The sequence below is a fragment of the Streptomyces sp. NPDC006512 genome, from assembly GCF_040611935.1.
Classification (GTDB): domain Bacteria; phylum Actinomycetota; class Actinomycetes; order Streptomycetales; family Streptomycetaceae; genus Streptomyces.
Genome location: NZ_JBEXPG010000038.1, coordinates 1 through 87,519, shown reverse-complemented (window position 1 = coordinate 87,519; position 87,519 = coordinate 1). Strand labels below are relative to the sequence as shown.

Sequence of the window (87,519 nt, the reverse complement as noted above, 5' to 3'; positions counted from 1 at the left end):
GGCGGAGCCCCCGGCAGCGGCGCCGCACGCGCACGGGTCCGGGCGGAGCCCGGGGAACGGAGGAAGGGCGGGGCGGGGAGCTGCACCGCGCAGCGACACCCCCCGCACCCCCGGCCCCGCCGCCCACCCACCCCCGGGTACGGGAACGGGCCGGGCCCGGCACCCCCTGAGGGGAACCGGGCCCGGCCCGTGAAGCGACTGCCGACGCCAGAGGCGGCGGCGCCTAGTTGTCGTCCTCGTCGATCAGGAAGCCCCGCATCGGCGACGGCGCCTGCATCGGCTGCGGCGCGGCCGGCCGGACCGGAGCCATCGGCTGGGTCATCGCCGGGGACATCTGCTGCTGGCCGCCGTAGGACGGGCCTCCACCCATCGGGGAGGGGCCGCCCATCGGGGACGGACCGCCCATGGACGGGTTGCCCATCGGGTGACCCATCGCACCGGCCGGAGCCATCGACGGGGTCGGCGACGGCGGCAGCGCGGGACCGGCCGGGTTCCGCGGCGGGGCCAGGGAGTCGTCGGCCTGGGTCTCCAGCTGGCGCAGCTGCGACTCCAGGTAGGACTTCAGACGCGTACGGTACTCGCGCTCGAAGCCCCGCAGGTCCTCGACCTTGCGCTCCAGCGTGGCGCGGGCGGACTCCAGGGAGCCCATCGCGACGCGGTGCTTCTCCTGCGCGTCCCGCTCCAGCGCGTCGGCCTTGGCGCGGGCGTCGCGCTCCAGGCCCTCGGCGCGCGAACGGGCCTCGCCGACGATCTTGTTGGCCTCGGAGCGGGCCTCCGCGATCGCCTGGTCGGCGGTCTGCTGCGCGAGCGACAGGACGCGGGCGGCGCTGTCGCCACCGGGGCCCTGCTGCGGGAGCTGCGGCTGCTGCTGGTGCATCGGCTGACCCATGGGCTGCATCTGCTGGCCCATCGGCTGCATCTGCTGGCCCATCGGCTGGCCGAGCGGGTTCTGGCCGCCCATCGACTGCTGCTGCATGGGCTGCTGGCCCATCTGCTGCTGCTGTGCCATGGGGTGCTGGCCGCCCATGGACTGCTGCTGCATGGGGCCGCCCATCTGGCCCGGACCCTGCGGTCCGTGTCCACCGGGGCCCGGGGGCAGCTGCGGCTGGCCGCCGGGAAGCTGCGGCGGGCCCATCTGCGGCTGCTGCTGCTGCTGCGGCGGGCCGGATATGGCCGCGGGCACGGGGGCGCCCGGGCCGCGCTGGTCCTGGGGCTCCGGCTTGCGCATCCCCTGCTGCTGCTGCTGGTTCTGCTGGTTCTGCGCGGCGGCACGCGTGGCGGCGGCCAGCTTGGCGCGCAGGTCCTCGTTCTCGCGCAGCAGGCGCGTCAGTTCGGACTCGACCTCGTCGAGGAAGGCATCGACCTCGTCCTCGTCATAGCCTTCTCGGAGGCGGACGGTCGTGAACTGCTTGTTCCGCACGTCCTCAGGAGTCAGCGGCATGTCTTCTTCACCTCTACGTAGTCGTCGGCAGTCGGCAAGACCGTATCGGGACTGTCCCCGCGCCTGCGGGGAAGCACATCGTTCACACGCTTCTCGCAGCGGTGCTCACGAAACTGATGAGGATGTAAACGATGATCATCAGAACGAAGAAGGACAGGTCGAGTGCCACGCCCCCGAGACGCAACGGCGGGATGAAACGCCGAAGAAGCTTGAGCGGTGGATCGGTGACAGTGTAGGTGGCCTCCAGAACGACCACCATCGCCTTGCCGGGTGTCCATGAACGTGCGAACTGGAACACGTAGTCCATGACCAGTCGGAAGATCAGCACGATGAGGAAGCACATCAGCGCGATGTAGACCACTTGCAGTGCGACGCCCATCCCGCGCTTCCCTCTCCCCTGCTCCCGCTCTGTTCCCGGTCCCGTATCTGACGGATCGGTCTAGCTTTGGTTGAAGAACCCGCCCTCCGCGATGCGGGCCTTGTCCTCCGCCGTGACATCGACGTTAGCAGGCGACAGCAGGAACACCTTCTGTGTCACGCGTTCAATGCTGCCGTGCAGGCCGAAGACGAGACCGGCGGCGAAGTCGACCAGACGCTTCGCGTCCGTGTCGTCCATCTCCGTGAGATTCATGATCACCGGAGTGCCCTCACGGAAGTGTTCCCCGATGGTACGGGCCTCGTTGTAGGTCCGGGGGTGCAGCGTCGTGATGCGGTACGGCTCCCGCTCGGAGACGACCTTGGGCATGATCACGGGGGCGTTCTTCTCCAGGTTGGTGCGGTCAGGTGTGATGGATGCCACGGGGGCAATTCGCGCCGGACGTCCGTTTTCTACCGGCATCGGGAGGGGTTCCCGCTGCGCCGGAGGCTGTACGGCTCGTACCGGTTCGTCCGTTACGGGCGGTTGGTGCACGGGCTGCTGCCGGCGGTCCCGGTCCCGCGGACGCTCCGGCTCGGGCTCGGGCTCGAACTCGTCATCGGGGTCGTACCCCGGGTTGTCGTACCGGTCGTCCTCCACGAGGCCGAGGTAGACCGCCATCTTGCGCATCGCGCCGGCCATTCTCCGAGTCCTCCGCTCTGTGGTGGATCGCCCTGTCGCAGGTGTCGCTGTGTCAGTCAGCGAGGTCGCTGTGTCACCAAAGTCACCAACTGCCCGCGATCCACGTGGTCTGTCCGCTCATCTGCGGAAATGACCATATTTTCTGCTGTGGTCCGACTTTCTTCGCGACGTTACCCGAGCCGGGGTCTCGCGCCGAGCACCGCAGTGCCGACGCGTACATGTGTCGCACCCGCCTGCACCGCCTGTTCCAGGTCCGCACTCATTCCGGCCGACACCATCGTGGCAGCAGGATGGTCCGCGCGCAGGCGGGATGACAATTCCATCAGCCGCTCGAAGGCCGCCCGTTCGCGTCCCGCGTACGGTCCGGACAGGGGGGCGACGGTCATGAGGCCGTCGATCCGCAGTCCGGGCGCGGCCGCCACGAGGTCGGCCAGCTCCGGCAGCAGGTCGGGCGCCGCGCCGCCCCGGGTGCCCCGTTCGCCCGACTCGGCGTCGAGGGCGATCTGTACGAGGACGCCGAGTTCCCGGCCGGTGCCCTCCGCCGCCGACGACAGCGCCGTCACGAGCTTCGGCCGGTCGACCGACTGCACGACCTGCGCGTAACCCGCCACGGAACGGACTTTGTTCGTCTGCAACTGGCCGACGAAGTGCCAGGTGAGCGGCAGATCCGCGCAGGCCGCGGCCTTGGGGGCGGCATCCTGGTCGCGGTTTTCCGCAACATGACGGACACCCAGGTCCGCCAGCAGTCGTACGTCGCTCGCGGGATGGGTCTTGGTGACCACGATGAGGGTCACCTCCTCCCGCTTGCGGCCCGCGGCCGCGCAGGCGGACGCGATGCGCTCCTCCACCCGCGCGAGGTTCTCCGCGAGTTCCGACTTACGGTCTGTCATCAATCCGTTCCAACCACACATATCCGGCGAGCCGCCCGGTCACCCGGTCACGGCGGTACGAGAAGTGGTCCCGCGACTCCAGTGTGCAGACCGGGGACCGGTGGACGGAAGCCACCCCCGCCCCCGCCAGTTGTGCGTGCACTCCGGCGACCACGTCCACGGCCGGCGTCCCCCAGCTGGTCTCGGCCCACGCGGCCGGCACCATCTCGGCGACGGCCTCCCGCATGTCGGCCGGCACCTCGTAGCAGCGTCCGCAGACGGCCGGTCCCGTACGGGCGACCATGCGCCCGGGGTCGGCGCCGAGGGCCACCATCGCCTCGACCGCGGCGGGGACCACCCCGGCGACCAGTCCCGGCCGCCCGGCGTGGGCGGCGCCCGCGATCCCGGCGACGGGATCGGCGAGCAGGACCGGGGTGCAGTCGGCGGTGAGGACGGCCAGGGCCAGTCCCCGACGGGCCGTCACCACGGCGTCGACGGAGGGGACCGGCTGCCCGGCGCCCCACGGTCCGTCGACCACGGCCACGTCCCGCCCGTGCACCTGGTTCATCCAGACCACCAGGTCCGGATCGATGCCCAGGCTCCGCGCCGTGACGTCCCGGTTCGCGCGAACGGCGGCCGGGTCGTCTCCGACCGCGCCGCCGAGATTGAGCTCCTCGTACGGAACGGCGCTCACTCCGCCCCACCGGTCGGTGAAGGCGAAGTGGGCGCCGTTCTCGCTGTGCTGCCCCAGGATCACTTCAAGAAGTCCGGGACGTCCAGTTCCTCGGCCGGGCTGTCCTGGTACGGCCGGGCCGTCGGGACCTGCGGCGCGGGCGCCGCGGGCTCGACCGGGATCTCCACCGGAGCCGGGGGCTCCTCACGCGGGGTGACCGTGCCGAGTCCGCCGAAGGCCGGACGGACCGGCTCGGGAGCGCGGACCGGCGCGGGGGCCGGCTCCTCGCGCTTGGTGGACGCGGCGCCGATGACGTTGTCCCGGCGGGCCGGCGGCTGTCCGCCGTCGAACCCGGCGGCGATCACGGTGACGCGCACCTCGTCGCCGAGCGCGTCGTCGATGACCGCACCGAAGATGATGTTCGCCTCGGGGTGCGCGGCCTCGCTGACCAGCTGCGCGGCCTCGTTGATCTCGAAGAGACCGAGGTCGGAGCCACCGGAGATGGAGAGCAGCACCCCGCGGGCGCCGTCGATGGAGGCCTCCAGCAGCGGCGAGGAGATCGCCATCTCGGCGGCGGCCACCGCGCGGTCGTCGCCGCGGGCCGAGCCGATGCCCATCAGGGCCGAGCCCGCCTCGGACATCACGGACTTGACGTCCGCGAAGTCGAGGTTGATCAGACCCGGGGTGGTGATGAGGTCGGTGATGCCCTGGACGCCCGACAGCAGGACCTGGTCGGCCGACTTGAAGGCGTCCAGCACGCTGACCTGGCGGTCCGAGATGGACAGCAGGCGGTCGTTGGGGATGACGATGAGGGTGTCGACCTCTTCGCGGAGCTCGGCGATGCCGTCCTCCGCCTGGTTCGCGCGGCGCCGGCCCTCGAAGGTGAACGGCCGGGTGACCACACCGATCGTCAGGGCGCCCAGCGAGCGCGCGATGTTGGCGACGACCGGTGCGCCGCCGGTGCCGGTGCCGCCGCCCTCGCCGGCGGTGACGAAGACCATGTCGGCCCCCTTGAGGACCTCCTCGATCTCCTCGCGGTGGTCCTCTGCCGCCTTGCGACCGACGGCCGGGTTGGCGCCGGCGCCGAGGCCGCGGGTGAGTTCCCGGCCGACGTCGAGCTTGACGTCGGCGTCGCTCATCAACAGCGCCTGGGCGTCCGTGTTGATGGCGATGAACTCGACGCCCTTGAGACCGACCTCGATCATTCGGTTGATGGCATTGACACCACCGCCGCCGACACCGATGACCTTGATGACTGCGAGGTAGTTCTGCGGTGCTGCCACGTCGAAGGCCTCTCGCCTCGAGTTACGTGTCGCCGCCTCGCGGGCCTGCGTTGCGACGACTGATGCCGAAATTGGGACGGTCCGTACGCGCCGACCCGAACCCTAACCCTGAAGTTTAGGGTTAAGGGTGTGTCTGTTCCTTGGACTCTTCCGAACAGGACACTAAGTCGACAAGTAGCGCGTGTTCAACGAACACGCCGAACCTCCCGTTTTTCTTTTCACCCTATGTGATCACCCGTATCGGTGGCCAACCAGGGTGCGTCGCTGTTCGACTCGACGTCAACTCCCGGACACCGCAGGGGCGGTGGGAACGCTCACGTCGAAGTGGTCAGCCTTGGGAGCGGCTTTGAGCAGGGCGGTCAACGCCCGCCCCTTCGCCTCACCCAGTTCGCCGCTCCCCCACACGACCGTGCGGCCGCGCGTCAGCTCCAGTACGACCGAATCGTACGACCGCACCTTGACCTGCACGGTCTCCGCGGCGATCGCGTCGGGAAGGCCTCCCGCGATGGCCACCGCCTCCCCGAGGAGGCGCTGCTCGTCGAAGCGGCGGGCGCTGGGAGAGCCCGCCGCGTCCAATTCGAGGACCGGAACGCCCGCGGGGGGTTTCGCGACCGTGTCGAATCGCACACCCGATGCGTCCACTTCGACGAACTCCGCGTCCTTCTTGATGAGCAGGACGGGTTTGCGTTCCGTCACTTTCAGCCCGATTCCGTGCGGCCAGGACCGCACCACATCGACCGAATCGATGCGGGGCAGGCGGGTGCGGAGCCGCTGCGCGATCTCGTCGGTGTCGACGCCCATCAGGGGGGCGCCGACGGGCACGGCGGCGGCGGAGAGGACCTGCTCGGGGGTGAGCACCTCGGTGCCGGCGGCCGTGACCTTCTCGACGCGCAGCCAGGAGGAGCCGTAGAGGACCCAGGTGCCGCCCGCGGCGAGGAGCACCGCGGCGGCGAGGGACGCCAGGACGGGGACCCGGCGCGATCGTCCGCCACCGGGCCCCCGCGGGCCGGACCTCTTCGACGATTTCGGGGGCTTGGGCGGCTTGGGCGAGCCCGGGCCCCTGCCCTTGCGGGCCGTCCCGCGCTGTGCGGTCGTCGCTCCGGCCACTCCTGTGCCTCCTGGTCGGTACGTCCCGCCTCAGCGGGCTCTGCGTGCCGCGATCGCCTCGTAGACCAGGCCGACGAGCAGGTCGTCGGCGTCCCGGCGGCCGAACTCGCCGGCGGCGCGGGACATCTCGTACAGGCGGTGCGGGTCGGACAGCACCGGCAGGACCTGGCCGAGCACCCACTCGGGCGTCAGCTCCGCGTCGTCCACCAGCAGGCCGCCGCCGGCCTTGACCACCGGCTGGGCGTTCAGCCGCTGTTCGCCGTTGCCGATGGGCAGCGGTACGTAGGCGGCCGGCAGTCCGACGGCGGAGAGCTCGGCGACGGTCATCGCGCCCGCGCGGCACAGCATCATGTCGGCGGCGGCGTACGCGAGGTCCATCCGGTCCACGTACGGTACCGGCACATAAGGCGGCATCCCGGGCATGTTGTCGACACGCGGCAGTTCGTTCTTGGGGCCGACCGCGTGCAGGATCTGGATCCCGGAGCGCTGGAGGACCGGAGCGACCTGCTGGATGACCTCGTTGAGGCGGCGGGCGCCCTGCGAGCCACCGGAGACCAGCAGGGTCGGCAGGTTGGGGTCCAGGCCGAAGGCGGCCCGCGCCTCGGGCCGGACGGCGGCCCGGTCCAGGGTCGAGATCGACCGGCGCAGCGGGATGCCGACGTAGCGGGCGCCGCGCAGCTTGCTGTCCGGGGTGGACACCGCGACGGCGTGCGCGTACCGGGAGCCGATCTTGTTGGCGAGTCCGGGCCGGGCGTTGGCCTCGTGGACGATGATCGGCACCCCGAGCCGCTTGGCGGCGAGGTAGCCGGGCAGCGCCACGTAGCCGCCGAAGCCGACCACGCAGTCGGCCTTCGTGCGCGTGAGGATCTCCTCGGCCGCCTTGATGGTGCCGCGCAGCCGTCCCGGGACGGTGATCAGCTCGGGCGTGGGCTTGCGGGGCAGCGGTACGGCGGGGATCAGACCCAGCTCGTAGCCGCGTTCCGGCACCAGGCGGGTTTCAAGTCCGCGTTCCGTACCGAGGGCGGTGATGCCCACGGTCGGGTCCTGCCTCCGCAGGGCGTCCGCGAGGGCCAGCGCCGGCTCGATGTGGCCGGCGGTCCCCCCACCGGCGAGTACGACATGCACCGAAATTCACCGCTCTCCGGACGGACGCTTCTTGACGCGCCGTCTCATCGACTTCCATATCGGCCCGCTCCGCTTCCAGCCGGATCTCGGCTGTCGCATCGCGAGCGCCGCGCGCGCCGCCGGTTCCTCCCGCGCGAAGGCGATGAGCAGTCCGACCGCGAACATGGTCGGGAGCAGGGCCGACCCTCCGTAGGAGAACAGCGGGAGCGGGACACCGGCGATCGGCAGCAGACCGAGCACCGCACCGATGTTGATCACGGCTTGCGCCGTGATCCAGGTGGTCACGCCTCCCGCGGCATACCGTACGAAGGAGTCCTCCGTGCGTCCGGCCACGCGGATACCCGCATAGCCTAGGGCCGCGAACAGGGCGAGCACCGACAGCGTCCCCGCGAGACCCAGTTCCTCACCGGTGATGGCAAAGATGAAGTCCGTGTGGGCTTCGGGGAGTTGCCCCCATTTTTCCACACTGGCACCCAGACCGGAACCGAACCAGCCGCCGGATGCGAGGGCGTAGATTCCGTGCACGGCCTGCCAGCAAAGGTCGTTCTTGCCCGGTTCTGTCGCGCCGAGGCAGGACAGCCGGTCCATGCGGTGCGGGCTGGTCTTGATGAGCAGTGCGACGATCACACCCGCGAAGACGAGGACGCCCACGAACATCCGCGTCGGGGCTCCGGCGAGCCAGAGCAGACCGAACAGGATGGCTCCGAGGATCATCGCGGTGCCCATGTCCCCGCCGAGCATGATCAGCCCGAGCAGCAGGAAGGCCACCGGGACCAGCGGCACCAGCAGGTGCTTCCACTGGCTCAGCAGCCCCTTGTCGCCCTTGCGCGCCAGCAGGTCGGCGCCCCACAGGATCAGCGCCAGCTTGCCGAACTCGCTGGGCTGGAGCATGAACGGACCGCCGAGGGAGATCCAGTTCTGGTTGCCGTTGATCGAGACCCCTATCCCGGGGACCTGGACCAGGACCATCAGGAACAGGGTTCCGGCGAGGACGGGGTAGGACAGCGCCCGGTGGAGCCGCACGGGCATCCGGGAGGCGGCCAGCAGCAGGACGGCGCCGATGAGGGCGGCCAGGAACTGCTTCTTGAAGAAGTACGCGTCCCCGAGGCCCAGCTGGAGGGCCTTGATCATGGAAGCCGAGTAGACCATCACCAAACCGAGCACGGTGATGAGCAGCGAGCTGCCGAGGATCAGGTAGTACGCGGTGAGGGGGCGGTCCCAGGCCTTCCGCACCTGCTGTTGCGTGCGCCGCACGCCTGCGAGCGGCCCGCGCCCGGCGGGCCGCTTCGCACCGGCCGCCGGGCGCGTCCGGCCCTTCGGCCTGACGGCGGACGGCCGGCGCCCCGGCAGCATCTGCTTGGCCGGCATCTGTGATCTTCCCCTCCACTCGTACGAGGCGAGCAGCCGGGTCGGGGAGGAAACCTGCCCTGGATCGACCTAGGCGCTCTCGGCGGCCAGTTCGCGCACCGCGTCGGCGAACGCGTCCCCGCGCTTGTTGTAGTTCGCGAACATGTCCATGGAGGCGCAGGCTGGTGCCAGCAGGACCGTGTCGCCGGGCTCGGCGAGCCGGGCCGCTTCCCGGACCGCCGCGAGCATCGCCCCAGTGTCGGTCCGGTCGAGGTCGGTGACCGGGACCTCGGGGGCGTGTCGCGCGAGCGCCTCGGCGATGAGCGCCCGGTCGGCGCCGATCAGGACCACGCCGCGCAGCCGCTTCGCGGACTTCTGGACGAGCTCGTCGAAGGTGGCGCCCTTGGCGAGGCCGCCGGCGATCCACACGACCGGTTCGAAGGCCGCCAGGGAGGCTTCGGCGGCGTGGGTGTTGGTGGCCTTGGAGTCGTCGACGTAGGTCACCGCGGCGACCTCGGCGACGTGGGCGACGCGGTGGGCGTCGGGCCGGAAGTCGCGCAGCCCGTCGCGGACCGCGCGCGGCTCGACGCCGAAGGCGCGGGCCAGGGCCGCGGCGGCGAGCGCGTTGGCGATGTTGTGCGGGGCGGGCGGGTTGACGTCCTCGACGTGGGCGAGTTCCTGGGCGTTCTTCTGCCGGTTCTCGACGAAGGCCCGGTCGACGAGGATGCCGTCGACGACGCCGAGCATGGAGGGGCCGGGGGCGCCGAGGGTGAAGCCGATGGCGCGGCAGCCCTCTTCGACGTCGGCCTCGACGACGAGGTCCTCGGTGGCCGGGTCCGCGACGTTGTAGACGCAGGCGACGGTGTTGCCCTCGTAGATGCGGCCCTTGTCGGCGGCGTACGCCTCCATCGTGCCGTGCCAGTCGAGGTGGTCGGGGGCCAGGTTGAGGACGGCCGCCGAGTGGGCGCGCACCGAGGGCGCCCAGTGGAGCTGGTAGCTGGAGAGCTCGACGGCGAGGACGTCGTACGTCTCGTCGCCGGTCACCACGTCGATGATCGGGGTGCCGATGTTGCCGACGGCCGCGGTCTTCAGACCGGCGGCCCGCAGGATCGAGGCGAGCATCTGGGTCGTGGTGGTCTTGCCGTTGGTGCCGGTGATGGCGAGCCAGGGGGCGGCGTTCTCGCCGCGCAGCTGCCAGGCGATCTCCACGTCCCCGACGACGTCGACGCCGGCCCGTGCGGCGGCGTCGAAGAGCGGGCTGTCGGGCTTCCAGCCGGGCGAGGTGACGACCAGGTCGGTCCCCTCGGGCAGGTTCTCCGCGTCGCCGAGGCGTACGGAGATCCCCTCGGCCTGGAGTTCCGCCGCGCGGGCGCGGTGGCCCTCGCTGTCGCCGCCGTCGACGACGGTCACCGATGCGCCGAGGCCGGCCAGGGCGCGGGCGGCACTGATGCCGCTCACGCCGAGGCCGGCGACGGTGATGTTCTTGCCGTGCCAGGAGGTCACTTGTCGGCTGCCCATCCCGCGTAGAAGAGACCGAGACCCACGATCACGCACATGCCCTGGATGATCCAGAACCGGACCACGACGAGGACTTCGGACCAGCCCTTGAGTTCGAAGTGGTGCTGGAGCGGGGCCATGCGGAAGACGCGCTTTCCGGTCAGCTTGAAGGAGCCGACCTGGATGACGACCGACATCGTGATGAGTACGAAGAGGCCGCCGAGGAGCGCCATCAGGAACTCCGTGCGGGAGCAGATGGCGAGGCCCGCGAGCGCGCCGCCGAGCGCGAGGGAACCGGTGTCGCCCATGAAGATCTTCGCGGGCGAGGTGTTCCACCACAGGAAGCCGAAGCAGGCGCCCATCAGGGCGGACGCGACGACGGCCAGGTCGAGCGGGTCACGGACCTCGAAGCAGGCGTTCGGGTTGGTCAGGGTCTGCGCGTTGGCGCAGGACTCCTGGAACTGCCAGACGCCGATGAAGGTGTAGGCGCCGAAGACCATCACCGCGGCGCCGGTGGCCAGGCCGTCCAGACCGTCGGTGAGGTTCACGCCGTTGGACATGGCCAGGATCATGAACAGCGCCCAGACCACGAACAGCACCGGACCCATCGCCCAGCCGAAGTCCGTGACGAACGACAGCTTGGTGGAGGCCGGGGTGAGTCCGCGGGAGTCCTTGAACTGGAGCGCGAGCACCGCGAAGGCGATGCCGACGATCAGCTGTCCGGACATCTTCGCCTTGGCCCGCAGGCCGAGCGAGCGCCGCTTGACGATCTTGATGTAGTCGTCGAGGTAACCGACCAGGCCCATTCCCGCCATCAGGAACAGGACGAGCAGGCCCGAGAAGGTCGGCTCGCTCCCGGTGATCACCTTGGTCAGGGCGTACGCGACGAGCGTGGCCAGGATGAAGGAGATGCCGCCCATGGTGGGCGTGCCCTTCTTCCCGGCGTGCCCGCGCGGGCCGTCGTCGCGGATGAACTGACCGTAGCCCTTGCGGGCCAGCAGCTTGATCAGCAGCGGGGTTCCCACGAGGGTCAGGAAGAGGCCGATGACTCCGGCGAACAGGATCTGCCTCATCGGCCGGCGACCTCGCCCTCGCGCTCCAGCAACGCCAGCGCGACCCGCTCCAGGCCGACCGACCTGGAAGCCTTCACCAGCACGACGTCACCCGGGCGCAGTTCACTGCGCAACAGGTCGACCGCCGCCTGCGCGTCGGACACGAGCACCGACTCCTCACCCCACGAACCCTCGTTATATGCGCCCAGTTGCAGCCAGGACGCTTCCCTGCCCCCGACTGCTACGAGCTTGCTCACGTTGAGCCGGACGGCAAGCCGTCCCACCGCGTCGTGCTCGGCCAGCGATGCGTCACCGAGTTCGGCCATGGGGCCGAGCACCGCCCACGTACGTCCCCCGTTCGCCCTGGCGCCGCCCATCGCGGCGAGTGCGCGCAGGGCGGCCCGCATGGACTCGGGGTTCGCGTTGTAGGCGTCGTTGACGATCGTCACGCCGTCCGCACGCTCGGTGACCTCCATCCGCCACCGGGACAGCGTGCCCGCCCCCGAGAGCGCGGTGGCGATCTCGTCGACGGACATGCCCAGTACGTGGGCGACGGCGGCCGCGGCGAGCGCGTTCGACACGTGGTGCTCACCGTACAGCCGCAAGGTCACATCGCTGCACCCGGTCGGGGTGTGGAGTGTGAACGCGGGCTGTCCCGCGGGCGTCATCCGGACCTCGGTGGCCCGTACGTCGGCGTCCTCGGCCTCGCCGAAGAGCACCGTACGGGCCTTCGTGCGGGCGGCCATGGCGCGGACGAGGAGGTCGTCGGCGTTGAGGACGGCGACCCCGCCCTCGGCCTCGGCCGGGAGGGCTTCGACCAGCTCCCCCTTGGCCTGGGCGATGGCCTCGCGGCCGCCGAACTCGCCGATGTGGGCGGTTCCGACGTTCAGGACGAGGCCGATGCGCGGCGGGGTCAGGCCGGTGAGGTACGCGATGTGGCCGATGCCCCGCGCGCCCATCTCCAGGACCAGGTGCCGGGTTTCGGCGGTGGCCTTCAGGGCCGTGAGCGGCAGGCCGATCTCGTTGTTGAGGGAGCCCGGGGTCCACACGGTGGGTGCGTGGTGCTGGAGCACCTGGGCGATCAGGTCCTTGGTGGAGGTCTTGCCGGCCGAGCCGGTCAGGGCCACCACGTCGGTGCCGAGGCGTCCGACGACGGCGCGGGCGAGGGCGCCGAGCGCCTTCTCCACGTCGTCGACGACGATCGCCGGGACACCGACGGGCCGGGCGGCGAGGACGGCCGCGGCACCCGCCGCGACCGCGCGTTCGGCGTAGTCGTGGCCGTCCACGTGTTCGCCCTCGAAGGCGGCGAAGAGGCTGCCGGGCTCGACCTGTCGGGAGTCGATGACGACGGGGCCGCCGATCCGCACCGAGGGGTCCGGTATGTCGTGGGGCCGCCCGCCGGTGATGTCGGCGATCTCGGCGAGGGAGAGGTCGATCACTGGTTCACCTCGGCCTGTCGGGCGCTGCGTCGCTGGTTCTCGATCGCCGTGCGGAGCACGGCGCGGTCGTCGAAGGGCCGTACGACGCCCGCGGTGTCCTGGCCCTGTTCGTGGCCCTTGCCGGCGACGAGGACGGTGTCCCCGGGCTCGGCGCGCGCGACGGCGGCGGCGATGGCCGCGGCCCGGTCGGCGTCGACGAGGACGGTGCCGCGCTCCTCGGGCGGTACGGACACGGCGCCTTCGAACATGGCGGCGAGGATCGCGAGGGGGTCCTCGGAGCGCGGGTTGTCGGAGGTCAGGACGGCCACGTCGGCGTAGCGGGCGGCGGCGGCGCCCATGGGGGCGCGCTTGGTGGTGTCGCGGTCGCCGCCGCAGCCGAGCACGATGTGCAGCCGGCCGGTGGTGACCTCGCGCAGGGCGCGGAGCACCGACTCGACGGCGTCGGTCTTGTGGGCGTAGTCGACGACGGCCAGGTACTCCTGTCCGGCGTCGACCCGCTCCAGCCTGCCGGGGACCCCGGGGACCGCGGCGACGCCGTCGGCGGCGGTCTGCGGGTCGAGGCCGGCGGCGGCGAGGGTGACGATCGCGGCGACGGTGTTGGCGACGTTGAAGGGGCCGGGCAGCGGCGCGGTGGCCCGTACCCGCTGTCCTTCGGGGCCGACCAGGGTCAGGGTGGAGTCCATGTGGCCGCTGACCACGTCCTCGGCGCGCCAGTCGGCGCCCGGGTCGCCGGTGGCGGAGAAGGTGACGACCGGGATCGTCGCCTCCTTGGCGAGGCGGCGGCCGTACTCGTCGTCGTAGTTGACGACGCCGAGGCGGGCCCGGCGCTCGGTGAAGAGCTGGGCCTTGGCCTGGAAGTAGTCCTCCATGCCGGTGTGGAACTCCATGTGTTCCGGGCTCAGGTTGTTGAAGACGGCGACGTCGAAGACGCAGCCGTCGACCCGGCCGAGCACCAGGGCGTGGCTGGAGACCTCCATGGCCACGGCCTCGACGCCGCGTTCGCGCATGACGGCGAACAGGGCCTGGAGGTCGGTGGCCTCGGGGGTGGTCCGCTCGGACTTGATGCGTTCGTCGCCGATGCGCATCTCGACGGTGCCGACGAGTCCGGTGGTGCGTCCCGCCGCGCGGAGCCCGCCCTCGACGAGGTACGCGGTGGTGGTCTTGCCGGAGGTTCCGGTGATGCCGAGCTGGAGCAGGCCGTCGCCGGGGCGTCCGTAGACCGCGGCGGCGAGCTCGCCCATCCGGCCGCGCGGATCCTCGACGGCCAGGACCGGCAGGCCGGTCGCGGCGGCGCGTTCGGCTCCGGCGGGGTCGGTCAGCACGGCGGCGGCGCCGAGGGCGGCCGCCTGGGCGGCGTAGTCCGCCCCGTGCAGGCGGGCGCCGGGCAGGGCCGCGTACAGGTCGCCGGGGCGTACGGCACGGGAGTCGTGCGTGATGCCGGTGATCCGCGTGGCGTCCGACTCAGGGAGTCCCAGCAGGCCGGCCAGCTCACCCAGGGGGGTGGGGTGGGCGGACAGGGGCCGGGGCGCTCCCGGCGGCGCTGCCGGGGCGTCTTTCTGGGCGTTTCTGGGCTGATCAGCGTGGGGCACGGCGGTGAGCGTACCGGGCGCGGCGGGCCGCTCGCGAAGCGAGGGCCCGGCCTGGGCGTCGTCGGCCGACCGGTTCCCGGGATTCGGGGTGATGGTTGTCACTGATGGTGCCTCACGCATTTCTGGCTGGGCGGCCGGATCACTGTCCGGGCTGCGGGCTGGGCTGCGCCGTGTTCGGGGCGGCGGGCGGCGGGCCGCCTTCGAAGGTCACCGGGAGTCCGGCGGGTGCCGTGCCGGTGGGTGCGACCTGGAGGGTCTTGAGGGCGAACTCCATGACCGTCTTGTAGATCGGTCCGCAGATCTGGCCGCCGAAGTAACTGCCCTTGGTGGGGTTCTGGATGGCGCAGTAGACGGTGATGCGCGGGTTGTCGGCGGGCGCGAACCCGGCGAAGGAGGCGGTGTAGCCCTTGTAGCGGCCGGTGGCCGGATCCACCCGGTTGGAGGTGCCCGTCTTGCCGCCGACCCGGTAGCCGGGGATCCGCGCCTTGGTGCCGGTGCCCTCCTGGTCGTCGACGACCGATTCGAGCATCTCGGAGAGGGTCTTGGCGGTCTCCTGACTGACCACGCGGGTGCGTTCGGGTTCCGGGGCCGGGGTGAAGCGGCCGTCGGGGCCCTTGGTGCCGCGCACCAGGGTGGGCGTGATCCGGACGCCGCCGTTGGCGATCGTCGAGTAGACGGAGGCGGCCTGCATCGCGTTCACGGACAGGCCCTGGCCGAAGGGGATCGTGTACTGCTGGGAGGTGGACCAGGCCTCGGGCTTGGCGAGGATGCCGCGCGATTCGCCGGGGTATTCGAGGCCGGTGGGCGCTCCGATGCCGAACTTGGTCAGGTAGGAGTGCAGGACCTTGTTGGCTTCGGGCTGGGTGGGGCCGAGCTGGCCGGTGGCCAGGATCGTGCCGATGTTGGAGGACTTGGCGAGGACCCCGTTGAGGGTGAGGTACCAGGTGGGGTGGTCGATGTCGTCCTTGAACAGACGGTCGCCGCGGTGCAGCCGGTTGGGGACCTCGACGTGGGTGGCGGGGGTGGCCTTCTTCTCCTCCAGGACCGCGGCCATCGACATCACCTTGGCGGTGGAGCCGGGCTCGTACACGTCCTGGAGGGCGGCGTTGCCCATGGCGGCGGAGGTGGCCCTGGTCAGGTCGTTGGGGTCGAAGCCGGGGGCGTTGGCCATGGCCAGTACCTCGCCGGTGCGGGTGTCCTGGACGATGACGTAGCCGCGGTCGGCGCCGGACTTCTCGACCTGCTCGGTGATGGCGCTCTGCGCCGCCCACTGGATGTCGCGGTCGATGGTCAGCTCGATGTCGTCGCCGGGTACGGCGGGCTTCTCGCTGGATCCCGCGGTGGGGACGCGGCGGCCGCCGGACTGGGCGTAGGTGAGCTCGCCGTCCTTGCCGGCGAGCTTCTTGTCGAGGGAGGACTCCAGTCCGCCGCCGCCCTTGCCCTCCGCGTTGACGTAACCCAGTATCCCGGCGGCGAGGGCGCCGTTCGGGTACACGCGCTTGCTGCTGTTCTCGTTGAACACGCCGGCGATGACGTTGGCCCCGGGGCCGTTGTTCTTCTTGTCCGCCGCGGCCTTCTCCGCGAAGAGCCGCTTGAGGTCCTTGATCTGGTTCCAGACCTGGGGGGTCTGGCGGCGGGCCAGGATGACGTAGCGGGTGTTCTTGGTCTTCAGGCGCGCGGTGAGTTCCTTGGCGTCCTTGCCGAGGATGGGCGCGAGCAGCGCGGCGGCCTGTTCGGGGGCGTCGGGGGCCTTGCTCTCCTGCGGGGTGAACATCTTCGGGTCCGCGGTGATGTCGTACGCGTCCACGCTCGTCGCCAGGGCCACGCCCTTGCGGTCGGTGATCTCCCCGCGCTCGGCGGCCAGGGTGTGGCTCGCGAACCGGTTCTCGGTGGCCTTCGCGGAGTAGGCGGAGGCGTCGACGGCCTGCACCTGGAGGAGCCGTACGACGAAGGCGAGCATCACCAGGGTCAGGCCCACGCTGACCAGCCGCAGCCGGGGCTTGGGGCTGCCGAGCCGGATGGTGTGCGGCCTGCGGGCGCCGGCGGGGCGCCGGGTCGCGGGGCGGGAGGCCGGGCGGGCGTTCGCGCGGGCCCGGTCGCCGGGCCGGGGGCGGGCCGGCCCCGGCACGCGCCGCCGGGGCGGCTCCTTGGGGCTCACGCGGCCACCCCCGGGCCGGGGAGGGCGGGGGCGGGGGCGAGGGCCGGGCGGGGCCCCGCGGGACCGTGCCCGTACACGGCGGAACCGCCTGTCAGCGGGGTCACGACGTCACCTGCCTGGATCGGGGGTGGACTGCTGCGGGGGCTGGGGTGACCCGGCCGGGGCGGACGGGCCCCCCGCCGCGGGGGGCGGGGAGGCCGGGGAGCCGGACGGCGCGGGAGCCGGGCCGCCCGACGGCGCGGGCGCCTGGCCCGGGGAGGCCGGGGCGCCGGAGGGGGCGGGGTTCTGGACCGGGGGGACCTGCGCGGAGGGCGGCGGGGACGGCGGCGGCGGGGCCTCGGCCGTCGAGACGGTGCCCGCGACCTTGCCGTCCGGGCCGATGAAGACCGGGCTGCCGCCGGGCACCAGGCCCAGCTCGTGGGCCCGCCGCTGAAGGGCGTCGGGGGCCGAGTACCCGTCGACGTCGCGCTGGAGGGCCTGCTCCTCGTCCGTCAGCGCGGTGGTCTCCTTCTTCAGGTTGCTCAGCTGGAAGGATCCCTCGTTCAGCGCGGAGTTCAGCAGCAGCAGGCTGATCAGCCCGCCGCCGAGGAGGGCCACGACCAGCAGCACGAACGGCATCCGCGCCGCCTGCCCCGGCGGGCCGCCGCCGGCGGGCCGCGCGGCCGGGCCGCTGCCGAGCGCCCGGCCGATGCGGGCCGCCTGCCCGCGGGTCAGCGTGGCCACCTTGCCGGCCGCCTTGCCGCCCCCGGAGCGGCCCGCCGGGCTCACAGCCGCGCCTCGCGGATGCGCTCGACGCCGCGGAACCGGGCCGGGGCCGCCCGCCGGTTCTCGGCGATCTCCTCCTCGGTGGGCAGCTCCGCGCCGCGCGTCAGCAGCTTCAGCTTCGGCTGGTACTTCTCCGGCACCACCGGCAGTCCGGGCGGCGCGGTGGAGGCCGCGCCCGCCGCGAAGACCTGCTTGACCAGCCGGTCCTCCAGCGAGTGGTACGAGAGCACCGCGATCCGGCCGCCGACCGCGATCCGGTCCACCGCCGCCGGAATGGCCCGCTCCAGGCCGGACAGCTCGCCGTTGACCTCGATGCGCAGGGCCTGGAAGGTCCGTTTGGCGGGGTTGCCGCCGGTGCGCTTGGCGGCCTGCGGGAGCGCGTCGCGGATCAGCTCGACGAGGCGGGCGCTGTTGCTGAAGGGCTCCTTCTCCCGCTCGCGGACGACCGCGGAGACGATCCGTTTGGCCTGCTTCTCCTCGCCGTACTGGCGCAGGATCCGCACCAGCTCGCCCGGGGCGTAGGTGTTGAGCACCTCGGCGGCGCTGATGCCCGTCGTCTGGTCCATGCGCATGTCGAGCGGGGCGTCCTGCGCGTACGCGAACCCGCGGTCGGCCTCGTCGAGCTGCATGGAGGAGACGCCCAGGTCGAAGAGGATGCCCTGGACGGCGGGGATCCGCAGGCCGTCCAGCACCTCGGCCAGGTCGGCGTAGATCGCGTGGACGAGGGTGGCCCGGTCTCCGAAGGGCGCGAGGCGCTCGCCGGAGAGCCGCAGGGCCTCCTTGTCGCGGTCGAGGCCGATCAGGTGCGCCTCGGGGAACCGGGTCAGCAGGGCCTCGCTGTGGCCGCCGAGGCCGAGGGTGCAGTCGACGACGACGGCCCCCGGCCTCTCCAGCGCCGGGGCCAACAGGTCCAGGCACCGCTGGAGCATCACCGGGACATGTCGGGACTCGCTAGTCAAAGCGCCCTCTCAGATAACGGCGCGGCAGGCGTACGCCGCGCCGCGCACGCGGAGTTTTACCAGGGGGCCGGGCGGCCGGTGAGGGCCGGGCTCCGGCCGGTTCGCGTCACTTTAGTGCAACGGTCGCCGCGGTCAACGAACCGCCCCGCGCGCGGTGCGCCCCTCTCCCCGTGAACCCGCAAAAGCCGCGAATCACCTGAACGGCGGCCTCCGCCCCACCCCTGTGGGTTAGCTCACAACAAGCCTGGTTGACCTTCTTTGTCCACCCTCTCTCAATGCCTCCACGACGTGTGACCACTAACGTCTTAACCATGACGACTTCCGCATCCCTGCCCGTCACCCCCGCAGCCCAGGCATCCGGCGGCGCCTCCGTCACCGACCGGCTCGTCGAGGCGAACCGGCGGTACGCCTCGGAGTTCACCGATCCCGGTATGGACGCCCGGCCGGTCCTGCACGTGGCCGTCGTCGCCTGCATGGACGCGCGCCTCGACCTGCACGCCGCCCTGGGCCTGGAGCTCGGCGACTGCCACACCATCCGCAACGCCGGCGGGGTGGTCACGGACGACACCATCCGCTCCCTCACCATCAGCCAGCGGGCGCTCGGCACCCGCGCGGTGATACTCATCCACCACACCGGCTGTGGTCTCGAAAGCCTGACCGAGGACTTCCGGCACGAGCTGGAGGACGAGGTCGGCCAGCGCCCCGCCTGGGCCGTCGAGGCCTTCCGCGACGTGGACCAGGACGTCCGCCAGTCCATGCAGCGGGTCCGCACGAACCCCTTCCTGCCTTTCCGCGACGATGTGCGAGGCTTCGTCTTCGACGTCCACACCGGGCTGCTCCGGGAGATCGATCCCGCCTCTTGAGTGACACGAGGCCGTGACGGCGTCAAGAATGCGGGAAGACGTCCGCCGGAAATCTCCGGGACGGGTGTCCGTGTTTCGGGGTGGGCCGGTTCATGCGCCAACAGCGTCGGCCCTTTGAAAGGGCCGAGGAGAACCAGGTGACCACGTATGACGACCGAGCGAGCCTCGCGGATCTGACCAGCACGGCCGAGCGGATCCGCCACTCGGTCGAGGGCGTGATCGAGGGCAAGCCCGAGGTCGTGCGCCTCGCCCTGACGGTGCTGCTCGCCGAGGGACACCTGCTGATCGAGGACGTCCCCGGCGTGGGCAAGACCATGCTGGCCAAGACGCTCGCCAAGTCCATCGACTGCTCGGTGCAGCGCATCCAGTTCACTCCGGACCTGCTGCCCTCCGACATCACCGGCGTCAGCATCTACGACCAGCAGCGCCGCGAGTTCGAGTTCAAGCCGGGCGCGATCTTCGCTCAGATCGTCATCGGCGACGAGATCAACCGCGCCTCCCCGAAGACCCAGTCGGCGCTGCTGGAGTCGATGGAGGAACGCCAGGTCACCATCGACGGCACCACGTACACCCTGCCCAGCCCGTTCATGGTGGTCGCCACGCAGAACCCGGTGGAGATGGAGGGCACCTACCCGCTCCCCGAGGCCCAGCGCGACCGCTTCATGGCCCGCGTCTCCGTCGGCTACCCCAGCCCCGACGCCGAGCTCCAGATGCTCGACGTGCACGGCGGGCTCTCCCCGCTCGACGACCTGACGGCCGTCGCGCACGCCCACGACATCGTCAAGCTGATCGAGGCGGTCCGCGAGGTGTACGTCGCCGAGCCCGTCCGCCGCTACGTCGTCGACCTCGTCTCCGCGACCCGCAGCCACCCCGACCTGCGCCTGGGCGCCTCGCCCCGCGCCACCCTGCACCTGCTGCGCGCCGTGAAGGCCTCCGCCGCCCTGGCCGGCCGGGACTACGTCCTGCCCGACGACGTGCAGGCGCTCGCCGCCCCCGTCCTCGCGCACCGGCTGCTGCCCACCGCGCAGGCCCAGCTGAACCGGCGCACCGCCGAGCAGGTCGTCCACGACATCCTCCAGCGCACCCCCGTCCCCGCCGCGCACGCCCGCGGCGAGATGCCGCCCGGCGCGGGCATCCGGGGCTTCTGATGAGCGCCGGTGCCCCGCGCGGCGCCGGCGGGCTGCCGAGGGAGACGGGTGGGCTGCGGGCCTCGCTGGCGGGGCTGACCACCCGCGGCCGGTCGTTCCTGGCCGCCGGAGCAGCCGCCGCCGCGTGCGCGTACGTCCTGGGCCAGAGCCAGCTGCTGCGGGTCGGACTGCTGCTGGTCGTGCTCCCCCTGATCTGCGTACTGGCCCTGCACCGCACCCGGCACCGGGTCTCCGGCAGCCGCCGGCTCAGCCCGTCCCGGGTGCCCGCCGGGGGCGAGGCCAGGGTCCAGCTGCGGATGGAGAACGTCTCCCGCGTGCCGACCGGACTGCTCATGCTCCAGGACCGGGTGCCGTACGTGCTGGGGCCCCGGCCCCGGTTCGTGCTGGACCGGGTCGAGTCCGGCGGGCGGCGCGAGGTCTCGTACCGGGTCCGGTCCGACCTGCGCGGCCGCTACCCCCTGGGCCCGCTCCAGCTGCGCCTGACCGACCCCTTCGGGCTGGTCGAGCTGACCCGCTCCTTCAGCGCCTACGACACCCTCACCGTCATCCCCCGCACCGAACCCCTGCCCCCGGTCCGCATGACCGGCGAGGCGAACGGCTACGGCGACGGCACCCGCCGCTCGCTGGCCCTGGCCGGGGACGACGACGTGATCCCGCGCGGCTACCGGCGCGGCGACGACCTGCGCCGGGTGCACTGGCGCTCCACCGCCCGCTACGGCGAGCTGATGGTGCGCCGCGAGGAACAGCCGCAGCGCAGCAAGGCCACCGTGCTGCTGGACACCCGGCACCTCGCCTACGAGGGGGCCGGTCCGGACTCCGCGTTCGAGTGGGCCGTGTCCGCCGCCGCCTCCAGCCTGCTGCACGTGCTCGAACAGGGCTTCTCGGTGCGGCTGCTGACCGACACCGGCGATTCCGCGGGCGGCGGCGACGGCGGCGGCTTCTCCTCGGGCGGGCAGGAGTCCGCCGAGGCGGCCGGGCTGATGATGGACACCCTCGCGGTCGTCGGCCACTCCGACGGGGCCGGGCTCTCCGCCGCCTACGACGCCCTGCGCGGCGGCGGGTTCGGCTCGTCCGGCGGGGACGGCCTGCTCATCGCGTTCTTCGGCGACCTGGACGAGGTACAGGCCGAGATGGCGGCGCGGATGCGCCAGCGCAGCGGAGGCGCCGTGGCGTTCGTACTGGACTCGGCGACCTGGGCGGGAGCGCCCTCGCGGGTCGATGAGCGGCTGCGCAGACTGCGGGACGCGGGCTGGACGGCGCTGTCCGTCCCGCCCGGCGCCGCGTTCGGCGAACTGTGGCGGCAGGCCGGGAACGCTCCCCTCGGCACGGCGACCTCCGGAGGCTGGGGATGAGCGGGCGGGCGCGCGTGACGCTCTTCGCGATGCTGGCGACGCTGCTGACCTCCTGGTCGCTGGCCCCGCTGGTGGAATCGTCCGGCTGGCTGCTCCAGGCCGCGGCGCTGCTCGGCGTGCAGGCGGCCGTGGGGGCCGGGGCGCGGCGGGTGCCGCTGGCCAGGTCGCTGACCGTGGCGGCGCAGCTGCTGGTGTCCCTGCTGATGCTGGCCCTGCTCTTCGCGGGGAAGGCGGAGTCCACCGGGTCCGGGCCGCTGGCCTTCCTCGTCACCGACTTCGGGGCCCTGTTCCAGCAGGGCGTCCGCGACGTCGGCGAGTTCGCGATACCGGCTCCGACGACGGACGGCATCCGGCTGCTGCTGCTGGCCGGGGTGCTGCTGATCGGCCTGCTGGTCGACGTCCTGGCGGTGACGGTGCGCACCGCCGCGGCGGCCGGGCTGCCGCTGCTGGCGCTGTACTCGGTGGCCGCCGGGCTGTCGGCCGGTCAGGGCGGTGCCTGGTTCTCCTTCCTGCTGGCGGGCGGCGGCTACCTGATGCTGCTGCTGTCCGAGGGGCGCGACCGGCTCGCCCAGTGGGGCCGGGTCTTCGGTGCGGCGCCCAGCGGGCGGGTCTCGGCCGCCTCCGGCTACGGGGGCGGCTCCGGCGGCCGGGCCGTCGCCCCGGTCCGCACCGGACGCCGCATCGGCGTGGCCGCGCTGGGCCTGGCGCTGGCCGTGCCGGCCGTACTGCCGGCGCTGGGCGGCGGGATGCTCGGCGGGGGCGAGGACGGCTCGGGCGGGGGTACGGGCGGGACTATCTCGGCGGTGAACCCGCTGGTCTCGTTGCAGAGCAGCCTGAACGCGCAGGACAACCGGGTCGTCCTGCGGTACCGCACGGACAGCCCCCAGCTGGGCGAGCAGTACCTGCGGATCCTGGCGCTGGACGAGTTCAACGGGGTGAAGTGGGAGGCCTCCGGGCGCCCGCTGACGGACGTCCCGGAGCGGCTGCCGGCCCCGTCGGGGCTGAGCGAGCGGGTCCGCGAGAGCGCGAGCGAGGTCCGTACGACGGTTTCGGCGTCGGACACGTACGCGCAGCGCTACCTGCCGATGCCGTACCCGGCGACGCAGGTGGACATCGGCGGGAAGTGGCGCTTCGAGCCGGCCGGCCGGACCCTCGTCGGGGACCAGCTGGGCAAGGACCGCTTCCAGAACGTGCAGGGCGCGCAGTACACCGTACGGAGCCTGCTGCTGCGGCCCACGGCCCAGCAGCTGCAGAGCGCGCCCGGGCCGAACCCGTTCGTGCAGGCGGAGTACACGAAGCTGCCGGACAACCTGCCGCCGGTGGTGGCGGACACGGCCCGGCGGGTCACCGCGGGGGCGCGGGACGACTACACGCGGGCGGTCAGGCTCCAGGACTTCTTCGCGGTGAACGGCGGCTTCCGCTACGACACGAAGGTGTCCTCCGGTACGGGTTCGCAGGCCATCGCCCGCTTCCTGAACGACAAGGAGGGCTTCTGCGTCCACTTCGCCTTCTCGATGGCGGCGATGTCGCGGACGCTCGGGATCCCGGCGCGGGTCGCGGTCGGTTTCACCCCGGGCGAGAAGCAGTCGGACGGCAGCGTGAACGTCTCGATGCGGGACGCGCACGCCTGGCCGGAGCTGTACTTCGAGGGCATCGGCTGGACCCGGTTCGAGCCGACGCCCCGCGCGGGCATCTCGGTACCGGACTACAGCCGGACCGAGGCCCCGGCCCCGCAGCCGTCGTCGCCGTCCGCGCTGCCGTCGCAGCCCGTCGCGCAGCCCTCGACGGCGCCGTCGAAGGCGGACGAGTGCCCGCCGGAGCTGAAGAAGCTGGGCGAGTGCGGCGGTCCGGCGCTGAAGCAGGACACGGCGTCCGGTTCGGGCGGCCTGCCGGTGGGCGCGGTCCTCGGCTGGACCGGCGCGACGCTGGCCGTACTCGTTCTGCTGTTGCTGCCGCTGCTGTGGCGCGGCCGGGTGAGGGCGCGCCGGCTGGGCTCGGGCGAGGTGCTCCTGGCCTGGCGGGAGCTGGGTGACGCCGCCTGGGACGTGGGCGTCCCGCCGGACGGGGCGCTGTCCCCGCGGGGGGCCGCGGCGCGCGTGGTGCTGCTCGGTCGGCTGGAGCCGGAGACCGCCGAGGCGGTGCACCGGGTCGCGGGCGCGGTGGAGCGGGCGCTGTACGCCCCGCCGGGCGCGGACCTGTCGTACCCCGGTCTCACCGGCGACGTGCTGCTGGCCCGGGCGGGCCTGCTGGCGGGTGCCGGGCGGGGCGGGCGGCTGCGGGCCCTGCTGCTGCCGCGGTCGGCGGCGCGGGTCTCGTGGGCCGTGTCGGCCCGTTGGGCCGCGCTGTCGGAGCGGGCGGCGGCCGTGTTCGGCCGCATCCGGATCCCGCTGCGCGGGCGGGGCTGAGCGGGCCGGCTCCCGTAGCCGCCGCTCGCGTACGGAAAACGCCGGTGCGTCCGGGCTCGTTCCCCCCGAGCCCCGGCGCACCGGCGTTTCCCGTTGCCGGGTCCCCCGATCCCTGTCGGCCAGGGACCCGGCCCGCTCCGCGGCCCCGTGTCCGCGGTGCGGGCCGAAGGCCCTGTCCGTCGCCCCCATTCTGCTGTTCTCGCAGGTGGGAGCCCATCCGTACGCGTACTCAATTCGGCGGCTAGGTACGGATACTCAGTTCTACGCCGGCGGCGCCCCCGGTGGGCACCGCCGACCGGGGGTCACCGGCTGCCGCTGACCCGTCCCCGCAGGAGCAGCGACAGGGCCGAGTGGACGTCGTCCAGTGACCGCTCGCTCTGGAAGGACTGCCAGTCCAGTGCGGCCACCAGCACCATGCCGACCATCGCCGCCGCCGTCAGCGGGACGTCGATCTCGGCGCTGAGTTCGCCCCGTTCGACGCCCTCGCGCAGCACCGTCTCGACAACCGCGACCGCTTCCTGGCGGACCACCATGAGGGTGGACTGCCAGGCCCGGTTGGTCCGCCACAGTTCGGCGACGTAGAGCTGGGTGAAGGCGGGGTAGCGGTCGATGAAGACCAGACCCGCGCGGATCATGCCGTCCAGGGCTTCGACGCGGCTGCCGCCGCGCGCCTCGGTCTCCTCGGCCGCGGCCCGCAGCGAGGCGGTGAGCAGCCCCACCCCGTGCCGCAGGAGCTCCTCGAAGAGGTCGGTCTTGCTCGCGAAGTTGTAGTAGACGGTGCCTTTGGCCACGCCCGCCCGCTCCGCGATCTCGTCGACCGTGGTCGCGGAGAATCCCTGTTCGGCGATGAGGGTGACGGCGGCTTCGTAGAGCTTCTGCCGGGTGGCCTGGCGGCGGGCGCCGCCGGTGCCCGTACCGGTGCTGCTGCTTTCCATGGCGCTGATTCTCACAGGTCAACAGCCCCTTACAGGCTCAGTTCCGGGTGCAGCCGGTCCATCGTCCACACCTGCTTGCCGCGGGCGGCGAGCGCGGTGAGGGCCAGGGCCCCGACCGTGAAGGCCACCAGGACCGCGCCGCCCTGCCACACCGGGGTGAGGTCGCCGCCGGTGATCAGGCGGCGCAGGCTCTCGACGACGTACGACATCGGCAGGTAGGGGTGGATGGCGTTGAAGAAGTCCGGGCTGGTCTGAACGGGGTAGGTGCCGCCCGCCGAGGTCAGCTGGAGCATCAGGACGGCGAGGACCAGGATGCGGCCGGCGGCGCCGAACTTGGCGTTGAGCCACTGGACGATCGCCGCGAAGCAGCCGGTGACCAGGAACAGGAAGCCGACGGTCAGGGCCGGGTTCTCCATCTCCAGGCCGAGGCCCGGGGCCCAGTGGAGCACGGACATCAGCAGGCCCACCTGGGCGACGCCGATGCCCAGCACGGGCAGCCAGCCCGCGAGGGCGATCCGCCAGGGCGAGGCGCCGGTGGACAGGGCCCGCTTGTTCATCGGGGCGATCAGCATGTAGGCGACCATCGCGCCGACCCAGAGGGAGAGCGGGATGAAGTACGGGGCGAAGCCGGTGCCGTAGTTGGGCGCCTTGTGCAGGGACTGGTTGGCGAGCTGGATGGGGTCGGCCATGACCTGCGTGCGGGCGTCGCGCGCCTGCTGGTCGTAGTCCGGGATCTTGCCGGCGCCGTCGTGCAGGCCCCCGGCGAGCTCGCCGGAACCGTCGACGAGCTTGTACATGCCGCCGTCGAGGGTGTGGGCGCCGTCGCCGAGCTTGCCGACGCCCTCGTTGATGGCGCCGGAGCCCTTCGTGGCGCTGCCGATGCCGGTGTGCAGCTGGGCCATGCCGGAGGAGACCTTCTGGGCGCCGCTGTTCAGGGCGTTGACCTTGGTGACGGCCGTGTCGAGGTCGGAGGCGAGGGCCGGTGCCTTGTCGACGAGCTCGCGGGCCTTGTTCTCCAGGTCGGTGAGCTGGCCGCGGAGCTTGTTCACGTCCGTGCCGGCCGCCTGGGCGACGTTGTTGGCGTCCGCGGCGAGCAGGGCGCCCTCGGCGACGCTGTCCTTGACCGCCTTCAGGTCGGGGCAGGAGGCCAGGTGCGGCTCGGCGCCCGGGGTGACGCAGTGGTCGGTGTAGTACTTGTCCATCTTGGTCTGGGCCGTCTTGGTGCCGGTGGCGACCGCGGGGGCCTTCTTCAGGAAGGTGTCCAGGTGGTTCCTGACCACCTTGGCCGAGTCCGCGACGAGCGCGGCGTTGGCGGCCAGGGACTTCGGGTCGCTGACGAACGGCTTGGCCTTGGCGGCGGCGCCGTTGACCTTGTCGGCGAGGGTCTGGGTGCCGGCGGCGAGGTCCTTCGCACCGGTCTCCAGCTGGCCGGCGGACGTGTTGAGCTTCTTCAGCCCGCCGTTGAGCTCGCCGGTCTTCTCCTTGGCCGTGTCCAGGCCGTCGGCGAGGTCCTTGGCACCCTGCTGGGCCTTGCCCGCGCCGTCCTTGAGCTTGTCGGCGCCGTCGGCGGCCTCGGCGGTCTTGTCGTGCAGGTCGGAGAAGTTGACGAAGATCTTGTCGAGGAAGCCGCGGGAGGCGTTCGTGGACGCGGCGGCGCGGACCTCGGAGAAGACGGTCTTCGAGATCGAGCCGACGATGTAGTTGTTCGCGTCGTTCGTGCGGACCTGGAGGGCGCCGGTGGCGGGGTCCTCACCGGAGCTGGAGGCGATCTTCGTGCTGAAGTCGGCCGGCATGGTCAGGGACAGGTAGTACTTCCCGTCCTCCAGGCCCTTGGCCGCCTCGGCGGCGCTGACCTCGCGCCAGTCGAAGGTCTTGCTGTTGTGCAGCTTCTTGGTGATCTCGTCGCCGGCCTCGATCCGCTTGCCGTCGACGGTGGCGCCCGTGTCGGCGTTCACGAGGGCGACGGGGACCTTGTCGAGGCGCGCGTACGGGTCCCAGAAGGACCACAGGTACAGGGCTCCGTACAGCAGCGGCAGCAGGAGCAGCGCGACGAGCGCGGCCCGGGGCAGCTTCCCCCGCCCGAACCGCTTCAGCTCAAGCGCGGCCAGCTTCGGAGATCGCATCGTCCGCCCCCTTCGGGTCTTCGTCGGTGGTGCCGGTGGTGCCGGTGGTGCCGGTGGTGGTGGTCGTGGTGGCCGTGGTGGCCGTGGTGGCCGTGGTCGGCTTCCCGGGCTCGGACCCGTCCGGCTCCCGGGCCGGGGTCTCACCCTTGGCCGGGGTCTCGGCCGGGGTCTCGGCCGGGGTCTCGGCCTTGGCCTTGGCCTTGGCCGGGGCCGAGGTCTCGGCCGGGGTCTTGGCCTTGGCCGGGGTCTTGTCCGCCGTGCGTGCCGGGGTGCCGTCCGTGTCGTTGTCCGGGGCCGGCTTCCCGTCGGCCGCCGCGTCCCGGTCGGACGCGGGGTCGCCGGAGAGGCCCCAGGTGATCTTCGGACCGGCGCCGCCGGCGGCGGGCTTCGCGGACTTGCCCGGCTTCGCGGAGCTGCCCGGCTTCGCGGACTTCGCGGGGGTCTCGGCGGGGGTCTCCGCGACCGTGCGCAGGACCGTGACGCCCTCGGGGGCCTCGCTGCACACCGCGAGGACGGTGGTCCCCCGGTCGGCGATGGACCGCAGCAGGGCCCAGACCTCGGTGCGCTCGGCGTCCGAGAGCTTGAGGTCCAGGTCGTCGAGGGCCAGCAGGCGGGGACTGCCCAGCAGGGCGATCGCCACGGACAGCCGTACGGCCTCCAGCCGTTCCAGTTCGCGCACGGAGGTGCGCGGCCCCTTCGGCAGGGTGTCCAGGTCCAGTCCGGTGGCGGTCAGGGCCGCCTCGATCCGGGACGCCACACTGGCACGGCGCTCCCCGCGCGGGCGCAGCAGGGCCCGTACGGGGCCGGTGTAGTGCCGCTGGAGGAGGGCCCCCTCGCGGAGCTGCTCGGCGACGGTGAGCGCCTGGTCGAGGTCGTTGACCCCGGGGACCGGGCCGAGGGCGCAGATCCGGCGGACCGCCGCCATCTTCTTCGGCAGCCGGTGGCGGCCGATCTCGGCGTGGCCCTCGGTGGCCTTCATCCGCCCCGTGAGGGCGAGGAGCAGACAGGTCCGTCCGCTGCCGGAAGGCCCTTCGACCGCGATGAGCGAGCCGGGCGCCGCGTCGATCCCGACGCCCCGGAAGGCCCAGCCGCGCGGGCCCTTGAGTCCGAAGCCCTCGGCCTTGACGGCCGCGCCGTGCGGGCTGTCCACGCCGTCCCCCTTCTATTGAACTGACCGGTCAGTTCAAAAACTATCAGGTGCGGGCCCAAAGGCCGTACATGAGGGGGGCTTTGTGGGGAAAAGAGCAGGTCAAGACGATTGTCAGTGGCGCCCGTCACGATGGAGACGCACGAGCACACCGCCCGTGTACCCGCAACACCGCCGAGCACCACGCAACGACAGGAGGTTCGTCATGGCCACACCGTCCCCGTCCCCTGTCCACCCCGTCCCGCGCAGGTCGGCCGCACCACCGGCCGCCCTGGACCTGCTCGCCAAGGCCCACAGCGGCCTGGCCGAGGCGGCCCAGCTGCCCCGGCCCAACGAGCGGTACGCCACGGCCCACCTCGCGGCCCTGCGCGCCGCCGCGGCCGTGCTCGCCGCGCGCGGGCGGCCCGAGCCGGTGCACCCGCGGCGCAGGCCCCGGATCCGCAGCGCGTGGGAGGTACTGCCGGAGATAGCACCGGAGCTGACGGAGTGGAGCGCCCTGTTCGCCTCGGGCGCGGCACGCCGGGCGCGGGCCGAGGCGGGGATACGGGACGCGGCGACGGGCCGTCAGGCGGACGACCTGGTGCGGGAGGCGGGCATGTTCCTGCGGCTGGTCGAGCGGATGCTCGCGCTGCAGCCCGTGGTGCAGCCCCTGCCGCAGCCGAGGACACCGGGGTCGGAGCGTCCGGAGGCGGGATGACCTGCCCGGCTGTCCGAGGCAATAGGGTGGGGTGCGCACCGCTCCCCCACCCATACGCGCCGAGGAGTCATCAGCCGTGTCGGACAATTCCCGCCCCCGCGCCTCCCTCCGCACCGCCGTGGTGTGGGAGGTCCTCAAGGAGGCCCTCGACCGCCGGGTGAAGGCGACCGGGCGGGATGTGCTGGACGTACTGGACACCGGCGGCGGCACCGGCAAGTTCGCCGTGCCGGTGGCCCACCTGGGCCACCGGGTGACCGTGGTGGACCCCAGCCCGAACGCGCTGTTCGGGCTGGAGCGCCGCGTCGCCGAGGCCGGTGTCGCCGACCTGGTGCGCGGGGTCCAGGGCGACGCCCAGGGCCTCCTCGACGTCGTCGAGCGGAATGCGTACGACGTCGTCCTCTGCCACGGCGTGCTGGAGTACGTGGACGACCCGGCCGAGGGCGTGGCCAACGCGGTCGCCGCGCTGCGCCCCGGCGGCGTCCTCAGCCTCCTCGGCGCCGGCGTCGGCGGGGCCGTGCTCGCGCGGGCCCTGGCCGGGCACTTCACCGAGGCCCGGACCGCGCTCACCGACCCGGCCGGGCGCTGGGGCGCCGGCGACCCGGTGCCGCGCCGCTTCACCGCCGAACAGCTCGGTGAGCTGGTCGGCGGAGCCGGCCTCTCGGTCGGCGCGGTGCACGGCGTACGGATCTTCGCCGACCTGGTTCCCGGGGTCCTGGTGGACACCGAACCCGGCGCGGTGGAGGCACTGCTGCGTCTGGAGGAGGCCGCCGCCGAGCTGCCCGCCTTCCACGCGGTCGCCACGCAACTGCACGTCCTGGGCGAGAAGCCCGCCTGATCTGCGGGCATGCGCGGGCGGGCTTCTGCCCGCACACCCTCCCATCCGGCGCCGCTCCCCGTATGATCGGAAGCACCGGTCGGCATGGCGGACTGCTCATTGGGGAATAAGCGCCTCAGTGACCGCGCTGGCGACGGTACCGTTTGACGCAGTGCTTCCTTGGCACGGTGGATTTGCAGAATGTGGCGTAGAGGGCGGGTATCACGGGGGCGATTCCCCGCCTATCCTGAAGGGGACCCCTGGTCGCTACCCCCCGCGACCGACGGATGAGGAGGACTCCCGTGCCGCTCTCGGAGCACGAGCAGCGAATGCTCGAGCAGATGGAGCGAGCGCTGTACGCCGAAGACCCCAAGTTCGCGACAGCGCTTGAGGGCAGTGGACTGCGCACGTACACCCGGCGACGGGTCTACCAGGCAGTCGCAGGCATTGTGGTGGGTATCGCGCTCCTCATGACCGGTGTGATCGTGCCGAACGTGCTCTGGATCAGCGTGGTGGGTTTCCTCGTCATGCTGGGATGTACGGTCCTCGTGGTCACCGGTTGGCGCAAGGCACCCAAGCCCGGCGAGCAGCCCGTCTCCGGAAGTGCAGACGGCTCGGCCCGCGGCCGCAGCCGACAGCGTCGGTCGATGATGACCCGGATCGAGGAACGGTGGCAGCGCCGCCGTGACGAACAGGGGCAGTAGCCCCACGAAGACCTCATGACCGAGGGGACGGCCGCCCGACAGCGGCCGTCCCCTCGGCCGTACCCCACCGGTTCCGCCTGCCGGACCACCCGCCCTGCGGCATGATGACCGGGTGAGTGTGCTCCCCCTGGTCTTCACCAGCGGCTGGGCCAGCGGGATCAACGCGTACGCCGTGATCCTCCTGCTCGGCGTCTTCGGCGCGACCGGACTGAGCGACGACGTACCCGCCTCGCTCCAGCGCACCGACGTCCTGATCGCCGCGGCCGTCCTGTTCCTGTGCGAGGCCGTCGCCGACAAGATCCCCTACGTGGACTCCCTGTGGGACTCCGTCCACACCGTGATCCGGCCGCTCGCCGGCGCGGTGGTCGGCGCCCTCCTGGCCGGGCAGAGCGGCTCGCTGTCCGACATCGCCGCCGGCGCGGTCGGCGGTACCACCGCCCTGGCCAGCCACTTCGTCAAGGCCGGCACCCGGATGGCCATCAACACCTCGCCCGAGCCCGTCAGCAACATCGTGATGAGCACCGCCGAGGACCTCGGCGTGGCCGGCATCGTCACCTTCGCCATGTTCAACCCCCAGGCCGCCGCCGTCATCGCGGCCGTCCTGCTGCTCGCCGGCCTGGCCATGCTGTTCTACCTGTGGACCCGGATCCGGCGCTTCCTGCGCCGGCGCGCCCAGCGCCGCGAGGAGAAACGGCTCGGCGCCGAAGTCCGCGCCGCCACCGGGACACCACCGGACTGGCCCCCTGACCTCCCTCGATAGGCTCAGCCCCATGGCACGAATTGCGGTGATCGGCGCCGGCATGGGCGCGATGGCGACGGCGGCCCGGCTGGCCGTGGCGGGACACCAGGTGGCGGTCCACGAACGCGGACCGGACTACGGCGGCTCCGTCGGCCGCCTCAGGCGCGACGGCTTCGCCTTCGACACCGGCCCCGGACTGCTCCACCTGCCCGCCGTCTACCGGGACCTGTTCGTCAAGACCGGCAAGCGGCCCCTGGAGGACCACGTCGACCTGGTCCAGCTGGACCCGGCCGTCCGGCACGTCCTCGGCGACGGCCCCGCCGCCACCACCGTCACCCTCCCCGGCAACTCGCGCGGCGGGGTCGCCGCCGCCCTCGACGAGGCCTTCGGCCCGGGCGCGGGCGACCGCTGGAACGCCGTGCTGGGCCGCGCCCGCGACACCTGGGACGCCACCCGCCGGCCCCTGCTGGAGGAGCCGCTGCGCCCCGACTGGCAGGTACTGGGCCGCGACCCCTACCCCGCGCTGCGCGGGAGCGGGCTGCTGCGCCGCCGCCCGCCGACCCTGGCCGAGGTGGCCGGGCGCGAGCTGGGCGGTGGGCTCGGCGAACTGCTGACCGGCCGGGTCCGTACGTACGGCATCGATCCGGACACCGCTCCCGCCTCGGCCGCGGCGCTGCCCTACATGGAGCAGACCTTCGGCAGCTGGTACGTCCGGGGCGGCCTGCGCGCCCTGGCCACCGCCGTCCACGAGCGCTGCCTGGAACGGAAGGTGGAGTTCGCCTTCGGCTCCGGCGTACGGGACGTCCTGCGGCGGGACGGCCGGGCCGCCGGGCTGGTCCTCGACGACGGCACCGAGGTGGCCGCCGACCTCGTCGTCTGCGGCATCGACCCGAGGCGGCTGCCGCCCGGCATCCTCGCCCCGGCCCCCGGCGGGGTTCCGGCCCGCGGGGCGGGGGTGCCCAGCCGGGTCACCCTGATGCTCGCCCTGCGCGGGGCCCGCCCGGCCGACGCCGTGCACCGCACCCTGGTCCACCGCGACCCCGCGCACCGGCCCGGAGCCGGCACCGGGCCGGTCACCGTACTGCGCCCCGACGACCCGGCGACCCGGCCCGACGCGGACCACGAGGCCGTCACCGTGAGCGCCGTCTGCGACCCGAGGGCGCCCGAGGGCGTGCCCGGGGTGCAGGAGCTGCTCGGACTCGCCGAGCGGGCGGTACCGGGGCTGCGGGAGAGGCTGCTGTGGCATGAGGTGCGCACCCCGGCGGACGTGGAGGCCGCGACCGGCGCCCTCGACGGCTCCGTGCCCCCGCCCGCCCTCGCCGGGGCCGACGGCCGGCTGCTGTACCCGGCGAACACGGCGGCGCTGCCCGGGCTGTACCTCGCGGGCGGCTGGGCCCACCCGGGCGGCGGGCTCGCGCACGCCGGGATGACCGGGGCCCTGGTGGCCGGGCTGATCGTGGAGGGGGCGGAGTTCCGGGGCTCGCAGTGACCCCCGGCGGTCCGCGTCAGTAGCGGTACTGCTCGTACTCGCCGGTGCCGTTGCCGTTGCCCTGGTTGTTGCCCTGGTACGGGTATCCCTGCTGGGGCTGCTGGCCCTGGCCGTCCTGGTACGGGGGCTGCGCGTCGTTGGCGCGCTGCTGCGGGACCCAGACCCCGCCGGGCGGGGTGTCCGTGGAGTACTGCTGGCCGGGGTCGGCGTACTGGGCGTAGCCCGAGTAGTCGTAGGGCGGCGGCGGGGCGACGGCGCCGCCGGTGCCGATGTACGGGTCCGAGTAGGCGGCGTAGACCTGCTGGTCGCCGGCCGGGTAGCCGCCGGAGTAGTCGTAGCCCGGCTGGCCCTGCTGCTGGTCGTAGTAGGCCGCGTACTGGTGGGCGTCCTGCTCGGGCGCGGCGTAGGGGGCCTGGCCGTCGCCCTGCCGGGCGGAGAAGCTCTGTATTCCGTACGAGCCGGTGTCCTCGGGGACCGGCTCCGGGGTGAAGACCTGCGTGGAGCCGGCGTCGCGGCCCTCGTCGGCGGCCGTGTCCCGGCCCTCGGAGCCGTACTCCAGGGCCGTCACCTCCAGGCCGGCGTCCGGGCGCGGTTCGCCGCCGCGGCGGCGACGGCTCCGCTCCTGCCGTACGGGCTCCCCGCCCCGGCGCAGCGCCCAGCCGGCGACGAAGCCCTTGCGGAAGGAGAGCGTCACCAGGGTCTGGCCGACGGCGAAGGCGGTCGCGCCGGCGGCGATCACGAGCACCGAGGGCAGCACCACCCCCGCGACCACACCGACGAAGCCGGTGAAGGCGAGCAGGCGCCAGCGCAGCCGGGCCTTGTACTGCATCAGGACCTCGGCAAGCAGCCACAACGCGACGACACCGAACGCGATGTAGAGGACCGTCATTCCCACGCGTGGCCCCTCTCGGTACGGCCGCCCGCACGGGCACGGGGACGGCCGGTCAGGCCCGCTGGTGCAGGCCCAGGTTCTCGTAGATCTCGAGGGTCGCCGTCGAATTGTTCAGCGTGATGAAGTGCAGTCCGGGTACGCCCTCGGACAGCAGCCGCGCGCAGAACTCCGTGGCGAACTCGATGCCAATGGAGCGTACAGCGGCCGGATCGTCCTTGACCGCGAGCATGCGCTCTTTCACGGCCGCGGGGAAGACCGCGGTGCTCAGTTGCGGCAGCCGGTCGAGCTGCTTGATGCTCACAACAGGCATGACCTCGGGGATGATCGGGGTCTCGCAGCCCGACTTCGCGACGCTGTCGCGCAGCCGCAGATAATTCTCCGGATCGAAGAACATCTGCGTGATCGCGTAGTCCGCGCCCGCGCGGCACTTGTCCACGAAGTGCCGGATGTCCGTGTCCCAGTCCTCCGAGCGCGGGTGCATCTCGGGGAAGGCCGCGACGCCGACGCAGAAGTCGCCGGACTCCTTGAGCAGGCGCACGAGGTCGGCGGCGTACTCCACGCCCTCGGGGTGCTTGACCCACGGGCCCATCGGGTCACCCGGCGGGTCCCCCCGCACGGCGAGCATGTTGCGGATGCCGGCGTCCGCGAACTGGCCGATGACGTGGCGCAACTCGGCGACCGAGTGGTCGACGGCGGTGAGGTGCGCGACCGGGGTCAAGGTGGTGTCGGCGGCGATCTGCTCGGTGGCGCGCACGGTGCCGCCGCGGGTGGAGCCACCGGCCCCGTAGGTCACCGAGACGAAGCTCGGGGAGACGCCCTCGATCCGGCGGAGCGCGTTCCAGAGGTTGCGCTCGCCCTTCTCCGTCTTGGGGGCCCAGAACTCGAAGGAGTACGAGCGCCCGGACGCGAGGAGGTCGCGGACCGTGTGTGCACGGTCCGACCAGGTGGAAGCGGTACCAAGGGCCATACGGGCAGGTTAGACGCGGCTCGGCGGACACCGAAGCGGCGTCCACCCTTTGGACACGTTTTTGGACACCCTCGCGGCCCGGCGCGTCAGCCGGTGACGGCTTCGGCGCGGGCGCGGACGCGCTTGGCCAGGTCGGCCGCGGCGGCGCCGGGGTCGGAGGCCTCGGTGATGGCCCGGACGACGACGACGCGGGTGGCTCCGGCGTCCAGGACCTCGTCCAGGTTGGCCGCGTCGATGCCCCCGATGGCGAACCAGGGGCGGTCCTGGCGCAGGGAGGCGGCGTGGCGGACGAGTCCGAGGCCGGGGGCGTGGCGGCCGGGCTTGGTGGGGGTGGGCCAGCAGGGGCCGGTGCAGAAGTAGTCGACGCCGGGTTCGGCGGCGGCCGCGTCCACCTCGGCCTCCGAGTGGCAGGACCGGCCGATGAGGACGCCGGCGCCGAGGATGGCGCGGGCGGCCGGGACGGGGATGTCGCCCTGGCCGAGGTGCAGGACGTCGGAGCCGATGGCGTGCGCGACGTCGGCGCGGTCGTTGACGGCGAGGAGCTTGCCGTGGCGGCGGGCGGCCTCGGCGAAGACCCGCAGGTGCTCCAGTTCCTCGCCGGCTTCCATGCCCTTGTCCCGGAGCTGGACGATGTCCACGCCCCCGGCCAGGACGGCGTCCAGGAACTCGGGGAGGTCTCCCTGCCGCTTTCGGGCGTCCGTGCACAGGTAGAGCCGGGCGTCGGACAGCTGCTGCATGGGAGTACCCCCCGTGGTGGTGGCGGCGTGCGGGCCGGCCGGCGGGACCGGCCGGGCCGTACACCTGTGGATCAGCTCATCAGAGGGCGAGCGCCTGAGCGCGGCGCTTCACCTCCGTGCCGCGATTCTCGCGCAGCGCCTGCACGGGGGTGCCGGGCAGGGTCGGATCCTCGGTGAAGAGCCACTCCAGGATCTCCTCCTCGGAGAAGCGGTCGTCGCGCAGCACGGTCAGCAGGCCCACGAGGCCCTTGACGACCTTGTCGCCGTCGATGAACTGGGCCGGAACCTGCAGGGTGCGCCGCTCGCCCCGGCGTACGGCGATCAGCTGCCCTTCCTTGACCATCTGGCGGACCCGGGTCACCTCGACGTCGAGCATCTCCGCGATGTCGGGGAGGTGCAGCCAGGAGGGGACTAGGGCATCGATCTTTGCGTCAATCTCGGTCACGGACACAAGCCTGCCATCTCGCACTGCCCGCCGGTACCTGGCCCCGTCCGTCCGTGGTCGGGGCCGGGTCCGGCCGCCCGGGATCAGGCCGTGGCGGACTTGAGGGGGGTCGCGGGGTCCGCGACGCGGGCCGGGTCCACCGGGGTGGCCGACTCGATCAGTTTGCGGCCCTGCGCGATGTCCCTCGGGCGGCCGACCGCCAGGACGGCGACGAGGGCCCCGTCCCGGAGCCAGCACACCGACCAGGCGGCGTCGGCGGGGTCGCCGCGCCACAGCAGGGTGTCGGCCCCGCCGTGGTGCCCGGCGTACTGGACGAAGCGGCCGAACTGCTCCGACCAGAAGTACGGGACGGGGTCGTAGGCCCGCACCGGCCCGCCCGCCAGGATGTTCGCGGCGACGGCCCGCGGCCCCTGGAGGGCGTTGTCCCAGTGGTGGACCAGCAGCCGCGTCCCGTAGCGGGCCGAGGGGAAGGAGGAGCAGTCGCCGACGGCGTACACCCGGGGCAGGGTGGTCCGCAGGTACGCGTCCGCGGTGACGGAACCGTCGGCGCCGCGCTCGATCCCGGTCCCGGCCAGCCAGTCCGTCGCGGGGCGGGCGCCGATGCCGACGACCACGGCGCCCGCCTCCAGCTCCCGGCCGTCCGCCAGCAGGACCCGGCCCTCCCCGATCCCGGCCACCTTCGCGCCGGTGAGCAGTTCGGCGCCGGCCTCGGCGTACCAGCGGGCCATCGGGGCGGTGACCTCCGCGGGGAGGGCGCCCGCCAGGACCCGGTCGGCCGCCTCGACGACGGTCACGGCGCAGCCGGCCCCGCGGGCGGCGGTGGCGAACTCGGCTCCGATCCAGCCGGCTCCGACGACGACGGTGGCGGGGGCGGCCGCCAGGACGGGCCGCAGCCGGGCGGCGTCGTCGAGGGTGCGCAGCAGGTGCACGCCGGGGACGCCGTCGGAGCCGGGCAGGGTCAGCGGGCGGGCGCCGGTGGCCAGGACGAGGTCCTCGTACGGGACGGGTCCGGCCTCGGTGTCCAGTTCGCGGTCGGCGGCCCGGAGCCCGGTGACCTCGGTGCCGAGCCGCAGCGTGATGCCGAGGCCCTCGAAGTCGACGTCGAACGCGGAGTCCTCGGCCTTGCCGAGCAGCACCGCCTTGGACAGCGGGGGCCGGTCGTAGGGCTGGTGGGGTTCGGCGCCCAGCAGGGTCACGGGGCCGGTGAAGCCCTGTTCGCGCAGGGCCACCGCGGTCTGCACCCCGGCCATTCCGGCGCCGACGATCACGACACCGGGGTTCGTCTGTTGCGTCTGCTCGCTCACGCGGCCCAGCCTAGTTCCCTGACGATCCGTCAGGAATAGCGGGTGCGGACGCCTGGGGAGGCAGCCTTACCCGCCACCGGACGCGGGGTTAGTCTGGCCACCGTACCTATCGCGGGAGTCCGGGCGCACCGGGCTGAGAGGGAGGCTGGCCGGCCTCCGACCGTACGAACCTGATCCGGGTCATGCCGGCGAAGGGAGGGGCTGGACGCCCATGCACTCATCTCGAAAGGGATCCGACGTCCTCGTCATCGGGGGCGGGATCATCGGCCTGGTCACGGCCTGGCGGGCGGCCCGGCGCGGCCTGGGCGTCGTCCTGGCCGACCCGGACCCGGGCGGCGGCGCGGCCCGGGTCGCGGCGGGCATGCTGGCCGCCGTCACGGAGCTGCACTACGGCGAGGAGACCCTGCTCGGGCTCAACGTGGCCTCCGCCGCCCGCTACCCCGACTTCGCCGCCGAGCTCTCCGCGGCCGCCGGCGGCATGGACATCGGCTACCGGGCCTGCGGCACCCTCGCCGTCGCCCTCGACGCCGACGACCGCCTCCACCTGCGCGAGCTGCACGCCCTCCAGCGCCGCTGCGGGCTGGAGTCCGAGTGGCTCACCGGCCGCGAGTGCCGCCGCCTGGAGCCCATGCTGGCGCCCGGGGTACGCGGCGGGCTGCGCGTCGACGGGGACCACCAGGTGGATCCGCGCCGGCTCGCGGCGGCGCTGCTGGCCGCCTGCGAGCGGTCCGGGGTGAGCGTCCACCGCGAGCGCGCCGCCCGGCTGGTCACCACCGGGGACCGGGCCGCGGGCGCCGTCCTCGAGGACGGTACGGAGCTGCGCGCCGACCAGGTGGTGCTGGCTGCGGGCTCGCTGAGCGGCCGGCTGGCCGGGGTCCCGCCGGAGGTGGCGGTGCCGGTGCGGCCGGTGAAGGGGCAGGTGCTGCGGCTTTCGGTGCCGGCCGCGTACGCGCCGTTCCTGTCGCGGACCGTACGGGCCGTGGTGCGCGGCAGCCACGTCTACCTGGTCCCGCGCGAGAACGGGGAGCTCGTCCTCGGCGCCACCAGCGAGGAACTCGGCTGGGACACCACGGTCACCGCGGGCGGGGTCTACGAGCTGCTGCGCGACGCCCACGAGCTGGTGCCCGGCATCACCGAACTGCCGCTGGTCGAGACCCGGGCGGGGCTGCGCCCCGGCTCCCCGGACAACGCGCCGCTGCTCGGCCCGACCGACCTGCCGGGCCTGCACCTGGCCACCGGCCACTACCGCAACGGGGTCCTGCTGACCCCGCTCACCGGGGACGTGATGGCGGAGCTGCTGGCGACCGGAGTCGTTCCGGAGGTCGCCCGCCCCTTCACCCCCCGCCGCTTCTCCACCACGCGTCAGGAGTCCTACGCATGACCATCTCCGTCAACGGCGAACCCCGCGAGATCGCGGACGGCACCACCCTGGACGTGGTGGTGGCCACGCTGACCGCCGCCCCCTCCGGCGTGGCCGCCGCACTCAACGAGACGGTCGTCCCGCGCGGACGCTGGCCGCACACCCCGGTGGACGACGGCGACCGGGTCGAGGTCCTCACCGCGGTGCAGGGGGGCTGACGGCGATGGCGGACGACCTCTTCGCCCTCGGCGGCCGGACCTTCTCCTCCCGCCTGATCATGGGCACGGGCGGGGCCCCGAGCCTGGACGTCCTGGAACGCTCCCTGGTCGCCTCCGGGACGGAACTGACGACGGTGGCGATGCGCCGCCTGGACCCGACGGTGCAGGGTTCGGTGCTGTCGGTGCTGACGAAGCTGGGCATCGCCGTCCTGCCCAACACGGCGGGCTGCTTCACGGCCGGCGAGGCCGTGCTCACGGCCCGGCTGGCGCGGGAGGCCCTGGGCACGGACTGGATCAAGCTGGAGGTCGTCGCGGACGAGCGGACCCTGCTGCCCGACGGCGTCGAGCTGCTGGACGCCGCCGAGGTCCTGGTGGACGAGGGCTTCACCGTGCTCCCGTACACCAACGACGACCCGGTGCTGGCCCGGAAGCTGGAGGACGTGGGCTGCGCGGCGATCATGCCGCTCGGGTCCCCGATCGGTTCGGGCATGGGGATCCGCAACCCGCACAACTTCGAGCTGATCGTGGAGCGGGCCGGGGTCCCCGTCATCCTGGACGCCGGGGCCGGGACGGCGTCGGACGCCGCGCTGGCGATGGAGCTGGGCTGCGCGGGAGTGATGCTCGCCTCCGCCGTGACCCGGGCCCAGGAGCCGGTGCTGATGGCGGCCGCCATGCGGGACGCCGTCTCGGCGGGACGCCTCGCCCACCGCGCGGGCCGCATCCCCCAGCGCCGCTTCGCCGAGGCCTCCTCCCCCGTCGAAGGCCGGGCCGCCCTCGACCCGGAACGCCCGGCCTTCACGGCCCCCTCCTGACGCCCGGCCCGGCCGGGGACGGGCGGTGCGGGCGGCGCGCGGAAAACGTCTCGTGCGTCACAGCTGCGCTGCAACCACCCCCGTCCCGGTCGGGCCCGCGGCGGGCGCTCGTAGAATCGCCGGGTGGATACGACCCTGGATGACCCCCTCGTCGGGCGCGTGCTCGACGGCCGCTACCGCATCGACGCCCGCATCGCGGCCGGCGGCATGGCCACGGTCTACCGGACCGTCGACACCCGCCTCGACCGCGTCCTCGCCCTGAAGGTGATGCACCCGGCGCTCGCCGCCGACGGCGCCTTCGTCGACCGCTTCATCCGCGAGGCGAAGTCCGTGGCCCGGCTCGCCCACCCCAACGTGGTCGCGGTGTTCGACCAGGGCACGGACGGCCCGTACACCTACCTCGCCATGGAGTACGTCTCCGGCTGCACCCTGCGCGACGTGCTCCGCGAGCGCGGCGCGCTCCAGCCGAGGGCCGCCCTCGACATCCTCGAACCGGTCCTCGCCGCCCTCGGCGCCGCCCACCGGGCCGGTTTCGTACACCGGGACATGAAGCCCGAGAACGTCCTCATCGGGGACGACGGCCGCGTGAAGGTCGCCGACTTCGGACTGGTCCGCTCCGTGGACTCCGTGACGAACACCACCGGCTCCGTCCTCGGCACCGTCTCCTACCTGGCGCCCGAGCAGATCGAGAACGGCGTCGCCGACACCCGCGTGGACGTCTACGCCTGCGGCGTCGTCCTCTACGAGATGCTCACCGGCGGCAAGCCGCACAACGGCGCCAGCCCCGCCCAGGTGCTCTACCAGCACCTCCACGAGGACGTGCCGCCGCCCTCGGCCGTCGTCCCGGGGCTCCCGGCCGATCTCGACGAGCTGGTCGCGCAGGCCACCGCCCGCAACCCCGAGCTGCGCCCCACGGACGCCGCCGGGCTGCTCGGTCTGGCCCGCGCGGCCCGCGCCGGGCTCAGCGACGCCGAGCTGGACGCCGTACCGCCGCAGGCGCGCGCCGAGGTGCGCAGCGCGGCGGAGGACCGTACCGGGGTGGTCCCCCGCCCGGTGGCGCAGCCCGTGCACCTCACCTCCCGGCTGGAGTCCCCGCCGCCGCCCGCCGCGCCGTCCCGCCGGGCGGCGCCGCGCGCGCCCCGGCGCGGTCCGCTGCTGGTCGTCGCGGCGGTGCTGCTGGTCCTGGGCCTCGGTACGGGCGTCTGGTACATCAGCTCGGGCCAGTTCACGAAGGTCCCCAACCTGCTCGGCAAGACGGAGGAGCAGGCGAAGTCCCAGCTGTCGGCGGCCGGTCTCGGCGTGAAGGGGATCGACCGCAAGTTCAGCGACGCCTTCGACCGCGGGACGGTGATGAACACCGATCCGCCGGGCGGCAAGCGCATCCGCGGCAACGGCGCGGTGACGCTCACGATCTCGCGCGGCCCCGAGGTGGTCAGCGTGCCCGACCTGAAGGGCCGCCCGCTGGAGGAGGCCAAGGGCGAACTGACGAAGACGGGCCTGGCGCCCGGAATCGTCACCCAGGCGTTCAGCGAGGACGTCGCGCAGGGCTCGGTGATCAGCACGAACCCGGCGGGCGGCCAGAAGCGGGCGCCCGACACGGCGGTCGCGCTGGTCGTCAGCAAGGGACGGCCCGTCCAGGTCCCGAACGTCGCCGGCCGGCCCCTCGACCAGGCCCGCTCCGCGCTGGAGAGCCTGGGCCTCACGGTGAAGACGGCCGCCGAGGACGTCAACTCGCCCTCGGCCCCCGGTACGGTCGCCGCCCAGTCGATCGTCTCCGGCACCCAGGCGGCGGCCGGTGACACGATCACCCTGACCCTCTCCAAGGGCCCCCGGCAGGTCCAGGTACCGGACGTGACCGGTCAGGACGCGGACACGGCCCGCAAGACGCTGGAGGGCCTGGGCTTCAAGGTGAAGGTGGACCGCCCGTTCCTGCCCCTGGGCAACACGGTGGACAGCCAGTCGGTGGCCGGCGGCCAGGCCGCCCCCGAGGGCAGCACCATCACGGTGAGGACGAAGGGACTGTGACCGCCGGCCCGGACACCGACGGCCTGGACACCGACAGCCCGGTGGCGCGCAATCCCGTGGGCGGGCACGTGCCCGTCGCCGGCGGGCTCGCCTCGGTCGGTCTGCCGTACGCCCGCGAGATGGGCGCCGAGGCCGTCCAGGTCTTCGTGGCCAATCCGCGCGGCTGGGCCACGCCGACCGGCAGCCCGGCGCAGGACGAGCTGTTCCGTACGCAGTGCGCCGAGCGGTCGGTCCCCGCGTACGTCCACGCCCCGTACCTGATCAACTTCGGCTCGCACACCGAGGCGACCGTGGAGAAGTCGGTGGAGTCGCTGCGGCACTCGCTGCGCCGCGGCCGGGAGATCGGCGCCCTCGGGGTGGTCGTCCACACCGGCTCGGCCACCGGGGGCCGCCCGCGTGAGGCGGCGTACGCGCAGGTCAGGGAGTACATGCTGCCGCTGCTGGACGAGCTGACCCATGACGACGACCCCTTCCTGCTGCTGGAGTCCACGGCCGGGCAGGGCTCCTCGCTGTGCTCGCGCACCTGGGACTTCGGACCGTACTTCGAGGCGCTCGACCACCACCCGAAGCTCGGCATCTGCCTGGACACCTGCCACGTCTTCGCGGCCGGCCACGACCTCGCGGAGCCCGGCGGCACCAAGCAGACGCTGGACCTGCTGGTCGACGCGGTGGGCCCGGGGCGGCTGAAGCTGATCCACGCCAACGACTCCAAGGAGGGCGTCGGCGCCCACAAGGACCGGCACGCCAACATCGGCCAGGGCCACATCGGCCGGGAGGCCTTCGGCGAGCTGTTCTCGCACCCCGAGACGGCCGGTGTGCCGCTGATCATCGAGACGCCCGGCGGCAAGGAGGGCCACGCGGCGGACGTGGCGCTGCTGAAGGAGCTGCGCGACGGCCCGCACTGATCCACGAGTTCCTTGAGGAATACCCCAGGGGGGTATACGGTTCTGTCACGGAGACAGGACCGCTACCCGGCGTTTCCCACGCGAGGGGCTTTGTCATGGAGCACGCACACGCGCACCACGGTCACGAGCACGAGCACGAGCACGACGACGAACGGGCCCACGGCCACGAGCACGGCCACGCACCCGCCGGCGGCACGGCCGGCTGGGCCGAAGCGGCCCGGGCCACCCTGCACTGCCTCACCGGGTGCGCCATCGGCGAGGTCCTCGGCATGGTCATCGGAACCGCGCTGGGCTGGGGGAACGTCCCGACGATGGTCCTCGCGATCGTGCTCGCGTTCGTCTTCGGCTACGCGCTGACCCTGCGCGGGATCCTCGCCGCCGGGGTGGGCCTGCGTTCGGCCGTCCGGGTGGCGCTGGCCGCGGACACCCTTTCGATCGCCGTCATGGAACTGATCGACAACGGGGTGATCGCCCTGTGGCCGGGCGCGATGGACGCGCACCTGGCGGACCCGCTGTTCTGGATCGTCCTGGCGATCGCGCTGGCGGCCGCCTTCGTGATCACGGTCCCGGTGAACAAGTGGATGATCGGCCGCGGCAAGGGGCACGCGGTCGTCCACCGCTACCACCACTGAACCGGCCGGCGGCGGCCTACAGCTCGGGGCCGTCCCCCGGCTCCTCCTGGTACGAGTAGCGCTGCTCGCGCCAGGGGTCGCCGATGTTGTGGTAGCCGCGCTCCTCCCAGAAGCCGCGACGGTCGGCGGTCATGTACTCGATGCCGCGGACCCACTTGGGGCCCTTCCACGCGTACAGGTGCGGGACCACGAGGCGCAGCGGGAACCCGTGCTCGGCCGTCAGCAGTTCGCCGCCCATATGGGTGGCGAACACGGTCCGTTCGGCGGCGAAGTCGTCGAGTCTCATGTTGGAGCTGAAGCCGTACTCGGCCCACACCATCACGTGCGTGACCTGCGGCGCCGGGGGCGCGAGCGTCAGGAGGGTACGGGCGAGCACGCCGCCCCATTCGGCGCCCAGCATGCTGAACTTGGTGACGCAGTGGAGGTCCGCGACGACCGACTCGAAGGGCAGGGCCGCGAATTCCTCGTGGTTCCAGCAGTGCTTCTCGCCGTCGGCGGTCGCACCGAAGACCCGGAACTCCCACCGGTCCGGCTTGAACTTCGGTACAGGACCGTAGTGGGTGACGGGCCAGCCCCGCTGCAACCGCTGCCCCGGTGGGAGCTCGAACTGCTCTGCTCCCGGAGATTCCCGGTTTTCCGGCTGACCCATGTCTCCATGGTGACAGACTGGGCAGGGTGGTCATGACCAGGTCTGGACCTAGTCGGGCAAGTCCTGGCAACTCCCACTAAGGAGGCACTTACTGGACGGCCTCCGGCGGCGGTGCAAGGATGCGCGCAACTGCCCCGTCACATAGCTGACATTGCCTGGAAGGAGCCTCTGCGATGCAGGGCGACCCCGAGGTCCTTGAGTTTCTGAACGAGCAGCTGACCGGCGAGCTGACGGCCATCAACCAGTACTGGCTGCACTACCGCATCCAGGACAACAAGGGCTGGACCAAGCTCGCCAAGTACACGCGTGAAGAATCCATCGACGAGATGAAGCACGCGGACAAGATCACCGAGCGCATCCTGATGCTCGACGGCCTGCCGAACTACCAGCGCCTCTTCCACGTGCGCGTCGGCCAGACCCTCACGGAGATGTTCCAGGCGGACCGGCAGGTCGAGGTCGAGGCGATCGACCGCCTCAAGCGCGGCATCGAGGTCATGCGCGGCAAGGGCGACATCACCTCGGCCCGGCTCTTCGAGGAGATCCTGGAGGACGAGGAGCACCACATCGACTACCTCGACACCCAGCTGGAGCTGATCGAGAGCATCGGCGAGCCGCTCTACATCGCGCAGCTCATCGAGCAGCCGGAAAGCTAGGACGCGGACCGGATCCGGCAGGCGCGACCCGGGCGGGCCGGGGACTAGGCCGCTTCGGCCAGCGCGGGCTCGGCGTCGGCCTCGGCCGAGAGGACCGCGGCCGTCCTGCCCTGGTCCAGCAGCTCCCGGCGCGGGCACGCGCCGCGGCCCAGGATGCCCTGGATGGTGCGCACGCAGGAACCGCAGTCGGTGCCGGCCTTGGTGGCGGAGGCGATCTGGCGGGGGGTACAGGCCCCGGCCGCCGCGTGGTCCTTGACCTGCTTGTCGGTGATCCCGAAACAAGAGCAGACGTACACGCGGTTCACCTCCCTGGCGAGGAACGGTTCGGCGGGCCATCCCCTGGTTGGTGAGGCTTACCTAACCGTACCCAAAGTTAGGCAACCCTAAAAGCCCCCGATATGACGATGGGGCGCGGATCACATCGATCCGCGCCCCATCGTCGTACGAAGGTACTGAGTGATCCCTACTGGTCGCGGTACATCTCGGCGACCAGGAACGCCAGGTCCAGGGACTGGCTGCGGTTGAGCCGCGGGTCACAGGCCGTCTCGTAGCGCTGGTGCAGGTCGTCGACGAAGATCTCGTCGCCGCCGCCCACGCACTCGGTGACGTCGTCACCGGTGAGCTCGACGTGGATGCCGCCCGGGTGGGTGCCCAGCGCCTTGTGGACCTCGAAGAAGCCCTTGACCTCGTCGAGCACGTCGTCGAAACGGCGCGTCTTGTGGCCGGAGGCCGCCTCGAAGGTGTTGCCGTGCATCGGGTCGGTCACCCAGGCCACGGTCGCGCCGGAGGCGGTGACCTTCTCGACCAGCTCGGGGAGCTTGTCGCGGACCTTGTCGGCGCCCATGCGGACGACGAAGGTCAGCCGGCCCGGCTCGCGCTCGGGGTCGAGGCGGTCGATGTACGTCAGGGCCTCGTCGACGGTGGTCGTCGGGCCGAGCTTGATGCCGATCGGGTTCGCGATCTGCGAGCAGAACTCGATGTGCGCGTGGTCCAGCTGGCGCGTGCGCTCACCGATCCAGACCATGTGGCCGGAGGTGTCGTACAGCTTGCCGGTGCGCGAGTCCGTGCGGGTCAGCGCGCCCTCGTAGTCGAGGAGCAGCGCCTCGTGCGAGGCGTAGAACTCGACGGCCTTGAACTCGGCCGGGTCGGTGCCGCAGGCCTTCATGAAGTTCAGCGCGTTGTCGATCTCCCGCGCGAGCTGCTCGTAGCGCTGCCCGGACGGGGAGGACTTCACGAAGTCCTGGTTCCAGGCGTGCACCTGGCGCAGGTCGGCGTAGCCACCGGTGGTGAAGGCGCGCACCAGGTTGAGCGTGGAGGCGGACGCGTTGTACATCCGCTTCAGGCGCTCGGGGTCCGGGATGCGGGCCTCTTCGGTGAAGGCGAAGCCGTTGACGGAGTCGCCGCGGTAGGTCGGCAGGGTGACGCCGTCGCGGGTCTCGGTGTCCTTGGAGCGCGGCTTGGAGTACTGGCCGGCGATGCGGCCGACCTTGACGACCGGCACGGAGGCCGCGTACGTCAGGACGGCACTCATCTGGAGCAGCGTCTTCAGCTTGGCTCGGATGTGGTCGGCGGAGACGCCGTCGAAGGCCTCGGCGCAGTCGCCGCCCTGGAGGAGGAACGCCTCGCCCTTGGCGACGGCTCCCAGACGGGCGCGCAGCTGGTCGCACTCGCCCGCGAAGACGAGCGGAGGATACGACTCGAGGTCCGCGACGACAGCGCGCAGTGCCTCGGCATCGGGGTACGAAGGCTGCTGCGCCGCGGGAAGGTCTCGCCAGGTCGCCTTGGCGGCGGGGGCTTGGGTTTCAGCGTTCACGGTCACCTCGTACACATTACGGCGTCGTACGTCCCGTCCAGCCCGGTGCCCAATACGTGAGACAGGTGTCTCCCGGAATGTTCCGGCCGTGCGCTAGGGTCGGCGGCGTGTACGCGCACTTCGACAAGAACTGGTGGTGGCCCGCTTCCGGCGGCCCACACCTCGCGCGTACCCACTGACATGTGACGAGTGACGCGAAGGCCGCCCCGAGGGGCGGCCTTCCGCATGTGGTGCCACAGCCACCGCCACGGCCGGGTCGCCCCTCCCTCCGGAAGGACGCCCCACCATGACCACGGCATTCAGCCGACTGCTCGACGACAGCGCCCCGCCGTTCGCCCTGCTGCGCCGGCGGACGCCGGGCCGCGACCACGACACCGTCGAGGTGCTCGTCGGCCCGGTCCACGAGGCCGAGCGCCTCGCCGACCTGCCCGTCGGCCCGCTGCCCACCCTCGCCCTCGTGCCGTTCCGGCAGATCCGCGAGCGCGGCTTCGACGTGCGCGACGACGGCACGCCGCTGAGCGTGCTGGCCGCCGAGGAGGCGTACGAGGTCCCCCTCGCCGAGGCCCTGGCCGCGCTGCCCGCGCACCGGGTGCGGGTGGACGGGGGCGGCTTCGACGTCTCCGACGAGGAGTACGCGGCCACCGTCGGGCGGGTCATCCGCGACGAGATCGGCCGCGGCGAGGGCGCGAACTTCGTGATCCGGCGCACCTACGGGGGCCGGATCGACGGTTTCGGCCGGGCCGACGCGCTGGCCCTGTTCCGGCGGCTGCTGGAGGGCGAGCGGGGCGCGTACTGGACGTACGTGGTCCACACCGGGGACCGCACCCTGGTCGGGGCCAGTCCCGAGGTCCACGTGCGGATGTCCGGCGGCACCGTCGTGATGAACCCGATCAGCGGCACGTACCGCTATCCCGCCGGGGGCCCGACCGCCGCATCGCTCCTGGCCTTCCTCGGGGACCGCAAGGAGACCGAGGAGCTGTCGATGGTCGTCGACGAGGAGCTCAAGATGATGTGCACCGTCGGCGACATGGGCGGGGTCGTCGTCGGCCCCCGGCTGAAGGAGATGTCCCACCTCGCGCACACCGAGTACGAGCTGCGCGGACGGTCCTCGCTGGACGTCCGCGAGGTGCTGCGGGAGACCATGTTCGCGGCGACGGTGACGGGCTCGCCCGTGCAGAACGCCTGCCGGGTCATCGAGCGGTACGAGAGCGGCGGCCGCGGCTACTACGCGGGCGCGCTGGCGCTCCTCGGCACCGACGCCGCCGGGGCGCAGACGCTGGACTCCCCGATCCTGATCCGCACCGCCGACATCGCCCCGGACGGCGCCCTGCGCGTGGCGGTCGGCGCCACCCTGGTCCGCGACTCCGACCCGGCCGGCGAGGTGGCCGAGACGCACGCCAAGGCCGCCGGGGTGCTGGCCGCGCTGGGCGTACGGGAGGCCGCGCCCCGGCGGGCCGGCGCGGGGGCCCGGCTGGCGGACGATCCCCGGGTCCGGGAGGCGCTGGAGGCCCGGCGCCGGGACCTGGCCCCGTTCTGGCTGCGCATGCAGGAGCGCCCGGCGCGGGCGGCCGGGCACGCCCTGGTGGTGGACGGGGAGGACACCTTCACGGCGATGCTGGCCCACGTGCTGCGGGTGACCGGCCTGGAGGTGACCGTACGCCGCTACGACGACCCGGGGCTGCGGGCCGCCGCGGCCGCCTGGGAGGGCCCCGTCGTCCTCGGCCCGGGCCCGGGCGACCCGGCGGAGTCCGGCGACCCCAAGATGCGGACGCTGCGCGCCCTGGCCGCGCAGCTGCTGGCCACGCACCGCGGCGGGGTCCTGGGCGTCTGCCTGGGCCACGAACTGCTGGCCGCCGAGCTGGGCCTGCCGCTGATCCGCAAGGCGCGGCCGGCGCAGGGGGCGCAGACGCGGATCGACCTGTTCGGGGTCCCGGAGGTGGTCGGGTTCTACAACACGTACACCGCGCACTGCTCCGACGCCCTGGCCGCGCGCCTGTCCGGCGCGGGGGTGGAGGTCGCCCGGGATCCGGCGACGGGCGAGGTCCACGCCCTGCGGGCGGCGGCCGCGGGCGTGGCGGGGGTGCAGTTCCACCCCGAGTCGGTGCTGACCCTGCGCGGGGTGGACCTGGTGCGCGATCTCCTGAGCGGGGTCACGGCCCCCGTCTGAGCTCCGGCGCGGGCCGGGCGGGGGTCAGGCGGGGCCGGGCACGAGGGTGTTCTCGGAGCGGCGGCCGGCCAGGTAGTCGGCCACGTTCCGGACGGTGGCCTCGATGATCTGGCCGACCGCGTCGCTCGTGTAGTACGCCTGGTGGGAGGTGACGACCACGTGGGGGAACGTGACGAGGCGGGCCAGGGTGTCGTCCTCGACGGCCTCCAGGGACTTGTCGAGGAAGAAGACCCCGGCCTCCGCCTCGTACACGTCCAGGCCGACCCCCGTGAAACGGCCCGCGCGTAGCTCCGCGACCAGGGCTTCCGTGTCGATCAGTCCGCCGCGGCTGGAGTTCACCAGGATCGCGTCGTCGCGCATCGCCTTCAGGGCGGCCGAGTCGACGAGGTGGTGCGTGGACTCCAACAGGGGCACGTGGAGGCTGATCAGGTCCGAGGAGGCGAACAGTTCCTCCTTGTCCACGTACTTCATGCCCAGTTCCGTGCAGGCCGGGTTCTCGGCGACGTCCCAGCCGAGGAGGTTCATCCCGAACCCGTGCGCGATCCGGGTGAAGGCCTCGCCGATCTTGCCGGTGCCGAGGACGCCGACGGTGCGGCCGCGCATGTCGCGGCCCATGAGCCCGTTCAGACGGAAGTCGAAGTCCCGGGTGCGGATCGAGGCCCGGACGATCCGCCGGTTCACGGCCATCGCCAGGGTCCAGGCGAACTCGGCGACGGAGTAGGGCGAGTAGTACGAGACCCGGCCGACGGTCATGCCGAGCCGCCGGGCCACGTCCAGGTCGATGTTGTTGAAGCCGGTCGAGCGCTGGGCGATCATCCTGGTCCCGCCGGCGGCCAGGACGTGCAGCACCCGGGCGTTCAGGTCGGCGTTCACGCTGGAGGAGACGATCTCGTACCCGGCGGCGATGGGCGCGGTGTCCTCGCTCAGGAAGACGTCGAGGCAGCGGACCTCGTGCCCTCCGCGGAAGGCGCGCTCCAGGAGCGGCTTCTCGTCGGCGGTCACTCCGAAGGCCAGGATCTCCACGCGTGCTCCCGTGCGGTAGGGCGGACCATGGGTCGTTTCGTCACGATACGACCCACGGTCGGCCCCTGCCCGGCAGCCCGGCCGGGATCCCCCGGCCGCAGGATCAGGGCCGGGGGATCCCGGCGGGGGGATCCCGGCGGGGGGCTCACGTCGGGGGCATCACGGCCGGGGGCTCAGCCGAAGAAGACGCCGACCTCCTCGTAGAGCGCCGGGTCCACCGTCTTCAGCTTCGACGTGGCCTCGGCGATCGGCACCCGGACGATGTCCGTGCCCTTGAGCGCGACCATCTTGCCGAAGTCCCCGTCCCGGACCGCGTCGATGGCGTGCAGCCCGAAGCGGGTGGCCAGCCAGCGGTCGAAGGCGCTGGGCGTGCCGCCGCGCTGGATGTGCCCGAGGACCGTCGTACGGGCCTCCTTGCCGGTCCGCGCCTCGATCTCCTTGGCCAGCCATTCGCCGACTCCCGACAGGCGGACGTGCCCGAAGGAGTCGGTGGTGGCGTCCTTGAGCACGAGTTCGCCGTCGGTCGGCACCGCGCCCTCCGCGACGACCACGATCGGGGCGTAGCTCGCCTTGAAGCGGGAGGTGACCCAGGCGCAGACCTTGTCCATGTCGAAGCGCTGCTCCGGGATGAGGATGACGTTGGCGCCGCCCGCCAGGCCCGAGTGCAGGGCGATCCAGCCCGCGTGCCGGCCCATCACCTCGACGACCAGGACCCGCATGTGGGACTCGGCGGTGGTGTGCAGCCGGTCGATGGCCTCGGTGGCGATGCCGACGGCCGTGTCGAAGCCGAAGGTGTAGTCGGTGGCCGACAGGTCGTTGTCGATGGTCTTGGGCACGCCGACGCACGGAATGCCGTACTCCTCGTACAGCTTGGCGGCGACGCCCAGGGTGTCCTCGCCGCCGATCGCGATGAGGGCGTCGACCTCGAACTTGGCGAGGTTCTCCTTGATGGAGCGCACGCCGTTCTCCGTCTTGAACGGGTTGGTGCGCGAGGAGCCGAGGACGGTGCCGCCCCGGGGCAGGATCCCGCGGACCGCCGGGATGTCGAGCGGGACGGTGTCGCCCTCGACCGCTCCGCGCCAGCCGTCCTTGAACCCGACGAACCCGTAGTCGTACTCCTGCACGCCCTTGCGGACGACGGCCCTGATCACCGCGTTGAGTCCGGGGCAGTCGCCGCCGCCCGTGAGCACTCCGACCTTCATGGAATCTCCCTTCGCCATGACGGTCACGCTAGTGGTGACTCAGGTCACAGCAAGGGACCAGGAGGGGTCAATTCCGGTGGAATTACGGGGCGTTGCGTACCCCGGTTCACTCGTACGAGGAAGTAAGTACGACCTTCGACACCCGGTTCGGCGGGTACGGCCCCACAGGCCCGGCCGGGCGTGGCCAGGTCAGGCGTCGTCGAGGCCGCGCTCTATGGCGTAGCGGACGAGCTCCACCCGGTTGTGCAGCTGGAGCTTGCCGAGGGTGTTCTGCACGTGGTTCTGCACCGTGCGGTGGGAGATGACCAGGCGTTCCGCGATCTGCTTGTACGAGAGCCCCTTGGCCACCAGCCGCAGGACCTCGGTCTCCCGGTCGGTCAGCTGCGGGGCCTTGGGCTCGTCGGCGGCGGCCGGCGCGGGGTCGGTGGCCAGGCGCCGGTACTCGCCGAGGACCAGGCCGGCCAGGCCGGGGGTGAACACCGGGTCGCCGGCGGCCGTGCGGCGGACCGCGTCGATGAGCTCCTGGGCGCCGGCGGACTTCAGCAGGTAGCCGGTCGCACCGGACTTCACCGCCTCCAGGACGTCCGCGTGCTCCCCGCTGGCCGACAGGACGAGCACGCGCAGCGCGGGATCGGCGCCGACGAGCTCCTTGCAGACCTGGACCCCGGGCATGCCCGGCAGGTTGAGGTCGAGGACCAGTACCTGCGGGGCGGCGGCGCGGGCCCGGCGCACCGCCTCCGGCCCGTCCCCGGCGGTGGCCACGACGTCGAAGCCCGCGGCGGCCAGGTCGCGCGCGACCGCGTCCCGCCACATCGGGTGGTCGTCGACGACCATCACCTTGATGTCCTGGAGCTCGTTGGGCTCGTTCACTGGGTGCTCCCCCTCGGTACTTTCAGTTCCACTTCGGTGCCCTGTCCGGGGACGGACACCAGCTCGGCGCTGCCGCCGAGGTCGCGCAGCCGGCCCCGGATGGACAGGGCCACGCCCATCCTGCCCTCGCCCTCCGCCTGGTCGAGCCGCCCGGACGGGATGCCGGGGCCGTCGTCCCGGACGGTGACGATCACCTCGTCACCCCAGTCCTCCACCAGGATCCAGGCGCGGGCGCCGTCCCCGGCGTGCTTGCGCACGTTGTCCAGGGCGGCCGCGACCGCCGCGGCCAGCTCCCGGGCCGCGGGCACCCGCAGCATCACCGGGGTGCCCGGCTCGGCGAAGCTCACCTTGGACCCGGCGTGCGGGGCGAGGAGCGACCGCAGGTCCAGCTCGCCCGTGTCGCCGTCGGCTTCGTCGACCTCGTACGTGTCCACGAGCGCGCCGAGCGACTCGTCGCGGGAGACCCGGGACGGGTGGACGAGCCCGCTGGAGACCAGCGTGCGCAGCGCCACCTCCTGCTCCCCCGCCATGCGGCCCAGTTCGGCGGCCTCGCCGCCCAGTTCGGTGCCGCGCCGCTGGACCATGGCGAGGACCTGGAGGACCCCGTCGTGGATGTCACGGGCGAGGCGCTCGCGCTCGCGGGTGGCCGCCTCGATCTCCAGGGCGCGGGCGAGGGTCGCCTCGCTGGCCCGGGCGACCTCGACGACGTAGCCGATGGCGATGGACGCGACCCACACCAGCAGGACGTTGTGCAGGGTGTCGCGGGTGGGGTCGCCGCCGTGGACGACGATGTTGGCGGCGGCCACGAACGACGAGGCGAACCCGGCCCAGCGCCAGCCGCCCTTGATGGCGAAGGCGAGGACCGAGCCCGCGGTCCAGATGCTCGGCAGGGTCGGGCCGCCCCCCACGATCCGTTCGTGGGTGTCGGCGAGCGGGGTGAGGAGGATGCCGGTCAGCGCGACCGTGAGGTCGGCGCCGAGGAAGCGCTTCGTGCAGCTGGCCGCGTTCGCGACCTTGGAGTGGGTGGCCAGCGTCCAGACCGCGAGGAGGACGAAGTAGCCGATCGCGACCCGGGGCCGGTCGAACTTCTCGTAGGAGAAGGCGAACAGCCCCACCGCGTAGACCATGGTGAGCAGCCGGTAGGCCGTCAGGGCGCGCCACAGCGGCTGTTCGACCGACATGCGTACGACGCGCTCGCGCTTCGCCATCTCCCCCACCCCCCGCGGACGGTACGTCCGCCGCCCGCCTACTCCGCGGCCTGATCCCGCTGCTCGCCCTTGTCGGCCCTGTCGGCCTTGTCGGCCTTTTCGGCCTTGGCGGCCTTCTCGGCGTCGGCGATCTGGCGCTTGGCGGCCGTCGCGTAGATGTCGACGTACTCCTGGCCGGAAAGCTTCATGATCTCGTACATGACCTCGTCGGTCACCGAGCGGAGGATGAACCGGTCGCCGTCCATGCCGTGGTAGCGGCTGAAGTCGAGCGGCTTGCCGATCCGGATGCCCGGACGCATCAGCTTCGGGACCACCTTGCCGGGCGGCTGGATCTTCTCCGTGTCGATCATCGCCACCGGGATGACGGGGGCACCGGTGGCGAGCGCCACCCGGGCCAGGCCGCCGGGCTTGCCCCGGTAGAGCCGGCCGTCGGGTGAACGGGTCCCCTCGGGGTAGATACCGAACAGCTCCCCGCGTTCGATGACGTCGATGCCGCTCTTGATCGCGGCCTCGCCCGCACCGCGCGCTCCGGAGCGGTCCACCGGAAGCTGCCCGACGCCCTTGAAGAAGGCGGCCGTCAGCTTGCCCTTGACCCCGGGGGAGGTGAAGTACTCCGCCTTCGCGATGAAGGTGACCTTCCGGTCCAGCACGGCCGGAAGGAAGAAGGAGTCCGAGAAGGACAGGTGGTTGCTCGCGAGGATCGCCGGCCCCTCCGCGGGAATGTTCTCGAGGCCCTCCACCCAGGGCCTGAAGGCGAGCTTCAGGGACCCGCCGATGGAGAACTTCATTGCGCCGTAGATCAACTCGAAAGCCTTCCTGTGTCTGTCGAACAGACCTTATCTCCTGGCTCCGCCCGGAGCGGCCCGACGACCCTGGTCGGTGCCACCCCGGTCGCGTACGGTGAAGTCACACAGCGCAACCCTCCCCGTACCCCCGCGCATCCTGATCGACAAGGAGACTCTGGTGCCCGTCCTCCCTGGAGCAGAGCCGTTCCGCCACGAGGGCGGAGAGGTCGGCGTGCTTCTCTGCCACGGCTTCACCGGTTCGCCGCAGTCGCTCCGCCCCTGGGCCGAGTATCTGGCCGAGCGCGGACTGACCGTGTCGCTGCCGCTGCTGCCCGGGCACGGGACGCGCTGGCAGGACATGCAGCTCACGGGCTGGCAGGACTGGTACGCGGAGGTCGACCGCGCGCTGCGGGAGCTGCTGGACTCCTGCGAGCGGGTCTTCGTCTTCGGGCTGTCGATGGGCGGCGCGCTGACGCTGCGGCTGGCGGCCAAGCACGGGGACGCGATCAGCGGCATCGTCCTCGTCAACCCCGCCAACAAGGTGCACGACCCGCTCGCCGTCGCCCTGCCGGTGGCCAAGCACTTCATCCGCTCCACGCCGGGCATCGCCAGCGACATCGCCAAGCCCGGCTCGGTCGAGGTCGGCTACGACCGCGTCCCGACCCGGGCCGCGCACTCGCTGCGGAAGTTCTTCCAGCTGGTGGACGCCGAGCTGCCGCAGGTCACGCAGCCCGTCCTGCTGCTGCACAGCCCGCAGGACCACGTGGTGCCGCCCGTGGACTCGGCGCGCATCCTGGCCCGGGTGTCCTCCACGGACGTCACCGAGACCCTGCTGGAACAGAGCTACCACGTCGCGACGTTGGACCATGACGCGGAGCGGATCTTCGCGGACAGTTTCGCGTTCGTCGGCCGGCTCGCGGAGAGCGTCGGCAGGGAGGGGGCGGCCAGCGGTGGCTGAGCACGAGGAGTCGTCCGGGGGCGTTCCCCCGCTGGACGAGGAGGCGGCGTGGGCCGCGATCGTCGCCGGGTACGGGCAGGAGCCGCCGGACCCGCCCGGCGCCAGGCCGTTCCGGCCGATCGAGAACCTGATGCTGCCCGAGGAGGACGTGAAGCCGGCTCCGGCCGCGCCCGACGCGGACCAGGGCAAGGGCGCAGACCAGGGCAAGGGCGCCGATGCGGATCCCGCGCCGGCGCTGGGCAGTTCGGTGGTCTTCGCCCCCGGCGTGGGCATGGGCGGGGCGGGCGCGGGTCCCCGGGACCACACGCCGGCCGAGCCCGGGGACGATGACCTGAGTCCGGCGGAGGAAGGTCACTTCGTCCCGCCGGAGCCGGAGCTTCCGCCCGCGGACACGACGACGAAGTTCGCGTGGCTGGCCGTGATCGGCGGCCCGGTGCTGCTGCTCCTGGCGGTGCTGTTCCAGTGGGACATGACCTGGTGGCTGACCACCCTGGGCATCGGCGGCTTCCTGGGCGGCTTCGCCACGCTGGTGGCCCGCATGTCCCAGGGCGACGACGACGAGGACGACGACCCGGGCCGCGGCGCGGTGGTCTGACCGCCCCGCTCGCCTCCCCCGGAAACCGCGGCGCCCGCGCCCCGGACCCCGGCCCACCGCCGGGTTCCGGGGCGCCGTGCGTGGGCGCCGGCGCTACGGCGTCGCCGGGAGGCGGAGTACGGCCAGGACCGGGAGGTGGTCGGTGGCCGCGCCCAGGTCGGACCGCGTCACCCCCGGCAGCCCGGTCGGGACCCCGCAGGACAGGACCTCCACGCCCCGCGAGGCGAAGACCGCGTCGATGCGCCGGTCCGGGCCGCCCGGCGCCGCGGCCGGGAAGGTGTGCTCCCCGCCCCAGGGGGCGACCGTCCAGCAGTCCTGGAGTGCTCCGGCCAGGCGGCCGAAGGCGGCCCCGTCCGGGGTCTCGTTCACGTCGCCGCCGGCGATCACGTACGGGGCGTCCGTCGAGGCGACGCGGTCCAGCAGCATCTGCGTCTGCCCCGCCCGTTCCTCCCGGTCCAGGGACAGGTGGGCGCTGATCACCCCGAGGCGGACCGTCCCGAAGCGGACCACCGCCGTGGCGAAGCCGCGCCGGTGCCGGCCGGGGGTGAGCGGGAGCAGCACGTCCTCGGTGCGTTCCACGAAGGCCCGCAGCGAGCACAGCAGCAGCGGCCCGGCGGCCGTCGCTCCGCCGCCGAGGACCACGAGGTCGCTCTTCGCGGCCAGCCGGGCGGCGTGCTTGCGCCAGCGGAAGAACCGCGGGGCCTCCTGGGCGAGGACCAGGTCCGGCTCGCAGGCCCGGATCACCCGGGCGAGGGCGTCCTCGTCGTCGCGCAGTGAGCGGATGTTGTAGCTGAGTACCCGGATGACGGCGGAACCGTCGGGCTCCGTAAGGGACTTGGGCGGCAGGGGCGGCGTCGGGTCCATGCCCGCAACATACGCAGCCGCCCGCCGCTCCCCCAAGGGGCGCGGCGGGCGGTCACGGCAAAGGGCGGGTCAGCCCTGGCGGGCCAGGTCGGCCGCGCCGACGAGTCCGGCCTTGCCGCCGAGCTGCGCGGCCAGCACCTGCGCGTGCGGACGCCAGGCGCCGCCGATCAGCCAGCGCTTGAAGGACTTGCGGATCGGGTCGAGGACGAGGTCGCCCTCGTCCGAGACGCCGCCGCCGACGATGAACGCCGACGGGTCGAAGAGGGAGGCCAGGTCGGCCAGGCCCGCGCCGGCCCAACGGGCGAGCTCGCGGAAGGAGTCGACGGCCACCAGGTCGCCCTGGCGGGCGGCCTGGCTGATGTGCTTGCCCTCGATGCCCTCGGGGGTGCCGTCGCCGAGGCCGAGGAGGATCGTCGCGTTCTCCGGGGTGGCGTTGGCGCGCTGCCTGGCGTAGCGGACGAGGGCGCGGCCGGAGGCGTACTGCTCCCAGCAGCCCTGGCTGCCGCAGCCGCACAGCAGGCCGTCGGGGACGACCCGGATGTGGCCGAATTCGGCCGCGACGCCGAAGCGTCCGCGCCGCAGCTTGTTGCCGATGATGATGCCGCCGCCCAGGCCCGTGCCGAGCGTGATGCAGATGACGTCCTCGTGGCCCTGGCCGGCGCCGAAGCGGTACTCGCCCCAGGCCGCGCAGTTCGCGTCGTTCTCGACGACGACGGGGAGGCCGATGCGCTGCTCGACCTTGTCCTTGAGGGGCTCGTGCCGCCAGTGGATGTTCGGGGCGAAGAGCACGGTGGCGCGCTTGTCGTCCACGTATCCGGCGGCGCCGATGCCGACGGCTTCGATGGTGTGGCTGCTGCTGACTTCGGCGACGGCGGCGCAGATGGCCTCCGTCACCCCGTCCGCGGTCGGCGGGGTGGGCACCTTGTACGTCTCAAGGATGGTGCCCTCTTCGTCGACCACGCCGGCCGCGATCTTCGTGCCGCCGATGTCGACGCCGATGGTGAGTCCCATTAGTCCCTCGGTTTCCGGTCAAACCCCGCCAGGGCCCACCGTACCCGAGGCGGGCGGAGGATCAGTCGAGATCGATCCGCTCGGCCGGGCCGGCTTCGGGGCCCTCGTCGGGGCCGTGACCGGGGGCGCCGCCCGTCCGGGGGGCGGGTCCGGCGGGCGGTTCGTCGCGCGTCCAGCGGCGCTCGTGGCCCTCGACGGCCGAGCGGTAGGCGGCGAGGAGTTCCGAACCGGCGGCCGCGAGGTGGTCGAAGACCTCGGGGTTGCGTTCGATGACGGGCTTCGCGGCCGTCTTGGCCTGGCTGACGAACTGGCGCACGGCGTCCTGGGCGACGGCTCCGACGAGCGGGTTGTTCAGGGAGGAGACCTTGTCGGCCACGGCCTCGAAGAGCTTGAACAGTTCCTCGGCGGCGGTCCCGGTGCCGGCTCCCGCGCCGTCCCGTCCGGCGCGGCGGCGCTCCCGCTCGGCGGCGAGGTCCTCCTCGCAGGCCTTCGCCCAGGCGTCGTCGTCGGTGGGGCGGTCGGCGGTCTCGCTCATCGCGGACTCTCCTTGCGGGGCGTACGGTACAGCCACCTTCGACCTTACCCGAACGGCGGTACGGGGATCAGTGCGCCCGGGGCCACAGCTGCGGGTCCGGGGTGAAGCGGATGCGGAGCACGCCGTCGGCGAGGGCGGCGCCGGAGACGGTGCAGCGGCGCAGCGCGGAGGGCAGCGGAACGATCCTGCGGTAGGGGCCCACCGCGAGGAGCAGCTCGTCCCCGCGCCGGACCAGGTCCAGCTCGCTCTTGACGGCCCGGGGCAGCGGCACCGCCCAGACGAGCACCCCGTCCTCGGCGCGCCGGTCCTCGACGGCCCAGTGGGGCCGGCCGGGGGCGGCCTCCGGGGCGAGCGGGCCGGCGGCGGCGAGGGCGGCCAGGTCCTCGGGGCCCTGCGGGTCCCGGCCGGGGTGGGGCAGGCCGACGACGGGCAGGTCCTTGCTCCACGCGGTGCGGAACGCCTCCTGCCGGGCGGCGATGCCGGCCACCCAGGGGTCGGCGGAGTCCCGCGGTACGAGCCGGTTGGCGACCAGGTCGGCGACGGGCAGCCGGAGCAGGGCGAGCCCGAGCAGGCCGGTGCGCAGGGCGGCGTCGGCGGCGGGTCCGGGTTCGGCGACGACCCGGACCGCGGTGGTGTCCGCCTCGATGACGGCCTGGACGGCGGCGAGCTCCTCGTCCCAGCGGGCGGCGGCCTCGTACAGCCACTGGGCGGGCATCGGGACGCCGGCCAGCTGGGCCAGTACGGGGCGCAGGGCGCGGGCCGCCTGCCGTTCGGCGGGCAGCAGCCGGGCGAGGTAGCGGCGCAGCTGGGCGGGGAGGCCGAGGGTGGTGACGGTCTGGTGCAGCGGGGGCATGTCCACGACGACGAGGTCGGTGGCGGGTGCGGTGGCGGCCCGGCGCAGGGCGCGGAGCAGGGCGAACTGTTCGGCGCCGGGCAGTTCGGTGAGTTCCTCGGCGCCGAGCGGGCGGCCGCCGAGCATGCCGATGAGGGCGGCGCCGCGCTCCTGGAGGGCGACGAGCTCGGTACGGAACTCCGCGCCGGAGTCGATCCCGGCGAACCGCAGCCCGGGCACGGGGCCGGGGTCTGCCGCGGGGTCCCCGGACACCAGGACCACCCGCTGCCCGGCGCGGGCCGCGGCGAGCGCGGTGGCGGCGGCGACGGTGGTCCGCCCCGCCCCTCCGGGGCCGGTGATCAGCAGGGTGCGGGGCATGGTTCTCCTTCGTACGTACCACCGGGCCTCACGGGACGGGCACCGCCCGAGGGGTCCGGGCCCGCCCGGGGAGGCCGGCCCCACCCGGAGCGACCGGGCACCGCCCCGGGATCCGGCCACCACGCAGAGGGGCCGGCCGCCCGGAGGGCAGGGCGCCGCCCAGGGGGGCCTGTCCCGCCCGGAGAAGCCGGCCACCCGGAGGGACCGGGTACCGCCCGGAGGGGCCCACCGCTCAGCGGGGTCGGCCGCTCACGGGGCTGGGTGGTGCTCCGCGCCGTTCGGGGGTGGGGTCGCCCCGGGGGGTCAGGTGGATTCGACGCGCTTCTTCAGGCCCGCCAGCGCGCGGTCGATGATGACCTTCTCCGCCTTGCGCTTGATCATGCCGAGCATCGGGATCTTGACGTCCACGGTCAGCTGGTAGGTGACCTCCGTGCGGCGGCCGCCGTCCAGCGGAGCCAGCCGGTACGAGCCGTCCAGCTGCCGCAGCATCTGGGACTTGTCCAGCGTCCAGCTGACCTCGTCGGAGCCCTTCCAGGCGTACGCGAGGGTGTGGTCGTCCTTGATCGCGCCGGCGTCGAGCAGCAGCCGCACCTTCTCGGCGCGGCCCTCGGCGTCGGTGGCGAGCACCTCGGCCTCCTTCACCTCGCCGGTCCACTCGGGGTAGCGGGCGAAGTCGGCGATCACGGCCATGACGTCGGCCGGCGAGGCCTCGATCGTGATGCTCGAGCTGGTGTGTTCCGCCATCGCGGTCGCTCCTCCGGGGAGTATTCGACAAGTGTGCGGGAGGCCTCCGGCCGCCGCGTGAAGGCTACCGCGCGTGTGGGTGCGGCCACTCCAGCACCTCCCGTCACCCCGCCGTCACCATTCCAGGGCCCACGGCCGCCCGGTCGCCGCGAAGTGGCCGACGTTCACGCATTCCGTGCCGCCGATCCGCATGCGCCGCGCCAGCGGCTGGTGGACGTGCCCGAACAGCGCGTACCGCGGCCTGGTCCGGCGGATCGCCGCCAGCAGGGCCTCGCTGCCCCGCTCGAAGCGGCGGGCCACGGTGTCGTAGCAGAGCTCGGGGACCTCGGGCGGGATGTGCGAGCACAGCACGTCCACCTCGCCCAGCGCCTCCACCTTGGCGGCGTACTCCTCCTCGTCGACCTCGTACGGCGTGCGCATCGGGGACGGCAGTCCGCCGCCGACGAAGCCGAAGACCCGGCCGCCGATCTCCACGCGCTGGCCGTCGAGGACGGTCGTGCCGGGTCCCGCGTACTCCGGCCAGAGGGCCGGGACGTCGACGTTGCCGTAGGTGGCGTACGTCGGGGCGGGGAACGCGGCGAACATCTGGGCGTACTGGCGCCGTACGGCGTCCTCGATCAGCCGGTCCCGGTCCAGGCCTTCCCACAGGCGGCGGCCGAAATCGCGTGCCTCCGCGAACCTGCGCGCCGTGCGCAGTTCGACGATCCGGTGGGCGTTCTCGATGCCGAAGAGGTCGGGGAAGATGCCGCGCGAGTGGTCGGCGTAGTCGAGGAAGAGCACCAGGTCACCGAGGCAGATCAGCGCGTCGGCGCCGTCCTTGGCCCGTGCGAGCGCTTCGGCGTTGCCGTGGACGTCGCTGACGACGTGGACCCGCGTACGACTCTTGCTGCCACCCATGCCGCCACCCTAGGGGGGACCGGCCCGGACGGGTAGAGCAGCCCTGGAAGCCTGCCGGACCTGCGGTTACTTCCTAGTCGCAAACAGGGTCGACTAGTGTCGGCATCGCCGTTAGCGGGCGTACGGCGTACTGGCAATGTCTGACGATGTACAGAATGTGACGCACGGAACATCTGGCCGGTTCCCTCTATCCGGAACCCACTACCGGTGGGTAACGTCCGGTCGGTCCACACGGTGGCGATGGCGCCCAGAGGAGCAGCAGTCTTGCGCGAGTTCAGCCTTCCGGCTCTGTACGAGGTCCCGTCGGACGGGAACCTGACGGATCTCATCCGCCGCAACGCCGCTCAGCATCCCGACACCGCCGTCATGAGCCGCAAGGCCGACGGCCGGTGGCAGGACGTGACCGCGACGGAGTTCCTCGCCGAGGTGCGCGCCGCCGCCAAGGGGCTGATCGCGGCGGGCGTCCGGCCCGGCGACCGCGTCGCCCTGATCTCCCGCACCCGCTACGAGTGGGTGCTGATCGACTTCGCGATCTGGAGCGCGGGCGCGGTCACCGTCCCCGTGTACGAGACCAGCTCCCCCGAGCAGATCCAGTGGATCCTCGGCGACTCCGGCGCCGTCGCCGCGATCGTCGAGAGCCCCGGCCACACCAAGGCCGTCACCTCGCTGCGCGACCGCCTGCCGGAGCTGCGCGAGGTCTGGGAGATCGAGCAGGGCGCGCTCCAGGCGCTGAAGGACGCGGGCGCCGGCGTCACCGACGCGGAGGTCGACGAGCGCAGCGGTCTGGCGAACGCCGACGACCCGGCGACCATCGTCTACACCTCGGGCACCACCGGCCGCCCCAAGGGCTGCGTGCTGTCCCACCGCAACTTCTTCGCCGAGTGCGGGAACGCCGTCGAGCGGCTGAAGCCGCTGTTCAAGACCGGCGAGTGTTCGGTGCTGCTGTTCCTCCCGGCCGCGCACGTCTTCGGGCGCCTCGTGGAGGTCGCGGCCGTGCTGGCGCCGATCCGGCTGGGCTGCGTACCGGACATCAAGAACCTGACCGACGAGCTGCAGTCGTTCCGGCCGACGCTGATCCTCGGCGTGCCGCGCGTCTTCGAGAAGGTCTACAACTCGGCGCGCGCCAAGGCGCAGGCCGACGGCAAGGGCAAGATCTTCGACGCGGCGGCCGAGACGGCGATCGCGTACAGCCGGGCGCTGGACACCCCGCGCGGGCCGTCCTTCGGGCTGAAGCTCAAGCACAAGCTGTTCTCGAAGCTCGTCTACAGCAAGCTGCACGCGGTCCTCGGCGGGCGCGGCGAGTACGCGATCTCCGGCGGCGCCCCGCTGGGCGAGCGGCTCGGGCACTTCTTCCGCGGCATCGGCTTCACGGTGCTGGAGGGCTACGGCCTGACCGAGTCCTGCGCGGCCACCACCTTCAACCCGTGGGACAAGCAGAAGATCGGTACGGTCGGCCAGCCCATGCCGGGTTCCGTGGTGCGCATCGCGGACGACGGCGAGGTGCTGCTGCACGGCGAGCAGATCTTCACCGGGTACTGGAAGAACGAGGCGGCGACCGCCGAGGCGCTGACCGACGGCTGGTTCCACACGGGCGACGTCGGCACCCTCGACGAGGACGGCTACCTCACGATCACCGGCCGCAAGAAGGAACTCATCGTCACGGCGGGCGGCAAGAACGTCGCCCCCGCCGTGATCGAGGACCGGATCCGTGCGCACGCGCTGGTCGCGGAGTGCATGGTGGTCGGCGACGCGCGGCCGTTCGTGGCCGCACTGGTCACCATCGACGAGGAGTTCCTCGGCCGCTGGGCCGCGGAGCACGGCAAGCCGGCGGGCGTGACGGCGGCGGAGCTGCGTGAGGACGCGGACCTGATCGCCGCCGTCCAGCAGGCCGTGGACGACGGCAACGCGGCGGTTTCCAAGGCGGAATCGGTGCGGAAATTCCGCATTCTGCCCTCCCAGTTCACGGAGGAGTCGGGCCACATCACGCCGTCGCTGAAGCTCAAGCGGAACGTGGTGGCGAAGGACTTCGCGGACGAGATCGAGTCCCTGTACCGGAGCTGACGGAACCCGTACCGGGGCTGACGGTCACGGCACTAGTGCCGTGGCCGGGAAGGTTCGCCGGGTCGCGGCACTAGCGCGGGTCCTCGGCGAGGATCCGCGCCATGTTCCGTTCCGCGAGGGCCGTGATGGTCACGAACGGGTTCACGCCGAGCGAGCCGGGCACCAGCGAGCCGTCGACGACGTACAGGCCCTGGTAGCCCTTGGCGCGGCCGTGGTCGTCCGTGGCCCGGCCGAGGACGCAGCCGCCCAGCGGGTGGTAGGTGAAGTCGTCGGCGAAGGCCCGGTTGCCGCCGAAGAGGTCGTGCCGGTAGACGGTGACGTTCCTGCGGTTGATGCGGTCGAAGAGGTTCTTGGCCGCGTTCACGGACGGGGCGTTCTGCTCCCGTCTCCACTGGAGCTTCGCGGAGTCGCTGGCGGCGTCGTACGTGAAGTGCCCGCGCTCCGGGTTCCTGGTGATGGCGAGGTACATCGAGATCCAGTGCTCGAAGCCCATGGGCAGCGGGGCGATCTCGGCGAAGACCGGGTTGGCGGCGTTGTCCCAGTCGTCGATGCCGAGGGCGGGCATGGTGGCCTGGTTGGCGCCGACGGTGTCCCAGATGTGGTTGGCGCGGGCCGTCATGACGTTGCCGTTGGGTCCCCAGCCGAGGCCGACCTGGTCGTTCAGCGCGGGCAGGGTGCCGGTCTCGCGGGCGCGCAGCAGGATCTCGGTGGTGCCGAGGCTGCCGGCGCCGAGGAAGAGCTGCCGGCAGCCGAGCTCGCGCACCTGGGTGACGCGGCCGGTGAGGTCGCTGGTGCGGACCGTGAGGACGTAGCCGCCCGCCGGGTCGGGGCGTACGCCGACCACGCGCTGCATGGTCTCGATGGTGACGTTGCCGGTGCCGAGGGCGGCGGCGAGGTAGGTCTTGTCGACGCTCTTCTTGCCGTGGTTGTTGCCGTAGATGACCTCGCCCGCGAGCGCGGAGCGGGTGGCGGTGCCGGCGGCCTCGCGCTTCATGTACGCGAAGTCGTAGACGTTGGGCACGAACACGGTCTTCAGGCCGGTGTTGTGGGCGTGCTTGCGGGAGGTCCGGGCGAAGCGGTACCACTCGGTGGACTCGAACCAGGCGGGGTCGATGTCGTTGACGCCGAGCATGGCGCGGGCGCGCGGGTAGTAGGTGCCGTACATCTCGTCGGCGTCGACCTGGGGCAGCACCTCGGAGAAGTACGAGCGGCGCGGGGTCGGCGCCATGCCCCCGTTGACGAGGGAGCCGCCGCCCACGCCGCGGCCCACGTACACGGACATGGCCCCGTAGTTCACCCGGTCCAGGACGCCGGGGTACGGGCTGATGTCGCGGTTGACCACGTCGAGCCAGAGGAACTGGGCGAGCGGGGCCTCGGTGCGGGTGCGGAACCACATGGAGCGGTGGTCGGGCGCCGAGGTGGCCGGGAAGACCTTGCCGTCGGGGCCGGGGGTGTCCCACAGCCGCCCCATTTCGAGGACGACGGTGCGTACGCCCGCCTGCCCGAGGCGCAGGGCGGCGACGGCGGATCCGTAGCCGGAGCCGACGACGATCGCGGGGGCGTACCGCGCGGGCGGCGGCTCGGCGGCCGCGGCGGAGGAGAGTCCGATGCGGGTGAAGCCGAGCGCGGCGGCGGTCTGGAGGGCGCCGAGCCCCAGAACATGACGACGCGTCAGGTTTGGTGTCATGGCCGCATCATGAGCGGATTGCGCCCAACCGGCCATAACCCGCACTGACACGCTTCTGAGTGACAGTCAGACATGGCTCGACCGTATGCGGACCCCGGTGGAGCCCGCCCGGTTCGCCGGACTCCGCCCGCGCCGGGGCCCCCAGGGGCGATAATCCCCCTCCGCACGGAAAGGGGGCCCGCCCGCCGCGGTCACAGCAGCTCGCGCAGCCGTTCCGCCAGGAGGTCCCACCGCCACTTCTCCTCGACCCAGGCCCGGCCCCGCTCCCCCATGCGGCGGCGCAGTTCCGGGTCCCGGAGCAGGGCCGTGATCCGGTCCGCCGCGTCCTCGGCGGAGCCGCCGCGGACCACCCAGCCCGTCTCCCCGTCCAGCACCGCGTCCGGGGCCCCGCCGGAGTCGCCGGCGACCACCGGCAGGCCCGTCGCGGAGGCCTCCAGGTAGACGATGCCGAGTCCCTCGACGTCCAGACCGCCGCGCCGGGTCCGGCACGGCATCGCGAACACGTCGCCCGCCCCGTAGTGGGCCGGCAGTTCGGCCCACGGCACGGCCCCGGTGAAGACCACCGATCCGGCGACCCCGGTCGACTCCGCGAGTGCGCGCAGGTCCGCCTCGTACGGCCCGCCGCCCACGATCAGCAGCACCGCGTCCGGCACCGACGCCAGGATCCGGGGCATCGCCTCGATCAGGGTGTCCTGCCCCTTGCGCGGGACCAGCCGCGAGACGCACACCACCACCGGCCGGTCGGTCAGGCCCAGCCGGGCCCGCACCTCGGCCCCGCCCGACCCCGGGTGGAAGGTCTTCTCGTCCACCCCCGGCGGGAGCTGGACCATCCGCGCCGCCGCCCGGTCGGTCACCGCCGAGGCGATCCGCGAGCGCGTGTACTCCCCCAGGTAGGTCAGCGTGTCCGTGCCCTCGCCGATGCGCCGCAGCAGCTGCCGCGCCGCCGGGAGCTGCGCCCAGCCGGCCTCGTGCCCGTGCGTGGTGGCGACCAGCCGGCGCGCGCCGGCGCGGCGCAGCGCCGGGCCCATCAGGCCCAGCGGGGCCGCCGCCCCGAACCACACGGACTCGCAGCCGTGTTCGCGCAGCAGGCCCACCGCCCGGCGGGTCACCCGGGGGGTCGGCAGCAGCATCGTCGTACGGTCGCGCACCACCCGGAACGGCTGCTCCGCGTCGAAGGCGGCGGTGGCGGCGCGGCCTTCCTCGCCGTGCTTCCAGGTGGAGGCGTAGACCACGATCCGGTCGGGGTCCAGCCGCAGCGCCATGTTGTGCAGGAAGGCCTGGATGCCGCCCGGGCGCGGGGGGAAGTCGTTGGTCACGATCAGCGTCTTGTGCATCACCGGCCAAAGTACCGGACGCGGCCGGGGCGACCGCCGGGACGCCGGGGCCACGGCACTAGCCGGTGGCGCCGCCGAGCTCCGTGCGCAGTGCCGCCCGCCAGGCGGTGGTCAGGCCCGCCAGGTCCCCGCCGACCGTGTCCGCGAGGGCGGTCGGCAGCGGTTCGCGTCCGGCCCGTTCGTACAGGTCGACGAGCGTGGCCTCGCCCCACTTGCCGGCGATGAGCCGGCAGGCCAGCCAGGCGCCCTCGTACGCCCGGGCCAGCGCGTCCGGGTCGCCGCCGAAGGCGAAGTCCCCGTCCGACGGGAGCCCGGCGGGCAGCTCGCCGCGCCGCACGGCCCGGCCGAGGGCGGGCGCGGCCTCGGCCGGGGGCGGGCCGCCGCCCCGGTACGCCGCCCAGTCCGCGAAGCCCTCCGACAGCCACAGCGGGGTCCTCGCGGTGGTGGCGGCGCGGGTCGCGACGTGGGTGGTCTCGTGGGTCAGGACGATCCGCCGCCCCTGCCCGGAAAGCTGCGCGTACCCCTCCGGGTTGACGACGACCCGGTCGGCGGGGGCCGGTCCGGGGCCGGTGCGGCCCGTGGTGACGGCCCCCATGCCCCGGTAGGCGTCGGCGGGCCGGCCCAGCAGCGCGGCCATCGCGTCGAGGGTCCCCGGGACCAGCACCACCACCCGGCCCGTCCATGTCCCGTGCCAGGCGGCGCTCACCGCGGGCACGGCCCGGTCGGCCTCCTGCGCGATGCCCGACAGGGTCTGCGGGCTCTGTCCGACGCCGAGCACGAGCGCGTGCGCGCCCCGGGCCACGGCCGGGTCGCCCTGGTCCCACAGCTGCGGCGGGGCCCCGGGCGCGGGCCGGTCGCCGTCGACCCGCCAGCCGGCCGCGCCCCGGGTCAGCTCCACCTCGCGGTCCGCCTCGGCGGGGGCGGTGTCGTAGCCGGCGAGGGCGTAGCGCAGCCGGGCCCGCGCGTGGGCCCGTGCGCCGTCCCGCCGGACCGAGGTGACCTCGTAGGACCAGCCCTCCAGCGGGATCCCGGCGAGCCGTGCGGGCGGTGCCGCGGACCAGTCGGCGACGGCCCGCCGGACCTCGCGCTCGGGGGCGCCGGCCGGGGCGGGCGCCGTGCACCCGGCGACCGCGAGCAGGCACGGCAGCAGGAGGCGGACGACGGCACGGCGCAGGGGGCTCACCGGCCGATCGTACGCACCGGGCCGGCCGGGGCGTCCTACGGCCGGGTCACCGAGGACACCGGCATCATCCCGACCGGGTCGTAGCGCACCCGCGCCCCCGGGTAGGGGGCGTGGACGACCTGCCCGTTGCCGACGTACATGCCGACGTGGCTGGCGTCCGAGCGGTACGTGACGAGGTCCCCGGGCTGTGCCTGCGAGAGCGGGACCTGCCGGCCGGCGTGCCGCTGGGCCTGGGAGGTGCGCGGCAGGGCCACGCCCGCCTGCCGGTACGACCACACCATCAGCCCGGAGCAGTCGAAGCCGGAGGGGCCGGTGGAGCCCCACACGTACGGGCGCCCCACGGCGGCGCGGGCGGCCATCACGGCGGTCATGGCCCGGCCCGAGGCGTGGCCGGAGGCGGGCGGCTCGGGCAGCGCGCCGGGCCGGCCGCCGGAGCGCGAGGCCCGCTCGAAGTCGGCCCGCTCCCCGGAGGGCATCGCGTTGAGGAGGCGGCGGGCGGCGGCGAGCTTCGCGGTGACGGAGCGCTTGTGCCGGGCCACGTCCGCGCGCAGGGAGTCGAGTTCGGCGAGCTTGTGGGAGGCCTCCTGGCGCTGCTGGCCGATGCGGCGCTGTTCCTCGCGGAGTTCGCCCAGCTGGCGGGCCTGGCGGCCGCTGAGCCGGCTCAGGACGGCGGCCTTGTCGAGGTAGTCGTCGGGGTCCTCCGACAGCATCAGCTCGACGGTGGGGTCGAGGCCGCCGGAGCGGTACTGGGCTCCGGCGAAGGTCGCGAGGACCCCGCGCATGGTGTTGATCCGGTCCTGGCCGCGGGCCACCGCGTCCTGGGCCCGGCCGATCTCGGCCCGGAGCCGGTCGGCCTTCTCCCCGGCCTCGTTGAACTGCTCGGTGGCCTGCTCGGCCTCCTCGAAGAGCCGGTCGACCTGGGCCCGGGAACCCGAGGGCTCCTGCGGGGCCGCGCCGGCGGGTGCGCCCGTCATGGCTACGGCGGCGGTGGCCGCCGCGGCGGTGAAAACGGTGACCTTGGTGTTCCGGGCGGGGCTGGTGAGCCCGGGCCGGCGATGGGACGCCACGTGGAACCGCTCCCTTCCGCTGCGCGGGGCCCGGGTCCGCCCCCCGTGGACGGCCGTGTGCCGGGGTTCCGCGCTGGCAGACAGTAGCCGCGCGACCACGCACCGGCCAACGACCGCCGACGGGCCGGCACGCCGACGCCCCGCCTCAGACGCAGGTCATGGGCGGGGCGTGCGGTCAGAGCGGGGCCCGTGAATTCGCCCGGATGGGCGGTGCGCGGGCGCGTCCCGGAGGGGAGCGGGAGGGGTCAGATGCGGACGCCGAACTGGAAGGGCATGTTGTCGATCGACTCGTACTTGACGCCGCCGCGCGGGTTGGAGGCGTGCAGGGTCATGTTGTTGCCCGCGTACAGGCCGACGTGGTGCAGGTCGCCGTAGAAGAAGACGAGGTCACCGGGCTGGAGCTGGCTCCGGCTGATGCGGGTGCCCTCGTTCGCCTGGGTGTAGGTGGTGCGGGTGACGGAGACCCCGGCCTGCTTGTACGCCCACTGCACCAGCCCGGAGCAGTCGAAGGCGCTGGGGCCCTCCGCGCCGGAGATGTAGGCGCTGCCCACCTTGGTCTTGGCGGCGGCGAGCGCGGCGCCGGCCCGGCCGGAGGCGTTCGCGGGCGGGGCGACGGGGGAGCGTTCGGCCTCGCTGCGGCCGGCCCGGCCGGCCTTGGCCTCCTCGTCCTTGAGCTGTGCGCGGTCCTGCGCGGTCAGCGTGTTGAGGAGGGCCTGGGCCTCGGCGAGCTTGTCCTGGGAGGCCTTCTTCTTCTCGCCGAGCTCCTTGCGGGTGGCGTCGAGGTCGGCGAGCTTGCCCGCGGCCTCCTGGCGCTGCTGCGCGAGGGTGCGCTGCTTGGCCTGGATCTTGCCGATGGCGTCGACCTGCTTGCCGCTCAACTGCTGGAGCGTGGAGGCCTTGTCGAGGTAGGTCTCGGGGTCGGCGGAGAGGAAGAGTTCCACGGACTGGTCGAAGCCGCCGCCGCGGTACTGGGCGGTGGCCATCGAACCGAGCGTGTTGCGCAGGGTGTTGAGCTCGTCCTGGCCGCGGGCGACCTGGTCCTGGAGCTGCCCGATCTCCTTCTCCAGCTTCTCCTGGCGCTCCTTGGCCCCGTTGAACTTCTCGGTGGCCTGCTCGGCCTCCTCGTAGAGGCCGTCGACCTTGGTCTTGACCTCGTCCTTGTTCGGTTTGTCCGGGGCGGCCACGGCCGAGTGCGAGGAGAGGGCGACGGCCGCCGCGGCGGTCGCGGTGAGCACCGTCACGCGCGTGCGGGTCGGCTGCTTGGGTCGACGGTGGGACGCCACGGGGGCGAGCTCCTTCCTCGGACCGCCGAGGGGGAACGCACGCCCGGCGGGCACCTCCGCCGACACCCCGAATGGGTGACCTATCGCACGAAGGTGTGAGCAGACCCTAGTGACACGCCGGTGATCACTTCAAACGTCTGCACGGAAAAACCCCTTGCCCTGCCCGCATCTTTACCTACGGCCCACGCAGCGTGCCGGGGGACTGACGGTGCGTCCCCCTAGCGCCCCGTCAATTCCGGCATCGGGAGCAGTGGTTACGAAACGCGCGAAAGCCGCTTCAGCAGCAATGCGGACGTCACCGGCCGGGCTCCCGCCTTCGCGACCCCGTCCGCCACCTCCCGGTCGGTGGAGACCACGACCACCGGGCGGCCCGGCGGCTCGGCCCGTACCAGCTGGCGGATCAGCTCGTCCGCCGTCACCCCCGCCTTGGAGAACAGCACCCGCACCCCGCGCGGCGGCGCGAGCAGCACCGGCGCCGCGAGCTCCGCCCCGTCGAAGACGCAGGTCATCTCGGCACCGGTCTGCGCGGCCAGCATCGACAGCCCGCCCAGCAGCCGCAGCCGCTGCTTCTCCAGCGGCATCGTCGGATAGCCGGTCTTGGTCACGTTGTAGCCGTCGACCACCAGATGGGCCTGGGGCAGCGCCAACAGCTGGTCCAGCAGGGCCGGATCGGTCTCCGACAGGGCCCGCGCCGCGATGTCCTTCGGCGTCATCCGGCCCGGCTCCACCGCGTCCACGGTGTCCGCCGGGCGCGTGTTCACGGGCGGCAGCGCCAGCTCGCGCCGCAGCCCGGCCGCCGCGTCCAGGACGGTGTCCAGCAGCAGCCGCAGCCGCATGTCCTCGATGCTGCGCCCCTCACGGGTGGCCCGGCGCGAGGTCTCCAGCGCCGACTCCACCTCCGCGAGGCGGGACTTGAGCCGCCGGGACTCGCTCTCGGCGGCCGCCACCTGCGCGGCGGCCTCCCCGCGGATCCCGTCGATCTCGGCGCCCACCTTGCGCAGGGCGGCCTCGCCCCGCTTGACGTCGCTCAGGGCGCTGCGCAGTTTGCGCTGAAGCGATTCCGCTTCCTTGCGGGCCGCTTCGAGCTCGGCGCGCACCTGCTCGCCGCCCGCCCGCTGCAGTTCCCGTACCTGCGCCAGCTCCTCGCGCAGCCGCTCCAGCTCGCGCCGGGTCTCGTCGCCCACCCGCTCGGCGTCGGCGCGCTGCGCCTCCTCGCCCGCGGACGCGACCAGCTTGACCCAGCCGGCCGGGCGCAGCACGTACGCGGCGGCCGCCACGTCCAGCGGGTCGGCCGCGGCGGGCGGCGCCCCCGACTCCAGCGCCCCGGCCAGCTCCGGCTGCGCCTCGCGCAGCTTCTCCGCGACCCTGCTGCGGAACACGCCGTCCGTCTCCACGGCCGCGGCCATGGCGTTGCCCGCGAACTTGGCGCGCCGGGTCGGGGTGAACCGGGCGTACTGGCGCAGCTGCGCCGGGAGGTCCGCGACCGTCAGTCCGCCGAAGGCGTCCGAGACGAGCGCGACGACCCGGCGCCGCACGCCTTCCGGCAGCGGGCGGTCGAGCGCCTCGGCGGCGTCGCCGGCCTCGTCGGCCGGCTCAGCGCCGCTTGCTGGCTCCACAATCCGTCACCCCTACCGTGATCTACTGTGGGCCCGGCTCCGTCAGGAGTCGGCGCCCGGCCTGTCCACGAGTTCGATCTGGTCCACCGCGTTGCACCAGCGGCAGCGGACCGACTCGATGGTCTCACTGACCACCTCGCGCTCCTCGACCTTGGGCTCCCCGGCGAGGTCCAGGTGGACGTACTCCACGACCTTCGACGAACGGGTGACGTCGAACCGCGTGAGGTTGCCGCACAGGGTGCAGCGCCACCGGGTGGTGTCGGTCGGCAGGGGAACCGTCATCAGGCCGCTCTCTCCTTCGTAGCTCATTCAATTAAAGCCCGTGCTGCGGTCCGCGGACCGCAGCACGTAACCCTACGGCCTGGCACCACCCTCAGGGGGGCTCACCTGCGTCATGCTCTGTCGCATGATCGTAAGGTGGCGGACCGTCCGCGAGGCCGCCCGGGGCCCGGTGGTCACGTACGCGCTGATCGCCGGCTGCTGCGTGGCGTTCGTCCTCAGCCCCGCCTCGGGCCTGAACCCGTCCTACGGGACGGGCGAGCGGCTGCTGGTGACGGGGACGGCGTACTTCCGGCACTGGGGCGTGGTCCCGGACGAGCTCTTCTCCGGGGCGGGACGGCCCCTGTTCACCCCGCTGACGGCGCTCTTCGTCCACGGCAGCTGGCTGCACCTGCTGGGGAACATGCTGTTCCTCTACGTGTTCGGGGCGATGACGGAGGAGCGGATGGGCCGCGCGGCCTTCCTCGTCTTCTACGTCTGCACGGGATACCTCGCCCTGGCCGCGTACGCGGCGGCCAACGCGTCCTCGGACCAGACCCTGGTCGGGGCGTCCGGCGCGATCTCGGCGGTCCTGGGCGCCTTCCTGTGCCTGTTCCCGCAGGCCCGGGTGACGAGCCTGTTCCCGTTCCTGCTGTTCCTGCCGCTGCGCTTCCCCGCGTGGATCGTGCTGCTCTTCTGGTTCGGGCTCCAGTGGCTGGCGGCGCACCGCGCGGGGAGCGGCCCCGGAGTCGCCTACCTGGCCCACGTGGTGGGCTTCTCGCTCGGCTTCCTCTACGCGTGGGCCCGTTATCGGCGTACGACTAGAGTGAGGCGACCAGTGACTGCCGGCGAGGGAGACAGCCAACCGTGATCACCGCGATCGTGCTCATCAAGACCAGCGTGGACCGCATCCCCGAGATCGCCGAGTCCATCGCGCAGCTGGACAGCGTCAGCGAGGTCTACTCCGTCACGGGAACGTACGACCTGATCGCGCTGGTCCGCGTGGCCCGCCACGAGAACCTCGCGGACATCATCCCGGGCCGCATCAGCAAGATCCCGGGCGTCGAGGCGACGGACACCCACGTCGCGTTCCGCACCTACTCCCAGCACGACCTGGAAGCGGCGTTCGCGATCGGCCTCGACGCGTAGCGCCCGCCGGCCGCTGGTGCCGGCCGTCAGACGGCCGGGACGCAGCGGCCCTCTTCGGTGCGGTACTGCCACTTGGCGCCGTCCGCGACGAGTTCCCGCACCGCGCGGACGAAGCGCTCCACGTGCTCGTCGGGGGTGCCGGCGCCGAAGCTGACGCGGATGGCGTTCAGCGAACGCTCCCCCGGCGCCGCCTCGGGGGCACCGCATTCCCCCGGCTCCTGCGGCTCGCTGCCCAGCAGCGTGCGCACCAGCGGGTGGGCGCAGAAGAGTCCGTCGCGCACCCCGATGCCGTACTCGGCGGACAGGGCGGCGGCGAAGTGCGAACTGTTCCAGCCGTCGACCACGAACGAGATGACGCCGACGCGCGGGGCGTCGTCCCCGAAGAGGGACAGGACGCGGACCGCCGGGACCTCGGCCAGGCCCTCGCGGACCCTGGCGATGAGGTGGCGCTCCCGGGCGACGAGACCGTCGAAGCCCGCCTCGGTGAGGGCCTTGCAGGCGGAGGCGATGGAGTAGACACCGATGACGTTCGGGGAGCCGGCCTCGTGGCGGGCGGCGGTGGTGTGCCACTCGACGTCGACGCCGCCGTCCTCGCGGCGGGCCACCTTGCGGGAGGCGCCTCCGCCGGCCAGGTACGGGTCGGCCTCCTGGAGCCAGTCCGCGCGGCCGGCGAGTACGCCCGAGCCGAAGGGGGCGTAGAGCTTGTGGCCGGAGAAGGCGACCCAGTCCACGTCCAGGTCGCGGACGGAGACGGGGTGGTGCGGGGCCAGCTGGGCGGCGTCGAGCACGATCCGCGCACCGTGGGCGTGCGCGGCGGCGGCGAGCTCCTTCACGGGCCACAGCTCACCGGTGACGTTGGACGCGCCGGTGACGCAGACCAGCGCGGGACCGTACGGGTCGCGGTCGGCCAGGGCCCGCTCCAGGGTGGCGACGGCCTCGCCGGGGGTGCGGGGGGCGTTGAGGTAGGTGACCCGCGCGTCCGTCCAGGGCAGCAGCGAGGCGTGGTGCTCGGTCTCGAAGACGAAGACCTGGCAGCCGGCCGGGAGGACCGCGGCGAGCAGGTTGAGGGAGTCGGTGGTGGACCGGGTGAAGACCACCTGGTCCGAGGGCCGGCAGTCGAGGAACTCGGCGACCGTGACCCGGCTCTGCTCGAAGAGGTCCGTGGACAGCTGCGAGAGGTAGCCGGCGCCGCGGTGGACGCTGCCGTAGTACGGGGCGTACGCGGCCACGTCGTCCCAGACCCGCTGGAGCGCGGGGGCGCTGGCCGCGTAGTCCAGGGCGGCGTAGGTGACCTCACCGCCGGTCACGAGCGGGACGGTGACGTCCCGGCCGAGCACGGCCAGCGGCTCGGCACAGGCGGGGCCCCCGGCGGTGGCGGCGTCGGTGGCGTCGGTGGCGGCGGTGTTCAGGGATGCGGACATGGCGGTATCTCCCGGCAGGCAGGGCTGAATGGCTTCGGTGTGCCCGTACGCGGGTACGGCTCTGCGGCCGTCCGGGGTACGGGAAAGCCCTCGGAGTGACGCGGGGCGCACGGAAGCGGACCCGGTCCGAGGGGTGAAGTGGGGGCGGAGTCGCCCTATCGCATTCGCTTGCTCACGGAAAACGCTCCTCGAGAGACCAGGACCCCTGGTGTCGAGGGATCCGCGCTTGCCGTAGACCTCGCTGCCTACGGCCTGGTCATCACCCGGGGCACCCCGCCACGGAAGGAGGGTTGCCGGACAGCAAGCCGGGGCCTAAACGCTGTCACTCGTGACCTGGGCAGAATCCTGCCACACGATCTCCCGTGCGCAAGACCCCGGTCCACGATGCGGACCGGGGTCTTGGCCGAAACGGGTGGGGCTCAGGCGTTGCTGGCGGCCACCCAGCGGTCCAGGGCGGCCCGCGCCGCACCCGAGTCGATGGACTCGGCCGCCCGGGTCACGCCGGCCGCGAGCTGCTCCTCCAGGGAGCCCGTCCCCGGGTCCAGCGCGACCAGGGCGGCGGCCGAGTTCAGCAGTACGGCGTCACGGACGGGGCCGCTCTCGCCCGCCAGCAGCCGGCGGGCCACATCGGCGTTGTACGAGGCGTCCTCGCCCCGCAGCTGCGACACGTCGACGAGCGGGATTCCGATGTCGCGCGGGTCGAACGTCGACTCGGTCACCGAACCGTCCCGGACCCACCACACGCGCGAGGTGGCCGTGGTGGTCAGCTCGTCGAGGCCGTCGTCGCCGCGGAACACCAGCGCGGACGAGCCCCGCTCGGCCAGCACCCCCGCCATGATGGGGGCCACCCGCGGATCGGCCACGCCCGTCGCCTGGGCCCGCACCTTGGCCGGGTTGGTCAGGGGACCTAGGAAGTTGAAGGTCGTCCGGATGCCCAGCTCCTTGCGGGCGGCCGCCACGTGCCGCAGCGCCGGGTGGAACTTCACCGCGAAGCAGAGGGTGATCCCGGCCTCCTCGACGACCTCCACCACCCGGGCGGGGGTGAGGTCGAGGTTGACGCCGAGCTTCTCCAGCACGTCGGAGGAACCGCTCGCGGAGGACGCCGCCCGGTTGCCGTGCTTGACGACCTTCGCGCCCGTGCCGGCCACCACGATCGCCGACATGGTCGAGATGTTGACCGTCTTGGCGCCGTCGCCGCCGGTGCCGACGATGTCCACCGCCCGGCCCGCCACCTCGATCAGGTTGGCGTGTTCGTACATGGCGCGCACCATGCCGTTGATCTCCGCGACGGTCTCCCCCTTGGCCCGCAGCGCGACCACGAAGCCGGCGATCTGCGCGTCGGTGGCCTCGCCCCGCATGATCCGTTCCATCGCCCAGGCGGTGTCGTCCGCACCGAGGTTCCGGCCGGTCAGCAGGGCGTCGAGGACGCCCGGCCAGCCACGGGCCGCCACGCTGTCGCCGCCTGCCGGGGTCACAACGTTCATGGTCCGCTCCTGCTGCTCATCGGGATACCACGGGGGAATGGGAAGGAGACCAGCCTATCCAGCCCCGGAGACGGCAAAGAGCCCCGTCCAGACACTGGACGGGGCTCTCGCCGTGGCGACACCAGGATTGACCGAAATCAATCCCTCAAGCGGTCATGCCGGAGATCAGTGGTGGCCGTGGCCGCTCTGGATCTCCTTGTACTCCTCGACCGTGGGCTTCGGAATCTGGTTGCCCTCGGCGTAGAAGCCCTTGCTGAGCTTCGCGCGCAGCTTCTCGGTGGCCTTCACCTTGCGCTCGACGCCGTTCTCGTCGACCGTCGGGCCGATCTCGATCGGCTCGTAGGTGGTGTACGAGGTGAGCGTGTGCAGCTTGCCCTGCGAGAGCGGCTCGTGGATCTCGACGAACTCACCGTGCGGCAGGCGCTTGATGATGCCGGTCTCGCGACCGTGCAGCACCTTGTCCCGGTCCCGGCGCTGGAGGCCGAGGCAGATCCGCTTGGTGGCGATGAACGCGAGCACCGGGACGACGAAGAAGCCGATCCGGACGAACCAGGTGATCGAGTTGATCGACAGGTGGAAGTACTGGGCGAACATGTCGTTGCCGCCGCCGATGAGGAGCACGATGTACTCCGCGATCCAGGCGACACCGAAGGCCGTACGGGTCGGGACGTTGCGCGGGCGGTCCAGGATGTGGTGCTCGCGCTTGTCCCCGGTGACCCAGGACTCGATGAACGGCCAGACGGCGATGGCGCCCAGCACCAGCGGGAAGAGCACCAGCGGGATGAACACGCCCAGGACGAGCGTGTGGCCCCACAGGTTGATCTCCCAGCCCGGCATGGCTCGGATCAGGCCTTCCGGCATACCCATGTACCAGTCGGGCTGCGCACCGGTGGACACGTGGTCCGGGCGGTACGGGCCGAGGGCCCAGATCGGGTTGATCGAGGCGATCGCGGCGACGGCCGAGATGACACCGAAGACCAGGAAGAAGAAGCCTCCGGCCTTGGCCATGTAGACCGGCAGCAGCGGCATGCCGACGACGTTGTTGTTCGTCTTGCCGGGACCCGCGAACTGGGTGTGCTTGTGGAAGAACACCAGGATCAGGTGGGCGACCAGCAGGCCCATCATGATGCCGGGCAGCAGCAGGATGTGCACCGAGTAGAACCGGGCGACGAAGTCGCCGCCGGGGAACTCGCCGCCGAACAGGAACATCGACAGGTAGGTGCCGACGACCGGGACGGACAGGATCGCGCCCTGCATGAAGCGGACACCGGTGCCCGAGAGCAGGTCGTCCGGCAGGGAGTAACCGGTGAATCCGGTGAACATGCCGAGGACCAGCAGCAGGAAGCCGAAGATCCAGTTGACCTCACGCGGCTTGCGGAACGCACCGGTGAAGAAGACGCGCATCATGTGCACGACCATGGCCGCGACGAAGATCAGCGCCGCCCAGTGGTGGATCTGCCGGATGAGCAGACCGCCGCGGACGTCGAAGCTGATGTCCAGGGTCGAGGCGAAGGCCTCGGACATCATGACGCCCTGCATCGGCACGTACGAGCCGTGGTACTCCACCTCGTTCATGCTCGGGTGGAAGAACAGCGTCAGGTACACACCCGTGAGGATGATGATGATGAAGCTGTAGAGGCAGATCTCACCCAGCATGAAGGACCAGTGGTCCGGGAAGATCTTGCGCATGTTGGCCTTGGCGAGGCCGTAGATGCCCAGGCGGCCGTCCGCCCAGTCCGCCACGCGCTCGCCGGCGGGCGCTTTGCGCCCCGTCTTGTTGTCTGTGGCAGTGCTCATCCGCGCTCCCAGAATGCAGGCCCGACGGGCTCTTCGAAGTCGCCGTGCGCTTCGAGGAAGCCTTCGTCATTCACGCCGATCCGCAGCTGCGGAAGCGCGTGACCGGCCGGGCCGAAGATGACTCGGGCGCCGTCGGAGAGGTCGAAGGTGGACTGGTGGCACGGGCAGAGCACGTGGTGCGTCTGCTGCTCGTACAGGCTGATCGGGCAGCCGACGTGGGTGCAGATCTTGGAGAAGGCCACGATGCCCTCGTGGGACCACTCCAGCTCCTGCTTGTCCTTGATGTCGTCCGGCTGGATGCGGACGATCATCAGGGCGGCCTTGGCGATCTGGACCTGGAAGTCGTGGGCGTGCTCGTCCAGACCCTCGGGCATCGCGAAGGTCAGCGAACCGACCAGGACGTCCTCCGGACGCAGCGGCTCCATCGTGTTCTGGTTGATGAGCAGCTTGCCCTTGGCCCACATGGTCTTGCGGAGCTTGTCCTCCGGCAGGGGACCGAGGTCGCGCATGATCACGAGCGCGGAGAGCGGCAGCATGGCCAGCGCACCGAGCAGCGTGTTGCGGATCAGGGGGCGGCGGGCGATGCCGGACTCGTTCGCACCATCGGCGAAGTCCTGCATGACCTGCGCCTTGACCTCCGGCGGAGCGGCGATCTCGTGGCGCTCGGCGGCGACCTCGACGTCGGACATCAGGGTGCGGGCCCAGTGGACCGCACCCGCGCCGATGCAGAAGAGCGCCGTGCCCAGGGTCAGACCGAGCGCGAAGTTCAGCGCGCTCACCTTCCCGACCGGGAAGATGTAGACGATCTTGTCGACCGGGAAGATCACGTACGAGGCGATGAAGCCGATCGTGGCCAGCATCGACAGCGTGAACAGCATCGCGACGGTGCGCTCGGAGCGCTTCGCCGCCCGCTCGTCGATGTCCTGGATACGGGGCTTGTGGACCGGCAGGCCCGGGTCGGCGAACGGGTCGTCCGCGACCGCCACACCACCGTGGTGCGCGTCGCCCTGCTCGCTCGGCAGGTGCTTCTCTTCGGGAATGTCTTGGCTACTCATGACTTCTTGGCCTTAGCGGTGTGGGCCGCGACCCAGACGGCGACAGCGATCAGCGCACCCAGACCGAAGATCCAGCCGAACAGACCCTCGGAGACGGGGCCGAGGCCACCGAGCTTGAGGCCACCGGGGCTGGTCGACTTCTCGCCGTTGACGTTCTGGAGGTACGCGATGATGTCCTTCTTCTCCTTCTCCGGCATGGTGCTGTCCGGGAAGGAGGGCATGTTCTGCGGGCCGGTGAGCATGGCCTCGTAGATGTGCTTCGGCGAGACGTCCTCGAGGTTCGGGGCGTACTTGCCGTTCGTCAGCGCGCCGCCCTCGCCGGTGAAGTTGTGACACTGCGCGCAGTTGTTGCGGAACAGCTCACCACCCTTGGCGATGTCGGCATCAGCCGGGTCGTACTGCTTCGCGACGGGCGTGATCGGGCCGGCGCCGAGCGAAGCGATGTACGCCGCGAGCTGGTCGATCTGGGCCTGCGAGTAGATGGCGGGCTTCTTCGGCACCTGGGCGCCGGGCTGCTGGGCGGGCATGCGGCCCGTGCTCACCTGGAAGTCGACGGCCGCGGAGCCGACGCCGACCAGGCTGGGGCCGTCAGTGGAACCCTGACCGCCGGTACCGTGGCAGCTTGCGCAGCCCACGGCGTAGAGCTTCTGGCCCTCCTCGATGGCGAGGGACTGGGCGGTTTCGTCGGCCTGCGCCTTGCCCGCGGGCGCGAAGGCGGCGTACAGCCCCCCAGTGACCGCCAGCGCGAAGAGTAGAACGACGACCGCCGCCAGCGGATGGCGTCGTCGTGCGGAGAGCTTTTTCACGGATTACCCCGGTGTCAGGATCTTCTGCGTCGGTGTTTCTGGATGGAGTGCCGAGCGCTGGGGCCCGGCGACGTGTTCGCTACTTGATCAGGTAGATCGTGGCGAAGAGGCCGATCCAGACGACATCGACGAAGTGCCAGTAGTAGGACACGACGATGGCCGACGTGGCCTGTTCGTGGGTGAACCTCTTGGCCGCGTACGTCCGGCCGAGGACCAGCAGGAAGGCGATGAGACCGCCCGTCACGTGCAGACCGTGGAAGCCGGTGGTCAGGTAGAAGACCGAGCCGTACGGTCCGGACGAGAGGGACATCCCCTCGTGCTTGACCAGCTCGGTGTACTCGAACACCTGGCCGCCAATGAAGATCGCACCCATGACGAACGTGATGATGAACCACGTCCGGAGCTTCTTCACGTCACCGCGCTCGGCGGCGAAGACGCCGAGCTGGCAGGTGAGCGAGGAGAGCACCAGGATCGTTGTGTTCGTCGCCGAGAAGGGCAGATTCAAGGCCGAAGCCTGCTCTGTCCAGTACTCGGCACCCGTCACGGATCGCAGGGTGAAGTACATCGCGAAGAGGGCCGCGAAGAACATCAGCTCGGAACTCAACCAGATGATGGTTCCGACGCTGACGAGGTTCGGCCGGTTGACCGTCGGGTGCGCGTGCCCGGTATCTACTGTCGTTGCTGTCGCCACGACCGACATTATGTCGGTCGCTTATCCCGCCCTCACCCCGGGGGGTGCCGTTCGGAGTGTCAGGGGCGTGTGCAAGGCCCGAACGGCCCATCAGATCGTCCTTCCGGTGTCTCGGGCGGGGCTGTGCGAACCGATGTTGACAGCGGGTCGGACGGAGTAGCATCCCGCGCATCATCAGCGTGATTCACGGACACGTGGAGGAACGAAATGCGGGCGACTGCGCGGGTTCTGGTCTACAGCGACGACGCGGGCACCCGGGAGCAGGTGCGGCTGGCGGCCGGGCGCAGGCCGGCGGCGGACCTGCCCCCGGTGGAGTTCCTGGAGTGCGCGACGCTTCCGGCGGTCCTGACGGCGCTGGACGAGGGCGGCATCGACGTGTGCGTGCTGGACGGCGAGGCGGTTCCGGCCGGGGGCATGGGCGTGTGCCGGCAGATCAAGGACGAGATCTTCCGGTGCCCCCCGGTGCTGTTGCTGATGGGGCGTCCGCAGGACGCCTGGCTGGCCACGTGGAGCCGCGCGGACGCCGCGGTCACCCTTCCGGTGGATCCTGTCGACTTCCCCGAGGTCCTGGCGGGTCTCCTGCGCCCGCGCCTGTCCCTGGACGCCTAGCAGGGGCCCCAGAGGGCCCCTGGGGCCCCGAACGGCTCACGGGCGCCCGTACGGACGCCCGTGGGCCGCTGTGGACCCGTACTAGACGGTCGGGCGGAGGCGGGCCTGGTCGATGGGGCTGCGGCCCTCCTGGGTGCCCTTGAGGAGGGCACTGCCCTCCCTCCAGTCCTTCCAGTCCATGTTCCAGTCGCCGAAGCCGTTGCCGAAGATGTCCATGTCGTCGCCGATGCTGTTGATCACCTTGACGATGTCGCCCTCGGTGATGTTCTCGTAGAACCAGGCGGCGTTGCCGGTGCTCATGCCGGTGCAGCCGTGGCTGACGTTGGCGACGCCGTGGGAGTCGACCGACCACGGTGCGGCGTGCACGTATTCACCACTCCAGGTGACACGGGTCGCCCAGTAGACGGGCAGGTTGTAGTACTCGCTGCCGCCGATGCCGACGGTGTCACCGCGCATCTGGACGTAGTACTGCTTGCCGAGCACCACCTTGATGCCGTTGCGGGTGGAGAAGCCGGGCTTGCCCGTGGTCACCGGGAGGGTGGTGACCACCTCTCCGTTCCGGCGGAACGTCATGTAGTGCGAGGAGGCGTCGGTGGTGACCTCCACCCGGTCGCCGAAGTCGATCTTCAGCGGCTTCGAGGCGGCGCCGTGGAGCTCGTCGGAGACGCGGACGCCCTCCAGGTTGCTCCGTACGGTGACGCTGGTGTTGGCGGGCCAGTAGTCCTTGGGCCGGTAGTGGAGGTTCTTGTCGTCGATCCAGTGCCAGGCGCCCTCGGTGCCGGCGGCCGCGTCGACGACCAGGGCCCGTTCCACGACGGCACGGGCCGCCTTGTCCTTGACGGGTTCGTTGAGCTCGGCCGTGATGGGCTGCCCGACGCCGTACTTGCCCTCGTCCGGGCCGAACTCGACCTTGAGGACCTTGTCGGCCGGTGTGGTGTCGAAAGCCAGCGTGCGCTGCCCCGGAGCGCCCTTCTGGTTCTCGGTGCTCACGGTGACGGCGTAGTGGACGCCCGCGGCCATCGGGGTGGTGCTGTGCCAGCGGTCCCCCTTGGCGGAGAGTTCGCCCGCCAGACGGCGTCCGTGGGTGTCCACGACCGTCACGTCGGTGATCCGGGACTCGGCTCCCTTGACGGTGACTTCCAGGGGCTTGTCCGGATCGGCGGGACGGCCGCCGGAGGCCTGGTTGAAGGCAACGTGGTCGCCCGCGTCGTACGGGCGGGCTGACAGCGGGTTCTTCTCGCCGGACCCGCATGCGGTGGCGCCGGCCCCGAGGGACGCGACCAGCAGGGAGCAGCTGAGTACCGTCCAAAGACGCGGTGAGTGCTTCATGGAGCCAACGCTATGAAGATATGACAATTACGGCGCGCGGGGTGACTGCAAACGAGGGGCCCGGACTCCTCCGAAGAGGTGTCCGGGCCCCAAGTGCGCGGTCGGGCCGCGAGGTCCTGCTGGTGCTGCCCTGCTGGTGCTGTCCTACTGGTTCTGGTTCTCACCGCGGTAGTACTCGTACACCCAGCCCCACAGGCCGATCAGGATGATCGGGGCCGAGAAGTACATGAGCCACCAGCCGAAGATGACGCCCATGAACGCGAGCGCGCCACCGATGGCGAGCGAGAGCGGCTGCCAGCTGTGCGGGGCGAAGAACCCCAGCTCGCCCGCCTCGTCGGCGACGTCGGCCTCCAGGTTGTCCTGGGCCATCTCGTCCACGCGCTTGGCCGTGAAGGCCAGGTAGTAGCCGATCATGACGCTCAGGCCGAAGGCCAGGAAGAGCGCGGTGGTGCCTACGGGCTCCTTCGACCACACGCCGTACACGACGGCCATGACCAGGATGAAGAAGGAGAGCCACAGGAACATCTTGCCCTGGATCTTCACTTGTCGGCCTCCTTGCCGCCGGTGACGGCCTTGGCGGCGACGCTGTGGTCCTCGAGGTGGTCGAGGGCCGCGATCTCAGGGTGGTGCAGGTCGAACGCCGGGGATTCGGAACGGATCCGCGGCAGGGTGAGGAAGTTGTGCCGCGGCGGCGGGCAGGAAGTCGCCCACTCGAGCGAACGGCCGTAGCCCCACGGGTCGTCGACCTCGACCTTCTTGCCGTACTTCGCCGTCTTCCAGACGTTGTACATGAAGGGCAGCATCGACAGGCCGAGCAGGAACGAGCTGATCGTGGAGATCGTGTTCAGCAGGGTGAACCCGTCGGCGGCCAGGTAGTCCGCGTAACGGCGCGCCATGCCCTCGGCGCCCAGCCAGTGCTGCACCAGGAAGGTGCCGTGGAAGCCGACGAACAGCGTCCAGAAGGTGATCTTGCCGAGGCGCTCGTCCAGCATCTTGCCGGTGAACTTCGGCCACCAGAAGTGGAATCCGGAGAACATCGCGAAGACCACGGTGCCGAAGATGACGTAGTGGAAGTGCGCGACGACGAAGTACGAGTCCGAGACGTGGAAGTCCATCGGGGGCGAGGCCAGGATGACGCCGGTCAGACCACCGAAGGTGAAGGTGATCAGGAAGCCGACGGCCCAGAGCATCGGGGTCTCGAAGGACAGCGAGCCCTTCCACATCGTGCCGATCCAGTTGAAGAACTTCACACCGGTCGGAACGGCGATGAGGAACGTCATGAAGGAGAAGAACGGCAGCAGCACACCGCCGGTGACGTACATGTGGTGGGCCCACACCGTCACCGAAAGACCGGCGATGGCGATGGTCGCGGCGATCAGACCGATGTAACCGAACATCGGCTTGCGCGAGAAGACCGGAATGACCTCGGAAATGATTCCGAAGAACGGCAGCGCGATGATGTACACCTCTGGGTGTCCGAAGAACCAGAAGAGGTGTTGCCACAGCAATGCGCCGCCATTGGCCGCGTCGAATACGTGCGAACCGAATTTGCGGTCGGCCTCCAGCGCGAAGAGCGCGGCGGCCAGCACCGGGAAGGCGAGCAGGACCAGGACACCGGTCAGCAGCACGTTCCAGGTGAAGATCGGCATGCGGAACATCGTCATGCCGGGCGCGCGCATGCAGATGATCGTGGTGATGAAGTTGACCGAACCGAGGATCGTGCCGAAGCCGGAGAAGGCCAGACCCATGATCCACATGTCGGCGCCGATACCCGGCGAACGGACGGCGTCCGACAGCGGGGAGTAGGCGAACCAGCCGAAGTCGGCGGCACCCGAGGGGGTGACGAAGCCAGCCACCGCGATGGTCGAACCGAAGAGGTAAAGCCAGTACGCGAACATGTTCAGCCGCGGGAACGCCACGTCGGGCGCGCCGATCTGGAGCGGCATGATCCAGTTCGCGAAGCCCGCGAACAGCGGGGTGGCGAACATCAGCAGCATGATCGTGCCATGCATGGTGAACGCCTGGTTGAACTGTTCGTTCGACATGATCTGCGTGCCCGGACGGGCCAGCTCGGCGCGCATGAAGAGCGCCATGATCCCGCCGATGATGAAGAACACGAACGACGTGACCAGGTACATCGTGCCGATGGTCTTGTGGTCGGTGGTGGTGAGCCACTTCACGACGACATTGCCCGGCTGCTTGCGCCGTACCGGCAGCTCGTTCTCGTACGAGTCAGCTGCGGCGGCACCCTGAGATTCGTTGAGGATGCTCACAGTTTGTTCACTTCCGCATTCCGGGCCGGGTCAGTCTGCTGGATACCGGCCGGGAGGAAGCCGGTCTGCCCCTTCTCGGCCAGCTCCTTCAGGTGCGCCCGGTACTCCTCCGGTGAGACGACCTTCACGTTGAAGAGCATCCGGGAGTGGTCGACACCGCACAGCTCGGCACACTTGCCCATGAAGGTGCCTTCCTGGGACGGCGTGACCTCGAAGACGTTGGTGTGACCGGGGATCACGTCCTGCTTGAACAGGAAGGGGACCACCCAGAAGGAGTGGATGACGTCGTTCGACGACAGGATGAAGCGGACCTTCTCGCCCTTGGGCAGGTAGAGGGTCGGCCCCGGGTTGCCCGTCTCCGGGTTCCGGTCGCCGGGGACGCCCTTCTCGTAGACGCCTTCGGCGCCCGCCGGGAAGTCCTTGGTGAAGCGGTCCGGGATGGCGTCGAGCTCCTTGGGAACCTGCGTGGTCCCGAGCTTGCCCTCGCCGGCCTGCTTCGCCCGCTCGCGCGCGGCGGGGGTGCCCGCGTCGCCGTCGACGTTCTCGACGTAGTTGAAGCCCCAGCTCCACTGGAAGCCGATCACGTTGATCGTGTGCGCCGGCTTGGCGGAGAGGGACAGCAGCTTCGACTCGTCGCGCGCGGTGAAGTAGAAGAGCACCGAAACGATGATGAGCGGGACCACGGTGTACAGCGCCTCGATGGGCATGTTGTACCGGGTCTGCGCGGGGACCTCGATCTTCGTCCGGCTACGCCGGTGGAAGATGACGCTCCAGATGATCAGGCCCCAGACCAGGATGCCCGTGATGAGAGCAGCTGCCCACGACCCCTGCCACAGGGACAGGATGCGAGGCGCCTCCTCCGTGACCGGATAGGGCATTCCGAGGCGGGGGAAGTCTTGCCAGTTGTACGTGCAACCAGTGGCGGTCGCCAGGACCGCGCCCGCAGTCAGCGCCTGCAGCAGCTTCCGCCGCATCGGGCGCCGCGGCGAGCGGTCGGAGCCGTAGGGACTCACGTAGCGCCTTCCCGAGAGTCTCGGCCCGCGCGGCCGGCTGCGGCCGTGTTCGGGTCGGTCGCCGGCCCTGACGCAGGCAGGGGTTTGGATGTTTATGCGGACCAAACCCTACTGGACGCTATTTGGGGTCGCGCGGGGAGGGTGCCCAACGCGCCGTTACTGACCCCGAAGGGGTGGATCCGCCGTACGGGGGACGGGCCATCCGGCCCTGAATGGCCCGCTCCGGACGACATCTGACGGCCCCTGACCCGGCCGTTCGCGGGGCGGGGGTTAGCGTGGCCCGATGCCGTACTTCGACACCGCGTCCGCCGCCCCGCTGCACCCCGTCGCCCGACAGGCCCTGCAGGCCGCCCTGGACGAGGGCTGGGCGGACCCGGCCCGGCTGTACCGGGAGGGCCGGCGCGCGCGGCTGCTGCTGGACGCGGCGCGGGAGGCGGCCGCCGACGCGGTGGGGTGCCGCCCCGACGAGCTCGTGTTCACTCCTTCGGGAACGCACGCGGTTCACACGGGCGTCGCGGGCGCCCTCGCGGGCCGCCGCCGGGTCGGCGGCCATCTGGTCGTGTCGGCGATCGAACACAGTTCCGTCCTGCACGCGGCGGACGCGCACGCGGCGGCCGGGGGCACGGTCACGGAGGTTCCGGTGGACCGGCTCGGGGCGGTGGACCCCGGCGCGTACGCGGCCGCGCTGGCCCCGGACACCGCCCTGGCCTGCCTCCAGTCGGCGAACCACGAGGTCGGCACGGTCCAGCCGGTGGCGGAGACGGCCGAGGCCTGCGCGGCGGCCGGGGTTCCGCTGCTGGTCGACGCGGCGCAGTCGCTGGGCTGGGGCCCGGTCGAGGGGGCGTGGTCGGTGCTGACGGCGAGCGCCCACAAGTGGGGCGGCCCGCCCGGGGTGGGGCTGCTGGCGGTGCGCAAGGGCGTCCGCTTCTCTCCCCAAGGCCCCGCCGACGAAAGGGAGTCGGGGCGCTCCCCCGGCTTCGCGAACCTCCCGGCGGTCGTCGCGGCGGCTGCCTCGCTGCGCGCGGTGCGGGCGGAGGCCGACGCGGAGGCGGCCCGGCTGCGGATCCTGGTCGACCGGATCCGGCGGCGGGTGGCCCGGCTGGTCCCGGACGTGGAGGTGGTGGGCGACGCCGAGCGCCGGCTCCCGCACCTGGTCACCTTCTCCTGCCTGTACGTCGACGGCGAGACGCTGCTGCACGAGCTGGACCGGGCCGGCTTCTCGGTGTCGTCCGGCTCCTCCTGCACGAGCTCCACGCTGACCCCCAGTCACGTGCTGCGGGCGATGGGGGTGCTGTCGGAGGGGAACGTACGGGTGTCCCTGCCGCCGGGCACGACCGCCGATCAGGTCAACGGCTTCCTGGAGGTGCTGCCGGGTGTGGTGGCGGGCGTCCGGGAGAAGCTCGGCGTGGCGGAGGCGCCGGCGGTGACGCCGGTGGCGGACTCCCTGGAGGTGGACGCCCTCGGGCTGCGGTGCCCGCAGCCGGTGATCGAGCTGGCCCGGGTCATCGGCACGGTCGAGGTCGGGGGGACGGTGACCGTCCTGTCCGACGACGAGGTGGCGCGGCTGGACATCCCCGCCTGGTGCGGGATGCGGGGCCACGCGTACCTGGGGGAATCGCCCCGGCCGACGGGCGTGGCGTACACGGTCCGGCGCCTGGTCTGAGTCCGGCGCGACGGATCCCGCCCGCCGGGCCGGCGGGCGGGATCGGTCACGCGGTGGTGCGGTGCGTCAGGACGCGAGGTGGGCGCGGACCTCGGCGGCGGCGTCGTCGCCGTACGCCTTGGTGAAGCGCTCCATGAAGTGCGCCCGCGCCAGGGTGTACTCCTGGGTGCCCAGGGTCTCGATGACCAGGGTGGCCAGCATGCAGCCGAGCTGCGCGGACCGCTCCAGGCCGACGCCCCAGCCCAGGCCGGTCAGGAAGCCCGCGCGGAACGCGTCGCCGACGCCGGTCGGGTCGACCTTCGCGGTCTCCTCCGGGCAGCCGACGACGATCGGCTCCTGGCCGGCGCGGTCGATGCGCACGCCCTGCGAGCCGAGGGTGGTGATGCGGGTGCCGACCTTGGCGAGGATCTCCTCGTCCGTCCAGCCGGACTTCGACTCGATGAGGCCCTTCTCGTACTCGTTCGAGAAGAGGTACGTCGCGCCCTCCATCAGGGTGCGGATGTTCTCGCCGTCCATGCGGGCGATCTGCTGCGAGAAGTCCGCGGCGAAGGGGATCCCGCGGGTGCGGCACTCCTCCGTGTGGCGGAGCATCGCCTCGGGGTCGTCGGCGCCGATGAGGACGAGGTCGAGGCCGCCCACGCGGTCGGCGACGGCCTTCAGCTCGATCTGGCGGGCCTCGCTCATGGCACCGGTGTAGAAGGAGCCGATCTGGTTGTGGTCGGAGTCCGTGGTGCAGACGAAGCGCGCGGTATGCAGCACCTCGGAGATGCGCACGGAATCGGTGTCGACGCCGTGCCGGTCCAGCCAGGCGCGGTACTCGTCGAAGTCCGAGCCGGCCGCGCCGACGAGGATCGGGCGGCTGCCGAGCTGACCCATGCCGAAGCAGATGTTCGGGCCGACTCCGCCTCTCCGGACGTCGAGGTTGTCGACGAGGAAGGAGAGGGAGACCGTGTGGAGCTGGTCGGCGACCAGCTGGTCGGCGAAACGGCCCGGGAAGGTCATGAGGTGGTCGGTGGCGATGGAGCCGGTGACTGCGATGCGCACGGCGTGGACGCTCCTGCGGAGGACGGCAAGGGGACAGTCAAAACTACCCGGTCGGCGACCTGCGGCCGACCGTCCGAAACTACCCCGTAGTAGGACTTCCTTCACTCGCCGTGGCGTGCTTAACGTGCCTCCATGACCTCTACCGATGGCTTCGGGTACGCCGAGTACGCCGCCGACGGGCGGCCCGGCTTCGCACGGCTCCTGGGTGACTGCGCCCGCATGGCCCCGCACTGGGGGGTCCCGGAGGGCCCCCGGCCGGTCCGCGTGGCGCCCTCCCAGATCCACGGCGTCTCGGTCCCGCCGGACTCGGCCCGCCTGATCGCCGCCACGGCCGCCTACGGGGACTAGGGCCTGTCGTCAAACTCCCGTCTGCCCCGCGACGCCTGGCACGCGCTCTCGCCGCACCGGGCGAAAGCCAAGTACGTCCAGTACGCGGGC

At 72.2% G+C, this 87,519-nt stretch carries 80 protein-coding genes, 1 pseudogene and 2 riboswitches; of the genes and pseudogenes, 25 read left to right on the top strand and 56 right to left on the bottom strand.

Translation table 11 applies throughout. The features are described from left to right. Positions 1–223: 223 nt before the first annotated feature. The 16 genes from ABZZ17_RS25500 to rsmH form a co-directional block, all read right to left on the bottom strand. Complete coding sequence (locus ABZZ17_RS25500; protein WP_356878845.1) at positions 224–1,441, bottom strand: DivIVA domain-containing protein; 1,218 nt, start codon at positions 1,439–1,441, stop codon at positions 224–226. Between the two features lie 82 nt (positions 1,442–1,523). Beyond that, the gene (locus tag ABZZ17_RS25495) at positions 1,524–1,820 is read right to left on the bottom strand and encodes a YggT family protein (protein ID WP_030155988.1); all 297 of its coding nucleotides are present in this window, start codon (positions 1,818–1,820) and stop codon (positions 1,524–1,526) included. Between the two features lie 60 nt (positions 1,821–1,880). Next, the gene (gene sepF / locus ABZZ17_RS25490) at positions 1,881–2,498 is read right to left on the bottom strand and encodes a cell division protein SepF (RefSeq protein WP_356878843.1); all 618 of its coding nucleotides are present in this window, start codon (positions 2,496–2,498) and stop codon (positions 1,881–1,883) included. A 170-nt stretch (positions 2,499–2,668) separates the two neighbouring features. After that, on the bottom strand, positions 2,669–3,388 hold the full coding sequence (locus ABZZ17_RS25485) for a YggS family pyridoxal phosphate-dependent enzyme (protein ID WP_356878841.1): 720 nt from the start codon (positions 3,386–3,388) through the stop codon (positions 2,669–2,671). Beyond that, positions 3,375–4,124, bottom strand: a complete 750-nt coding sequence (gene pgeF, locus ABZZ17_RS25480; protein WP_356878839.1) for a peptidoglycan editing factor PgeF — start codon at positions 4,122–4,124, stop codon at positions 3,375–3,377. The genes ABZZ17_RS25485 and pgeF overlap by 14 nt, the downstream gene beginning before the upstream one ends. Further along, positions 4,121–5,323 carry a cell division protein FtsZ gene (gene ftsZ, locus ABZZ17_RS25475; RefSeq protein WP_125598159.1) on the bottom strand — a complete coding sequence of 401 codons (1,203 nt, stop codon included), beginning with the start codon at positions 5,321–5,323 and terminating at the stop codon, positions 4,121–4,123. The genes pgeF and ftsZ overlap by 4 nt, the downstream gene beginning before the upstream one ends. A 279-nt stretch (positions 5,324–5,602) precedes the next feature. Continuing rightward, positions 5,603–6,430 (bottom strand): FtsQ-type POTRA domain-containing protein, encoded by an 828-nt coding sequence (locus ABZZ17_RS25470; RefSeq protein ID WP_356878837.1) that lies wholly within the window; start codon positions 6,428–6,430, stop codon positions 5,603–5,605. Positions 6,431–6,460: 30 nt separating this feature from the next. Continuing rightward, positions 6,461–7,555, bottom strand: a complete 1,095-nt coding sequence (murG, locus tag ABZZ17_RS25465) for an undecaprenyldiphospho-muramoylpentapeptide beta-N-acetylglucosaminyltransferase (RefSeq protein ID WP_356878835.1) — start codon at positions 7,553–7,555, stop codon at positions 6,461–6,463. Positions 7,556–7,561: 6 nt separating this feature from the next. Next, positions 7,562–8,923: a putative lipid II flippase FtsW gene (gene ftsW / locus ABZZ17_RS25460; RefSeq protein ID WP_356878833.1), complete on the bottom strand. Its 1,362-nt coding sequence runs from the start codon at positions 8,921–8,923 to the stop codon at positions 7,562–7,564. Between the two features lie 69 nt (positions 8,924–8,992). Then, positions 8,993–10,420, bottom strand: a complete 1,428-nt coding sequence (gene murD / locus ABZZ17_RS25455) for a UDP-N-acetylmuramoyl-L-alanine--D-glutamate ligase (RefSeq protein ID WP_356878831.1) — start codon at positions 10,418–10,420, stop codon at positions 8,993–8,995. Beyond that, positions 10,402–11,472, bottom strand: a complete 1,071-nt coding sequence (gene mraY / locus ABZZ17_RS25450) for a phospho-N-acetylmuramoyl-pentapeptide-transferase (protein WP_356878829.1) — start codon at positions 11,470–11,472, stop codon at positions 10,402–10,404. The genes murD and mraY overlap by 19 nt, the downstream gene beginning before the upstream one ends. Further along, positions 11,469–12,890, bottom strand: a complete 1,422-nt coding sequence (gene murF, locus ABZZ17_RS25445; RefSeq protein ID WP_356878827.1) for a UDP-N-acetylmuramoyl-tripeptide--D-alanyl-D-alanine ligase — start codon at positions 12,888–12,890, stop codon at positions 11,469–11,471. Before murF ends, mraY begins: the two co-directional genes overlap by 4 nt. Continuing rightward, positions 12,887–14,581, bottom strand: a complete 1,695-nt coding sequence (locus ABZZ17_RS25440; RefSeq protein WP_356878825.1) for a UDP-N-acetylmuramoyl-L-alanyl-D-glutamate--2,6-diaminopimelate ligase — start codon at positions 14,579–14,581, stop codon at positions 12,887–12,889. Before ABZZ17_RS25440 ends, murF begins: the two co-directional genes overlap by 4 nt. Before the next feature lie 37 nt (positions 14,582–14,618). Beyond that, positions 14,619–16,637, bottom strand: a complete 2,019-nt coding sequence (locus ABZZ17_RS25435) for a penicillin-binding protein 2 (RefSeq protein WP_356878823.1) — start codon at positions 16,635–16,637, stop codon at positions 14,619–14,621. Positions 16,638–16,745: 108 nt separating this feature from the next. Further along, positions 16,746–17,405, bottom strand: a complete 660-nt coding sequence (locus ABZZ17_RS25430; RefSeq protein WP_356878821.1) for a septum formation initiator family protein — start codon at positions 17,403–17,405, stop codon at positions 16,746–16,748. Next, positions 17,402–18,361: a 16S rRNA (cytosine(1402)-N(4))-methyltransferase RsmH gene (rsmH, locus tag ABZZ17_RS25425; protein ID WP_356878819.1), complete on the bottom strand. Its 960-nt coding sequence runs from the start codon at positions 18,359–18,361 to the stop codon at positions 17,402–17,404. Before rsmH ends, ABZZ17_RS25430 begins: the two co-directional genes overlap by 4 nt. A gap of 311 nt (positions 18,362–18,672) precedes the next feature. Between rsmH and ABZZ17_RS25420 the strand changes: the two genes are divergently transcribed. The 4 genes from ABZZ17_RS25420 (at position 18,673) to ABZZ17_RS25405 (ending at position 24,129) form a co-directional block, all read left to right on the top strand. After that, positions 18,673–19,224 (top strand): carbonic anhydrase, encoded by a 552-nt coding sequence (locus ABZZ17_RS25420; protein ID WP_356878817.1) that lies wholly within the window; start codon positions 18,673–18,675, stop codon positions 19,222–19,224. A 137-nt stretch (positions 19,225–19,361) separates the two neighbouring features. Then, a complete protein-coding gene (locus tag ABZZ17_RS25415; RefSeq protein WP_356878815.1) occupies positions 19,362–20,372 on the top strand; it encodes a MoxR family ATPase in 1,011 nt (336 codons plus the stop codon). Then, positions 20,372–21,724: a DUF58 domain-containing protein gene (locus ABZZ17_RS25410; RefSeq protein WP_356878813.1), complete on the top strand. Its 1,353-nt coding sequence runs from the start codon at positions 20,372–20,374 to the stop codon at positions 21,722–21,724. The genes ABZZ17_RS25415 and ABZZ17_RS25410 overlap by 1 nt, the downstream gene beginning before the upstream one ends. Before the next feature lie 14 nt (positions 21,725–21,738). Further along, positions 21,739–24,129, top strand: a complete 2,391-nt coding sequence (locus ABZZ17_RS25405; protein ID WP_356878811.1) for a DUF3488 and transglutaminase-like domain-containing protein — start codon at positions 21,739–21,741, stop codon at positions 24,127–24,129. 302 nt (positions 24,130–24,431) lie between these two features. On the opposite strand, the gene ABZZ17_RS25400 is transcribed toward ABZZ17_RS25405, so the two are convergent. The 3 genes and pseudogenes from ABZZ17_RS25400 to ABZZ17_RS25390 form a co-directional block, all read right to left on the bottom strand. Beyond that, positions 24,432–25,064 (bottom strand): TetR/AcrR family transcriptional regulator, encoded by a 633-nt coding sequence (locus ABZZ17_RS25400; RefSeq protein ID WP_356878809.1) that lies wholly within the window; start codon positions 25,062–25,064, stop codon positions 24,432–24,434. Between the two features lie 29 nt (positions 25,065–25,093). Further along, a complete protein-coding gene (locus ABZZ17_RS25395; RefSeq protein ID WP_356878807.1) occupies positions 25,094–27,187 on the bottom strand; it encodes a YhgE/Pip domain-containing protein in 2,094 nt (697 codons plus the stop codon). Positions 27,188–27,650: 463 nt separating this feature from the next. Beyond that, positions 27,651–28,337: pseudogene (locus tag ABZZ17_RS25390) on the bottom strand (ATP-binding cassette domain-containing protein); the annotation flags it as partial. 202 nt (positions 28,338–28,539) lie between these two features. Between ABZZ17_RS25390 and ABZZ17_RS25385 the strand changes: the two are divergent. The 5 genes from ABZZ17_RS25385 (at position 28,540) to ABZZ17_RS25365 (ending at position 32,777) form a co-directional block, all read left to right on the top strand. Beyond that, on the top strand, positions 28,540–29,031 hold the full coding sequence (locus ABZZ17_RS25385) for an SAV_6107 family HEPN domain-containing protein (RefSeq protein ID WP_356878805.1): 492 nt from the start codon (positions 28,540–28,542) through the stop codon (positions 29,029–29,031). A gap of 76 nt (positions 29,032–29,107) precedes the next feature. Then, positions 29,108–29,866: a methyltransferase gene (locus tag ABZZ17_RS25380; protein WP_356878803.1), complete on the top strand. Its 759-nt coding sequence runs from the start codon at positions 29,108–29,110 to the stop codon at positions 29,864–29,866. Between the two features lie 281 nt (positions 29,867–30,147). Next, positions 30,148–30,549 (top strand): DUF3040 domain-containing protein, encoded by a 402-nt coding sequence (locus ABZZ17_RS25375; RefSeq protein ID WP_356878801.1) that lies wholly within the window; start codon positions 30,148–30,150, stop codon positions 30,547–30,549. A gap of 112 nt (positions 30,550–30,661) precedes the next feature. Beyond that, complete coding sequence (locus tag ABZZ17_RS25370; protein ID WP_356878799.1) at positions 30,662–31,309, top strand: DUF4126 domain-containing protein; 648 nt, start codon at positions 30,662–30,664, stop codon at positions 31,307–31,309. Between the two features lie 10 nt (positions 31,310–31,319). After that, the gene (locus tag ABZZ17_RS25365; protein WP_356878797.1) at positions 31,320–32,777 is read left to right on the top strand and encodes an NAD(P)/FAD-dependent oxidoreductase; all 1,458 of its coding nucleotides are present in this window, start codon (positions 31,320–31,322) and stop codon (positions 32,775–32,777) included. 16 nt (positions 32,778–32,793) lie between these two features. Here ABZZ17_RS25365 and ABZZ17_RS25360 read toward each other — a convergent pair whose 3' ends face one another. From ABZZ17_RS25360 to ABZZ17_RS25340, 5 genes are all read right to left on the bottom strand, one after another. After that, on the bottom strand, positions 32,794–33,672 hold the full coding sequence (locus ABZZ17_RS25360) for a hypothetical protein (RefSeq protein ID WP_356878795.1): 879 nt from the start codon (positions 33,670–33,672) through the stop codon (positions 32,794–32,796). A gap of 49 nt (positions 33,673–33,721) precedes the next feature. Continuing rightward, on the bottom strand, positions 33,722–34,636 hold the full coding sequence (gene metF / locus ABZZ17_RS25355; protein WP_356878793.1) for a methylenetetrahydrofolate reductase [NAD(P)H]: 915 nt from the start codon (positions 34,634–34,636) through the stop codon (positions 33,722–33,724). A gap of 86 nt (positions 34,637–34,722) precedes the next feature. Further along, positions 34,723–35,373 carry a thiamine phosphate synthase gene (gene thiE, locus ABZZ17_RS25350; RefSeq protein WP_356878791.1) on the bottom strand — a complete coding sequence of 217 codons (651 nt, stop codon included), beginning with the start codon at positions 35,371–35,373 and terminating at the stop codon, positions 34,723–34,725. A gap of 79 nt (positions 35,374–35,452) precedes the next feature. Beyond that, on the bottom strand, positions 35,453–35,818 hold the full coding sequence (locus ABZZ17_RS25345; protein WP_356878789.1) for an Rv2175c family DNA-binding protein: 366 nt from the start codon (positions 35,816–35,818) through the stop codon (positions 35,453–35,455). Between the two features lie 83 nt (positions 35,819–35,901). Continuing rightward, positions 35,902–37,068 carry an FAD-dependent oxidoreductase gene (locus tag ABZZ17_RS25340; protein WP_356878855.1) on the bottom strand — a complete coding sequence of 389 codons (1,167 nt, stop codon included), beginning with the start codon at positions 37,066–37,068 and terminating at the stop codon, positions 35,902–35,904. A 155-nt stretch (positions 37,069–37,223) separates the two neighbouring features. Next, positions 37,224–37,336, top strand: a riboswitch (TPP riboswitch). Here ABZZ17_RS25340 and thiO point away from each other — a divergent pair. From thiO to ABZZ17_RS25310, 6 genes are all read left to right on the top strand, one after another. After that, the gene (gene thiO / locus ABZZ17_RS25335) at positions 37,334–38,503 is read left to right on the top strand and encodes a glycine oxidase ThiO (RefSeq protein WP_356878787.1); all 1,170 of its coding nucleotides are present in this window, start codon (positions 37,334–37,336) and stop codon (positions 38,501–38,503) included. It overlaps the preceding riboswitch by 3 nt. Then, a complete protein-coding gene (gene thiS / locus ABZZ17_RS25330; protein ID WP_356878785.1) occupies positions 38,500–38,700 on the top strand; it encodes a sulfur carrier protein ThiS in 201 nt (66 codons plus the stop codon). The genes thiO and thiS overlap by 4 nt, the downstream gene beginning before the upstream one ends. Positions 38,701–38,705: 5 nt before the next feature. Next, positions 38,706–39,512 carry a thiazole synthase gene (locus ABZZ17_RS25325; protein ID WP_356878783.1) on the top strand — a complete coding sequence of 269 codons (807 nt, stop codon included), beginning with the start codon at positions 38,706–38,708 and terminating at the stop codon, positions 39,510–39,512. Positions 39,513–39,635: 123 nt separating this feature from the next. Continuing rightward, positions 39,636–41,537 (top strand): Stk1 family PASTA domain-containing Ser/Thr kinase, encoded by a 1,902-nt coding sequence (gene pknB, locus ABZZ17_RS25320; RefSeq protein ID WP_356878781.1) that lies wholly within the window; start codon positions 39,636–39,638, stop codon positions 41,535–41,537. Further along, positions 41,534–42,442, top strand: a complete 909-nt coding sequence (locus ABZZ17_RS25315; RefSeq protein ID WP_356878779.1) for a deoxyribonuclease IV — start codon at positions 41,534–41,536, stop codon at positions 42,440–42,442. The genes pknB and ABZZ17_RS25315 overlap by 4 nt, the downstream gene beginning before the upstream one ends. A gap of 95 nt (positions 42,443–42,537) precedes the next feature. After that, positions 42,538–43,074, top strand: coding sequence for a DUF4396 domain-containing protein (locus ABZZ17_RS25310; protein WP_356878777.1), 537 nt, complete (start codon positions 42,538–42,540; stop codon positions 43,072–43,074). Positions 43,075–43,090: 16 nt separating this feature from the next. Here the strand turns inward: ABZZ17_RS25310 and ABZZ17_RS25305 are convergent, their stop codons facing one another. Continuing rightward, the gene (locus ABZZ17_RS25305; RefSeq protein WP_356878775.1) at positions 43,091–43,723 is read right to left on the bottom strand and encodes a sulfite oxidase-like oxidoreductase; all 633 of its coding nucleotides are present in this window, start codon (positions 43,721–43,723) and stop codon (positions 43,091–43,093) included. Between the two features lie 173 nt (positions 43,724–43,896). Between ABZZ17_RS25305 and bfr the strand changes: the two genes are divergently transcribed. Beyond that, positions 43,897–44,376, top strand: a complete 480-nt coding sequence (bfr, locus tag ABZZ17_RS25300; protein ID WP_328925263.1) for a bacterioferritin — start codon at positions 43,897–43,899, stop codon at positions 44,374–44,376. Positions 44,377–44,420: 44 nt separating this feature from the next. Here bfr and ABZZ17_RS25295 read toward each other — a convergent pair whose 3' ends face one another. Together ABZZ17_RS25295 and ABZZ17_RS25290 are read right to left on the bottom strand one after the other, a co-directional pair. Next, positions 44,421–44,681 (bottom strand): (2Fe-2S)-binding protein, encoded by a 261-nt coding sequence (locus ABZZ17_RS25295; protein WP_356878773.1) that lies wholly within the window; start codon positions 44,679–44,681, stop codon positions 44,421–44,423. A gap of 158 nt (positions 44,682–44,839) precedes the next feature. Beyond that, complete coding sequence (locus ABZZ17_RS25290; protein WP_356878771.1) at positions 44,840–46,195, bottom strand: class II 3-deoxy-7-phosphoheptulonate synthase; 1,356 nt, start codon at positions 46,193–46,195, stop codon at positions 44,840–44,842. Positions 46,196–46,475: 280 nt separating this feature from the next. On the opposite strand from ABZZ17_RS25290, the gene ABZZ17_RS25285 reads away from it, so the two are divergent. Next, a complete protein-coding gene (locus ABZZ17_RS25285; protein WP_356878769.1) occupies positions 46,476–48,356 on the top strand; it encodes an anthranilate synthase family protein in 1,881 nt (626 codons plus the stop codon). Positions 48,357–48,380: 24 nt separating this feature from the next. Here ABZZ17_RS25285 and ABZZ17_RS25280 read toward each other — a convergent pair whose 3' ends face one another. From ABZZ17_RS25280 to ABZZ17_RS25260, 5 genes are all read right to left on the bottom strand, one after another. Continuing rightward, on the bottom strand, positions 48,381–49,379 hold the full coding sequence (locus ABZZ17_RS25280; protein WP_356878767.1) for a 2-hydroxyacid dehydrogenase: 999 nt from the start codon (positions 49,377–49,379) through the stop codon (positions 48,381–48,383). Between the two features lie 173 nt (positions 49,380–49,552). Further along, positions 49,553–50,581, bottom strand: coding sequence for a 6-phosphofructokinase (locus tag ABZZ17_RS25275; protein ID WP_356878853.1), 1,029 nt, complete (start codon positions 50,579–50,581; stop codon positions 49,553–49,555). 189 nt (positions 50,582–50,770) lie between these two features. After that, positions 50,771–51,415, bottom strand: a complete 645-nt coding sequence (locus ABZZ17_RS25270) for a response regulator transcription factor (RefSeq protein WP_356878851.1) — start codon at positions 51,413–51,415, stop codon at positions 50,771–50,773. A gap of 32 nt (positions 51,416–51,447) precedes the next feature. Further along, positions 51,448–52,659, bottom strand: coding sequence for a DUF5931 domain-containing protein (locus ABZZ17_RS25265; protein ID WP_356878765.1), 1,212 nt, complete (start codon positions 52,657–52,659; stop codon positions 51,448–51,450). Positions 52,660–52,697: 38 nt separating this feature from the next. After that, the gene (locus tag ABZZ17_RS25260; RefSeq protein WP_356878849.1) at positions 52,698–53,447 is read right to left on the bottom strand and encodes a lysophospholipid acyltransferase family protein; all 750 of its coding nucleotides are present in this window, start codon (positions 53,445–53,447) and stop codon (positions 52,698–52,700) included. Between the two features lie 175 nt (positions 53,448–53,622). Between ABZZ17_RS25260 and ABZZ17_RS25255 the strand changes: the two genes are divergently transcribed. Next, entirely contained in the window at positions 53,623–54,402 is a 780-nt protein-coding gene (locus tag ABZZ17_RS25255; RefSeq protein WP_356878763.1) for an alpha/beta fold hydrolase, read from the top strand. Next, positions 54,395–54,997 (top strand): hypothetical protein, encoded by a 603-nt coding sequence (locus tag ABZZ17_RS25250; RefSeq protein WP_356878761.1) that lies wholly within the window; start codon positions 54,395–54,397, stop codon positions 54,995–54,997. The genes ABZZ17_RS25255 and ABZZ17_RS25250 overlap by 8 nt, the downstream gene beginning before the upstream one ends. A gap of 93 nt (positions 54,998–55,090) precedes the next feature. Here the strand turns inward: ABZZ17_RS25250 and ABZZ17_RS25245 are convergent, their stop codons facing one another. The 6 genes from ABZZ17_RS25245 to ABZZ17_RS25220 form a co-directional block, all read right to left on the bottom strand. Beyond that, on the bottom strand, positions 55,091–55,861 hold the full coding sequence (locus ABZZ17_RS25245; RefSeq protein ID WP_356878759.1) for an endonuclease/exonuclease/phosphatase family protein: 771 nt from the start codon (positions 55,859–55,861) through the stop codon (positions 55,091–55,093). Between the two features lie 69 nt (positions 55,862–55,930). Beyond that, positions 55,931–56,872 carry an ROK family glucokinase gene (locus ABZZ17_RS25240; protein ID WP_356878757.1) on the bottom strand — a complete coding sequence of 314 codons (942 nt, stop codon included), beginning with the start codon at positions 56,870–56,872 and terminating at the stop codon, positions 55,931–55,933. A 61-nt stretch (positions 56,873–56,933) separates the two neighbouring features. Continuing rightward, a complete protein-coding gene (locus ABZZ17_RS25235) occupies positions 56,934–57,407 on the bottom strand; it encodes a DUF5304 domain-containing protein (protein WP_356878755.1) in 474 nt (157 codons plus the stop codon). A gap of 67 nt (positions 57,408–57,474) precedes the next feature. Then, positions 57,475–58,617, bottom strand: coding sequence for an ArsA-related P-loop ATPase (locus ABZZ17_RS25230; RefSeq protein ID WP_356878753.1), 1,143 nt, complete (start codon positions 58,615–58,617; stop codon positions 57,475–57,477). Positions 58,618–58,920: 303 nt separating this feature from the next. Continuing rightward, positions 58,921–59,361 (bottom strand): SRPBCC family protein, encoded by a 441-nt coding sequence (locus tag ABZZ17_RS25225; RefSeq protein ID WP_356878751.1) that lies wholly within the window; start codon positions 59,359–59,361, stop codon positions 58,921–58,923. A 114-nt stretch (positions 59,362–59,475) separates the two neighbouring features. Further along, entirely contained in the window at positions 59,476–60,258 is a 783-nt protein-coding gene (locus ABZZ17_RS25220) for a metallophosphoesterase (protein WP_356878749.1), read from the bottom strand. A gap of 264 nt (positions 60,259–60,522) precedes the next feature. Between ABZZ17_RS25220 and ABZZ17_RS25215 the strand changes: the two genes are divergently transcribed. After that, positions 60,523–62,319, top strand: a complete 1,797-nt coding sequence (locus ABZZ17_RS25215) for an AMP-dependent synthetase/ligase (protein ID WP_356878747.1) — start codon at positions 60,523–60,525, stop codon at positions 62,317–62,319. 70 nt (positions 62,320–62,389) lie between these two features. On the opposite strand, the gene ABZZ17_RS25210 is transcribed toward ABZZ17_RS25215, so the two are convergent. The 7 genes from ABZZ17_RS25210 to ABZZ17_RS25180 all read right to left on the bottom strand — a co-directional run bounded on the left by ABZZ17_RS25210 (position 62,390) and on the right by ABZZ17_RS25180 (position 70,771). Next, entirely contained in the window at positions 62,390–64,006 is a 1,617-nt protein-coding gene (locus tag ABZZ17_RS25210) for a GMC oxidoreductase (protein WP_356878745.1), read from the bottom strand. 191 nt (positions 64,007–64,197) lie between these two features. Then, on the bottom strand, positions 64,198–65,340 hold the full coding sequence (locus ABZZ17_RS25205; protein WP_356878743.1) for a glycosyltransferase family 4 protein: 1,143 nt from the start codon (positions 65,338–65,340) through the stop codon (positions 64,198–64,200). A 58-nt stretch (positions 65,341–65,398) separates the two neighbouring features. Next, positions 65,399–66,523 (bottom strand): hypothetical protein, encoded by a 1,125-nt coding sequence (locus tag ABZZ17_RS25200; RefSeq protein ID WP_356878741.1) that lies wholly within the window; start codon positions 66,521–66,523, stop codon positions 65,399–65,401. 35 nt (positions 66,524–66,558) lie between these two features. Continuing rightward, the gene (locus ABZZ17_RS25195; protein ID WP_356878739.1) at positions 66,559–67,590 is read right to left on the bottom strand and encodes an NlpC/P60 family protein; all 1,032 of its coding nucleotides are present in this window, start codon (positions 67,588–67,590) and stop codon (positions 66,559–66,561) included. Between the two features lie 245 nt (positions 67,591–67,835). Continuing rightward, positions 67,836–68,873 carry an NlpC/P60 family protein gene (locus ABZZ17_RS25190; protein ID WP_356878737.1) on the bottom strand — a complete coding sequence of 346 codons (1,038 nt, stop codon included), beginning with the start codon at positions 68,871–68,873 and terminating at the stop codon, positions 67,836–67,838. A 254-nt stretch (positions 68,874–69,127) separates the two neighbouring features. Continuing rightward, positions 69,128–70,492 (bottom strand): NYN domain-containing protein, encoded by a 1,365-nt coding sequence (locus tag ABZZ17_RS25185; protein WP_356878847.1) that lies wholly within the window; start codon positions 70,490–70,492, stop codon positions 69,128–69,130. Between the two features lie 39 nt (positions 70,493–70,531). Further along, the gene (locus ABZZ17_RS25180; protein WP_249771655.1) at positions 70,532–70,771 is read right to left on the bottom strand and encodes a hypothetical protein; all 240 of its coding nucleotides are present in this window, start codon (positions 70,769–70,771) and stop codon (positions 70,532–70,534) included. Positions 70,772–70,883: 112 nt separating this feature from the next. On the opposite strand from ABZZ17_RS25180, the gene ABZZ17_RS25175 reads away from it, so the two are divergent. Continuing rightward, positions 70,884–71,618 carry a rhomboid family intramembrane serine protease gene (locus ABZZ17_RS25175; protein ID WP_356878734.1) on the top strand — a complete coding sequence of 245 codons (735 nt, stop codon included), beginning with the start codon at positions 70,884–70,886 and terminating at the stop codon, positions 71,616–71,618. Further along, positions 71,615–71,896, top strand: coding sequence for an Lrp/AsnC ligand binding domain-containing protein (locus ABZZ17_RS25170; RefSeq protein WP_007263678.1), 282 nt, complete (start codon positions 71,615–71,617; stop codon positions 71,894–71,896). Before ABZZ17_RS25175 ends, ABZZ17_RS25170 begins: the two co-directional genes overlap by 4 nt. A 26-nt stretch (positions 71,897–71,922) precedes the next feature. On the opposite strand, the gene ABZZ17_RS25165 is transcribed toward ABZZ17_RS25170, so the two are convergent. The 6 genes from ABZZ17_RS25165 to ABZZ17_RS25140 form a co-directional block, all read right to left on the bottom strand. Next, on the bottom strand, positions 71,923–73,317 hold the full coding sequence (locus tag ABZZ17_RS25165) for an aminotransferase class V-fold PLP-dependent enzyme (RefSeq protein ID WP_356878732.1): 1,395 nt from the start codon (positions 73,315–73,317) through the stop codon (positions 71,923–71,925). A 217-nt stretch (positions 73,318–73,534) separates the two neighbouring features. After that, positions 73,535–73,651: riboswitch (SAM riboswitch) on the bottom strand. A gap of 85 nt (positions 73,652–73,736) precedes the next feature. Further along, positions 73,737–74,801 (bottom strand): anthranilate phosphoribosyltransferase, encoded by a 1,065-nt coding sequence (gene trpD, locus ABZZ17_RS25160; protein ID WP_356878730.1) that lies wholly within the window; start codon positions 74,799–74,801, stop codon positions 73,737–73,739. 165 nt (positions 74,802–74,966) lie between these two features. Continuing rightward, the gene (locus ABZZ17_RS25155; RefSeq protein ID WP_356878728.1) at positions 74,967–76,598 is read right to left on the bottom strand and encodes a ubiquinol-cytochrome c reductase cytochrome b subunit; all 1,632 of its coding nucleotides are present in this window, start codon (positions 76,596–76,598) and stop codon (positions 74,967–74,969) included. Then, positions 76,595–77,653, bottom strand: coding sequence for a Rieske 2Fe-2S domain-containing protein (locus tag ABZZ17_RS25150; RefSeq protein ID WP_356878726.1), 1,059 nt, complete (start codon positions 77,651–77,653; stop codon positions 76,595–76,597). The genes ABZZ17_RS25155 and ABZZ17_RS25150 overlap by 4 nt, the downstream gene beginning before the upstream one ends. Then, positions 77,650–78,459: a c-type cytochrome gene (locus tag ABZZ17_RS25145; RefSeq protein WP_356878724.1), complete on the bottom strand. Its 810-nt coding sequence runs from the start codon at positions 78,457–78,459 to the stop codon at positions 77,650–77,652. The genes ABZZ17_RS25150 and ABZZ17_RS25145 overlap by 4 nt, the downstream gene beginning before the upstream one ends. A 79-nt stretch (positions 78,460–78,538) precedes the next feature. Beyond that, the gene (locus ABZZ17_RS25140) at positions 78,539–79,159 is read right to left on the bottom strand and encodes a heme-copper oxidase subunit III (RefSeq protein ID WP_008738823.1); all 621 of its coding nucleotides are present in this window, start codon (positions 79,157–79,159) and stop codon (positions 78,539–78,541) included. Positions 79,160–79,357: 198 nt separating this feature from the next. Between ABZZ17_RS25140 and ABZZ17_RS25135 the strand changes: the two genes are divergently transcribed. Then, a complete protein-coding gene (locus ABZZ17_RS25135; protein WP_281204605.1) occupies positions 79,358–79,759 on the top strand; it encodes a hypothetical protein in 402 nt (133 codons plus the stop codon). An 81-nt stretch (positions 79,760–79,840) separates the two neighbouring features. Here ABZZ17_RS25135 and ABZZ17_RS25130 read toward each other — a convergent pair whose 3' ends face one another. From ABZZ17_RS25130 to coxB, 4 genes are all read right to left on the bottom strand, one after another. Continuing rightward, positions 79,841–81,088 (bottom strand): Ig-like domain-containing protein, encoded by a 1,248-nt coding sequence (locus tag ABZZ17_RS25130; protein WP_356878722.1) that lies wholly within the window; start codon positions 81,086–81,088, stop codon positions 79,841–79,843. Between the two features lie 144 nt (positions 81,089–81,232). Then, positions 81,233–81,631: a cytochrome c oxidase subunit 4 gene (locus tag ABZZ17_RS25125; RefSeq protein ID WP_356878720.1), complete on the bottom strand. Its 399-nt coding sequence runs from the start codon at positions 81,629–81,631 to the stop codon at positions 81,233–81,235. Beyond that, positions 81,628–83,361, bottom strand: a complete 1,734-nt coding sequence (gene ctaD / locus ABZZ17_RS25120) for a cytochrome c oxidase subunit I (protein WP_356878718.1) — start codon at positions 83,359–83,361, stop codon at positions 81,628–81,630. Before ctaD ends, ABZZ17_RS25125 begins: the two co-directional genes overlap by 4 nt. Further along, positions 83,358–84,374 carry a cytochrome c oxidase subunit II gene (coxB, locus tag ABZZ17_RS25115; RefSeq protein ID WP_356878716.1) on the bottom strand — a complete coding sequence of 339 codons (1,017 nt, stop codon included), beginning with the start codon at positions 84,372–84,374 and terminating at the stop codon, positions 83,358–83,360. Before coxB ends, ctaD begins: the two co-directional genes overlap by 4 nt. Before the next feature lie 283 nt (positions 84,375–84,657). Here coxB and ABZZ17_RS25110 point away from each other — a divergent pair, with 283 nt between their 5' ends. Continuing rightward, positions 84,658–86,037: an aminotransferase class V-fold PLP-dependent enzyme gene (locus ABZZ17_RS25110; protein ID WP_356878714.1), complete on the top strand. Its 1,380-nt coding sequence runs from the start codon at positions 84,658–84,660 to the stop codon at positions 86,035–86,037. A 66-nt stretch (positions 86,038–86,103) separates the two neighbouring features. Here the strand turns inward: ABZZ17_RS25110 and ABZZ17_RS25105 are convergent, their stop codons facing one another. Then, positions 86,104–87,081 carry a carbohydrate kinase family protein gene (locus tag ABZZ17_RS25105; RefSeq protein WP_356878712.1) on the bottom strand — a complete coding sequence of 326 codons (978 nt, stop codon included), beginning with the start codon at positions 87,079–87,081 and terminating at the stop codon, positions 86,104–86,106. A 132-nt stretch (positions 87,082–87,213) separates the two neighbouring features. Between ABZZ17_RS25105 and ABZZ17_RS25100 the strand changes: the two genes are divergently transcribed. Further along, positions 87,214–87,429, top strand: a complete 216-nt coding sequence (locus tag ABZZ17_RS25100; protein WP_356878710.1) for a hypothetical protein — start codon at positions 87,214–87,216, stop codon at positions 87,427–87,429. Positions 87,430–87,519 lie beyond the last annotated feature (90 nt).

Coding starts and splice junctions, on each gene's coding strand:
- ABZZ17_RS25175 (WP_356878734.1), top strand. CDS start 70,884: ATGCTCTGTCGCATGATCGTAAGGTGGCGGACCGTCCGCGAGGCCGCC.
- ABZZ17_RS25245 (WP_356878759.1), bottom strand. CDS start 55,861: ATGGACCCGACGCCGCCCCTGCCGCCCAAGTCCCTTACGGAGCCCGAC.
- ABZZ17_RS25180 (WP_249771655.1), bottom strand. CDS start 70,771: ATGACGGTTCCCCTGCCGACCGACACCACCCGGTGGCGCTGCACCCTG.
- ABZZ17_RS25340 (WP_356878855.1), bottom strand. CDS start 37,068: ATGGCCGGGGTGCAGACCGCGGTGGCCCTGCGCGAACAGGGCTTCACC.
- ABZZ17_RS25210 (WP_356878745.1), bottom strand. CDS start 64,006: ATGACACCAAACCTGACGCGTCGTCATGTTCTGGGGCTCGGCGCCCTC.
- ABZZ17_RS25420 (WP_356878817.1), top strand. CDS start 18,673: ATGACGACTTCCGCATCCCTGCCCGTCACCCCCGCAGCCCAGGCATCC.
- ABZZ17_RS25155 (WP_356878728.1), bottom strand. CDS start 76,598: ATGAGCACTGCCACAGACAACAAGACGGGGCGCAAAGCGCCCGCCGGC.
- ABZZ17_RS25130 (WP_356878722.1), bottom strand. CDS start 81,088: ATGAAGCACTCACCGCGTCTTTGGACGGTACTCAGCTGCTCCCTGCTG.
- ABZZ17_RS25275 (WP_356878853.1), bottom strand. CDS start 50,581: ATGAAGGTCGGAGTGCTCACGGGCGGCGGCGACTGCCCCGGACTCAAC.
- ABZZ17_RS25310 (WP_356878777.1), top strand. CDS start 42,538: ATGGAGCACGCACACGCGCACCACGGTCACGAGCACGAGCACGAGCAC.
- ABZZ17_RS25140 (WP_008738823.1), bottom strand. CDS start 79,159: ATGTCGGTCGTGGCGACAGCAACGACAGTAGATACCGGGCACGCGCAC.
- ABZZ17_RS25205 (WP_356878743.1), bottom strand. CDS start 65,340: ATGCACAAGACGCTGATCGTGACCAACGACTTCCCCCCGCGCCCGGGC.
- thiO (WP_356878787.1), top strand. CDS start 37,334: ATGCACTCATCTCGAAAGGGATCCGACGTCCTCGTCATCGGGGGCGGG.
- thiE (WP_356878791.1), bottom strand. CDS start 35,373: ATGCAGCAGCTGTCCGACGCCCGGCTCTACCTGTGCACGGACGCCCGA.
- ABZZ17_RS25260 (WP_356878849.1), bottom strand. CDS start 53,447: ATGAAGTTCTCCATCGGCGGGTCCCTGAAGCTCGCCTTCAGGCCCTGG.
- ABZZ17_RS25165 (WP_356878732.1), bottom strand. CDS start 73,317: ATGTCCGCATCCCTGAACACCGCCGCCACCGACGCCACCGACGCCGCC.
- metF (WP_356878793.1), bottom strand. CDS start 34,636: ATGGCCCTTGGTACCGCTTCCACCTGGTCGGACCGTGCACACACGGTC.
- thiS (WP_356878785.1), top strand. CDS start 38,500: ATGACCATCTCCGTCAACGGCGAACCCCGCGAGATCGCGGACGGCACC.
- ABZZ17_RS25485 (WP_356878841.1), bottom strand. CDS start 3,388: ATGACAGACCGTAAGTCGGAACTCGCGGAGAACCTCGCGCGGGTGGAG.
- ABZZ17_RS25220 (WP_356878749.1), bottom strand. CDS start 60,258: ATGGGTGGCAGCAAGAGTCGTACGCGGGTCCACGTCGTCAGCGACGTC.
- ABZZ17_RS25495 (WP_030155988.1), bottom strand. CDS start 1,820: ATGGGCGTCGCACTGCAAGTGGTCTACATCGCGCTGATGTGCTTCCTC.
- bfr (WP_328925263.1), top strand. CDS start 43,897: ATGCAGGGCGACCCCGAGGTCCTTGAGTTTCTGAACGAGCAGCTGACC.
- ABZZ17_RS25285 (WP_356878769.1), top strand. CDS start 46,476: ATGACCACGGCATTCAGCCGACTGCTCGACGACAGCGCCCCGCCGTTC.
- ABZZ17_RS25225 (WP_356878751.1), bottom strand. CDS start 59,361: ATGGCGGAACACACCAGCTCGAGCATCACGATCGAGGCCTCGCCGGCC.
- ABZZ17_RS25395 (WP_356878807.1), bottom strand. CDS start 27,187: ATGCGATCTCCGAAGCTGGCCGCGCTTGAGCTGAAGCGGTTCGGGCGG.
- ftsW (WP_356878833.1), bottom strand. CDS start 8,923: ATGCCGGCCAAGCAGATGCTGCCGGGGCGCCGGCCGTCCGCCGTCAGG.
- ABZZ17_RS25410 (WP_356878813.1), top strand. CDS start 20,372: ATGAGCGCCGGTGCCCCGCGCGGCGCCGGCGGGCTGCCGAGGGAGACG.
- ABZZ17_RS25325 (WP_356878783.1), top strand. CDS start 38,706: ATGGCGGACGACCTCTTCGCCCTCGGCGGCCGGACCTTCTCCTCCCGC.
- murD (WP_356878831.1), bottom strand. CDS start 10,420: ATGGGCAGCCGACAAGTGACCTCCTGGCACGGCAAGAACATCACCGTC.
- ABZZ17_RS25110 (WP_356878714.1), top strand. CDS start 84,658: ATGCCGTACTTCGACACCGCGTCCGCCGCCCCGCTGCACCCCGTCGCC.
- ABZZ17_RS25240 (WP_356878757.1), bottom strand. CDS start 56,872: ATGGGACTCACCATCGGCGTCGACATCGGCGGCACGAAGATCGCGGCC.
- ABZZ17_RS25265 (WP_356878765.1), bottom strand. CDS start 52,659: ATGGCGAAGCGCGAGCGCGTCGTACGCATGTCGGTCGAACAGCCGCTG.
- trpD (WP_356878730.1), bottom strand. CDS start 74,801: ATGAACGTTGTGACCCCGGCAGGCGGCGACAGCGTGGCGGCCCGTGGC.
- ABZZ17_RS25500 (WP_356878845.1), bottom strand. CDS start 1,441: ATGCCGCTGACTCCTGAGGACGTGCGGAACAAGCAGTTCACGACCGTC.
- ABZZ17_RS25270 (WP_356878851.1), bottom strand. CDS start 51,415: ATGGTCGTCGACGACCACCCGATGTGGCGGGACGCGGTCGCGCGCGAC.
- mraY (WP_356878829.1), bottom strand. CDS start 11,472: ATGAGGCAGATCCTGTTCGCCGGAGTCATCGGCCTCTTCCTGACCCTC.
- ABZZ17_RS25385 (WP_356878805.1), top strand. CDS start 28,540: ATGGCCACACCGTCCCCGTCCCCTGTCCACCCCGTCCCGCGCAGGTCG.
- ABZZ17_RS25100 (WP_356878710.1), top strand. CDS start 87,214: ATGACCTCTACCGATGGCTTCGGGTACGCCGAGTACGCCGCCGACGGG.
- sepF (WP_356878843.1), bottom strand. CDS start 2,498: ATGGCCGGCGCGATGCGCAAGATGGCGGTCTACCTCGGCCTCGTGGAG.
- ABZZ17_RS25135 (WP_281204605.1), top strand. CDS start 79,358: ATGCGGGCGACTGCGCGGGTTCTGGTCTACAGCGACGACGCGGGCACC.
- ABZZ17_RS25305 (WP_356878775.1), bottom strand. CDS start 43,723: ATGGGTCAGCCGGAAAACCGGGAATCTCCGGGAGCAGAGCAGTTCGAG.
- ABZZ17_RS25235 (WP_356878755.1), bottom strand. CDS start 57,407: ATGAGCGAGACCGCCGACCGCCCCACCGACGACGACGCCTGGGCGAAG.
- ABZZ17_RS25150 (WP_356878726.1), bottom strand. CDS start 77,653: ATGAGTAGCCAAGACATTCCCGAAGAGAAGCACCTGCCGAGCGAGCAG.
- ABZZ17_RS25230 (WP_356878753.1), bottom strand. CDS start 58,617: ATGCCCCGCACCCTGCTGATCACCGGCCCCGGAGGGGCGGGGCGGACC.
- ABZZ17_RS25400 (WP_356878809.1), bottom strand. CDS start 25,064: ATGGAAAGCAGCAGCACCGGTACGGGCACCGGCGGCGCCCGCCGCCAG.
- ABZZ17_RS25365 (WP_356878797.1), top strand. CDS start 31,320: ATGGCACGAATTGCGGTGATCGGCGCCGGCATGGGCGCGATGGCGACG.